The organism is Sphingomonas faeni (assembly GCF_040407565.1).
Taxonomy (GTDB): domain Bacteria; phylum Pseudomonadota; class Alphaproteobacteria; order Sphingomonadales; family Sphingomonadaceae; genus Sphingomonas; species Sphingomonas faeni_F.
In genome coordinates this window covers 1-115,343 of record NZ_JAPZPR010000001.1, presented here as the reverse complement: position 1 = coordinate 115,343, position 115,343 = coordinate 1, and the positions used below count along the sequence as shown (strand labels likewise).

Here is a 115,343-nt window from a genome sequence, read left to right as displayed (position 1 = left end):
AGGCTTTCTGATGAATCGTCGGCGACCCGTCCACCCGATCGGTCGGAAACGGAGCAATCCCTTCTGACGCGGATCATCCGTAGGTCGGCGCAGCGTTCACTGCCAAACCACCGTACGTTCGGCGCCGACGTTCACGATCGGGAGTGCCCGGAGTCGCATTCGAGAACGAAGGAGACGAGAAGATCACTTTTCCAAGCCAGCGTCTTACGCTCGCCAAAGGTTTCTGCTGGCGCGCATCACCACGGAACGAGTCCGCAACGAAACTTGGAAGCATGATCAAAGCTGAGGCATCACGAGCACGTGAACTGCGCGTTCTGCATGATACGTGATATCCATGCGGCGGATTTGACGGCGGCCTCTCGCCGGATGGCGTGGTTGCAGATCTCGTGACTCTAGCGATGCAGCATCCGATCCGTAAGCTTCGCCGATGACGATTTCAGCGGAAACCCGGAACGTACGGGGGGGCATGACCGAGGCCGGTTTTGCTCAGGTGTTCACTGGCCTGGCATCCGGCTCGCAGACCCAACTCAGCCGGCATGACCGCGGCAGCATGTGGCTGCCTCGACTGCGCTTGCCCGCTGGCGACTTTGAGCCGAGAAACGGCGACTAAGCACTCTATTTGGCTACGTCCGGTGCCCCGCCCAACAGTCCAACCGGCACCCAGAGTCGCGCTGAAGTTTCGGATTTTGCGACGCATCGACGCGTCAAGCCGCCTCTAATGCGCGAGATGCCCGTATTTCTCGACTACCGAATACAAGCTGGAGTAGTTGTGGCGATCGAGAACTCCGTCGTACCTGAACGCCTTCCTCTTGGCGATTTGGTCTAGCACGTCGTAGTGTTCGGGCAGCGTCTTCTCGGTAGCCTCCTTGATCTTCGGTATAAGCGTGTTGTCGCGGGCAGATGGCGTCACATGCCCAGACATAATGGCGTCGCTCGCGATGCGGAGCTGATAGAAGTACGTTTCCCCGGTCGTTGCGATCAATATGAAATAATCGATCTCGTCCTTCTTTTCGCAATTCATGTACGACGTGATCGCGGCTGTGTATTTCTGGAACGTCTCCTCCTGCCGTTCCATGAGACTGCGAGAATTTTCGAACCATTTCTGCGACACGTCCGCCCGTTCTTTGCGGGTCATGAAGAGTCGAGAAGTCAGGAACCCCAGGACGAAGGTAATGATCGGAGCGAAATCCTTGATCATTGTCAGTGTCTCGGGGCGCACGACCTGCACTACTTGTCCTTCGCCCGTCCGAGAAGAGACATGATGGTATCGGCTTCCGAGGCATAGACGCGTGTTTCAAACCCGGTGAATATCTGGCTGGCCGCTCTTCGGCCCGCCTCCTCCGCACTGAACCCCTGGCGAACGAGCGCATCGACCAATTGAACCCACTGGTCGGACTGCGTTTGGGACGGTCCTGACGGCAGGCCGTATTTGATCATCAGAGAATGTGAGATGCTCGCCATGTCTTGTTCCTAACCGTTCCTGGTGAGTAATTTGATGTGCTCGTTCCATGGCGTGAGCGGAGATGCCGTTTAGAGTTGAGCTATCGTTCGCCTTGGATCGTCCGTCTAATGTACGACGAAGTATGCCGTTGGCCTAGCTTTGCTCGTTGCCGCTCCATACCGCTCCGGGCTAATTCCAAGCCCCCCGCCTCACCAAGAGATCTCCTGGTTCAAGTTGCGCTGGACGAAGTCCATCCCAACGCTTCGCAGAAACGGGTGCCATGGCTGTGGGCCCATGAAGTGTTCGTCTCGGCCATGACGCCAGAACACCGCCGCGCCGCCGGCCAGTCCGGCTGCGTTCGCCCGCATCTCGAGTTCCCGGAGAAGCTCGTTCTGGTCATTCGACGACAGCTGTCCGAAACGGTCGTCCAACGGGAACAACAGCATGTCCTGACCCTGTTCACGAAGGTGCGCGACTTGATAGGACGGCATTACGACTAATCCTTCCGACTGCTCGAGGTCAACACCGCGCTAAGCGCCTTTCAGCTTTCGTGTCTTTCCGCAACACGAACGACGTGGAAATCGGTTCTGCCCGTCGCAAGATCACGCTCGAACTCGTGTGGAGAACCTGCAAAGCAAAAGAAGCTCTGGCAACCTCTCCTTCTAACGTAGTTTACGCACAATTGAACGACGTTGCAGGTCGGTCAGAACGACCCGTCAGCCTTGCGATAGCCTCGGGCCGCACCAACACGATCGAGATAGCGTTTCATGCTGGCGACCGCGTTCTTCGTCAGGCCCAACGTACCCTTTCGCGCGTCGAACGGGTCGACGCCGCGCCATACCAGTCGCGCCTTCGAGAGTTGCCCGATCCAGCGCAATCCCGTCGTCGATGGCACGCAGGCTCCGATGCAGGCGCTCGTGACGTTCACCACCCGCCCCTCCTCCGTCGCAATGAACAGATCAAGCAGCATATCCCAAGCGGGATCGCTCCAGAAGTCACGGGCCTCCGGCAGCTCGAGATCGCGGTCCCGCCTCTCTTTGTAAAGAAGCATCGCGAGATCCCGATAGGACACAACCTCAGGGTCAACATCAGGGTGTCTCCGAAGCCCCCTGGTCTGGGTGTTCACGATATATGCTCCAATCACGATCTCCCCCTCCCCGAGCCGATCTTCGCCCGTGCCGCCAGACGGCGAGAGCAAGCAGCGGAAGGGTCGCGTAGCTCCAGAAAACTAGAGCCTGCTGATAAGCCCCCGCCCCCAGGCGCAGGTCGAGCGCCTTCGCCGCATGGGCCGCGATCGCCATCGTCTGCAGCGCCGCCATGGCCAGGGGCCAGAAACGGTCGGCATGCAGAGCGAGCGCCAACAAGGCGATCAGCAGCGCCGCATCAACGACGAGCACGGACGTTTCCACGCCGACGTAGCGCACCGGCCACGGGGAATGGAGAAGCAGCGTCAGCAGACCCGCGATGACGAACATCGCGGCGGCCCAACGTTCGGGACGGCCGCCGATCCTGAAGGCATAGGCGACCGTCGCGACGAGCAGAGCTATAAAGAGGTTGCGGTATCCCATCAGCGGATCGGACCCCTCTCGTCGGTTCCGGTCAAGCCATCTCAGGCGACAGCGCTAAGTAGCGGTATGCCGAACACCTTCTGCCCCTCGTCGCAATCCCCGTACGAACTCACCAACCCCACCTCGTCGCGAATGTCGGCCAATGCGACGTGCGCTTCGCGGACCAACCGCCGGGCTTCGGCGGATGCCGCCGCCGCTTTGAGCATCAGTTCGATGGCGGCGTTCGAGCGCGTCGGGCCCAGCCGTGCCTTGGTTGCCGCTTCCATTGCGATGGCGACGCAGCGTGACGCGTTGGCCGCCACGCGGTCTGCATCCCGCTCCAGCGGCATGAACGCCAGGGTGAGTTCGTCCGCGGCCTTCTGGCGTGTTTTCGACATGTCTTTTCCCCCCGCCCCGGCTCGTCGCGGGACGTCGTCAAGTTGCGGTCATCGGCGGTGCAGGGCATCGACCAGATACGGGATGGCGAGGCTAGCGAAAGCCCCGATCCCTATCATCGCCGTCAGCAGCATCCAGGCGACCAGACGTTCGGTCTTTGTCAGACCGTTGCGGTTCCCGTCTCTGCCGAACAGCCGGCCCAGGACATCCGGAGATCGGTCGACTCGACCAATGTCCAGTGCCGGCGCCGCCTGCTCCCTGGCCGGTTCCGTTTCTGGAACCGGCTCGTCCTGCTCGCCGTACGATGCTTCCGAAACCATCCCCGAAAAGCCGCTCCCCAGATTCCGGGGAGGTGAACTCTCGCCGTAGACGGCACGCGCGGCGAGGAGACTAGAGCTGAAACCCAGCTTGCGCCGCGCTGACTTCAAATGGCTTTCGATGGTCGACGTCGAAACGGACATGCGCGGGCCTATCTCGCCGACGCGGTAGCCCTGGGCCATCAGGAGGAGTGCGTCGCGCTCCCGAGCGGTAAGAGATTCCAGCGCGTTTTCGTCCATTATGGATGCAAGTAGCTTGGGTGGCTTGCGCGGGAAACCCCGGTAATCTCGGCACGCCCCCAATTGATCTGGCGCACCTGACATCATTCAGTATCACGCCGTCCCTCCGTTGCACGCCTGCGCGATGTTCAAGGCCGCTTGCACCGGTGAAAGGCAGCCGGACCGGCTCCTGCCCCCGCAGACGCGGCGCGACCGCAGCTGATCGCGTCGGGCCGCGAGCCGGTACCGGATGCGTCCCGTTCCGGCGCCGACTAACTCTTCGTGCCGCAGGTCGGACGGAACTGGTCGACGTGCCGGTGCATGGCTGCGACCATGGCCCTTTACCTGATGCTGCTCGCGATCTTCGTCGCCAGCGCATCGCTGCGACAGGTGGAGCCGCGATGCCGGTCGATGGCAGCTGAGACGTGGGACGATGCATGCTGAAGCAATGCTCCCATGACATTGGCGATCGACCAACATACGTGGCACCGCAATGAAACGCCGCGGCTTCCTGGCGAGACTGTCCATGCGCCGCATCTTGGACAAGGGGCGCTTGCCGTTGCGATCGCTACGCCGTGAAGCGGCGCCAGCCGTTGCCCCGCCTCTGCGACGACGCGCGGCACGAGGAGGACAACAACCGTGCCCGGAGCTGTCCCGGCCCTGCAAGCTTAGTTACGCAATGTGCCCATCCGTATCGCCGATGGGCACCCGCTGACCGCATCGGCGAACTCGCCCCATGACAAACGTAGAAGTTACCGGGGGACTATGCCGCGTAGCACCCCTCTCGCCCAAACAAGCGAGACGATCGCGGTCCCGGCGAGCGAAACACGACGGCGATATCATTGCTTCCGGATTGCCCGAGCCGATCCTAGAACAGTAAATGCGCTCGCTAATCCACACGGCCCGACATCATCGCAACGGACTTGGCATCCGAGCATGCGATCTTCGCCGCATTGATGCACGAAGTGTGGGAAGTCGCGACGGAACGCGTCGCGAATCGCGCAGGAATTGGCGGACTTATCGTAGGCCCCACACTTCGGAGACCGCCAAGCATCGAAATGCTTCCTTTGTCGGATGCAGCCGCCGACGCTCAAGGCAACTTGCGGGAGCGCGATGATGGATATCCTGTCGAAAGCCGACATCGCATACGCGCATATCGCGTCCGAACTACGAGCCGGAACCCGGCCCCCGGGCGGAACCATCGTCGTGAAGGACGTCGCCAAAACGCTGAAGATGACCGAGACGCCGGTCCGCGAAGCGTTGGAGCGGCTGAAGGGCCAAGGCGCGGTGATAGCGGCGGATGGCAGGAGGGGGTTTGCGGTTTCGAACCTGCTTTCCAGCGATCTAGTCGACTACCTCGGCCTCGTTGATTTCATGATGGCGAGCGCGCTGGCCGGCAACTGTCGACTCAAAATATTGTATTCGATGGAAGAGGACGCTGGGACCATCGAAGATGCAGTCGGAGCAATCGAAGGCTTGATCGAGCCGATCGTTAACGCCGCTCAGAGCCTTCTGATCGCGGAGACGATGGCTCGGACGAACCTGGTTCTCGCCCCCTATCGGCGCGCGGAGATGCAGGTGTTGAACGGTTGGCGATCGGACATCCGGTTACTTCGGCAGGGGTTCAACGATGGCGATCCATCCACGGCTTTTAAAGAGTACACCGCCCGCCGCACCCGCCACTCGAGCGAGATCGTCGAGATGCTCAACAGAAGCCACAGACCGATCACAAATCGATTTCAGATATAGCTCGAATGGATCTTGAGCCGCTGATCTAACGAGGCGTCGCGATGTCGCGGCGTTCGAAAGGAAAGCATCATGAAGACGTTCAATCTCGTCGATCTCGGTCGCGCAAGCTCCGTCACAGCTTCGAATTTCGTCGGCATCGCGCCGGAGAGCGACAACTCCGACATGCGCATCTACGCGCTTTGAGCGGCGACTGGCGGCGCATCGATTGCGCCGCCAGCTTTCCAATGGCGTTCGCCCCCCACATCTTTCCGGTTATAATCGGGCAGGATCTCATCCTGCTCGATACGCTCGGTGACCGATACGTCGCATTGCCGGGCAGCGTCGATGCCGCCGGAGATGCGTCCTCAAACCGGGCCGCCAACCCTTCCCTGCTGCAAGGCGCCTTGAGCTCTCTTCGGTCCGCCGGCCTTGTCGACGACGACGCCTCCCCGCTCAAGCAGAGCATCGCGGCTCCGACCCGGCAGATCAGGATCGACTGGAACGCGACGCCCGCCGTGACGCTTGCCGACGTGATCGACCTGGTCGTCGCGATGAAATGGACCGCGTCACGACTTCGGAGAGGTCTGCCATGTCGTCGGTTCACGAATGTCCGCACTATGAGCGGAGCCGTCGACGACGTCCCGCCGAAGTTGATGGCAGCCCTTGACCATCTTCGCGACATCCGGCTCGTCGTTCCCACCCCGCGTAGATGTCTGCCAGCCGCAACCATCGCCGCCCGCTTCCTTCAGCGACGGGGTATCCACGTCGACATTGTATTCGGGGTGCGATCTCATCCGTTCGAGGCACATTGCTGGATCGAGCATGACGGCGTCGTACTCGACGACCGCCTCGACAAGGTTCTCGCATACGTGCCGATCGCCATTGGCGCTCTATGACGACGCGGTTCCTCGTTCTCGCCTGGCGACATGGTGACGTCCGCGACCGTGCGGATGCCATCTCGGCCAGCTTCACGGCATCGGGATTCGTTCGGCTGCTGGAGCGCGATGGCCTCATCATCCTTGCGCATCCCGACCTCGCATACAGCAGGGAAGGCGATAACGGCTTCGTCCTAGGCCGAAGGTTCGTACGATCCGAATGCGACCTAGGCAACGACGCGTCGGGGCCCGCCCGCGCCCAGGCGCTCACGTCTTTCGGCTGGGGTAACTACATCGCGATACTGGATGGTCGCGATGGCAGATTCGCCATGGCGGATCCCTCAGGCGCGGGGCGGGGACACATGATCTCCGACGAACGACTTACGATGGTCGCCGACTTCCTCACACCCACGATGATTGCGTCAGCAGGTTACAGGTCGACTGTCGATCTGCGTCGATTGTCCGCATGTCTGGTGGACCCAGCAAGCGCCCCCTTCGCACCTCTACTCAGCGGCATCCGGACGTTGGTTCCCGGTCGTCTCGTGAACCTCGCCCCGCCCCACGACGCGACGACGATATGGTCACCGGCCGCTCTCGTGCCGAACGGTGACGGTGACGGTCGGGGTCTGGTGTCGGCCGTCGACGAGGCGGTTCGCGCGTTTGCGGGGAGGCGAACGCTGATCGAGTTGTCCGGTGGCCTGGATTCCTCGATCGTGTTGGGCACGATGGCGGAATGTGCCCTTGATGCGCGCGCGGTCGCCATCGTGACATCGGCGGGGGATGTCGAGGAAATTGAATATGCGGCGGACGCCGCACGCTTGGCGAACGTGCCACTCCACATCAGCAGGGTTACGGCGTTTCCGGAATTCCGTCGCATTCTGGATGCGGTACCTACGGTCCACCCGTTCATGTACGGAACCGATGACGTCTTCGCCAAGGCAGTTGCGACGGCGAGAGAGCGGTCGGGCTCCGATGTCGTGTTGACTGGTCAAGGCGGTGACGCTGTCTTCTTCCAACCGGCGACGTTCTACACTGCGATCGATCGCTTTCGATCGCTCGGGTTACGGTCTGGTATCGGTCCGCTTCTCGATGATGCACGTCGCGCCCGCACTTCGATCTGGAGCCACATGATCCCGGCACTTCGAGACCGTTTCAGACCCGTCGGTCTTCCATCGGACAATCTGTCCAGCAACCTTCTGACCGAAAGCGCCCTGCGCTCACTAGAGCGTAGCGTTCACCCATGGGTCGAAGACGCCCGAAGCGGACCGCCGGGGCGGCTCCTTCAGATCACGATGATGGCGAACAGTCAGAACAGCCATTCGGCGCGCCCGACGGATCTCGGGGCTCCGCTACTCCATCCCCTCCTCTCACAGCCTGTCATCGAGGCTGCACTCGCCCTTCCGTCTTGGGTGCTTGCGTCGGGCTCCATCGACAGAGGTTGCGCCAGACGCGTCTTCGCCGATCGAATTCCCAAGTCCATCGCGCGGCGCCCGTCGAAGGGAGAGGCCGCCGCATATTATAGCCGGACCACCGTCGCCAACCTGCCCTTCCTTCGCAGCCACCTCTTGGACGGTGCTCTGGCGTCCGCTGGCATTATAGACGTCGATGCGATGAACGCGACGCTGAATGAGGACCATCTTTTCTACAGCCTGGACTACCGCGCACTCTCGATGCACGCCAAGTGCGAAGCATGGCTGCGGTCGTGGCAATCAGCATGAGACCGGCACGCTTCTGGTTTCGTTCGATACGCGATGATTACCTCGTTTCCGGTTTGAGGTCCCGATACGTTTCTCAATCCGTGTGGCCTGCGCGCAGACGAAGATCGAAGAACCGCACGACTCGGTCCCAGTAGGATCGGATGTTGCCCGGGGAGGCGTTCGTATGATTTTCACCCCAGTATCGCACAAGCGTCGCATCCTTGCCCTCGCGAGCTAGTTCGACGAAGGCCTGCTCGCTCTGCGACATTGCGACGAAATCCATGTCACCCGTCAGAAGGAGTACGGGAGCCTCGATCCGATCCATTCCAGTGACGGGGCTCGCCACCCCATATGCCTGCCCGTTCTGGGCAGGTCGGCGCTTCATGCGACCCTGCCCGTTCTCGGCCCACCCCGCGTTAGCGAACGAAACGCCGCGCGTCAGAGCGACCCGGTCCACACCCGATATCATGCCATGGGCGGACAGGATGTCCGACGGGCCGTTAGCCGCAACCACCGCTTTGACCCCCTTCAACTCCTCGGCAAGCACGAGGGCGGCATAGCCGCCGAAGCTGTGGCCCATGATGCCGACCCGGTCAGCGTCGATCCGACCCGTCTCGGAGGCAGCACGGATCGCCGCTTCGACCTGCGGGGCGAACGCACCCGAGACATGTCCGTTTTCCTCATTGATCGGCATGTCAGGGAAAAGCACCGCGTAACCGGCGGCGGCTAAGAGTTGGCCGTTGGTCGCCACGTCGAAGAAGGATATGCCGGCTTCGCGAGGTGTGGTCGTCCCGAACCTCATGCCGGGATATGGCACTACGATCATCGGAAACGGCCCCGCTCCGGCCGGCAGTAGCAACCAGTGGTTCGAAGACTTTCCGGTGCCATCCCGCGTCTGAAGGGGGACAGGTGTCGCGAGCGTCACGTCGGAAAGTTCACCGTTGATCCTGTCGATCTTGACGGTAGCCCCGCCTCGCGGCGTGACGAACAGTTCTTCGACGCCGTGCGCGTCGGCGCTGCGGGTCACCATGGTCTGTCGGTCAATCGCCAGGATGTCGCGGCCCTGCTGCAGCTTGAAGGACGGACCTATGCCCCCCAGTGGCGAGACCGAACGGACGACGGCGCCAACGGATAAGAGCTCGGCAGCATCAGGGTTCTGCGACGGCCGGGAACCGCGGCTCATCGGGTCGAGCAGGACGGCTTGCGTATTCGATACGTGACGTGAAACCCGCCTGATACTTCGCGGACCTACATCCCAGAGGTCTTCACCATCGCGCAGCCACAGGTGGGCGCCTTTTCCGCCGATTGGCCGGGCTTTGCCGGCGACCGCAAGAGGGATCGCCTCTCCCTGGAGGAGCCTCATCCAACGGCTTATTCCTGCGATCACGACGAGGGCGGCCGGCGTCTCGCCCGCCCACCCGGCATATACGAGGGGACGATCTGTTCCGTCCCCGTCGACGGGAGATACCGCGGCCCCGCCCAGGATCGTTGATCGTCCGTCGGTGTCCACTGACGCATAGTGCGCCTTCGACCAGTCGCTCTCGCTTCCTCGCAGAACGATCAGGAGCCGACCACAGGCAGACCACCGGAGCAGCCCGCGAAGTACATCACCGGGGACGATCCTATCCACGGCACTGGACCGATCGATGATGTGGAGCGCATGGCGCCGACTTTCGAAACCGGTCCCGATTGGAGTCGGCGGCGGCGGCACGGGTTTGCCTGCGACGACGATCGCCACTCGCTTGCGTGATGGATCAAGCGAGATGTCCACTATCTCGCCTTCGAAAAGGGTTCGGTCCTTACCAGTCGCGAGATCGATCTCGATGAGTCGACGGTTGTCGCGAGGACCTATGGCCCCATCTCGGCTCGAAACCTCGGTGGAAGAGGTCAAACCAGCCGCTTGGCGCGACCACAGGGATTCGAGCAGGGCGGTGGCGGTCGTATTCCCTGCCAAGGTCGCGGGGAGTGGGAAATCGTCCCGCGAGACAAACAGCAGATGGGTCTCGTCGGTCCAGATCGGTGCCGGCGCGGCCGCGAGCCAATCGGGCGTTGCCGCAAGCCATTTTACCGTTCTCAGCTTTAGATCGATCACGCCGAGGCTCAGATGACGACGCTGGATCCTGAACACGGAGACGTTCACGCCCGATGGCGAAAGGGATCCAAGCCAGTATCCCGCGTCGGCCTGCTGCGGAAATAGCGGTGTGAGTGGGGCGTGAGCGTCAACGGGGGTTGCGAATATCTGCGTCAGTATCCTCTGGTTCGCGTAGTTGTCGTATGCGAATTCGGGAGCCTCGCGGTACGGTCGACGGCGCTCGATCAGGATAAGACCAGCCGACGGCGCCAGCAGCACCTGGCCGTAGCTCTTGAGACCGAGATAGTCGTCCACGGTGTATCGCCGAGCGTTTGCCGGCGAGCACACGAGGAGAATCAGCGCGAACGAAGCCCGCCTGCTCATGCCATTGTCCATTCAGTTTTGATTGAGGGGCGCAGCACCGCGGGGGGGCGCGTCCGGGATCACATCACGTATCGGATCGCCAGCGCGACGGTGCGTCCGAAAGGGCTGGCATTCGTCGCGTCGAAACCGAAGCCACTGGTTCGGTTCACGAACGGCGGATCGGCATCGAGAATGTTGGTGACGCTCAGCGACGGTCGCAGCTTGGCGAACAGCCCCTTCTCCGCGGCCAGGGCAATGGTCGCGTCGATCGTTGCGAAGGGATCGATATGACGGTTCGGGACACTCACGTCATCCTTGTACCCATCGACGTAGTTGCCGATCAGCGTCGCCGACAGTGCCCGGTGGCTCCAGGTCGCCAGCGCACGCAGACGCAGGTTCGCAGGGTTCCCGACGGTGTCCAGTCGATCGACGGACGCCGCTAACGGCGTCAGACGTCTCCGATACTCGAACAGCCATGTCGCCGATATGCTGGCGGACACCTGATCCGCTCCGACAGGTCGGGTCAACCGCAGATCCCAGTCCAGACCGCTCACATTCAGCGATGCCGTATTGACGAACCGACCGTCGACGATGGCACCGAAGGATGTCGCTGGCGTCGTCCCCGCACTCGCGCCTGGACTGGTGAGAAGCGCGGTGACCGTAGCAAGATCCGCGGCATTGATCCGGGGATTCACGATGGTCACATATGAAGCGAGATCGGGGTTTGTCAGCGCTCTCGTGAGGTCTTCGAGCGCGGGCTGCGCGATCCTATCGCGAAACTTCGTGGAGAACAGGTTCGCTTCCCAGCGAAGGCCAGGGATCTGGTCGGGCTCGATCACCAGCCCCCCGCTCCACGTCCTCGCCCTTTCAGGGCCGACGTCCGGATTGCCGCCCGTAATGAATAGCGTCGGAACGCTGGCTCTTACCGAGTTAGTCAGCGCGGTAGCGACCACCCGCCTCGGATCGTTCACCTCTGACAACGCCGGAGCTCGGAACGATGTGCCCCAGCTTCCGCGCAAGGTGATACCGTTGGCCGGACGGTACGCGAAACCGATCTTGGGGTTGGTGGTCCGTCCGAAGTCGCTGTAATCCTCGTGTCTGGCAGCGAGGGACAGATCCAGGCTTCGCAGCCCAGCGGCCGCGTTTTCCCGCCCGACGATCGGCACCTGCAATTCGGCAAAGACGGCCTTGATGTCGCGCGTGCCTGGCGTGACGATGGTCGCCACCGGTAAGACGCCGGAATAGAAGCTCTCGCCCGCCCTTTCGAAACTCTCGTGCCGGAAGGATGCTCCGACCGCGACGCGCACGTTACCGCCTGCAAGTCGAAGCAGCGGTCCTTGCGCACGGACGAGCGAGTCGGTTACCGAACTGCGACGAGTCGCGATCGCGTAGCCGGCGCCAATGAAATTCAACACGGCCTGACTGTTGGACGCCCCCGAGCCGTACGGAGTGAAGTAGCCGTCGCTCGCTGCACTGTAGCTGGTCGCCACATTGTCCGCGGTGTTGCCGAGCGCCTCGTTGAGTGACGTCGAATTCAACTGGTTCGACGACACGTCCCCACTCCGTTCCCGCGCGTAACTTCCGTAGCCGTCCACCGTCCAAGCCGGACCGATGCGCCATTCGAAACCGCCGGTCGCGCTCAACGCGGACACGTTGCCCCGAACGTCGGCAGGTCCAAAATCGTTGATGAAATCATACGCGATGACGCTTGAAGTCATCCCTGCGACCCGGAGGAAGTTCGGGTTCGCGGTTCCCACTTGGAAGATCGTGAATGACGCGGGCGAACCGTAGTCGAACGTTCGGTGAGCATAGCGATTATCTGCGAAGATCTTGAAATTCCCGGTCAGATCCTGCTCGACGCGGGCATAGACGGCATGCCGTTCGATCTTGGGCGAGAGATCGGCTCCGGCATTCAGATTGCCTAGATTGCCGCCCGGTTGTATGTCGCCAGCCGTTGGTTGTCGTCCTCCGGCCAGTTCGGGAATGGCGTATGCCGCGACGTAGCTCGAAGTCGCCCGATCAAGGGACAGGATGGTACCGGGCGACGTGTAGTACCGACGTCTATCGCTACCGCCGAACGGGCGCAGGTCACCTGTCGCCGTGTAGGCCCGGTCCGCCGAGGAAAGCCGATCACGGTGTTCGTATTCATAGGCTAGGAGAACGGATCCGCCGTTCCATGTCTTGCCACCCGCCGCGCCGCCTAGAAACGTCGCCGGCTCGCCTCGCGTCCCGACGCTGCCACGCGAAGTGAATTCCACGCCGTTCAGCCGATGGCGAAGAACGAGGTTGACCACGCCCGCGACCGCATCCGAACCGTAGATCGCGGATGCGCCGTCGGTCAGGATCTCCACCCGATCGATCGCAAGGGAGGGTATCGACGAGAGATCCACGAAGTCACCGCGGCCCCCGGAACCTGCGACGCGCCGTCCGTCGAATAGCGTCAGGGTGGCATCGCTGCCGAGACCACGTAGATTCGCGGCCGGCGCCAACGAATAGTTGAGCGTAGATTGATCTGCGCCGGTCAGACTCGCGACGGGATTGCCGGTTCCACCGAAGTTGGCGGTCTGAGCCGCGATGAGCTCCCCCACGGTGCCCAGTCCCGAGCGTTCGAGGTCACGCCTGTCAAGGGTTCGCACCGGACCCGTCGGCACACCGCCGCGGATGTTGGTGCCTGTGACGACGATCTCGGCGATGGGTATCGTCGGCTCGCCGGACGAGGCGGTGGGGCTTTTAGCAATGCCTTCCCGGACTACCACGACGTTGGCCGAAGGATGGTCGATCAATAGGCCGCTTCCAGCCAGAATGTGTTCGAGGGCGACATCGGCCGTCAGGCGCGCGTTCAAACCGCTGAAGCGCAATGCCCGCACCGTTTCGGCACGGTAGAGTATTTGTCGACCGGTGATCTTGGCGTAGGCCCTCAAAGCCCCGTCCAGACTCCCAGCCCGAATGTCGAACTGCACGGCGTTCCCCTGCGCCGTCCCGGCCGTCGCGACCAGCAGCAATCCGACCGACAGAAACCCTGCGGTCATCCGGACTTTTGAAAACCCACCCATTTAGCCCCCCGTGCGACGCGCGTCACTGTCGACGCGTTGCATCGTCGGAAGGGTAAACGTCATCGCGATGGGGAAACCCTGACGAGTGACGTCTCATTCTACTCGCTAGACCGTTTTAGGTCGCAGTTTTCTGACCGGCGAGGATCTTACTGGGCTCAACCGGTCCACGCCCTGTTTCAGCCATTCCTCGGCGAACGTTTCGCGCTTCCGAACATGTTGAGCAAGTTCGCGGGTGAGCTTGGTGAAGCCGCCGACTAGCGTCTGGGCATCAAGATAGGATATGTCCGGCCCGAGGTCCTGGTCGAGCTCCATCATCGCAATCATCATGATCGTCATCAGCTTGTTGTCGGCGCACCGGATCGCGAAGTCAGGCGTTCCGAAGGACAAGGTCGCCAAGATTGCGATTGGATCGCTGTCGGTGATTTCGGCGAAATCGACGATGCGATCATAGGTCAGACGGCCGCTTCCAGCCTCAAGGTGCTCATACGATCGCGTAGGCATATCCATCGCCCGAGCGACCTCGCTCACGCGCATCCTTCGATGCTTGCGGATCGCCCTCAAAGCGTCGGCGAGCGGGTTGGGACGTTCAGGATCGATCGGCCTACTCCGACAGGACGGCACCGATCTTTCCACGAAGAGCGTGCGCAGAAAAGGTATATTTGGAATCGATCTCTAATTCGGGCGGCTTGAGATTGTCGCCGTTCCGGGCCCGAACAAAGTGTTGATCGCACCGACGAACCCCTTGGGGTCATCCACGGAGAACTCACCGTTCATCAACGCCGTACCCCCCGAGGCCGAATTGAGCACGATCGGTGATTTCGTGTACCTGTTCATGTCGATGACAGCTTCACCAAGCGGCGTCTCGTCGAACGAGAGCCGCCGTTCGCGCCAGACGGTTAGCGTTGCTACCGACCTGTCGACCGAAGAAGCGGGTCCGACGGACTGGAATTCGACCCGCTCACCGGCTTTGAGTATGGCCAGGGTCTGCGCCCCGCGCCTGATGACCACCGAACCCGATGCCAGGTAAACCCGGCTGCGGTCATTCAGACGCTGTACGTCGAAGCTGGTACCTACCGCCGTGACGGTGGCGCCCTGCCCTACGTCGACGACGAAGGGGCGCTGGGGATCATGCGCCACGTCGAAGTACGCCTGCCCCCGCACGAGGCTCACGTGCCTGACGTTCTTCCTGAAGTCGGACGTGAGACTGCTGTCCGTGTCGAGCTGAATCCGAGATCCGTCCTCTAGTTTGGCGACGGACGTCTCACCGACGGCGGTCCGGTAGGTCGGGGTCGGCAGAAGCGCACCGATCGCGAAAAAACCAAGCATGATCAAAGCCGCGATGGCGGCGAGTATGACTGCGAGTCGTACTCCGGACGACGGAAGGCGCACTGTTTCGTCATCTTGTTGCGCCTGTGTGAGTGCGGCCAGAATGTCCGGGTCGCTGCTCAGTCTGGCACTGTCGGCCCAAAGCCTTTCCACCTCTTGATAGGCTGCGGCGTTCGCATGGTTTCGCCGCCACCGCGCGAATTCACCGAGTTCGCCTGTCGTGACGGATCGGTTCTGGAGCCTCGTGAACCACGAGACCGCCTCATCCCTGCACCGCATGTCTTCGGATGCGCTCATGCTATCCCCGTCATCGCCCAAGCCGCTCGAGGCATATCGTAACCGCTCTATTGATGCGCCATTCCACCGTCTTGGTCGAGATGCCAAGCTTCCGAGCGATCTCCGCATGCGTCATCGGTGTGAAGCGGGCGAGGAGGAAGGTCTGTCTCAGGTGGTCCGGCAGCTGCAATATGGTGATCTTGAGATCCAGAAGGAAATCCTGGTCCGCCGCCGACACGAGTGTCGGCGGCGGGTGAACCGCACAGTCGTCCAGGTTCGATGTGCGGCCATGTCCGCGCAGCACCTCTCGTCTATGCCGGTCTTTCGCGAGGTTGGATGCGATGCGCAGGAGAAGCGCCCGCGGATGGCGCGACCGGTCCTCCACGCTGTAGCGCCCGAGCCTGATGAAACTTTCCTGGACGATGTCGTCGACGTCGGCGGTCGAGCCGAAGCGCATCGAGAGCTTGTGTTCCAGCCATGGCGACAACGACCGATATCTCTGATCAAGGTCGAGCTCGTCTGACGTGATCTCGGGATTCTTTCGCACGGCGTCGTTCCACCCTTCCTGCGCGAGCATGGGAACACCTGTGCTGCATACGGGGAGCGGCATCGGAACGCGCGTCTCCACGAACACCCGAAATCAACCGGGTGGATTGCATCCATCACAAGGGCTTCCACACCCCTCCACGGCCGGCGCCGTCGAAGCCGGGAACCTGAAGCATCGTCAGGTCGGACGCAAGAGGGGGACCGGGCGTTGGAACCTCTGTGAAGGTCCGCTATCTACCATTCGCTCCGCGTCTTCGTCCGCAAGGACCCCCGACAGTCGAACGAACAGTTGCTTCACGGCGCCCGGTATCACCGTGCTAACCGAGAGTGCGGGGTTCGACAACTTGCGTAGCGAGCCTACTCGGCAAGCCTGACCCGACAGACTTCCTCCACGGCGTCTCTCAAAATCACCACGTGTTCGGACAACCACTGCAGCTCCTCCCCGTTCACGCGGAAATGCGGAGAGTAGCGAGCCTCGACATACGCGCGCCGAAGCAGCTCGAACGAACGCTGAGCGAACCGCGTATCGCGCGGCCAAGCGGTGATCAGCGACGGAGCGAGCTGCTCGGCTTGTGAGCGCAGAAAATTCAGCTTATGCGACTTCGGACTGTACAGCGTCAGCACGAGCAGGACGCAGTGATAGAGCCTTTCGGTTGCCTGATGGAACTGGAACGCCGCCTCTTTCGGCGCGGGTTTTCCACGCAGGAACTCTCCCGCCTCGATGAAGTTCACGGCACTTGGAAACCATTCCTGAAAGTGAAGCAGCGCCTCCTGTCGCGCCTCCTCCTCCGAAAGCATCGTCGCCTGATTGAGAGGATTGCCCGGCGCCTCGTACAGGATGACCCCATCACGGACTATGTTTCTGAAGAACGGCCGGCCCCGGCGTAGTTGCCGGTTGAGGTCAGCCAGGTCGTGTACGATGAAGTTTACCGGCGTTTGCAGCCGGCCGGTCCCCATGTGCTCCCGCACGAGATGGTCGTCCGCCAGAGCCCAGAAGTCTACGAAATCGGTGAGCTCCTCGTGGTTGACCACGATCAGGATGTCGAAATCGGAAAAGTATCCGCCGACGGGGTCGGCCACCCAGTCCCCCCGCGCATACGAGCCGAACAGGATCACCTTGAGGATGCGGCCCGCCTTTAATCGGGGAGCGTTCCTGCCGGCTAGGGCGTCCTTGAACTCGTCAAACAGGATACGTTGAATCTCAGCCAGTTCGCGCTGCCTGTCTGCCGGAAGATGATCGATTTCGGAACGCATAGGCCGGCAAAGTAGCATTCTATACCGGTCCTTGCATTCCCCTTCCTCCGGAAACGTGCGCGCGCCCGCTCAACCCTAACGAGTCGCCAAACCCGGGGTAGATACCCTTTTCACACAACGACGCCAGGAAGACGGCGCACGCGGTCGCCCGCCCGATCCGAAGTGGTCTTGGTGGCCTTCCAGATGGACTGAAGCGGCTGGTAAGTAGCGCTGCGAGTTTTTCGTGTAAATTCCACCGGATTTGCAAGATCGTGTTACGCGACGCCGGCCTTTCAACCAACGGCAGCGAGAGACTGGGCATCGAGCAGTTTTGCGCCATCATGCCTGAGCCCGGGTTCGTGACGCACTCTGCTGCCGGACATCACCCTGACGCACGTCGCGTGGCGCAAGCGGCGTGGCGACCGCGGGTGGCGACCGCGGCTTGCGATTGTCTTGCGTACCATCTCAAGGCATTCGTAACTAAGCCGACTTACGTCAACGGAATGCACGCCAACGATACCTCAAGACGATACAGGGGCGATGCGTTTCAGGCACCCTGTGACGCGGCCGCTCTATGGCGCGGTCGCTTCATCACCGAGTTCGCGTTGGCAGAGACGGTCGTCAGCGAAGCGCTCGCGTTTCTGGCCGAGGTGGCCATCCAGGGCGCGCGGAGCCTGCTTCCACATCTGATTGGGCAGCGTTTCGCCGCTCTGAAGGCCGTCGTCGATCGGAACGGTCCGTTTTCCCAGGAGGGGGTCAGGGTAGCGAAGGCTATCGAGGAGTTCACCGATCTTCACCGGCTCCGGTCCTTCCTGTGTCACGGCGCGGGCATTGTGACGATCGACCACCACGGCCACTGGATCATCGCCCTTGATCTGCTGACGTTCCGCGGCGCCGAGATCCACCGTGATGCCATGACGCTGCACCAGGACGAAGCGAGAGTTATGCTGGATCAGCTTCACGGTGCCCGTTTGAGGCTCGATGGTCAGTTGAGGGGCATGCTGGCGACATTCACGCGATGATGTAGCATGCCGTTTCTGACGTGGCACACGGACCACCGCTCCGCTACAGCCGCCGGTTCCTTGAAGGTACAAGTCGGTGGCAGTAACCCGGGCCGCTTCAGGCGCGTATCAGCGAGGCCAGCAGATGGTCGAGCAGTCCATCGACACCGCCGGAGGGACGGCTCGGCTTGAAGGCGTTGACGACGGTCGTGACGTGGTGATCGGCGATGCAACCGACGAGATCCCCCGCGCGGACAGCCGCATCGGCCAGAAACTCCGGTAGTCGGGCAAGACCTAGGCCGGCGACCGCGGCGGCCAGCGCCGCGTCATCGTCAGGCACGGTCATGGCCCGCCGCGGCAGTATCTCGGTGCCGGAACCGAAGATCCAGGCCGACGGGCTCGCCGCAGCGACCAGCACGCCGTCATGATCGGCGAGATCCGCCGGAGTTCGCAGAGGCGCCGACCGTGCCAGATACGCCGGCGATGCGAAGACGAACGCACGGAAGTGGCCTATTTCGCGACCCGACCGCACCGTATCGATCCGATCAGTCGTGACCACGAGCGTGTCTGCGCCCGCATTGGCGACATCCGAGCGGAAGGAGATGCGCGTGTCGGGATGTTTCGCGTGGAAGGAGGCGATCGCGGGCATCAGCAGCCGGCTCAGTCCCCGATCCGCTGCTACGACCAGTTGCCCCGCGTCTCCGTCAACGCCGACGCGCAGTCGCTCTTCGACGGACGCGATGTCGTCCAGGATCCGTCGTGCCTCGCCATAGAACGTTCGACCGGCTTCCGTCAGATCGAAGCTCCTGGTGGTGCGCTGTATGAGAGTGACCCCGAGGCGGTCCTCCAGGTCGGACAGGCGCCGGCTCGTTGCGCTCTTGGCGATCTCGAGTTTCGCCGCAGCGGAGTTGATCCCGCCCGCCTCGACTATCGCGATGTAGGTACGCAGGTCTTCGAACTTGTCAGCCACAACGTGCCCATCGCGGTCGGGAATCGCCGCTCGGCTTGCCCTTACCACATCCGGGAACGAAGGAAATCGTGCGAAGACCTGACGCGATCCGACGTCGCGTCGGAATCGAACCCGGCGGCTGGCGGCCGCCGGGTCGACGGGTCATTCGGCGACGGCGTGCGCGTATGACATCATCTTGGCGTCGAGGATCGCAAGCATGCTGCCGATCGTCGAAACGATGGGCATGGTTCCGGGCTGCGTGCCGGCGCCGGCGCGCACGGCTTCGAGCGCGAGTTCGTATCCGTGATCGTGAAACTGCCCACGCATGTCACGAACGACCATCTGGCCGTTCGCATTGAGTTTCACCACCGCCCCGATCTCCGCGAAGACGAGGACCGCCGGGCTGCGACGATCGCGTTTCCAAAGGCGGCCGTCCTGCAGCGTCGTCACGCGCGTGAGCCCGTCCGTGACGACGACATGGAACCCGACCGGACCGGCGTGGGGGGCGTCAAGATCGAACGAGGGGAAAATGACCTTGTAGTTCTTGTCGAGACCGAAGCGCGCCAGCGACGCCTGATCCGCCTCGGTAGGACGCGGGCCGCCGATGAAGACGGTGTCCGCGTCGACCTTGGGGTTAGGCTTCGCGCCGCGCGGGGTCATCTCGCGGCTGAGCGCGACGATCATGTGGTTCATCGTGTACTGGTCGAATGCGTTGGTCATGATGTTTCCTTTTATGGCGCCCGGGGGCGCGGATGTCTGATGCTCGACGAAGACCTCCGGAGGATTTTCCCCTTCCTTCCGTCCTCAATTGCATCGCTCGAAATGCAGAGCCCGGCGGCACTCGCCGGACCATCGACTGCGCCCGGCGCGGGAGTCCGGCGCAGGACCGCCGTCGTCGGCCGAATTTTTCACGTTAACCGCTTTCGTCAGCGCTTTCGTAACGCTTGGCAGCGTACAGAAAGATATGCTGAAGCCGACGATCCGATGAAGAGGATCGTGCGCATGGGCAGCCCTGCCGGGGCTTGCCAATTTCAAATGCATTAATTTTCCCGTCTCCCGTTGGTTACGCCAACGAAAAAGACCGAATGGGAATGCCCGAAGGCATGTGGGGCGTCCGACGATCGGCGACCGTGACCGGCTCCGCGCCCTGCGACAGGCGCGGGATGCCCGGATCGGCCTCGAGCCTGGACTGCGAGTCGTGGAATCGAATGCTCAAAGCGAAGACGCGGCCGGAGACATGACGTGGCCAGGCTCCGGTGCCGATGTGCGACGCGAGGTTCGACCGCCGCATCCGAAGGCGCGGACTTCCGCGCGACGCCCGCCCTCAAGCTACCCGACTGCGGCGGGGCGGCGTCGCGGCCGCCGGCCGGATGAGCAGATGAACGAAGCCGGGTGACGGGCCCGCCGATATCTGGTCGCGAGGGTGACCGTCGCGCTCAGGTCTCGTCGAGTTCCATCCCGCGGTAGCGTTCGGCCGCCCCTCGAAGCATTGTGATCTGCGCAGTCGTGTCGCCGACGTCCCCGAGCGCATTTGCCGCGGCGGCGAGCAGCGTGGCGGGAAGGTGCGGAAGGACGTCCACGTGACGGGCCTGCACAAGCGCGGCTAGAGCCCACCAGAACGGAACGTCCGATCCGGTCACGCGCGGCCAGGCCTTCCACCGCTCCCGCGGTGCGGGATCCTCGAGGTAGCGAAGGTAGCGCATGGCGCGCGCACTGAGCTTGGTGGCGTCGGTGCCGGACCCGAGCCCATCCAGTATGGCGATCGCGCGCGTGAAATAGTAGTCGGCCTCGCACAACCGTTCGCCTCTTACACGAGCCTCGGCCTGTTTGACGGGCGGCGGTGCCTGCACCCCTTCGGCCTTGGAATGCCTCGGGACCCACCCGTCGAGAAGCAGCAGATCCTCGAACTCCGAGCGCACGGTGTCGGCGTCGACCGCCATCGGTCCGACACCGAGCCAGTCGATCATCCGCGTCAGAAGGCCAACGACGTCGAGAAACCATGCGCCGCCGATGGCGCCGCTTACCAATGGAACGAGGTCGTTCCCGGCAACTATCCGAAGATCCCAGGCATCGGCTGCGGTCACGTGACGGCCGCCCGCGGGCCCGGCCGCAGCCAGGGCCGCCGGAATGACGCAGACGAAGGTGTCGCCGCGGTGACCTGGGACCGACGTCGGCTTTGCGGATGCGAGGAGAGCCCGGACGAGTTCCGGCCAGGCATCGCGAACCATTTCCGCAGCCACCGCCCCGGGAACGAAGGCCTCGGCCAAAGCGAACCAGACGGAATAGGCGTAGACCTCGGCCACTCCGTATCCGGCGCGTTTGGCCTTTCCGACCCGCAGCCCGGGAGGGAAGTCGCGAACGTTGAGATGCTGCAGTCTCGCCCGCACCACCGTGGCCGCGTCGAGCGCGTACATGCCGGCGATCACCGCCTCAACCTTTCGGATGGAAATCATGGCTGACGATAACCGCGTCGTTATGGCATTGCAATTAGCGAAATTCTTAGCCATAACGATCTCGTTATGGATAACCATCGGTCTCAGTCTGAACCTGGGGGGCCACTTGCCGGGGCTCGCTGATCTCGATCGCCGCCTGTCGCGCAAGTTGGAGGCGGGGCGTGGCATTCAGCTCAGTGCCGACGACTTGAACCTGCTCGTCGAGACGGGCGCCTACGACGCGTTCCGAGGAGCCGTCGCCGACCATCAGAGGAAGCAATGCCTGCAACGAAGCGTGCCAAGCCGGTCTACCAGCGTGGGGGCTACAAGCTCTACCGTCGAGCCGACCGCGAAGCGTTCGAAATCGTCTGGTACGACGACGAGCGAAAGCGCGAGCGAAGCGCTAGTGCGCGCACAGAGGATGTCGCAGCCGCACGTGCTGCGCTCGATCGCCTCTACCTAGAACGCACGCGTGGAGACGCTTTCTGCCCGACCTGCGGCCAGCCCCGGGCCGCGGACGGGGTCTACGTCAGCGCGGCGATCGCGGATTATCTGACGCTGTCGGCCGATAAACCGTCCATCGACGCCATCAGGGCCAGGCTTCAGCATGTGCTGCTCTATCTGGTCGACAAGGACCTGGCGACGATCAAGTGCGACCGGATCGATGCGGCATGGGTGGAGCGCTTCCGCAAATGGCTCGCGGCCCGACCGATCGTATCGCCGACGGGAAAGACGCGGACGCGATCGCTCTCGACCGTCGAGAACAGCGTTCTCCAGCTCGCGGCGGCGATCAACGAATGCGGCGGGATCAAGGCACGGTTCAGGTCGCTGCAGCCCAAGGATGTGAACCGCACTCCGCAGTTCAGAGCCGACGTTCCGCAGCTGGCGGCGATGTTTCGGTACTGCCTCCAGCCGGACGCCCGTTCCGACAAGGAGATTGAGCGCCGGAAGCGCGAGCGAAGCGGGCTTCTCGCGTTCCTCAGGATCAGCGTGACGACCATGGCGCGCCCCGACGCCGCGCACGACGTCTCGACCGCCCCGGAACGCGGTCAATGGAACAGCGGACGCAGCGTACTCAATCTCAACCCCGTGGGACGACGACAGACCCGGAAGTACCGCGCCGTGGTTCCGGTCGGCGGACCGATGCATGCGATCCTCGATGCTACGACGGGAATGCTGGTCAGCGGGCAGTCGGTGAAGTCGGCGTGGGAGAGCATGGCGACCGCACTCGACCTGCCGAGTGACGGCGAAAGCGGAATGAAGCTTATCAGGCGTTCTGTGGCCAACCTCGTCAGAGCGGAACTGCCTCAGGAGGCTTGGGGGGAGCTCGAGATGTTTCTCGGCCACGCCAGGTTCGATGACGTGTCCGATCTCTACGCGCCTTTCAGTCCGGACTATCTCCGACGCGCCCTTGCCGCGATTGACGGGATCGTCGCCAGGATCGAGAGCTTGGTACCCGGCGCCTTCTTGATCGACGTGGGCCAGAGCGAACCAGCCGTCGACTTACGTCGCGTCCAGGCCTTCGCCTCGGGCAGAACTGGACCGAACCGCCCGGTGTAATGACGTCATCAATTACTGATCAACGCTACTCGTCTCGTCAGACGTCTTTGCCACAGGACACACCGATCTGATCATCAGTTAGCGCGCGGAAGGAAACTCGTCGTGGGAGCGAAGATTGCCGAAAGCCTCATCGCGGATATGCCGGCCAGCCGAGCTTGGTGGCGCCTGCGGGCTGCCGACGCCGATTCACTGGCGTCGCGAAGCGGCGGCTCGTCGGTCAGGTGGTCGAGAAATCGGATCGAATGGGTCGGCAAGCCTTGGGACGGCGCGTCGGCACTCCGCGTTGGAGAACACGCGGTGGCGGGCGGCGCCATCAAGCGATTGCTATCGCAACTGAAGCCGAAGATCGAGAAGCTTGACGTACCTTCCGTCAAGGCGCCGACCGCAGGTGACGTACGGGCATGCGTCGCTGGACTCGCTGAAGACGAGCGTCTCGCCATCGACGTGGATTTCGAAGATTTCATCTTGCCGATTGCCATCGCCGCAACCGCGTTTGACGGCCCCCCCGCCTCCCTGGGTTTTATAACCGAAGGGGTGCTGAGGCACGTCGAGGCAGCGGCACGGAACCGCGAGCCCATCGCACGACGCGAAGCAGCGTTGCGCCGCGCAGTGGAGGAGACCTCGAAGCGGATCGGCGCCGGATGTACGCCGCTATGGCTGCGCTTGGATCCCGCCGCCTTCGATGAACGACCCGATCCGCCTTTCTCCCGTCATTACAAGTTGGTGATGACGGTCCTCGACGACTCCCTTTCGTCATCGCCGAGTTTGCCGGACGCCGTCTGGACCGTTGCTGACATCCGGGATCATCAGCGGCTTCATGGTCATGCACAGCGGCGACGGAAAGCTGCGCTTTCCGCGTTTCGAAAATCCGGTTCTAGCGGAACGATGACCGAAACCTCTCTGGCACTCGTCCAGGCCCTCGCTCTCGATCCGTTCGAGACGTTGCAGTCCGCGCACGTTGCTCGAATTCGGGATCCGAGTGGTGCCCTGCACATCCGAAGATGGGGATGCACGAATTCCCTCAGCTGGATCGAGGGCGTGCTGCGGACGTCGATCCAGTTCCCTCAGGGTCAATATGACGACGGAGAGCTGACGATGTACGGCGACCATCCGGACTCGTTGGCTCTTGCGTGCGAAGGACGGCCGCTAACTGCGATCATGGACCATCCCGCCTTTGGCGCGCGTGACCTCATGGTTACGAGCGCTAGCTTCTCGGATGATGGGTTGTGTCTGTGCCACCCCAATCACGTGATACCCGTAGATGATGATGCAGTCGCCTGAACCATGGACGTTGAATGAAGTGACGGCTTTTTAGGCCATGACCAGGTGATGACGCGGTTTTGGGGGATCGGTCACATCATGAAATTTCATCGGGCTTGCCGAAGTCCAAGCGTCGTCGCGACCCGAGGCCTTGCCGAGGTCACGCATCCGCACGCCGGTCTCGGATCGGAACGTTTCCTGCCTGGACATCGCCCACTCGGTCATCGAAGCCCACCAAGCCGCAGATGACGGATTGATCAAGCTCACCATCTGGGCTTACAACCGTAGGGTTCGCGAGCACGCGGACCGAGGCGTGGAAACCTCGCTATTAGTTGCCGAACGCCCGGCCCGAACCAGTTTCGGCCGGGAGGCGGACGCGTATGTCCAAGGCCCCCGGGCCCAAAGGCGTCCGCGCTCGTCTAATAGCGAGTTTCCAACTTCCGGCTCACGGGCCGGCACCGCTTCGTCAACCGAAGCGGTGCCGCCGGCTATTCAGTCAACGGGCGCCGACGCGAGGGGAAACGCGCGTGGGTGAGATGAAAACGGATGCCCTTGGCCATTCTGGTGGCGACGCCGGACTGCACCGAGATCTGGGCAATTTGGCGACCGAAGGGGCCGAAGCGGTGAGCGCACGTGTAGCCGCCTCGGGCGGGCTGCGCAGTTGGTTGATCCAACCCCGCCGCATAGGCGGCACGACATATCACGGCCGATGCGTCATCGCTCGGGTACGGCACGTGACCTACCAGCAGCAATCGACCACACACGGACGTAGCGCCGGCGTCTTCGGACTTGCTAGCGACGGACGCGGTTTCGTGACCGGCGGCGGGGGCTTCGTCGATACGGATCACCGTGGCGTGATCAGCGTCGTTGTCGAAGACGAGGACGCACGCCACACGACGCACGAACTACCGTCGGAAATGGCCTTGCTCGAAGGCGGCATCCTGCGACTCGACTTGATCAACGATAGTCTCGTGAGTGCCGCCAACCTTACGGGACGCCAGGACGGCATCGTGCTTCTTGGTCCATCCGCGTTCATCGGCACTGCTTCGTTCACGAAGCTTCACGGCGTCCTGATGTTCGCAACGCTGCTCATGGCCGGCCAGATCCTGTCGCCGCACCCGATCGCTGGCTTGGCGATGACGGGAGCTTTCGCAACGCTGCCCCTCCTGCGCCTGCGTCGCATCCGAGAACTCAGGCATGAACGTCTCGAACTCAAGAACTACATGCTGGAGGTGATGTCATGATCCTATTTGCCATCGCCCTGCAGGCGGCGCCTCCGACGATCATAGATTGGCAGCCCTTCCCCATACAGCGAACGCCCGATGGCGGACTCTATGATCGGACATCGGCGACCCGGAGCGGCGACATCGTCAATACATGGATCAGGTTCGTCAACATGGAGCTGAAAGGCGTCAACGAGGCGGGTGAACAGACCGACTCTCACATGGAGGTCGATTGCCGGAAGCCCAGGATGAAGATGCTGGCGTTCCGGGTCGTTCGCCGCGACGGCACGATACTGAAGAGCACCGTCAGTGGCCCTTCGGAGCTCGGGTGGCATATTATGAGGATCGGAATGCGAGGCTACGACATCAGAGCAGGCATTTGCAGCCGAGTTCGATAGATACACGGCAGTGTACGACCTGCACCTCACCGCTAAGCGTCGAGCATCCGACGCGAGCACCGTCGGTCGGCTGACGTCGTTTACGGTGTTCCCGCAAATCCGCTTGGTCACCGTAGAGACCAATCGAATTATCCCAGAGGCGGCACGGTCGGCGCCTTCAGGCATGACACGGGACGGTAGCGTGTGGGCTAATGGATCCGCATTGGAACATTGAGAATGCTCACCGGCATTCGTTTGAGGGCACGGGCGCTGGCGACGGTCATCGTCACCGAGTAATCGGTGCGGTCGGCGGTCATGCCAATACCAACGCTGGTCACGTCCGCGTCTTCTCAAAAACGGGCGGCGGCAGCCAACTTCGCCCTTCGCGCGTCGTCACGTGAGTGCCTAGGACGCATAGCGACTAGCTCCAAAACCGTCTGCTTCCACCCTGCAATAGGTTAGCGTAGAGTTCCGCGAATACCGCGTAAACGGAACTGAAGTTAGTGAGAGCCACCCGGTTGGGAGTGTTTGCCGTGCTGCCGTAGAAGAGCATGCCGAGTCCAAACCCATCCTCGTCGCAGAGAAGCGATCCGCTATCGCCATTGGCCGCGAACACCGGCCGGCCGACCTCGACCTGAACCTGTATCTGGTTGTTGAAGCGACACACCATGGGCACGACGCGACTTACCGAGTACGTCATGTAGTCATCGCCCCCGACCGCGAAAACCCTCCCGCTCGTCACTCTGGCCTTCGATACCTTGTCCTTGAGGCGGAGTTCGCGTTGCGTCACGCCCCTCAGCCTGATGGCGTGATGGCGGCCAGCCCGCGGTTGGTTCCGATCGTGGAGGTGGAAACCAGATCCTCCGCGAGATGGGCGACGGCACAGTCGACCATGTTCGGACCCGATGTCATCAGAGGAACGACATGCCTCAGCGGCCCTGTGCGCACCCCGATCTTAATCCCGGCAACGGCACGCCCTGCAAGGGCGCGCCTGCTATGTCAGCGCTGCCATATGATCAAGGATGCAGCCGAGCATCGCTGGCAGCGCTCGTGGAACGGCTTTCGACTCCGCGATCCGCGATAACTATGAGGACTCCCGCCTCGCGCGCGAACGCACCGCCAGCAGCTAGATCGATGTTCCGGGCGCGCTCGCTTCGACCGCGAAGTTGGCGATCCGCACCCGCCCTAAGGTGGTCTCAGAACCTTCGGCGACACCGTGATCCGCGAGCTTATCTAGCATGAGGCGAAATGTTGCGACACTCCGTGTTGTCCAATACGGCCTTTGTCTCGCCGTTCGCCATGGCTAAGGTCCCGCCGGTGTTTCCAATGGAGAACGAAAAACATGAACGTAAGTGATTTGGCTAAAGGCGTCGCGGAAGCGACCGATTCGAACGAAGCCGACGCGAAGAAGGCGATCACTGCCGTATTCGACCAGATCGCGGCCGCAGCCGTGAGGGGCGAGGAGGTTTCGATTCCAGGGTTCGGCAAGTTCACCGTCAAGGACCGCCCGGAGCGCGAAGGCCGCAACCCCGGCACCGGTGAAGCGATCACAATTGCTGCTTCCAAGAAGGTTGCGTTCACGGCCGCCAAGGGGCTGAAAGACAAAATGTAAGAGGTGGGCGCCGACGAGTAACCTCGTCGACGCCAACCCCAAGGATATCTTCGCATGCGAACGGTATCGTATGGCGGCAGAGGAGGTCGACCTCGCGGTCACGTTTCGGTATCCGACCTCCTTATGAAAAGGACGAGAAATACCCCGTTGGTGACATCTTCCCGATCGGCAAGAAAACCCCGTTCTACGGCAACGCAATCGTGCAGGACGGTGCTGAGCGTAAACTTGGGCGGATGGAGTGGGGCGTGCAGGCGTAAGTGGCCAGCGCGCGTGATCCCTCGGTTAAGCCTACAAGTTCGTAACGAAAGTGCGAAATCTGAACTCAAGTTTCTCGCGCTCGATGCTGACGACGCCGGCACGCCGGTGCCCGGTACCCAGTTTTCGAAATACGGGCTGGCACTTGGCGACGGCAATAAGTCGCTGCACTGGAATGACGTACTCAGCCTTCCAATCTTTGCCTTTGCAGGGATCTGGCGTACGACCGAGCGCGGCAACGGCTATGGCTTTCTGACGACCGATCCGAACAATATTTGTAGATATCAGCGGTAATTGGCACGCTTCCGTCAGAGGTAAATGTCACCCTGCATCCGCCTTGTCTGCCCCCTCACTCGTCGAAAAACGAAAAGTAAAAGGTCGAGAGGCTGACTTGTAGCACCTTCGCGACCTTGGCGGGCTCGTCCCCCGCCAGCAGCTTGCGTGCCGTATCTACCTTGTCCGGCGTCAGCGCCGATTTCCGGCCACTGCCGATACCACCCTTCTTCCGAGCCGCAGCCAAACCGGCAATTGTTCGCTCCTTTATCAACTCGCGCTCCATTTCGGCAACGGAGGCGAGAATATTGAACAGTAGCCGTCCCGAGGCCGTGGACGTGCCGAAACCGTCCGTTAGTGTTCGGAGGTCGATCTTCCGTGCCGACAGGTCCGCAGCCAGCGTAATAAGGCCCTGGATCGAACGGCCGAGGCGATCGAATTTCCAACTACAATGCAATCGCGGGCACGCGCGAAGCGCAGGGCTTCCACTAACCCCGGCCGATCGGCTTTCGCGCCGCTTGCCTTATCGGTGAACAGCTTTTCGCACCCGGCTTTGTTCAGGGCGTCGGTTTGCAGCGCCAAGTCCTGATCGGCCGTCGAAACACGCGCATCGCCAATCAGAATCTTTCCCGTTTTCCCATCGAAATTGGCAATTTCGGGAATCTTAAATAGGGAACAGATTTTGGGAAAGCGAAACCCACAAGCGTCCGTCAGCGCGATCGAGGCGGCGAGGTTCCCGCCAGACGTTCCTTTTTGGGAAGGCCGGTTCAGCAGGGAGCTTCCGTTCCTACCCTGTCATCCCATAATGATCATCTCGACCGCGATCAGCGCGAGCAGGAACATCACGAACTGGCGGAAGCGTTCGACGGGTAGGCGCTTAATAAGCAATCGCCCTGCCCAAGTGCCGGCGATCATCGCTAGACCCATTGCGATTGCCAACGGCCAGAAGGCCGGCCCAAGGTCGATCGTCGCGCCGTAAACGACCGTTTTGGCACCATGCATCGCTATGGAGGCGACTGCATCGCTTGCGACATAAGCGAGCGGCGGAAGCCCAAGGCTTAGGAAGACCGCAGCACCGAGCGGTCCAGCGCTACCGACCAGCCCCGACAACAACCCGGTGACGCCGCCCCCGATCACCAGCACCCGGCGCGACGGCTTGAACGCGATCATGCCCGTTGCTTTCAGGATGACGAACAGCAGGATCGCAATGCCCACGATCCGGGCGACGAGTGCGGTCGGGAGCGACGCGAATGAGAGTGCGCCAAGCATCGAGAAGGGGAATGGCAGCGGAGAGGAACAGTAACACGGGACGCCAGCGGATATGCCGCCAGCCCATCCCGGCGCGCGCGCCGTTGCCAATGATCTGGACGATCGTCAGCAGCGGCACCGCCTCTGTCACGCCGACAACCTTGTCCAACAGCGGCAGCAACAGCAGTGCGCCGCCGAACCCGGCCGAGCCGGAAATCGCGGCAGCCGCGAAGGCGCCTACGATAAGCAGTACGTAGTCGATCATGCGGCGCTCGCCCCAATGGCGCGAGCGCCGCTATTGATCAGTCGTTGTCGTCCTTGTCGCGCGACACGATTTTGAAGTCCGCCGACAACTTCAGATCGTACAGGCCGCCCTTGCAGCGTGCGTTGTCGACCTCGTAACCACCATCGTCGCGCTCGATCTTGGTGGGGTTGGTGCAACCAGCGGCGCGAACCGCTTTCATCACCGAGGCGCGCTGTGCACGGGTGGGGGTGTCGTCGTCTGCAAGGGCCGGGGTCGCGATCGCAAACGTGGCCAACGCCGCAAGCAGCATCTTCATGTTGTCTCTCCCGTTGTATATCCGCGCCCAACGTCGGGCCGTTATGGCCGTTCCCGACTAACCCGGTAATCGGCAGTATCATCGGCCGTTCCAGGGCGTAACCGACCAGTGTTCCAACTGTTTGTAGACGATCACCTTGTCGCCGAGCAGATCACCGTGTCGTCGGCAGAACAGGTCAAGCTGGTCACGCTCGCCTACGAGTTCGACGCAGATCGTCAAATGCGGATCAGCTATTTCCGATCCATGCTCACGGATCGGGCCGTGGTTGCTGAATCCGTATTGCGTGTGTTGCGCAACGGCATTGATGATGCCGTCCGCTTTGGCCGTTTGGATCAGTTCCCGATAGAGCGGCTTGGCTCCCCATAGCGTGCGCAGGCTGCGCTGACCGATCCGGTCGGACGGCTTCATGTAGATGCGCAGCATCCCGATTTCGCAATGCTGGACGGTGAAACGATCGGACATGGGCAAACCTTCGATTGGTGCGGGGATCAGGGGCGGGTGCGGCGCGCGGCGCGGTGCGCCCGCGCCTCGCGAAGCGTCGCATTCGCGGTAAGGCCGGTTGTCGACACTTTCGGCACGGCAACGCGCTGCGACAGGTAGATGCCGTTGTGACCGGAGCAGAGGTAGGCGACGAAGCAGGCCACCGCGATCGGCACCGCATAGGCAGCGCCGAACAGTTCAATGCCCATGAAGGTGCAAGCGAGCGGTGTATTGGCTGCGCCTGCGAACAGCGCGACGAAGCCGATCGCGGCGAACACGCCGGTCGGCACACCGAACATAGGGGCGAGTGCATTGCCGAGCGCCGCGCCGATGAAAAACAGCGGCGTGACCTCGCCGCCCTTGAAGCCGGCGCTAAGGGTGACGACGGTGAAAAGCAGTTTGAGCGCCCAGCTCCACGGATGCGTGTCAGGGCCGAAGAAGCTGAAGATGGTCAGGCTGTCGGGCGTCGCCGCCAGCGTGCCGAGGCCGAGATAGTCGCGCGTGCCGAACAGGTAGACGAGCGCGATGACTGCGATACCGCCGATGACGGGGCGCAGCGGGCCATAGGGGACGATCCGCTTGAGCCACCCGCCGAGCGCGTGATTGGCTTCCGCAAAGGCGAGGCCGACCAGCCCGAACGCCACCCCGGCGATGCCGGCCTTGGCGACGAGCAGCGCATCGACCGGCACCAGCGCGTCGATCCGGTAGACGCCGTGGTGAATGCCCCAAGCGAGGCACGTCCAGTCGCCGACCAGCGCTGCGACCAGGCACGGCACCAGTGCGCGATATTCGACGCGTCCGATCGCCAGCACCTCCAGCGCGAACACCGCACCCGCGATCGGCGTGCCGAACACCGCGCCGAACCCGGCCGCGATGCCGCCCATCAGTAGGATGCGGGTGCCGTCTGCATCGAGCTTGAGCGCGCGACCAAAGCCGCTGGCGAGACTACCGCCCAACTGAACGGCGGTGCCTTCCCGGCCGGCCGAACCGCCGAACAGATGCGTCACCACTGTGCCGAAGAAGATCAGCGGTGCCATCCGCAACGGCACACCGCCGCCCGGTTCGTGGATTTGCTCAACAATGAGGTTGTTGCCGCCCTCCACCGAACGGCCGGTCAGATGGTAAAGCAGTCCAACCACAAAGCCGCCCACCGGCAGCAGGTAGAGCAGCCAAGGCGATGCGAACCGCAGGCGTGTGACCGCTTCGAGGCTCCATAGAAACGCGGCGCACAGCGTTCCGACGAGTGCGGCCATTGGCGCTAGGATCAGCGCCCAACGCATGACCGACACGGCATGATCGTGACGGTTGCGGACGAACGCCGCGACGTTCAACTCGGTAATGAGATTACGAAAGGTAGCTCGCACGATTCCTCCTTGCTGCCTTGCGGCGCTTGGTAGGAATCATCGGCCCTTGCGAGGGCGGTTCGGCCAAATAGCCCGGCGGAAATCCATCGCCGTTGCCGCGCATATGTCGTCCGACGGCAATTTCGTCAACGGTTGGGTCTAGTCAAATTTCTCGTTTCACCATCCTTTGCGAGAACACCAGACGCCCCGTCTGTGATGCAAAATCAAAAATTGCATCAATCCGGTGGGGCTATCGATTGGTCGGGAGCCGAGCATTTGCCGACATACTGGTCCTATGTCATCACAGTCGCCCAGCGGGAGGGTAGAGCGTGCCGGTGATGTTTTTCCAAGAGCTACTCGTAAGGACTTCTGCGGCACTTGCCGCTCAAGCTACCACGTTCCCTCCCCCCCCGCCGCCTCCCAGCTCTTTCGAGGCGCTTGAACCGCCTATGGGGGAACAGCACCTCGTTGTCAGGTGCGGGGTTGAGAATCTTGAGGTGCTATATCGTTGGCGGGATCGCAGTAACGAGGTGGTGTCGTTTAGGTTCTGGCGTAAGCCGCTCTCGGTGGAGGAGCTCGCGCGCTTGAACACTTGGTTGCGTGAGTTGCGCAGCCCAGCCGTCATCACGACGTGGTGCAACCCGTTCGGAGCCGACGTGATTTTCCAAGAAGCCTACACGAGGCTGTCGGGAGATCGAAAGCGCATCCGGATCAACTTCGCATACGGCCACCTCTCCCGCGTGAGTGCGTAGTCGCGCAATTCGGCACTACTGATGCAAGTCTAGCAAACATGCGATTGCCGCGAACACCCAATTACGACAGATTCCACGCGCCTAGTTCGGGAGATGTAAAATGCTAATAGCTTTTCTGATGCTGACCGTCGCTGCCGAGAAGCTGCACGTTATAGCCACCTTTAATACGACCCTGCCTAATCCCGATAAAATGGTAGCCCAGCAGATCGAAAAACCAGCCGATATTTCATCGGAGAATTTTGCCGCTCAGTTGGTCGAAGCAGAAGGCTTAATATCGTGGAACCCACAAGATCCGGTCGGTTCAAGGCCCGGTGCGATATTACCCTTCAAGGCTCGACACGCGGCTAATGGCCGTGAAGTCGTCGTCTACTTTTCCTACAACGCTAGGACTGTGTGCAAAATAAGTCGCGAACGGGGTGGATTTTCTAATGTTCATCAGAAGGCAATTCGGTGGTGCGCTACCTCGTTGGGTATCTCCCTGCCTGCCAAGCGTTCGCCAGTAGCGCCAACTACGCCATCGGTTGACGCAAAACTGTGAGGTTTGCGCCTCTACGCAAAGGACAGCCACGCCTTTGGGATACGCCCGACCGCCGATCCGATCACTAGAGAATGGCCGCGGCAGGTCAACAATGGTTGCTTAATATCGGCGTGTGATTCGGCTCCGTATCTAGCCGCTCCCTTCCTGGGGATGCGTCCGTTCCCAAAATTCGATTGATTCCGAGAACGCCGATGCTTTCTCGCCAGACTTCCCAGTTGAGAAAGCCAATGAACCGTGATGGCAGCGTCAGGTGGTGACCAGATCGGCGAGTATTCTAGGCTGCTCGTTATGCACAAAATGCCCGGCGTCCGGCACGGTGACCAACCTGCCACCGATCGCGACGATAGCTGCGATCTGTTCGGGGCTGGCGGCATGGTCCCCAGCTCCGCGCACAAGCAGCATAGTCCCCTTCCACTCCGCGACCCGCATCAGCATCGGTTCGTAGAAGTCGGGCGATTGCATCAATGCCATGCCAGGCACCTGCCCTTGTTCCCACCGCGCCTTCGGCAGGCCAGAACGTGTCGCCAGCCGCGACATCATCCCAAAATTCTTCCTCTGGGCTACGTAAAGTTCCTGCCGGCGTTCACCCAGCGCCGACAGCACCTTGCTCATAGACTCGACAAAACCCGGTCCGACCTTCGTCGCTGGATCGGCAAGCCGATTGACTGCCGACGCCGATGCCGGGTCTATGCCGTTCAATAATTGCGCGGCCGAGGCGGAAAGCCAGTGCAACGAACTTGCCGCGTCGTAGGCGGGGCATTCCAACGTCAGGCGAGTGACCCGGTCCGGGTAGGTCAGGGCATAGTGTAACGCGAGCATCCCGCCGAAGCTGTGTCCCACCACCTGCCAGCGATCGATTCCAAGCGTTACCCGCAGTGCCTCAAAATCGGCAACGATGGTGGCCACACTGATCTTGGCTGTCTTCGGAATCGGTTCCGAACGGAGCACCCCGCGCTGATCGACACTTATCAGTCGAACCCTGCCTGCGAGCGCGGGCTTCATGGCGTCCTCGAAATCCAGTGCGCCCGCCCCCGGCCCACCGTGCATGTAGACAACGACCGGCGCGTCCCTCGGGCCGCTCTGGTCGACTCATAACCGCGTTCCGTTGACCGAGATCAACGATCCGCTGCCAGGGGCGGCTGCAAGGTCTGCCGCCGTGTTGAATAGCGGGGCAGCGAATAGGCCAGCCACGACGTTACGTCTTCCGATCATCCACTGCTCCCCAAGCTACCGCCCCGCCCGCGGGCGCATGTTGCATCCGGAGCAGGGAGTTCTGTTAATAACAGAAGGTGCATTTTAGCGTAGCAGCGGGCTTCTTGGGAATTAATCGATCCCGGGATTGCGTGGGCCGTCTCGCTCGTCGTTCTTTTTTGGGAAGCCCTCAACCCTCGCTAGGTCTGGCAAGACGGTCGAGTAATTCGCTCAGCAACAGGCATTCGCCAGGCGTCAGCACCTTGCTGCTGCCAAGGTGGGCGCGCAGCCCTACCGCTAATGACGCGAGATCGGCATAGTCCTGGTCAGGTGATTTGGTGACGATAGATGCGATCACGCTGTCTCGTATGACGGACGAGAGCTGCGGGTCGCGTTCTGCCTCGGGGATCGCGAGCAAGGTTGTCACCGTGCCGATCCCGGCGGCGTGGATCAACGCTACCGCGCGTTCTACGGGCATCCGCAGCCGCGCTGCTCTAGCGATGCGTTCCACCCGCTCGCGCAGGATAGCGATGCCGGCGAGCATGGCTGGTGACTCGGAAGCGGGCGCACCCACCTCATTCATGATTGCGAAGGCAGCCGGATTGGCGAGGCCAAAAGTAACGTAGCTGTCCCACGCATTCGCCAAGTTCTGCACTGGATCGGGGTGTAGTGGCATCGCCTCCTTGTCGGCGATGAATGCGGCTTGCCCATGCTCTGCTACCGCGTTCAGCAGCCCCCGCTTGTCCCCGAACAGGCGATACAACGTAGGGGCCTGGATCGATGCCGCCGACGCCACGGCACGCGTCGTCAAAGCGGTGATGCCACCCGTGGCGATAAGCCTGGAAGCTGCTTCGAGAACACGCGTCCGAACGTCGTGCGTTTCCGGCTCGGTTTCCGTTCTCATCGCCACGTTGCCGATTACCATTGATGCGGCCTGACCGGTAGCAGTGATTGCACCAGATCCCTAACAATGATAACACTTTCCTGTTTCCATTGGAAAGGTTTGGTCATGATCATCGTCACGGGAGCAACGGGCCAGCTGGGCAGAGCTGTGGTTCGAAACCTGCTCCACCGTGTTTCTGCCGATCAGATTGCCGTCAGCGTGCGTGATGCCAGCAAGGCATCCGATCTGGCGGCACAGGGTGTCGAGGTCCGGGTCGGCGACTTCACCGATGTGGACGGCCTTGCGAGAGCATTCGCAAATGCCGATCAGGTCCTGATCGTTTCCGCCGACAAGCTGGGTGAGGACGCGCTGCGGCTCCATCGAAGCGCAATCCACGCCGCTCGGAGCGCGGGCGTCCGCCGCATCCTCTACACCAGCCACATGGGCGCGCGCGCCGGCTCGCCGTTCCTCCCCGCCGATCAGCACGCGGGAACCGAGGCGGAACTTGCCCAAAGCGATCTGGCATACACCTCGCTGCGCCACGGTTTCTATGCCGAAAGCTGCCTTCAGATGATCGGCGATGATCTGGCTAGCGGAGAACTGCGCGTCCCCGAGGACGGCCCGACAAGCTGGACGGCGCGTGCCGACCTTGCAGAAGGCGACGCAGCGATCCTCGTGGCCGACCGCGACTGGAACGGCATCACGCCGCCACTCACCGGCACCACGGCGATCACTATGGCGGAGATCGCCGTGATCGCTTCGAACGTGACCGGACGTGAGGTGCGCCACACCATCATTTCCGACGACGAATGGCGGAACGCCAGGATCGCAGCCGGCATGCCGTCCTTTTATGCCGACATCCTTCTGGGAGTGTTCCGGGCGGCACGTCGCGGCGACTTCGCCGCCACCGATCCGACCCTGGAGACGCTGCTCGGCCGGCCACCCCGCACGATGCGCGAAGTGCTTTCGACCGCAATCGCTTGAATCCCGAACGACAAGGACGCCAAGAATGACCGCACTTTCTTGCATCCACCACGTCGGCATCGTCGTCGAAAGCGTGGAAGCGAGCGCGACTTGGTATGTCGAGCACCTCGGCTTCGATCGGCTTTTCATCTTCGGCTGGTCGGGCGTGCAAGCAGCCTTCATCGGCCGTGGCGCCTTGAAACTCGAACTTTTCCAGAACAAAGAGGCGGCACCGATGGCCGCGACTCGACGCAGGGCCGAGACGAACCTGAAAATCGGTGGCATCAACCACTTCGCCATAGAGGTTCCCTATCTTGATGCGACGGTAGCGGCATTGGCGGCAACGGGTGTTGCGGTCGTCTCCCCGCCTCGCGAGGTTCCAAACAGCGGCGGCAGTCGCTTCGCCTTCATCCACGACAACGAGCAGATGCTGATAGAGCTTTACCAGCCCGCATGACGATAGGGCGGCCGGCTGACGGCCGGTCGCGGACTGCGTCAGACCGCGAGCCGTCTTCCTGTTCCAGCATCGATTTCCAGAGAGCCCGCGTGGCCTCGCTTGCCATCCGTTTCTGGGAATGATCGAACGGTCACTATTGCCCGTCATGGACGGTAGAAGTGGTTGATCGGTCTTCCGCTTTCGGAGTTTTCATACTCGAGCAGCACCCCAAAGCCCTTGGTGCGTGCGATCATTGGCCCGGGTATTTCGCACCGTAGGTTTGGCGACGCCCCGCGTCTGGCTAGATATCGGGAACTTTAGAGGCACCTCCGAATTACGACAATATGCTGTCATCTTGAAAGCACTCTGTCGAATGCAGGAAGCCATGGCTGACCTCCGAGAATTGGCGCTGACGGTGTTCGCAGCGAATGGACGCCTCGTCAGCGCAGGCAATGAACTGGTTGCACATCTCGGACTAACGAGCGCCTGGTGGCAGGTTCTCGCCGCACTTCGCTATTCCCCCACCCCGTTGGCGACGGCGTCGATCGCTCGCAACATGGGACTCACCCGCCAAGCAGTGCAACGTATCGTGGACTTGCTCGCCGAGCAGGGGCTGGTCGAGTTTCAGCCAAATCCACATCATCGCCGCGCAAAGCTCGTGGCGCTGACCCCCGCCGGCATCAGCGCCATAACGAGTGCCGAGCGGAGCGTCGCACCCATCGATCAGGCCGTCGCCGATCGCATCGGGGCGGCAAAGATACGGGACGCCATCCAGACACTTCAAGCGATGATCGCGGTCATCTCGGAGCAACTGGCCTAGCTCGTTTCCCTTCCCCGACCTTCAAGGAGCATCAGAATGATCTTAGTTTCGGGCGCCACCGGCGGCATTGGTGGCGAAGTCTGCAAGCTCCTGAAGCACGCAGGAACGCCGTTCCGCGCGATGTGCCGTAAGCAGGAGCAGGTGGAATCGTTTCGCAAGAATGGCATGAACGCGGTGTCCGGTGACTTCGATCGGCCCGAAACGCTGGCCGCTGCGATGCAGGATTGCGACACGATGTTCCTCATCACGCCGCCCACCCCCAATCAATTGGGTCAGGAAACCGCAGCCATCGATGCGGCAAAACGCGCGGGGATCAAGCGGATCGTCAAACTATCAGCCTCCGACAGCAATGTCCGCTCCCCTGTTCCCTGGGCCAAAACCCATGCACTCATCGATCATCACTTGCGTGCTTCGGGCATCGACTGGACGATCCTCAAGCCCACAGCCTTCATGCAGAACTTCCTGTGGTTCAAGGAACCGATTTCGAAAGGCTTTCTGCCACAGGTTGCTGGTCGGGGCTCGGTGTCCTGGGTCGATACGCGCGACGTCGCGCGGGTCGCCGTCACTGTCCTGATCGAAGACGGTCACGAGAGCGCGACCTATTTCCTGACCGGACCGGAAACGCTCGACATGCGCGCGGCCGCGACGCGACTTGGTGACGTAACCGGAAAGAAGGTGCGGTATCTCAATCTACCGAAGCCGGTGTTCGCTGCCCTCCTTCGTGTCACTGGCAATTCGCGTTGGATGACCAAGGGCCTAGTGGTCCAGTTCGCCGACGTCGTTGCCGGTCATCATGACATCGACCCCACCCATGAGATCGAGCGCCTCACCGGGACACCACCCCTCGATTTTACTGCTTTCGTCCGTCACCATCGCGGGCAATTCGTCAAGGCGGAGTGAGGAAGCCGGACGGTCGATCAGAGGTGCATGTACATCGAATAGGTGCGCCGACTTGGCGGGCAGATGGCGGCCAACCGTGATTTATCCCCCGGTCATTCTTTAAATTGCATCCTTTTCGAGAAAGGCAGCAGCGCGACACGGTGGCAGCTATCAAACCTACCTCCCGGAAAACGGTCGGATTGCTTCTCGTCGCCAAGTGTCGCCGTTCGCTGTCCGTTCGCTCCTAGCGTACGCAAAATCCACTTTCGTGTTGTGACCCCTAAAATCGCGAACTTAAAAGGTCTGGTCCGTACTCCTCGGCCAGACCTCCGCTAATAGAAACAGCAATTGATGTGTTACCGTTAAACCGAGCCCCTTTTTTTAAGACCGCAAGAAACCAAGGTGGAAAGCGCTTCTCAATTCCTGTAGTTACATTGTCATCTGTCGTCTCAACGATTATCCGGCTCGCACCAATCGCTTCGGGATCGACTTGCTCGATGCTCGTGGGATCGGTAAGGTCGCGAAACCGTACCATCATCGGCCAGTAAGCGCGTGGCAATTCTGCCTTCGCTGCGCCAAACACGCTTCCGAGTCGGCCGACCGCTCTCCAAAAATTGTCGTGCCCACCCATTGGGATATCTGAAGCGAGGGTGTGTGTAACTAAGCCAATCATGTCTTCGCTACGGTTGGACGCTTTTCCCGGAATCAAAAAAATGAGTCCTAGTGGCGTTTCCAGTACCAGCGCGTCACCCTTAATTCCCGATCCGCCTAGCTTTTCTTGGGACAACAAAACAAACTGACTGTGGCTCGCCAAAACTTCATAGACGGCGCTGCCCGTATGTTCGCCCACAACGGTCAGCCGATAGCGATATGAACGTGTAGCGCTGAACGGATTGCATCCATTCAAAATTCCCGCAGCGCTACCCCCTACCAGCAAACCTATCATGCCGCGTCGTGTTGTCATGCTGCCTCCGGTCTAGGTACGAATGGCACGACGCTCCTATCTTTGCGTTAATCGCTGGATGGAAGTTTGTCGCGAGACAACTGCTCCTTGGAAACGCCCGTGCGTTCCCAAAATAGCATTCCAGTCGGTAGAGCGCCGGCCGTCTAAGGGGCTGTCGGGCGAGCGATCGGCGATTACTGGCGACGCTACATTGCCATACGAAACAAAAGACTTCGGCCTGTTGAGCGAGCTCGCTCAGCCAGACTCTTTAAAGAGCGTGAGTGAGGGCGTTTGGCGGGTTCGAGTCCCGCCGATCGGGCTGCTCTCCCCAATATCGGACCTTCCCAGGGTTAGCCGGTCTGGTAAACCAACGCAGCGTTAATCATTGAGGCTCTGATCGGTCGATGCGGACCCTAATGGTAAGATTGTACCCAGATTTCGTTTGCAGCTCCTCGCTCACAGGCTTCTCAAAGCCGGAAAACTCCTGTTTGAAACAAACTGAAACTACAGGGGGGGGGCTTCACTCTTAACTGGCGACAGGTTGACCGCCCACTGGATCCAGAATCGACTGCCCTGCGGCCTGTTGAGGGCAACGATTTCCTTCTGGTATTTAAGTGCAAAGCCCCCTCGTTTGGTTTGCACGAAAACCTGCGGACCGAGAGCAAATGCCTCCCCCTTATTGCCGTCAAGGTATCGCGAACCGTTTTGACGGTCATTGCTCAGTTGCTTGTAGTAATATCCATTGAGCTCAAAAGTGACATTGCTTTTGATCTTAACGCCACTAGCGAAATCGAGGTCTATCTCATTCCCGGTCTTATAGTTTGTCTCCTTATTCTTCCAATTGTACGCATAATTCATTTGCATGTTCAGGCTGAGTTTTTGCGTAGGGAAGAATGTCACCCCGACAAAGGGCTGGAAGGTCCACCGGTTGCTCCCGGGGTTGACCAGCCGACGATTGTCGTAGGCGCCGGTCGGAACATTGAAAAGCGGATCAATGGTCAGCAGATAGTGACCGAGAACCGGCACATTCCCCTGCAAGCCGAGTGTGATAGGCGAAATAATGGTATCACCAAATCCCGAATGACTATCCCGGATAGCTCCTGCGCCCTTTCCCACCCGAGCGTTCAATTTGAGGAGTATGGGTTGCGCTGCCCAAGTCGACAATTGAACCTTGCCAATATGAGCCCAGGCAAAATCAAGACGGGGTGTGACGACTGCAGCATCTAGCTTGAAGTCCGGAAGGGCCTTGTTGCCGTCACTATCGTTGATTCGATCTGCCGAATATATAGTATTGTATTGAAGGTAGGTGAAGTCAGGGCCCGGCGATATGCCCGAAACCACCGTGCCTAAACCCACCGGAATGTTCGAGCTATTTCGTTCGCTGGCGAACGCCGCTTTGGGCGCGATGGCAACCGACATGATAGCGATCAATGTTGCGACGGAACCTGGGTAACGCATCTTATCCTCCCATCAGCAGCCGTCGTGATGCAGCCTACTGTACGTTCGTACAGGTTTGTAGTCTGAATATGGGCATGTCAATCCAAATCAGCGCAATCTAGCGGCTAACGCAGCGGTCCTTTCCGTATGGAACGAAGCGGCTCGATTCAGGAGCGAGTTGGACAGGCAAGAGCTCTGATCCCAGCTGCTCCGAAACGGACCATCGGATCAAGACTGCCTGCGACATCGTGACTAGTCAGAACGCCGTTTGAAAAATAATCGACCAGTCTTGTGTCGGCGAAGACGCTGACCATGGTCCCGATGAGCAGCACGTAGCCTCGAGCCGCCGTAGGTTGGTCAAGTCTCGGTTCTGCGATCATGATACGCTTGATCATGTCTGTAGCAACTGACCCGAAATGCCGGGTCGCCAGACCGGTCCACCGTGCGTCTTGCGTCAGCATTGCGTGCAGGCGTGCATAGGCTCGCCAGTTCCCCGGCGCGCGTTCGATCAGCAGAACGTAGGGCTGGAAAAAGGCATGTAGCAGTTGCTCGAGCGTCGCGGTTCCAAGCGCGCCCAGTGAGTCTCGGCGTGCGGCGTTCAGGATGTCCGCCCGGCGTGCCACAACCTCCTCGAACAAGACGTCTTTTGTCGGGAAATGGTAGGTGACAAGACCGAGACCGACCGGTGCGGCATCCGCGACCATCCGCATCGACACACCATCGAAACCGTGCACCGCAAACAGGGTCTCCGCGGCGTCAAGGATCGCATCCCGGCGCGTTTGTTTCACAGTTCGATCCTCGGCCATCAAGAAGGCTTAGATTCTAAGCGCGCTGGGAGCAAACCAGCTTTACGGAACCGATCACGGCAGCCGCGGCGTACCCATGCCTTGAGCCGATTTTTGCCCTCACCACGCATTGCATCACGGTGCTGATGCCCAGCATGAACTAGGCTCGTGCTATGTTCAGTGCAGCCCCTTTACCGGCAATGAAGTTGTAGCGGCCACCCACTAAGTTAGCAGTTCTGCCCGCAGCGACAGTACAGCACATTCGGGTGTAGTCAGGACGGGCTTACCCGTCACCTGTGCTACCCTCTTGGCTGCGCGAGCGAGGCTGAATTGAGCAAGTGCAATCACATCGCATTTGCTGAGCATCGAATTAGCGGCCTCTGCAGCAATCCTGTCGTGCTCGTCGCCGTTGCCGGCTTGCAACGCTTCTAGTGCCCCACCGCAATGACACGTTACAACGATCTGGCCAGAGTCAAACTCCCCAACCATGCTTTCCAACGTCGGTGCGAAACTGGCGAGCAAGCCGACGCGGCCGTAATCCTGTGCTGCCGCAATCATAGCGGTGTTTGGCTTGTGAACAGGTAACGGGCTGAGATCCGCGGCGACAGCGTCGATTGCAGGTCCAAACGCAGAACAGGTAAATAGGATCGCATCTGCTCCCGCGTCACGTACGTAGCGGCCCAATACCAAGAATCGTTCGATCATCGCGTCGTTCAATTGTCCATCGCGGGCGCGGTCCGCGGACAAGCTATCGTCGAGCACGTTCATTCGGCTCGCCTCGGGCCAATGAGCGTCGAATGCAGCGTTGATCGGCGTCACTGATTCCCGCAAGGCATGGATCAGAGCCACCCGCATCATAGCCCCTTTGCAAAGGCGGCAATCGCTTCACCGAATGCCACTGGGGCCTCCACGTTGGCAAGATGAGCGGCATTCAAGGTGATTAGACTTGCGTTTGGAATGGCGTCGGCGATGGCGGCGAGCCCCGCAGGCTGCGCCGCCTGGTCATGCTCGCCAGCTATCACAAGGGTTCGAGCCGTGATCCTTGGCAGAAGCTCGCGATGATCCAGCGTCGAGATCATCGTCGCCGCCGCCACGAAGCCTTCATCCGGCGTCCCGAGGATCATACCGCGTACCCACTCGACCGTCTGCGGCGAAGCTTCGGCGAAGGACGGCGTGAACCAGCGCCCAAGTGTTCCGGCCGCCTGCCCGGCCAAGCCACCTTGCTTGACCCCGTCGACACGGTCTTGCCACATGGCTGCAACCGGCGGCGGCGTGTAGGCCGCACAGCAGGCGAGGACCAATCCAGCGACCGTGTCTGGATTTCGGACTGCGATCTGCATTGCAACCATGGCCCCGAACGACAATCCGACCAGCACGAACCTGTCTATGCCGATACCCGCCAATGCCGACACCACAGCGTCGGCATAGCTTTCATAGTCCGGGCTTCCCGGCAGCAACGGACTGGCGCCATGTCCGGGCAGATCCACACGTACGACACGGAAGTCGGTTGCGAGAGGCGCAACCTGTGGCGCCCATAACTTGGACGAGGTGGCAATCGCGTGAAGTAGGACGACCGCGGGCGCGTCGTCACGTCCTTCGATCTGGAGAGCGAGCGTCATGCCGCCACCCTCCACCGACCTAGCGCAATGCCCGTGTACCACTGCGTCATCGGATGATAATAGTATGTCTCGAACGGCGCGCATTCAGCGATGGCATGGGCGATCAGCCAGTTGCGAACTTCTTCGGCACCATTGCCCGCAGTATTGACGTTGTCCCGCGAGAAGTCGGCTACGGCCTCGCCGCCCCCCTGCTCAAGCCGCGACAGAAATCCTCGGTCAAACTCCTCGTTGAGGCTTCCCATCCTAGGTGTACCGACATCGTGGCTCAGGCCCCCTGTTGCCAGGACGGCAACGCGCTCCGCTCCGGTGTAGGACGTGATCGCGGCGCGAAGAGCGACACCGAGCGCCAGGCTCCGCCGCATCGACGGCATTGGAGGCTGCACCGCATTTACCATGATCGGAACGACCGGGTGTTGCCCCGCCAACCCTGCCAGATCGAGTGGAGTCATCATACCGTGGTCGAGCGTCAGCTCCATCGAGAAAGCCGGGTCGAAGCCGTTTTCGATGACTTCGCCGAGGATATGGGCGCCGAGCTTCGCATCGCCGGGCAGCACCTGCTTCACCACCTTCAACCAGCCCTCGACGGGACTAGGGTACGACGGAGCAATGCCGATGCAGTAGGCAGGCATGTTATCGAGGAAGAAGTTGTGGAGATGGTCGTTGGAAATCAGAACGACCGCATCAGGTCGCAACGCGCCTATCTCTTCGCCGACACGCGTAAATTGCGCGAACGCGGCGTCCCGCAGTTCCGCCCCCGGCGCATCGGGCATGTTGTTCATGACGGGTGTGTGACTAGTGGCGAATACGCCGACGATCTCAGCCATATGCCTGTTCCTCCACGGCGCGCAGCGCGGCCAGATAATCAGCCTCGGGTACGCGAAGCTGCAGGCAGTAGGCCCGCAGTAGATAGGGATTGACGCCCAGCAGATAGAGGGCGCCGATGTCGGTTTCGGAAAGCGCCCGGCGCGCCTCGTCGGACAGGTCGGCGTCGGCGATATACGCCTTCGGATCGGCAAAGAACCGGGTCTCCTCAACGCGGTCATGCTGGACCTTGTGCAGGATCTTGCCCAATCGGAAAGCCTCCTGCGAAGGTACGGCCTGTACCCAATTGCGCACGTTCATGCCCTTGCCTCCATGGTTACACGTTCGACGAGCCAGTCGATGATTGTCGGCATCGTTTGCGGCGTGATGCCCATATGGCCGCCAGGGAACATACGGACCGCCTTAGGGGTGCCGTGACCGACCAGGAGATCAATGTCGGCAACCGGGCATTGCGTGTCGCCCCGACCATTGGTCAGCAACATCGGCGCGCAGCGGTGATCGAGGAGCCCCTGGTCCAGCAGCGAGAGTCGCGCGAACGCCTCTGCATACCCCTCTTCGTCGTCGACCCCCAGCATCCGCATGCGGGTCTCGACGAGCTCCATAAGATAGCTGTCGGGATGGCGTGAGCGCTCTATCCATTCGCGCTGGAACATGAAGTGGGCGCCGCCCCCCCAGTTGACCGCACCTGCGATCCGGTCAGGCACCACATGCGCGAGCTTAGTCGCCCAGTATCCGCCAAACGACCGGCCAAGCAAACCTACCTTGGTCGCAGCCAGGTCCGTCTGCGCCGCGGCCCAGTCCATCACGGGGAGGAACTGACGATCGGCGTCGGGAGTACCCTTGACCGGAGACTCGCCTGTACCCGGGCCGTCCAGCGCGATGGTCGCGACACCCTGCGCGAGCGCGAGATCGCTCGCGGCGGTCATCTGCTCCTTCCATGCGTCCACACCGCCCCACATCATGATGACCGGCGGACGCTCGATCCCAGCGGGACGACGGTAAAGAAAGACGACCTCGCCACCTTCGAATGGCACGGATATCCGCACCACTGGATTGTCGAACAGGGCACCGGCAGCAAGATAGGCTTCACGTTCGCGCGTTGCCGAGGCCAGCTTGTCCGGGTGGTTCGGACAGGGGAAGCGCCCAAGAAAGAAGAAGCCCTGCGCCCGCAGAAACGCCGTGCGACGAGCCTCCGGGTCCTGAGTGGCTTCTGCCTCCTTCCAAGCATCCTCGCCTGCCGATCGCCACGACGCGGCCCAACGCACCGGATCAAGTCCGTCGAGCATTTCGACGACCCGGGCGGTATCGTCTAGACTCAGGTTGTTCATCGGATGGATGCGCCGAAGCGTACGGTCGAGCATCCAGGCCTTTGCCTCATCGAGTGTTCGAGGCCGCTCCTGAGACGGATCGTTCGTTCTCAGTGGCAAGCTGGGTTCCTGGTCAAACATCTCATCTCCTACTGTACGATCGTACAGTGCGCATCGCGTGCGCGCCATAGGGTATCTGCATCGGGGCTGAATCAGACTGGTTCGGCGAGCCGCGCCAAGGATTGCGCAACGAGCCGCGTCTGCTCGGATGGTGGCGCACCGGCTTGTTCCAGCCGGCCGATCTCCAACGAATTCTCGACCACGAGCCGACAGCGCGCATCGCGTCGCGCCTGGTAACGGCGCAGGATCTCGGGAACCTCGCCCCCACCATCGATCTCAAGGCCGAGGACGACTGCGTCCTCCACGGCCATCCCTGCGCCAGATGCCAGTTGTGGCGTCGTCGGATGTGCTGCATCCCCTATCAATAACACACGATCGGTGTGCCACGCGCCTGGGAGCACGAACGCCTCGAGCGGACGCATGACGATCGGTGATGCGTCGTGCAGCTCATCGCGAAGCCGACCTACGATACCACCGTAGCCCTGCATCAGAGCGGCCATCATGGCCGGCAGCTCCGCATCCGGGATCATTGGATGACGTGGCGTCTTTTCGAGTAGAAAGAGATACAAGCTGTCCTGAGATACCGGCGCGATGCCGATCTTGACTTTGCCCCCCAGAAAGAAATGCCGGCGATCGATTCCTTCTGGCCGCTTAGCGAACAAACGCCAAACAGATTGGCCAGTGTAAGCAGGCTTGGGCGCATCCGGAAATGTGAGTCTGCGTACGGCCGAGTTCAAACCATCGGCTCCGATGACGAGATCGTAGCGTTCTTTCGAACCGTCTGAAAGCACAACCGCGGCACCGTGCTCATCCTCCTCGATGCTCGACACCGTGCAGCCCAGGCGCACATTGGTACCGATCTCCAACGTGCGCTCGGACAGTATTCGATGAAGAATGGGCCGCATGATCCCTCCACTACCCGGCATGCCGGGAGGATCGGCGACCTCGTCAACGGGAACGCCTTCCATCGTGCAGATGCGAATGCCGTTCCCGGAGAAACCGTCCCGCAGGACGGCGTCGAGAATGCCAAGGTCGCCGAATGCTCTCAGCGTGGGACTGGTGATCGTGATGCCCGCACCATACACCCGCCAATGCGGATCAAGGTCGACCAGATCGACCGCGATGCCGCGTCGGCCAAGCTCGATTGCCGCGGCCATTCCGCCAATCCCGCCGCCCACGACGAGTACTTTACGGATCATATCAACTTCTCCACGGCACGCGCAGCCAGAACGCTCACCAGCTGCGCGCGATAAGCGGCGGGAGCATGCAGATCGGTGATGAGGCCATCGGCCGGCCATTTGATCGAGCGAGCCTCGTGAGCGCCGCCACCAGCGGCCAATCCCGCCTCGATAGCTGTGGCGCGAAACACTACAGACCCCGCGCCGACCACGGCAACCCTGGGACCGGACGGGTCTCCATCCGCGACGAACACGCCGGCAATGGCGTATCCTGAAACCGGGTTGTTGAACTTGGCATATGCGCTGCGGCGATCGGTTGGAAAGCGGATCGCGGTAATGACCTCATCCGGCCCAAGCGCCGTTTCGAACATGCCGACGAAAAAGTCGTCAGCGGAGATTTCCCGCCGGTCGGTAACAATCGTCGCCGCGAGAGCGACCAGTGCCGCTGGATAATCGGCCGCTGGATCATTGTTGGCCACCGAGCCGCCGATGGTCCCACGATTGCGAACCTGAAGATCTCCGATCCCGTTTGCCAACGTCGCCAGCCCTGGCAGCGCGTCGCGAATGATCGTCGAGTGCGCAACATCGTAGTGGCGGGTCATTGCCCCGATCTCGATCACCCGCTCCTGTCGGCGCACCCCGTAGAGTTCATCGATGTGGGCCAAATCGACGAGGGTGCCAACGGCGGCCAGCCCCTGCTTCAGAGTCGGAATAAGCGTCATGCCGCCCGCGATCGGTCGCGCATCCTCGAGCTCACGCAAGGCTTCGATGGCTTCGAAAAGCGTCGTGGGACGGACATAGTCGAACGGCGTCACAACTGGAGCTCCCGACCGGCTTCAAGTATGGCCTCGATGATCGGTTGGTACCCCGTACACCGGCAGAGATTACCCTCGATCGCTTCGCGTACGGCCTCTGCGTCCGCAGCTGGATCGGTATTGAGCAACGACGAAGCAGCCATGATCATGCCGGGCGTGCAGTAGCCGCACTGAAGGGCGTGACAGCGTTGGAAGCTCATTTGTAGCGGATGCCTGCCCTCCGGATCCAGACCTTCGATCGTCGTGACGCAGGAGCCGTCCGCCTGCACGGCGAAGATGGTGCAGCTCTTGGTTGCGATACCATCGACGTGGACGGTGCACGCGCCGCACTGACTCGTGTCGCAGCCGACGTGCGTCCCGGTCAGGTCCAAGGATTCGCGCAGGAAGTCGACCAACAGCATCCTTGGGGGCACGTCGGCATCCACGGTGCGCCCATTGATCTCGAGGGACACGGGCCGGGTCAACTCGGCGCTCATGGCCTGAACGCAAACATGATCGTCATGAAGACGAGGAGGAGCGCCAGGATGATGATCGTGAAGGTCTGTGGATCGAATCCACGTCGAGGTTGATCAGAATACGAGGGCGGGTGGGTCGGTAGTCGCGTCGGAGCTGCAGCGGCGCCCGATGTTGAAGGCGCAGGCCCTGCAGCAACGTGCGGCGGTGCCACGTCCGCTCCTGCCGCGAGCACCGCGGTCGCTCCAAGACCGTCGCCGTTAAGCGAAGGTGCCGGATCAAGCGGCTGCGCGGCCCCCGTTGGTTCGATGGGTGTTTCCTCGCCCCCTACGACGCGCGCAAACGCACCGAAGAAATCGTCCGCGTAGCGTTTCGCGAAGCCGTCGATCAGCCGGGAGCCGATCTGCGCGAGCTTGCCGCCGATCTGTGCTTCCGCCTCATAGGTGAGGATTGTCGCGGCACCCTCCTCAACGAGGCGCACCACCGCACCGCCCTGCGCAAAGCCCGCCGCGCCACCACTGCCCTCGCCGACGATCCGGCAGCTCTCCGGTGCATCAAGATCCTCGAGACGGATACGGCCGGCAAATTTCGCGCGTACCGGGCCGACCCGGATGACCACTCGGGCCTGCCAATCGGTCGGAGTGTTCTGGACGATCTCTTCGCATCCCGGCAAGCACCGGCTCAGCACCTCGGGATCGTTCAGCGCACGCCACACCGCGTCGCGTGACGCGTCAATACGGTATTCTCCGACGAACTTCATGCGGCTTCCTGCTTCTGAAAGGACGGGGTGTTGGCGGCCGCGATGGCCGACCAGACACGCGCGGGAGTAAGCGGCATGGCCAGGTCGTTGACGCCGAGCGGTCGCAAGGCGTCAATGACCGCGTTTACCAAGGTGGGTGGTGAACCTATCGTTCCCGATTCACCGACGCCCTTCACGCCCACCGGATTGGTAAGACACGGAACTTCGGCGAGTTCCGAAACGATATGCTTCGGCATCATCTCTGCACGTGGCATCCCGTAGTCACTGAAGCTGCCGCTTATGAGCTGGCCACTTTCCGGATCGTAAGCAACCTGTTCGAGGAGCGCCTGTCCCAGCCCTTGGGCAATCCCTCCTACAATTTGGCCTTCACAAATCATCGGGTTGAGGACGCGACCGACGTCATCGACAACGGTGTACCGATCGATGTGGATTTGCCCTGTCTCGGGGTCGACTTCGACTTCGCAGATGTGCGCCCCATTCGGAAAATTGGGCGCCTCGCCCCCCGCAGAGCCGGTCACGGTGAAACCTACCGATTGTCCGCCAGGAAGACCTACAGGGCGGAAGAAGGCCTTCGCGACCTCAGCGAATGTCAACGACCTGTTCGTGCCCGTTGCGGAGAAGACGCCGTCGGCGAATCCAATCGTTTCCTCGTCGACTTCAAGAAGGTGAGCCGCCATCCGGCACCCCCTCGCGATCGCCTCTTGGGCGGCCGCGTGTAGGGCCGTTCCACCGAGCATCGAACTACGCGCCGCATAGGTACCACGGCCAAACGCCACCTTGTCGGTATCGCCCTGGATGTACCGGATGGTCTCGTACGGGACGCCTAGCCACTCATGGACGAGCTGAGGGAACACGGTGGCATGCCCCTGCCCGTGACTATGCGTTCCTGCGAGGATCGTTACGTTGCCCTGGGGATCGAAGCGCAGTTCCATCCGGTCGTTGAACACACCTGCACTTTCGACATAGCAGGTGACCGCACGACCGCGTACCAGACCCGCAGCCTCAGTTGTCGCGCGACGCCCCTCAAACCCCTCCCAGTCGGAAAGCTCGAGGCATCGATCCATCATCCCGACGAAGTCGCCACTATCATAGGTTACGCCGGTTGCTGTCGTATACGGCATCGCCGCGGACGCAATCAGATTGCGTCGCCGGATCTCGACGCGATCCATGCCGATCCGATCCGCCGCCTCGTCCATCAACCGTTCGAGAGTGAAGCACGCTTCCGGACGACCCGCGCCGCGATAAGGACCGGTCGGCGAGCAATTAGTGAATGTAGCGGTGTTGCGGACATGCACCGCAGGAATGTCATACACCCCGGGGAACATACGCATCGAATAGGTTATGGGCGCGACCGTCGCCGATGCAACATACGCCCCGAGGGCATGCCTCGCCTCGACGCGCAGCCCCAGCGCCCGTCCCTCCGCGTCCAAGGCCAAAGACGCCTTTGCTACCTGATCACGCCCGTGATTATCGCCCATGAGCGCTTCCGAACGGGTCGCGACCCATTTCACCGGTCGGCCGACCCGACGCGACGCCCAAAGAACTATCGCGTCCTCCGGGTAGGCATCTGCCTTCATCCCGAACCCACCTCCCACGTCGGGCGAGATCACGCGCAGATCGGCTTCAGGAATGCCGAAAACCGCATCAGCGAGCATCTTACGAACGCCGTGGGGATTTTGCGAGCTCGTGTGCAGCGTCATCCTGCCGTCGGCTGGATTGACAATACCGACCGCTGCTCGCGGCTCGATCGAATTGGCAGATACCCGATTGTTTCGGATCGTCAGACTGACGATGTGAGCAGCGTCTGAGAAGGCGGCGTCAGTCGAAACCGCATCGCCGAACGCGAGGGTGAAACAGGAATTGGACGCGCAATCATCCCATACCAGCGGCGCTCCACTGCGTGCGGCACCATCGGGTGTCGTAACCGCGGGGAGAGCCTCTATCTCGATTTCGATAAGGCCCGCTGCATCGCGAGCCGCCCGAAGCGTTTCCGCCACAACTACCGCGACACGATCTCCTACGCAGCGGACTCGTTCGCTGACGAGGATCGGCCGGATTGTCCGATAGCCTAGCGGCCCACCCATGTCCGCGGGCATAAAGTAGGGAGGAAGCCCGCCGATCCCATCGGCCAAAGCATCCATTCCAGTCAGCACGTCAAGAACGCTGTCTGCATGCCGCGCGGCGTCGACGTTCACGGATCGAATGAGGCCATGAGCATGCGACGAATAGACGACAGCCGCATAGGCAAGATGGGGAACGCGCAGATCGTCAACGTAGCTTCCACGCCCCGTTACGAAGCGTCGATCCTCGTCGCGACGTACAGCTTGTCCGATTCCGAACGCGCTCATTAACCTCTCCTTCGTCTCATCGACGATGCCCTAGACATAAACAGTACGTTCGTACAGTCAAGTCTGAAGGGGCCGCACCCCTGGTCGGCGCGACCAATGGCATCGGACCGATCAGGTCGGTGGAGAGTATCGTCTTTGGCGCGGCTTTACCGCGCTCAACACCCGGTACGTAGCTGCGACGGATCGGACCGGTGTACACCTGGCGCGGACGGTCGATCTTTCGTAAGCGTGGCCAGCAGCCCGCAGATTATGCGGCTTGCGCTACTGGCTCTAGGGTTTGTGCAGCCCAGTTCCAGGGCATGAACTCGTCCCATCGCGCCGCTGGCAAATCAGCTGCGATCTTTCCAATGGCATCGGTGGTAAAGGCCTGCGGGTCGACGCCGTTGGCCTTGCAGGTCTGGATGACAGTGGAGATCGCCGCGGCGCGCTCGCCGCCCGTCTTCGAACCGGCGAACAGCCAATTCCGCCGTCCGACGGCAACGCAGCGCAACGCGCGTTCTGCGATGCTGTTATCGATCTCTAGGCGTCCGTTACCGAGGAAGCGGCACAGCGCCTCGCCACCCCCGTCGTCGAGCGAGACGAACGTGGCTTCGGCGTTGCCGGCGAGCAGCGCCTCGACCGCGCGCCTGATGTCGGGGTTGGACTGGCGGACGATCTCGGCGAGCCTACGCGTCTCCATGCCGGCGTCCTGCAACTGGCCTAAAGCGCGGCCTGCGTCACGCTGTTCAATTACTTTACGTCACCGACTATGACGACACGCACACCCTCGGCCTGGGCCTGGGCGAGCAGCGTCTTGCCGTCGCGGGCGCTGAGCATGGAGGCTTCGTCAACGATCCAGATTTCGGGGTTCCTGTCGCCGCACGGCGTGGCGTGACTGGAGGTGAGCATCTTGGAGACGGTCATCGGCTCGCCCCCGATCGCGCGCTTAGTTCGTACGCAGCCGTGGCCGTGGGTACGAGCGCCCGGACGGTGTAGCCGCGTGCCTTGGCGGCGTCGGCATGGACGTGCAGGACCGTGGTCGTCTTGGCGGTGCAGGCTGCTTTGAATGCCGACGACGTTGTTGGGGGAGACGAGCAGTGCCTTGGTGGCGGCGCGCTTCCCCTCGGTCCATGTGTGGCCGGGCCTGGCCGACACGACCTCGGCCCGGGCGAGGATGGCCGCGGCGTCGGAATTGTCGGTGAGCGGATCAAGCGTGCCGCTTCTCGGTCGTGATGCCGTTGCAAGTGGTATAGCCGACAATGATAGCCTGAGCCTTCGGCTTAAAAGGCTAGGGGAGATGTCAAGCTAAGCACGGCGATGAAACTGGCGGACGGTTCACTTACCGACGCGCCGAGCTGCTGGTAAACCGAACCATCCTTTCCGCCGATCTCGCGGGTGGGTGAGTGTCTAAAGAATCACTGTCACGTGCCGGTTCAGCTGCCGTCCGGCTGGATTATCGCTGCCTGAGGCTGCCTTGTTGGGCGCTACAGGCCGATCCGAACCAAACCCATGGCTGCTAACGCGTGCGGTAGGGACTCCAGATCTTGTCAGCCAAACCGCCACTGCAGCCGCACGGGCTTCCGACAGAGCCTGATTATACATCTTCGTGCCGACGGCATCAGTATGCCCTTCAACGACGACGGGCCGCATGCCTGTCGCCAACGCAGCGCGTTTGACCTTCTCCAATGTTGGCAGCGCATTGCTGCGGATCGTTGCCTTATCGAAGTCGAAAAGAACGTCGCCGGGCAGGCTGACCTGAAGAGCGCCGTTCACCATCCGGGACGTCAGGCCTTCAGCAGTGAGCGACCGCTGTACCGTCGCTAGTGAAGCAATCTTTTTAGCAATGCCGCGAATGGCATCGGCGACGTTGCCGGACAACCCCTGGATTGTACGAACTTCAGACCGGAGAGTTCTGACTTCGGCGCGCGGCAAAGCAGCGCGTGCCGCCGCGTCGAAAGAGGCTGCCTCGTCGTTCATCGTCTGCGCGATCGCTGATGAGCCGATCAGAGGAGCCGCGACGGTCATGATGCGGCGTAGAGCCATATTAGCGATCGGTGACCGCAACGTTTTCAACCGGATCGAAGCCATAGAAGTAAAAGTTCACCGCCTTTACCTCGGACGCAGGCGCCGGGAATTTACCCCACCATCGCTGCGTTGAACCGATCTGGTCGAAATTCGGATACGAGTTACTCGACATCAGGTCCTTGTCGTGGTCATCCTTCAACAGCAGATATTTCTTGTCCGCTGCGGTCAGGTACACCTCCCCTGTCGAGGCTCCAGGAAGTGGTCGACTACCGGCCTTGCCGCCGGTCATTGTGACACGGGTCTTTACGGTCAGGACGCCGCCTGTGCGGACGGCCTCGGTAACGTCCAGCACGAGCTCGCCTTTCGAATCCGTTGCTTGTCCAAGCGATGTGTCCGCTACTGGCGGCGCCGTCGCCGGAGACGAGCTTGCCAGCCCCGGGGTGACCGCGGCCGACGATGAACTGTTCGCCACAGGAGCGGTCTGGTCTGCAGATTTTTGACATCCGCTTAGCGCGAAGACGCTGCATGCCGTTATGACTGCTACCATCCGCATCGCGTTCTACTCCTCGTCGCGTTCGTTGCTCAGCTTAAACCCGCCACAAACAAGTGCAAGATGTGGACCCAGGGGCGTATCCGCCCCTGCTCACCCCTTGCCGTTATACCTCCGACGCTGCTCAGACCATGTTTGCATCATCGTCTGGATCGCCTTAGCGTTGCAGGGATGCGAGTCACCGCGGTGATACTGAATGACAGAATGCCGGGAACTTGAACGTATGCGGCTCGCTCTTTCGGCATGAAACTCGATCTGTCCTCTCCGACCTTGGGCGATCATTCAGGATTGACTGGTGGGGCACCCTTAAACGCACTTGGGTAAGTTCCTACGATGACAATCTAGGTATGATCGCGGCTGGTGCCGCCTTCTATATAATAGCGTCGATCGCACCGATATTGGCCGCCATCGTTCTCAGCTATGGTCTGTTTGCTGACACCCAAATGGTACGATGTAACATCTAAGATCTGTTTGTCACGGTCCCAAAAGACGTGGCCGTCTTTATCAGTCAGCAACTAGACACAGTGGTCTCAGGATCACGAGGCAAAGAAAGGCTTCGGTCTCGCCTTGTCGCTGCTAATTGCGCTGTACGGCGGTAGCAAAGCGGCGTCATCAATGATGACAGCCCCGAACGTCGCCTTTGAGGTCAAAGAAGAGCGTAACTATATTGTATGGACCCTCACCTCTTTAGCAGTCGTATTGGTCGGAATTCTACTGGTATTTGTTGGGATCGGAACGAGCGCCCTAACGGCGTCCGTTGACTCGCTCTGACCTGCTCCCCGTTTTCAGACCGCTGATAACTTAGCTTCGGTGTCCATATGCCCCTGGCGGGGGCGGTTCGTAAACTCGGCGGGTGCCAACCCGCCAAAGCTGCTGTGAGGACGCACGGTATTGTAGTCCGTCCGCCATGCCTCGATGATCCGTCGTGCTGCAGCCAGCGATGGGAACAGGTGCTCGTTAAGACACTCGTCGCGCAAGCGACCATTGAACGATTCCACAAAGCCATTCTGCTGCGGCTTCCCCGGGGCGATGTAGTGCCACTCGACCCCGGTGTCCTGACACCAGGCGAGGACGGCATGACTGGTCAGCTCGGTGCCGTTGTCGCTGACCACCATGCACGGCAGCCTGCGACGCTCGGCGATGGCGCTCAGCTCGCGAACAACCCGCCGACCCGACAGCGAGGTGTCGACGATGCATCCCAGGCATTCCCGGCTGTAGTCGTCGATGACGTTGAGCATGCGGAACCGCCGGCCGCAGGCCAACGAGTCCGATACGAAGTCGAGCGACCAGCGCTGGTTGGGTTCTTGCGGGATCGCCATCGGCGCCCGCGTGCCCAGCGCGCGCTTGCGACCGCCACGCTTGCGCACCGTCAGTCGCTCCTCGCGATACAGCCGATACACCTTCTTCAGGTTCATGCCCTTGCCCTCCCGCTTGAGCAGGATCGCCAGCCGTCGATAGCCGAAGCGACGACGTTCATTCGCGATCTCGCGCATCCGCTCGCGGACAGCATCGTCCTTCCCGCGAAGCGGCTCATATTGCCACGCCGACCGGTTGACCCCGATCAGCCTGCAGGCACGACGCTCGGAGAAGCTGTGGTCGGCCATCAGCTTCTCCACCGCAGCGTAGCGATCTCCAGACCGGGTCAGTTTTTTCCCAGCAGATCCTTCAGCGCCGACACGTCGAGCATCGACTCCGCCAGCAGCTTCTTCAGCCGGCGGTTCTCGTCCTCGAGCGCCCGCAACCGCGCCGCCTCCGACACGGTCATCCCGCCGTACTTCGCCTTCCAGTTGTAGAACGTCGCATCACTGATCCCGTGCTTGCGGCACAGATCCGCGGTCTTCACGCCGGCCTCATGCTCGCGCAGCACACCAATGATCTGATCCTTGGTAAATCGGCCTCGCCGCATCACTCGTCTCCATCTGACGAGCTAACTTACCAATGGCATGAATTCTGGGGAGCAGGTCACGGCATCTGGTGGATCGGATTGACGATGAACCGCTCAGGCTCTGAAGTCCAGATTTTGGCGATGTATTCGTAAGGCGTGAGGCCGCTTAGCGTCTTGAGCCGACGGGCGAAGTTGTAGGCAGCCATGAAGTCAGCGAAGTGCGTCCGTAGCTGGTCGTGGTTTTCGTAGTGGAAGCGTTTGACGGTCGCCTCCTTTGATGGTGCGGTTCATCCGTTCGACCTGTCCGTTGGTCCACGGATGGTTCGGCTTCGTGAGGCGGTGCTCAATGTCGTTTGCCTCGCATATCATGTCGAAGCGCATCTGGCGCGACCAGGCGGTTTTCCGGTTGCGCGGCTGCTCAGCGAACTGGATCCCGTTGTCAGTCACGATCGTGTGGATCCGGTAGGGCACATCTTTCAGCAGGTCTTCGAGGAACTCCCACGCAGTTCGCCGATCGGCCTTGTCGACCAACTGGGTGACCGCGAACTTGCTAGTGCGGTCGATGCCGACGAACAGGTAAAGCTTGCCTTCGGCGGTCTGCACCTCAGCGATATCGATGTGAAAGAAGCCGATCGGATAGCGCTTGAAGCGCTAGCGCTTCGGCTTGTCACCCTCGATGTCCGGCAGGCGGGAGATGCCGTGCCGCTGGAGGCATCGACGCAACGCCGATCGGGTCAGATGAGGGATCGACGGCTGCAATGCGTAGAGGCGGTCGTCCAGTGGCAGCAGGGTATGCCGGCGGAACGTGACGACGGCCGCCTCCTCAGCTTAGGTCAGGGTCGTTGAATGATGGGCCTCCGGCCCGGTCTTCAGATCCTCGACCGTCGCCCGCTTACGCCACTTTGCGACCGTCTTGGGGTTGATCCCCAATTCCTGGCTCAACGTCGCGAGCGGAGCTTGCGATCGCTGTATTGCTGCTCTGACGGCGTGCGTCGTCGTGGCGCTGCCGTGACGTACCTGTCCCATATGGCTTCCTTCCATTCCAACGAAAGGACCGCACCATCAAACCGTGGGATCAAACACCTAGACACGTCCTACAGCGAACGTCTCGGGTGCTAAAGTCGCAGAGAACAGGCGCTCTAGTCTCGATGCCCCGTTATGGCTAAGCTGAATATATTCCGCAGCATGGTCCAATGTCTCTATAAGTCCACGTAAAACAAGTACCTTCACCCAGCGATCCATGGTTTGAACGGGAAGGTCGATTGACCTCGCGATCTGCCCCACTGCCGCAACGCGACCCTCTGCCTCCGCCAGATAAATATGCACTAAAATAAGACCAACATGGTCACTGAATAAATCGCGTCCAAGCTCTATAATACGCAGCTCATATATGTGCTTAATCTGCAACGCTGCCTTCCAAATTTTTGATGGCGATGCCTGTTGTGGATCTTCCACCCAAGACAATGAAGCTATCAACCGTCCCTCATGACTAAATTTTGAGACAATCAAGTCGGCTTTAATTAAACTACTGTCGGGACGTACATATGCCTTACGGATATGAGTTGGAGCGGCTTTATCTACCAGACCGCTCAGCATCTTGCTGCTTTTTCTTAGGTCTGCACTGCAGGTGATAGCCTTGTACGATAAGCCGATTAATTCCCTCGATCGACGTTGAACCAGCTGACAGAATCCCTCGTCAAAATCCAGAATGACACCCTGCATACTGGATATACAATGAGCGACGGGCATTCAGCACCTTTCAAAAAAACGTTCGTTACAGCCTTGCAGCAACTAGGACGCATGACCCGGGTTAATCGGTAATCGTGTTCTAGTAACCCACCTTCAACTGACGGGATCCTACCACAATCCGTCTCCCAAACAAAATCAACATGGCCCGCCCTGATTTTTGCCTCGCTAAATGCCAAGCGGGTCTGAACGCCTTCATTGTTCACTGCTGAACCGATCAGGACGACAGGACACTCTCCGAAGTCGCTCAAAATCGGGTGTTGGCCAAAAACCGATCTGTGGTTATAACTGCTACCTATCCGGTCGGAGTTTCACGTGACTCATATCAGTGCGGCAGTGGAATATGCACTCCATACCCTACTCTATATCATCGACTTGCCTGACGAGGTCGATCCACCAAGCTCTAAGGATCTGGCCACGTTGCGCGCACTGCCTATAAAGTTCATGGCAGGCGTGATGACCAAGCTAAACAAAGCGGGCATCGTTGTCGCAAGCGAAGGTATACGGGGCGGCGTCCGACTTGCTCGCTCGGCGGAAGACATATCGTTTTACGAGGTTGTTGTCGCAGTCGATGGCATGAAACCGTTATTTGACTGCCGCAACGTTCGGCATGCCTGTCCTTTGTATGGCAAAGTCCCTCCCGCCTGGGCAACGTCGGGCGTGTGCGGAATCCACGCGGTAATGCTGGAAGCTGACGCGCGGATGAAGGAAGTTCTCAAGGGAAAGACGCTTCGTGACATGGCGGATCAAGCCGCCAAGCGAGTTCCCAGCGAGTTTCGAGCTGAAACGCGCATCTGGTTAGAGAACCGCGCCCAAACGAGAAGACAGAGGCCAAGTAAGCTACTCGCAACCGCGAGTTTGGCTGGAATGAAGGAGACACCAAAATGCCAGAAGTAAAAGCGCGTTTGCGGCAGCTCGCTTCGATTGAAGAAGCAGCCAAGAATGCCTTAGAATTAGCGGATCAATGCAGTGAGCTTTTGATTGGCATCAAAGCTGATGAATGCCTTCAAACCGTTCGTCAGCGAATTGTCGAAATTTCACACCACGGCCGTATTTAGGTAGCCGCCTAGAACTGATAGACGTGTCGGTTCAGGGAGAACCAACAGCATTAAGCTGGACGCCCCCCCCTTTGACGCCGTTCATGTGCCATACGGAACGTGTTGAGATTACCATTGAACAAGGCGTCTGCAGCTAAAGATATCAAGGCCGCCATCTATCTGGCTAAGTCGGTGTTTAAGATACCCTGCTTGATCAAAGCGGTCCTGTTATCTTCCGCAAAATGCTTCAGCGTGATCAGGCTCGGTCATTTTACGCAACGCTGCTGCGAACTGTAGTGACGATGAAAGGGATGTGCGACCGCTTATTACCGAGCTCGCTACATCGCCGCGGTAGGTCACAACAAGCAGCTCATTCCCCCGGTCTATGTAAAGCCAGGTTGTGAAACGACGGAATGACGACCGGCCCGGTACCGAAGTGATCTGCTAGGCAGCAGCACATCGCCCGAGCATGCGATTCGTCCGAGGCAGGAGCGCGGGATCCTCCCCCTGCAGAGTATTTTCCGTACGCACACCCTAACTGTGCGCCAGCGCATGCAAAGGATCAATGCCCTACGAAGTCACATCACCAGTTCGGCCACATCGTTCGGCAAGACATCGGCCATGTCGACGAGCTAATCGAGATCGTCGGCGACCCGGCATCTGAAACCTGGGCAGAAAAGCGATCCGTGCCTGTCGTCCACGGTCTCCATGGCAGGAGACCGTGGATGACGGGCGCATCGATTGAGACGACGCTGGAGCTTTGTGCGACATCGCTGCGTGACGTGAAGGCGCGGCTGTAAGGTTTGTTCACACAGGAACGTGTCGCGGCGTCCGCGGGGTTGTTCCGGGACGGGCTGCTAGGCGACGGACGGCTTAAGACTGACGTTCCCCCTGTTTTTTAGTCCATTTTGAGCGAGAGTTTCCGACCTTGTGAAGCCTTCGGACAAAAAGCTGGAAATGAAGAAATCTATGTATCCGGACGAGCAGATTGCCTTCGCTCTGAAGCAAGCGGAAACCGGTAAGCCAGTGGCCGAGGTGATCCGGCGAATGGGAACCTCGGAACGAACGTTCTACCGCTGGAAGAAGGTGTACGGCGGTCTCGGCGTCGGCGAGCTGAGGCGTTTGAAGCAGCTCGAGGATGAGAACCGGCAGCTGAAACAGCTGGTCGCTGACCTGAGCCTGGACAAGCACATCCTGCAGGATGTCCTGTCAAAAAAGCTCTGACGCCTGGACGACGACGCGAGCTCGTCGCGTACGTCCAGGCGTCCCATGCCGTGAGTGAGCGGCGCGGTTGCTCGGCGCTGGGCGTCAAGCGGTCGTCGGTGCCCTACATTTCGCGCAAGCCGGACCAGACACCGATGGTGATGCGCATCCGTGATCTGGCGGCAACGCGGACGCGCTATGGCTATTTCCGGATCTACATCTTGCTTCGCCGGGAAGGATGGATCGTGAACCACAAACGCGTCTACCGGCTCTACCGTGATGATGGACTGAACCTTCGGCTCAAAAAGCGCCGGCGTAACGTCAGCGCTGCCAACCACGTGTGGCAACCTACTGCATCAACTGCGAGCGAGATGTGGTCGATGGATTTCGTCTCGGATGCCCTGTTCGATGGCCAGCGGTTAAGAGCGCTGACCCTGGTCGACACCTTTACCCGCGAAGCTCTGGAATGGACGTCGACCAAGGGATCAAGGGCGAACAGGTGATCGACGCAATGGCACGGATCTCGTCTGTCCGTGGGGCGCCCAAGACCATTCGCGTAGACAATGGCCGGAGTTCATTTCGAAGGCGCTCGACCGATGGGCGTATGAGAATGGCGCGACGCTCGACTTCAGCCGACCAGGTAAGCCCACCGACGATGCCTTCGTGGAGTCGTTCAACGGTCGCCTGCGCGACGAGTGCCTGAACGCACACTCGTTCCTCTCCATCGCGGACGCTCGAGCCAAGATCGAGGCTGGCGACGGGACTATAACGAGAGGCGTCCTCACACATCGCTTGGCGGGATGACGCCGGTCGAATATGCTGCTGCCGCGGCCATCAAAGCGGACGAATGAACGACGGAAACTCACCTTAAGGCTGGATGAGAAAGCGGGGACCCTCATATCGGGTCGACGTCGTTGGACTATCTGAACAGCATTGGGTCTGCCCAACGCGGAACCGAGCGTGACAAACAGTTCGCTTCTTTGCGTTATTAATGTAGATTAGAACAATCAGGCAGCCCAACCGGGGCCCAATTGATGGATGCTCCGAAATTGATAGATGGCCACGAAGCCCTGATCCGCGCGCTGAGCGTACAAGGTGAACTTTCACTCGAGGATCAGCGCGCAGTTTCGTCGATCCCCATGACCTTACGATTCTTTTCCTCCGGTGACTTTATTGGAAGGGAAGGTAGATCAGTCTCGACATGCGCGGTACTTATCCGGGGGTTCGCAGTCCGACAAAAACTTACGGGCTTAGGCGACTGTCAAATTGTATCGCTGCATGGTCCCGGCGACGCGCTAAATTTTCAGAATGCGTTTCTAGAAGTCCCTGATTACGATGTCCGCTCTGTTGAGGATTGCGTAGCTGCTTTTTTCGACGCTTCAGCAATGAGAGTCCTAGCGGCTGAACGATCGGCAGTCGCCAATTCGTTATTGATCGGAGCATTTACCGAAGCCTCGACGGCCCGCGAGTGGATGCTCAACTTAGGAAGGCGAAATGCTCGAACGAGACTAGCACACTTCCTCTGTGAATACTTGGACCGCATAAGCTTGCGACAGCATCCTGCTGACGGGAGATACAAGCTACGGCTAACCCAGGAGCAAATTGGCGATGCGACGGGAATGACATCCGTTCATGTCAATCGCATGCTCAAAGACCTGCAGTCAGACAAATTAATAAAGCAATTAAATCGTTGCCTAATTGTGCCTGATATGGCCGCTTTAATGGATGCCGGGGAATACAATCGCCGTTACCTACACTTAACCCAAGCTAAGTTTTGTAATGCTCCCGCTAGTTTCTAGGAATGGTGCAGATCAACGGCGCCAGTGGGTCGTCAAACGTGGCCACCTGATCGGCAAACCGCAGAATAAAGGAGCTTGCACCACTGACTCTAAGATTTGTCCAGTTCAGTTCCAAGGCACGAGTTCGTTCCGGCGCGCGGCTGACCAATCAGCGGCAATCTTTCACTGATGTCGGCAATGTATGCCTGAGAGTAGTTGCCATTGTCTTTGCAGGTCTAAATGGCCTTTCCTGCTCATGTCTCGGACAACTCGGCAATACAGAGCTCCGTCTCGTCGATTGAGACTGAACGGATCATCCTAAAGATATATCGCAAGTGCAATCAAACGAAGGCTGACGTGTTCGATTACATCGGGCGCTTCTACAGCCCCAATCGTCGTCCTTCGGCCTTGGCTATCTCAGGTCTAATCAATTCGAACGAAAAGCGCACGTAGTTTTACCTAGTGTCCGTCGGACCTCAAGCAGCTCGAGTACCACGCCGAAGACGATCATGATCGACGCGACTTACTTCAAGACTTACCGCACGGTGTCGGGTCTTCTGATAGAAAAGTAAGCTCTGATCGCCTGATCGGCCGTACGATAAGCGGGATAAACACCAAGTTTCACAACTTAGCTGATGCCAACGATGCCCGATCAGCTTTTGACGTCCGTCGGCTAAGTCACCGATTACATCAACGAAGAAATATTAGTGGACGACCATGTCCACTAAGTAAGGTGCATAATTGCGGACAACAGCAACAACGCAGCGCTGTACCAATAAGTCCGTCAGATACGAGCCATAACGCTATAAGCACTGAACCATGTCATTAAATGTATCAATAACACAGACCATTAGTATCAGAATCGTCTTCAGTCATCTTCAGGGCAGCCGCCGCGTTGCAATACGTGACGATCATCGACCGTCATATTTTCGTCGCAGAACCCGCCTTCACCGTCATTTTCTACTTTAAACAACACCGCCACGCCTAATTAGGCACAAAACCGTTTCATTACAATTAGCAATCACAGCATTCCCAAACCTAGGCAGTCTCAACCGCCGGCTTCCGAGCATACAGTCCGTACGCCAGGATCAGCGCGTAGCAGATCGCCGGGAGCAGCAGCGCGAAGTGCAGGCTGCCCGTCTTGTCCGCCAGCATTCCCGTCAGATACGGGACGATCGCGCCGCCGACGATGGCCGTGGCGATGACGCCCGAACCTTCCGCCGCACGCTTGCCGAGACCTTCCGACGCCAGCGAGAAGATCGTCGGGAACATCACCGCGTTCATCAGGCCGATCGCCAGCAACGCCCAGCCAGACAGCGCGCCCTCGGTGTTCGCCGATATCAGGATCAGCGCCAGCGTCCCCGTCGCGACGCCCGCGAGCACCTTGCCCGGCGACACCTTGTTCAGCACGTACGCGCCGATGAACCGGCCGACCAGCGCGCCGCCCCAGTAGAACGGCACATGCTTGCCCGCCGCGACGTCGCTCAGCCCCATCACGCTCGGCTGCATCAGGTAATTGACGATCAGCGAGCCGACCGCGACTTCGGCGCCGACGTAGAGGAAGATGCACGCCGTCCCCATCGCGAAGCGCGGACGCTTGAGCAGCGTGAACGCATGGAAGATGCTGCCGGTCTGGTCCTGCTCCTCGTTGAGCCGGTTGCGACGGGTCCACACCACCGCGGCGACGATCAGCAGCGCGATCGCGAGGCCGATATAGGTGTGCACGACGGTCCGCGACGATTCCGTCCGGTACGCATCGAGCGCGGCGCCGGTCAGCGTCGAGGAGTCGACCGTCGCCAGACCGCCGAGGATCAGCGCGGAGCCGACATACGGAAAGATGGTCGTGCCGAGCGAGTTGAACGCCTGTGCAAACGTCAGTCGGCTCGATGCGGACTTGGGATGGCCGAGCGCGGAGATCAGCGGGTTGGCGACGACCTGCACCACGGTGATCCCTGCGCCGAGCACGAACAGCGCGAACAGGAACATGCCGAAGCTCGCCTGCCCTGCGGCGGGGATGAACAACAGGCAGCCCGCGGTCATCGTCACGAGGCCGATCGACGCGGTGCGCATGTAGCCGGCTTTCCGCACGATCGCGGCGGCGGGGATCGAGAACAGCGCATAGGCGAGGAAGAACGCGGACTGGACCAGCATCGCGGTCGCGTGGTCGAGCGTGAAGAGCTCCTTCATCTTGGGGATGATGATGTCGTTCAGCGAGGTGATGCCGCCGAAGATGAAGAACAGCGCGAACACGAACACGCGCAGGTCGGGCGCGTCGTAGCCGTGGCTGGCATCGCCTCCTGCTGCTGCTGCTGTGGATCTGGTATCGACGTGCACTTAGATGGCGCCCCTCATAATATTGTCGGCGCGGCATAAGCCGGGGCCACCGCGCGTGGCAATGTCGAGCGCGCACTCGGCCTTGGTGTGAGCGATAACGCCGGGCGATGCGAGGCCGTACGTTTTCGAGCAAGACGGAACTAGCTTTGCGATCGGTGAACGTAGCCCAACCGGGTACGGTCGATTAGCGTAGAGCCGCGGAGGGGATCGTAGATCAACCGTACCCCTTTGTTGGGTGCGTCGGAACTAACTCCATCGGCAATCACGAGTCGGTTTCGAACGTGCCACTGCTACTTCAGCCGCCTTTGCACTTCGCCTGCCGCCAAGTGACCTGCCGGTGATTGCGATTTTCAGTCGAAAGCCGCGGTCCACACCCTAACGTCGTCAGCGTCCACCGGATCAGAGCAGCGGAAAACGCATCGGCCGGTGGGTTTGACACGCCGCCCTGCCCCGCCCCAAACCTTCGGCCGGCGAGTAATCGAGCCGACTGGTGAAGATCGCGTTCTTAATTAAGAAAATTGCATTTGCAATTCGTCCGAGGTTGCGGTACCAAAAATTCGCCTTTCAGGCATCCTCTCCTAAATCACTTTACGGGGTCGCTTCTGCGACCCTTTTTTTTGGTTCATGAGATGGTGTTGATGCAACGTTCCTCGTTTTTCTTCAGATCCGAACCGATACGGTCCACTTCCTACGCGCACCGTTCAAGCCGGCGCGTCGGTTACCACTTCGGCAGCTCGTCCTTGGTGACGTAGCGCTCCGACCGGTAGTATTCGCGTAACAAGGCGGGCGAGTTCTGCTGGGGGTTCTGCAGCCAACGCGTGTGCCACGTCATGAACCACGCCCAGTCCGCCTCGGGACCCAGCGTGGCGGGATCTGGGATCGGCCCGTTCTCGTGCAGGCAGATCGGGACAGTATCCCCAACGATGCGCTTCACCTGCGCGAACAGCCCGGCCTGATTGCCGTGATCGTCGACGTAGATGTCGGCGCCAGCGACATCAACGCAGTCACGGCCCGGATAGTATGCGGGATCGATGTTCTGCCCTGCCCAGCCAAGCACCCAGATCAGATTGTCCAGTTTGCGATCGACGACGAAGAACTCGTACATCGTCCGCCATAGCGCCTTGAACGCCTGCGGTCCGTGCTTGCCCCACCAAAACCAGTCACCGCCGAACTCGTGGAACGGCCGCCACAACACGGGAACCTTCCGGTCGCGGAGGACCGTGAGCAGATCGGCGACGTGGGCCATTTGCGCTAACATGGCGACGTTCTGCGTTGTACCAGCGACCAGCGCACGGGCAACGTCGAAGTCCTTCTTGGAATTCTCGTAACCGCTGCCGATATCCGGCGCACCCCAGTGCCAGCACAGGCTGACGATCCCACCTGAGCGATGCCAGGCAGTTGCACGTTCATTCACCGCAAGCTGATCGACTGGCTCGATATAATCGAGACCCAGTAACGCCGGCTGGCGTCCGGTGACCCTCTGAATATAATCCAGTTCGACTCGTGCCCCGGCGGGGGTGAAGTTCTGCTCTTGTTGCCCTGTGAGGGTCTTCGTGCCGTAGATCGACCAGATGTACCCATACAACGCCTGCGCTTCGGCCGAAGCAAGCGGATTGCTTAGCGCCCGCGCCGGCACAGCCGCGCCGACCGTCTTGGCGATAGCCGCGTGCGGCAGTAGCGCGAATGCCGTCGCACTCACCACCAACTCACGTCTGTTCACATGCATTTGACGTTCCCCTTGAAATGTCAGCGGACACCGCAGTCGGCCGGGCCTGACGGTGCGCTAGCGATGCGGATGCTTGAGACGTCGATGCCAAGCGCACCCGTAGTCGCCAGCGTCACGGGCTTGCTGACCTGTGCCATGTCCACCCCGCCCGCGGCAAAGCAGCGGAGCGGAACCGCGATCTGCCGCCAGTCGCTGCCAGGCAGCTTCACCGCGCCGGTGATCGGGACCGTGGTGGTCTTGCCCCCCGTCATCCCAAGCGTCACCTCGCCGGTCGGTGCGGTCGTCACTCGGTAGTCCATGAGCAGACTCAGCTGACCGTTCGATTCGCGGGTGACGTCGATCGACTTAGCTTCCTCGATCGATGCACTTCCACGACCAGCGAAGGTGAACCGCAACGAATCCTCCTGCGCCACCCGGTCGACCCGAGTCTGCCGGACCGCGCCCGCGACGTCGAGCCGGCCGCCAGCGACGACGCGGCCACGTGAGAACAGCGCGTTCTGATCGGTCACCACGCCCTTCGGCCGTGTCTCGTCCAGTTCCCCGATCGTCTTGGGCGTGGCATAGGTCAGGCCGTACCCGATCGGAAACAGCGGATCGTAGCCGGCGTCGCGTCGGTTCAAGACGTACTGATCGAGGCGCTTGGGCCACGAGAAGCTGAGCGTGCCGCGGAAATCATGCGCCGGCTTGCGGTCCTTCCCCGCGATCAGCACGTCCGCAACGCCGCCGCCTTCGGTACCCGGCAGGAAGGCCGCGACGAACGCGTCGGCCGCGTTCAGTTCCGGGTTCACCCATAGCGGTCGCCCCGACAGGAAGACTGCGACGGTCGGCACCCCGGCAGCCTTGAACCTGCGGAGCAGCGCCAGATCGGACTTGTCGTCGGGGCTGTATTCAAGCGTCGGTCGATCTCCCGTGAACTCGGCATAGGGGGCCTCGCCAAAGACCACGACCGCGACGTCCGGCTTCGCCCGATATCGGCCATCGACGGACAGCGTCGCCTTGCCGCCGCCGGCGCGCATGGTCTGTTCGATGCCGGCGAAGATCGACTCTCCATTGGGGAAGCTGGCATTGGTCACGCCCGTTCCCTGCCAGGTGATCGACCAGCCCCCCGACTGTCGGCCAATATCGTCCGCGCCGCGCCCGGCGACCAAGATGTTCGCTGACGACCTGAGCGGCAGGACGGCATTGTTGTTCTTGAGGAGGACCAGCGACTCACGGACCGCCTGTCGTGCCACCGCGCGATGCGCAGGTGCGCCGAGCAGGTCGAACTTGCCCGCGAGCGGTCGCGTCGACGGCCGACCGGCCTCGAACGTGCCGGCCAGCACCTTGACGCGCAGGATGCGGCGCACCGCATCGTCCAGTCGCGCAGCGGAAATCGTGCCGTCCTTCGCTTCGCGCAGCGTATTCGCGTACAACTGCTTCCAGCCCGGTCCCGAATACATGAACATGTCGAGACCGGCGTTGATCGCCGGCGCACAATCCTCGTTGGTGCACCCCGGTACCTGCCCGTGCGCATTCCAGTCGCCGATCGTGAATCCGTCAAAGCCCCAACGATCCTTTAGCACCCCTGTCAGCAGACTCTTGTTGCCCGTCATCTTGGTGCCGTTCCAACTCGAAAAGCTGGGCATCACCGTAAGCGCACCGTCGACCAGCCCACTGCGATAGCCCGCAGCATGGACGTCCCGCAGAACAGCCTCGCTGGCGCGCGTGTCCCCCTGGTCGCGACCACCGGTGCCGCCGTCGCCGAGGAAATGCTTGATCGACGCGATGACGTGGCCGGGCTTCATGAAGTCGCCGCCGATGCTGCCCTGTATGCCCTGGACCATCTGCCCGGCATAGGATTCGACGATGGCCGGATCCGCCGAATAGCTTTCGTAGGTGCGCCCCCAGCGATCGTCCTGCACGACCGCGACCGTGGGCGCGAAGCTCCAGTCGATCCCGGTCGCAGCGGTTTCGGCGGCAGTCGCCGCACCGATCCGGCGGATCAGTGCCGGGTCGCGCATGGCGCCCGGCCCGATGTTATGCGGGAACAGCGTCGCACCGACGATGTTGTTGGCGCCGTGCACCGCATCGGTTCCCCAGATCACCGGTACGACCGGCCGGCCGTCGGAGCGTTTGACCGACGCGTCGTAGAAGGCGTCGAACAGTTTGAGCCACTCGCCTGCTGGCGCGAACTCGTCATTGTTCGGCGCTGAATTCCCGCCGTTCAGGATCGATCCAAGCTTGTAGGTTTCCAAATCCTTCGGCGTGATCGAGGCGATGTCGACCTGCAGCAGCTGACCGACCTTGTCGTCGATCGTCATGCGCTTGAGCATCCCATCGACCCTCGCCTCGACACTCGGATCCCGGTGACGCTTCATCGGCAGCACGGGCCAGCTTTCCGGGTGCGCCACGGCCGAGAGGGGGGCGGCTATAGTGGACGACACCCGCGCATGCCCTGCGGCGCCGATGGCGATCGCCGCCACGGCTGCTGCCGACATGAACTGCCTGATGCGCATATCTCTCTCCCGTTCGCCTAACACGCTTTTGCAGTCGATCTGACGGCCAGGAGGCTCAGCTGTCAACATTCATCTTTCAATTTGCTTTTCTTCGATCCGGCGGCTTACTTGCCTTGGCGACGCCTTACCGGCGCGCGGAGGGGATTGCATGATTAGGCGCCGAACAATGAAGACCGTGGCACCGCAATTGCTTCGCATGATGCTTCTCGCGGCCGGTGCCGTCGTCGCGGGCCCGGGTGCGTTGGCGCAATCGCCGCCGCCGCCGACCGTCACGTCTCCCGATGGTCGTATCGCGGTGACTCTCGGCACGAATTCACACGACCGGCCCAGCTATGCGGTCGACGTCGACGGCCGGTCGGTAATCGCACCCTCCACGCTCGGTTTCGAGTTCGAACGGTATGCAAAACTAGCCGACGGCCTGCGCGTCGAACGGATCGAGTCCAGCCTGGGGGAGGACCGCTACACGCTTCCGGCCGGCAAGGTTGCGAGGGTCGCACAGGTCTATCGCCAGATCGTAGTGCATTACGTCGAGCGAACCGGTGCGCACCGCCGGCTTGATCTGATCGTCCGTGCCTATGACAGCGGGATTGCGGTTCGATATGCCGTGCCAAAGCAACCGGGACTTTCCACGTTGCGGATCGTCAACGAGCTGACGCAGTTCGCCTTCCCGTCCGACTATGCCTGCACCGGGCTGAACCTCGGCGGAGCCGGGACAAGCCACGAGGGCGAGTATGATCCGGTCCGCGCGTCCGGGATCCGCCCCCACAACTCGTACGAACTGCCGCTGGTCTGCGAAACCGGCGGCGACGGCCCTGCCGTCGCGATCGCCGAGGCGGCCGTCGAGAACTGGCCTGCGATGTCCCTCACGGGCACCGAAACGGGCGATCTCGGCGTAGCGGCGAAGCTTACGCGGCGGATCGATGATCCCCTGGTGGCCGTCGTGGCCGAGGTCGGCGCCGGCATCATGTCGCCCTGGCGCGTCGTGATGATCGCGGCGAACCCAGGCGCACTGATCGAGAACACGCTGCTGACCAGCCTGAACCCCGCCCCGGTCGGTGACTTCAGCTGGGTCAAGCCCGGCAAGACTGCGTGGGACTGGTGGTCGGGACCTTTGCTGCGGGGCGTTCCCGTGGCCGGGTCGAACGACGCGACCGAGCGCGCCTTCATCGATTTCGCCGCGTCGCAAAAGCTCGCCTACACGATGGTGGATGAGGGCTGGTACGTGAACAGCGGCGGTGGTCCCATCCTGTTCCCCGGCGCCGATCCCACGCGAACCGTTCCGGAGATCGATCTCCCAGGCCTCGTCCGCTACGGCAGGATCCGAGGTGTAGGTCTGATCGTCTGGATGCACTGGGCTCTACTCGATCGTGACATGGAGCGCATCCTGAGCTTTCTCGAGCGGACCGGCGTGAAGGGAATCAAGATCGATTTCATGAACCGCGACGATCAGGAGATGATTGCCTTCTATCACCGCGTCGCGGCCGCAACCGCCCGGCATCATCTTCTGCTAGACCTGCATGGCGCGACGCATCCTTGGGGCATGACGCGAACCTGGCCGAACTTCCTGACGCAGGAAGGCGTTCTCGGCGCGGAATACGGCAAGTGGACGAAGCGGATCACCGCTCGCCACAACATTACGCTCGCCTATACGCGGATGCTGGCCGGCCCTATGGATTACACGCCGGGCGGCTATCGCAACGCCACGCCAGCGACGTTCGCCATCGCCGCTACCGGCCCGCAGACGCAGACGACGCGCGCCGCCGAACTTGCCAAATACGTCGTGTTCGAAAGCCCGCTTCAGTCTGTTGCGGACAGCCCCGACGCCTATCGCGGCCAGAAGGGCCTCGATTTCCTGAGCGCGGTGCCGGCCAGCTGGGACGAGACGCGATTCCTGCAAGGCACGCTCGGTCGGGACATCGCGGTCGCACGCCGTCACGGCACCCGCTGGTATGTCGGGGCGATGACCGACGCACCGCGCACGTTCAGTCTTCCGCTCTCGTTCCTCGGTACCGGCCGATATACCGTGCGAACGTGGCAGGACGGCGTCGCGCCAACCGATCTAGTCACCGCGACGCATACCGTCGTCCCGAGCGACACTTTGTCGCTCGTCCTGTCCCCATCCGGCGGTGCCACCGCCATTCTGGAGCCCAAACCGTGATCCGCTCGCCGACCTTCCCGTCAATGATCGCCATGTTGTTGATGGCCTGCTCCACCCCCGCCTCGGCTCAAGCCGACGATGCCGCCAAACAGCGTGCTGCGGCGGAGGCGGAGGAGCGGCTGCATCAGGACTGGCCGTGGCTCGGTCGCTACCGATCGGCAAACGCAGCCCTCGAGCCGGCGACGGTCCCGCGTATCATCTTCATGGGCGACTCGATCACGCAGGGCTGGATAGACAAGGTCCCCGGTTTCTTCACCGCCGGTCGACTGGATCGGGGGATCGGCGGGCAGACCACGCCCCAGATGCTGCTCCGTTTCCGGCAGGACGTGATCGCGCTCAAGCCAGCGATCGTGCAGATCATGGGCGGCACGAACGACATCGCTGGCAACACGGGACCGATGGCCCCCGAACAGACGCAGGCGAACATCATGTCGATGACCGAGCTCGCCCAGTCCCATGGGATCCGCGTGATCCTCGCGTCGATCCCGCCGGCCGCGAATTTTCCGTGGCGCCCGGGGCTTGCCACTATACCGCGGATCGCAGCGATGAACGTCTGGCTGAGGACTTACGCGGCGAGCGTCGGCGCGACCTATGCTGACTACTGGGGCGCGCTGCACGACGGCGACGCACTGCGTCGCGAGTGGACCTATGACGGCGTGCATCCCAACGAGGCAGGCTATGCGGTGATGGCGCCCGTCGCCGATAAGGCCATTCGCGCCGCGATGGCAGCGTCCCCGAGGGGCCTTCGGTCGTGATCACCGCGCTTCTCATTTCGCTGGCCGCTGCCGGACACGAGCCGGTCGCACGGGATCCGGTTGCTGGGCCGCCGGTCGTCATTACCGATGCGGGGCCGGTCCGCGGCGAGGTCCTTCCAACCGGGGGCGGCATCTTCCGCGGTATCCGGTTCGCGAAGCCCCCAATCGGGCCCCTCCGCTGGCGACCACCGACGCCGCCGCAGTCGCATACTGCTATCGTCGACGCCGTCCTCGACCACGCCGCCTGCCCGCAGCCGGTCTACGGAGACTGGAACCGCGCAGCGTCCGCGACGGGAAGCGAAGACTGCCTGTTTCTTGACGTCCGGACGCCGCGGATCGCGACGACCGCGCTGCTGCCGGTACTGGTATGGATACACGGCGGTGGTAATCGCGGTGGAGCCGGCAGCGGCACGGTGGAATCGCACATCACCGATGGCGGCGTCGTGCTGGTGTCGATCCAGTATCGCCTGGGCGCTCTGGGTTTCCTGTCGCACGTTGCGTTATCAAGCGAACAGGCCGGCATCTCCGGCAACTACGGGCTGATGGACCAACAGGCGGCGTTGCAATGGGTACGTGGCAACATCGCCCGGTTCGGTGGTGACCCGGCACGCGTCACCATAGCCGGGGAGTCCGCCGGCGCGCAGGACGTGGGGCTGCATATGCTCGCAACGGCATCACGCGGACTGTTCGCGCAGGTGATCGCCGAGAGCGGCACTGCGGGCTTCGGCGTCGCACCGCGATCGCTTGCTCAGAACGAGGCGTTGGGCGCTGTCATCGCGACGCGCGCGGGGCTGGCATCCAAAGCTACCACGGTACAATTACGGGCACTCTCCGTGCCTGCCATACTCGCGGCGCAGGAGGTGGACGCCAAGGACATGACGCTGGGGATCGACCCTAGCTTCATCTGGTTGCAGGCCGTCGCCGATGGCCGCGTGCTACGCGAAACGCCCACAGTCGCGCTCGCAGCCGGGCACGTTGCGCGTGTCCCGACGATCATCGGGGTGAACGCGAAAGAGTTCACGAACTATTCTGGCACGGACCCCCGCCCCGTCATAGCCCGCGAGTTTCCTAACTCCGTGTACCGCGTCCTTTCCGCATACGGACTGACGGGCTCAGGTACGCCAGCGGCCGACCCGCGCCTGGGCGACATCGCGATGCAGCTCGGTACGGACGTTGTCTTCCGCTGCCCGACGATCGCGGTGTCGAAGGTGCTGGCCGCTCGCGGTGCCCCGGTCTGGCAATATCAGTTCGACTATGCACCACCCGGTGCCGAAGTCAGCCATGCCAGCGAGGTCCGCTTTGTGTTCGACCGTCCCACGGTAGGGCAACCTCCTCTTCAGGCCTATTGGCTCGATTTTGTTAGAAGCGGCGATCCGAACGGTGGCAGCAGACCGAACTGGCCACGCTACGATCTTGCGCAGCGAGCATACCTGCACTTTGCGCAGTCCGGACCGATGGCCAAGACCGATCTCAGGGGCGCCGTCTGCGAGGGACGCGACACCCCCTGACGGCACTCCCCGAAGGTATGGGTCCCGCTCAGGTCGCGTCGAGATCGATGACGAACACGGGACCCAGATCGATGACCGCCTTGGCTCCGGCGAGATGGACGACGACAGTGGCCGCGTTGGCGGCGAAATCGGACGGTGCGACGCCCTTGACGTCGTAGAGCTTCCACGCAGCGCCGACTTGCGCCGGTCCGCTGGCGACGGTCGCGTAGCCCGGCGCAGGGCCGATCACGCCGAAGAACGGGATCGGCGTCGTCGCGTCACCGATCAGTTTAGGCGCGCGGGCCCAAACCGCCACGACGATGCGGTGGCCCTTCACGATCGGCTTGCTCAGCGGGGAGACCGCCTGCACTGAGTAGTTTTCGGGGCCCTTCTCGGTAACCTGCACGCGCAGCGCCTGCCCGCCGACGACCCCGGAGTCCTTGATGCGCTTGGTGGTCTGCGCCGCTCCGCTGACGTTGTAGTTCAATCCCGGCTGGTTGATTGCTCTCTTCAGTATGTCGTCCTGCGCCGGCGCAGCGCTGGCTGCAAAAATACCCAAGGCGATCGAGATCGTACGTATCATTTTTCCCCTCCTCCTCATCTTGCGCGTCGGCTTGCCCGACTACGCCGAAACGTTCACGCACCCGCTCAGCCGGAACATGCCGGACGCGGTGGTCAAAAGCCTAAGGCGACGCTTGGCACCCGCCAATCAGCAGGTCCGCCATTCCGACTAAGACCAGAGGTTCGGCTAAGTCCGCGCGTTGGCATGAAAAAAGCAATCATGATTGGGCGAAATCTGCCTAGACAGATGCAAATGTCAAATTGAATTATGTAGTCGGCGGGTTGCCGCGGAGGGGGAAATGCCGGTAGCGTGATGACATGATCATTTACGCAACGAGGGGCGTACCGGCGTGACAAAATCGCGGACCGAGCGCGATGCCCTGAACGCCGCCCCTATGGAGACCAAGGTCGCACGCCTGTCCCGCAGCCTTTCAGGAACAAATCTAGCCCGTGCTGGGGATTATAACCTTCGAACCGTCCTGCAGGCGGTTCGTCTGGCGCCCGGTACGACCCGGATCGCGATATCGCAACAGACTGGACTGACCGCACCGACTATCGCCAACATAACTGGGCGCCTCGTCGACATGGGGCTCGTGCGTGTGACCGGGCGTACACAAGGAAATCGGGGCCAGCCGGCGATGCAGCTCGAAGTCGAGCCAGACGGAGCGTTCGCCATTGGGTTAAACATTGATCGCGATCATCTTACCCTCGTCACGCTCGATCTCGCAGGAACAATCCGCAGCCGCGTCACCTGCGAAAAATCCTTCGCGTTGCCCGAGGACGTCTTAGGTTTCGTCCGGTCCAACCTCGAGCAGGCTATCCTAAAAGGCGATATCAACCGATCGCGTATTCTGGGGATCGGTGTGGCCATTCCCGACGATCTCGGTCGCATACCGTTGCCGCATCGGCCCGCTGCCTACGATCGCTGGAACGATGTCGACTTGACTAAGATGCTTGCGGCCGAATGGCCTTGGCCGATCCACTGCGACAACGACGCCGCTGCCGCTGCACTCGGCGAGGCCGAATATGGTACGGCGTACGACAACCCCAGCTTCTTTTACATCCTGATCAGCGCAGGGCTCGGCGGCAGCGTGGTGATCGATCGAAGTTATCACCGCGGCGCCACCGCACGCTCCGGAGAACTGGGGCTAATGCCGGATCCGGGAGCCGGGATCGGTGCGATCGTTCAGGATACGGTATCGCTGTCGGCGCTAACCGATCGGCTCGAGGCGGCGGGGCACCCCATTGCGGGCGTCGATGGGCTGGCGCACCTTAATGTGGATGCAATGGGTGTCGTCGACGATTGGCTTGCTGACGCAGTGCGATCGCTGACCCAACCGCTGACGGCGGTGAACTGCCTGCTCAATCCTGATGCCGTGCTGATCGGCGGACGCCTGCCCATGGCGCTCATCGAACGACTGGCGGACGAACTGACGCGGTCGATGAGTGCGTTGCCGTTACCGTCGCAGGCGAAGATCATGCCCGCGGTACTGGCCCGGGACGGACCTGCGGTTGGAGCAGCAATTCTTCCGTTCCTTGACGCGTTGCTGCCTTCAGACGCGATCCTGATCCAGGCGGGTCGGTGAACCCGCTCCATGCCCCATGCCGGGTCGCATACGCGCTCACTGCCACATCAGAGGGAAAGATTAGGCGATGACGACAATATTGGCGAACATCTTGGACAGGGAGATCGGCACGGCCGGGAAGCTCCTCACCAAGAACGTCTTGGTGATCAGTCGGCATTCGCGGGTCGTACGGGTCTCCCCGCTTCCTGACGGGAAAGCGCAGAGCGATCGTCAGAACGCTTTGATGACTTCTCCAAGCGTACATCCATGAACAGAAAGATCGTGTTCGGCGCCATCCTCCTGGCGATTGCCGCTCCGGGCTCTGCGCGCCAAAATCAGCCGCCTGCCACTACGTGCATCGATGGCGAGCGGATCGTTTCGCGACACGCGCAGGTCCCTGACGCGATCGACTTCACGCTGACGGGGGGGAAGACCTATCGCAGTCGGATCGGTCCGTCGTGTGCGCATCTGGCCGAACTCGACCGTACGTACCTGCTCGTCCTGGAGGAACAGCAAGGCCGCAGAATCTGCGGTGGCGACCGGTTCCGACTGATCGATGCCGTCGCAGCGCGATCGGGCGGCGGCGGCGGCTTCCCCTATTGCCGGTTTGGGCCATTCGAACGCGTGACGCCGTCGCGCTAGCCGTCGTCCAGCATGCGCTTCAGGAAGCCGCGTATCGAGCGTGTACGTTGCGGCGACGGTGGACCCAGCACGCCGCGCGCCGACGCCGTCAGATGGTCAGCGACATGGGACGCACCTTCGTCGAACACGTAATGATCGAACCAGCTGCGAACCGCGGCGCGTTCAGCAGGCGGCAGGTCCCGAACGGCCAGGACGGCGTGCATCAGAGCGCCGAAAGGAGATACCTCCGGCTGCCCCCACCAGTAGTTAACCAGCACGTTCAGCGGACCGCTGGCCTTCACGTCGTGCCACCAGAACGCGGGAATGAACAGCGCGTCTCCCGGTTCCAGTTCGGCCACGACCATCGTCTCCATCGCCTCCGCGAAGCGGGGGTAGCGATCGAGGTCGGGCGCCTCGATGTCGACCATGCTGGTGGGTTGACCCGCGATCGTGTTCTCCAACGGTCCGACGTACAGGTTCGCCGTCTGGTCCGGGGGGAACAGCGCGAAACGTCTCGCCCCTGCGACGACGGCAGCGATGTTGTGCGAACCGTCATAGTGCGTCGACGCGCGGCTCGCATTGCCGATCCACAGGCGCGGCGTCGCATCGGGCAGTGCGAACGGCAGCGGGTTGGCTTCCGCCCAGCCGGGATAGTTATCCGGTGCGGAGGCAGATCCGGCGTACAGCGAGGGCGCTTTCGGATTGCCGGCTTCGGCCACGAGGGCATCGAGCAGCAATGGCAGCATGACCTGCGCATTCCTGAAATTGTAGCCGCTGTGGTCGTCACTGTAGAAGAACCGACCGGCGACATGCGGCGAAGCGGCGAACACCTTGGCGGGGCGCCCGCCATCGAAACGCCGGATGTAATCCGCGGTAGCCCGCGGCCCGTGTGACGAGGCGGCTACGGCTGGCCAATCCGCAACAAAATCGCGCAGCACCACCGGGCGGTAGGCGGGCACGATCTCATTCTCGAAACGTTCGGGGGTCACGTGCTGGACCTCCTCGACACGGTTGGCGCCCGCTAGAACGTCCATCGCCATCAGTACCATCGCTTTCGTCCTCGGTCATCTGCTGCAATACCGGGCAGATCGCTGTGTGTCGACGATCACGCCATCCTCTTGCGACGTCTGCCGTCCGACGATGCAGCGGCATCCACGACGCCAAGCAATGTAGCGGCATGGGCGATCCACCGACGGATCGCCCATGCCGCACGCATCAGTAGGTCAGGCGCACACTGAATTGGAACTGCCGGTCGCTCTTGAATGCCGTCCGTGGTGCGGTCAGCCCATCTGCGTTCAACAGGAACCGGGTCTTGGTGGTTGCGTCCAGAATGTTGTTACCTTGGATACCGATCTTGAAGTTCTTGTTCACAGTGTAGAACAGCGACGCGTCGACCTGCCCGGTAGGTTCACTGTATACGGGAAGGAACGGGAATAGTTCGTCACGGTTGTTCAGCAGGAACTTGGACCTCCAGCTATATGCGACGCGCGCGTAGATGCCGTACTTGTCGTAGAAACCTGCGACGTTAAAGTTGTGCTTCGACAGCAGTGCCAACGGCAGGTTGTTGTACAGACCCGTGATGTCGGTCGGAGGTTGATTCCCGTCGCCCTCGAACGGGGTGGGATCACTGGAGGCCCTGAAGGCCGGCGGTGAGGTCTGAACGGTACCGGCGTCGATGTACGTGTAGGTCGCCTGCATGCCCAGGCCGCTCAGGGCGCCCGGCAGGAACTCGTAGGTCTGCTGATACGAGACTTCCGCACCCTTGACGTCGGTAGAACCTTCGGCGTTCGCCGGTCCCGTCAGCGCCAGGTCGTAGCTCGACCCGTTGTTTGCGAACGTGCGAACGAATCCACTGTTGTTGACGATGACGTCGGTCAGCTTCTTGTAAAAGAGCGTACCCGTCAGCTGTCCGACCTTTGCGAAATACCATTCCGCCGTAAAGTCGAACTGATCGGCCTTGATGGGTTTGAGATAAGGGTTCGCCGCCCGAGCCTCGAACACGCCGTTCGAGCCGTTAAAGTTCAAGGATACGAAATTTCGAAGGTCGCCGAAATTTGGCCGCGTGATCGCCTTAGAGCCCGCGAAGCGAACCAGGAACTTCGGTGTGATGTCCAGGCGGAGGTTCAGACTCGGCAACCAGTTGTCGAACTTGTTCACAGCGTTCTGCGCGACGGACTGCCCGTTCGCGAATGCGACCGCAGCGCCTTGTTGTCCGGCGGTGACCCCAGGTCGACATAGTGCCGGAATCTGCGACGCATTCGGAAGCGTGCCGTCGTCGCGCGGACCGGTCTGCTGCGCGCAATACGCCGCGAAGCTGCCGAAACCCGACGGTAGTACCTGTGAGGTCTGCGGGAAATTGACCGCGCCGGCGGCGATGTCCTTCGTGTTGATGTACCGGAGACCGATGTTGCCAACGAGACGCATTCCCGAGCTTCCGAAATCGTGTCCGAAGTCGGCGCGGACGTATGCAGCACGCGTCTCTTCGGAATTGTCGTAGATCTCGTTCGAGAAGAAATAGCCGTTAATTAGGTTGGGGTTCTGTGTCGTTCGACCGTTGACGACCGCGCCACCACGATCCTCGATCGGCGTGTAGCTGAAACCGTTGAGCGGGTCGCGGACGCTGCGCAGAAGCGCAGTCAACGCGTCATGGTTGGTGATGACGGCATCGGATAGGAATAAGGCCGGCGGAACCGAAGAGCCGCCGCGGAAGAAGTTCGGGAAGCTGGCCGCCTCCGTGCTTTCCGGCGAAGCGCCCAAGGGGACCGGTCCTTCATCCGTCCATGTTGCCGACAACGAGCCCCAGTTGTTGTAGTCGTTGGTCCGCACAGTCTGCGAGCGCTTCGACCAGCGGCCACCAGCGCGTACACCGCGCAGGAAGCTGTCTTCCGACATGTCGTACTGGATGTCGCCGCGAAATGCGTATTCATGACCGTCGTTGATCGCGCGATTGTTGTAGGAATCGTTAAAGAACACATTGTTCGGGGCAGCGAAATAGGTCGACGAGTCAAATCCCGGCGTCACGAACGCGATCTGCGGTGTCTTGCCGGTCAGGTCCAACGACAGGTTTGAGAAGGTATAGCCATCGACGATGTCGTCGATGCTACGTGACTTGGCCTCGGTATACTGACCGTCAAAGTTGATATGAAGACGGTCAGCGGGCGACCACTTCAGATTGAGCGCAAAGTCCTGTGTCTTCGTCCGGGTATCGTTAAATCGGTTTGTCACATACGTGTTGTTGCCGTTCGGGTTCACGAACTGGCTATAGTCGCAATAGGTGCTGGTGTATGGAGAACCGTCGTTTGGGATGACGCAGGCCTGGCTCGCCGGTACGTTATGCGCCTGGCGGTTGTTAAGCCGAGAGATGGTTCCACTGGTGAACACGCCGTCATCGTCGAACGTGTAGTTGGAGCCAGCCAGCGGGAATGTCTGTCCGATATCGTTGTAGTAGACCGACGATTCGATCGAGCGATCGATCCAAGACGTGCGTGACTCCGCACGTAGATACTGCGCCGTCGCGAGGAAGCTCCGATCGGCGCTCTCGAACTGGCCGGACGCTGTGATGCTGTTGCGGCGGGTGTTGAAACGCTGGGATCGAATGCCGCCGCCGCTCGGGGTATAGACGGTGTCGACACCAGGAGGCGTCTGGAAACTGTCGCAGATGCGAATCGCATAGGGCTGTCCCGCATTGATGATGCGGCCTTCGTTGGGATTGTTGCCGTCGCAGGTTACGCCGTCGTACTGCGATCCCTGGAAATCTCCGTTTACTGCATAGCCGTCGACCCCGTCGGACGGCGCGTTGAAGCGCGGAAGGAAGCCCGAGGTGAAGATTGAGTCAGCACGGCTGTACTGTTGAAAATAGCTGCCGCCGACTAGAAACCCGAAGCGACTACCCCCGCTCGTGTCCCACTGCTTGCTGAACAGGCCGACGAGCGACGGCGCGGATCGCTCAGCGAGATCGCCATAGCTCGTTCCACCCGCCAAGTAGATCAGCGTATCCTTGCTGTCGAACGGCTTGCGCGTGTTGATGCTCACGGTGCCCGAAATGCCGCCTTCGATCATGTCGGCGGTCAGGTTCTTGAACACCTCGATCGATCCGGCGAGCTCGGCGGGAACGTCGTTGTAGCCGATTTCGCGCCCCGCGCTCACCGCGAAGGCGTCGCGGCCGTTGAATTCGCCACGCGAATAGGTCAGACCGCGGATCTGGACGCTTGATCCCTCCACGGAGAAATGTTGCGCGTCTGCGGCGGATGCAAACCTCGTAATCGCCACGCCCGGTACGCGCTGCAGTGCTTCATTGATCGATCGATCGGGCAGCGCGCCAATGTCCTCTGCGGTGATCGCGTCGACGACGGTATCGGCGTTGCGCTTGAGCGCCTGCGCATTGGCCAGCGATTGTCGGATGCCGGTCACGACGATGTCGTTGCCCTCGCCTTCCGCGGTCGCGGCCGGGGTGCTGATATCGGCTGGCGTCACCGACGACTGATCGGCCTGGCCCTGGACGGAGATATTGGTCGAGCCCGAGACGGGCTTCTTGAGGCCGCTGCCAGCTGCAGACTGGCCGACGGTCGCCTGCTGCGCAACCGCAGCATCGCTTTCGCTCGTGCCGGTGGTCGACTGCGCCCATGCCGCTTGCGAAGCGCAGGTTAGCGCGATGACTGACGCGGTCAGCGCCAGATGTTGGATACGACGGCCCTCGACCGCACGTGCTGCAAAGCTCAACATTACCCCTCAGTCCCCTCTTCCCGTCCGCCCTCCTACTTGGAGGGTCTGGATCTTGACTATTCAACAACGTCTGGGCTCTTCGCTACTGAAGCGCTAAGTCCGCCTCAAGCGAAATATCGCAAGTTGAAATAATTAATCGGCGAGGTGGCAAGATTGCAACATCATGACAGCAGCGCGACGATGGCATGCACTCATGTCGAGCCGATCCGGATTGTCGTGCTGGGTGGCGGCACGGCGGGCTGGATGACCGCGGCCGCGCTGGTCGGGCTCATCGGATCGGCGTGCAAGGTCGAGCTCGTCGAGTCGGCGGAGATCGGTGTCGTCGGGGTGGGCGAGGCAACTCTGCCGCACCTGCGTGCCTTCCTGAAGACGCTGGGCATCGTTGAAGCCGAGTTCATGGCGGCTACGCACGCGACCTACAAACTGGGCATCGAATTCCACGACTTCGCTAGGCTTGGTGATCGCTACGTGCATCCCTTCGGGACGTTCGGACGGCCGCTGGGAGGTGTCGAGTTCCACCATTACTGGCTGCGGCACCAACGTTGGTCTGCCGCATCGCCGTCGAGCCGGACTGCCGCATTCCCGATCGGAGATTACTGCCTAGGCGTGCGGGCAGCGGAGCACCGCCGGTTTGCCCATCCGCAAGGCGATGCGGACGATCCAGCGAACAGCTACGGGTATGCCTATCAATTCGATGCCACACGCTTTGCGCCCTTCATGAGCGCGTGGGCTCAGACGCGTGGCGCCAGGCGAACCGAAGGGATCGTCACGACCGTCGAACGCAACGAAGTCGGCGATGTCGCGGCGTTAGTGCTCGCCGACGGACGTCGCGTGGGAGGCGATCTGTTCATTGATTGCTCGGGCTTCCGGTCGTTAATCCTTGGCGGTACGATGGGCGAACCTTGGGAGGACTGGTCGCATTGGCTGCCTTGCGATCGCGCCGTCGCGGTGCCCAGCACAAGCTCGGACGGCTCAATCGAACCGTTCACGCAGGCGACCGCGATGCCCGCAGGATGGCGGTGGCGCATTCCGCTGCGCCACCGCATCGGCAACGGCTATGTCTTTGCGAGCCGCTTTCTGGACGATGAGGGCGCACGGGATGCGTTGCTAGCGACGCTGGATACGCCGCCATTGGCAGAGCCGCGGCTTCTGCGCTTCAGCGCTGGCCGCCGTCGGCGTAGTTGGGTTGGCAACGTTGTTGCGATCGGGCTGGCCTCGGGCTTTCTCGAACCCCTCGAGTCCACCAGCATCCATCTGGTGCAGATGGCGATCACGCAGTTGATCGAGCGGTTCCCCGAACGCGTCATCGAGGCTATGGATCGCGACGGATTCAACGCTGCGGTCGATGCGGACTACGACCGCATCCGTGACTTCCTGATCCTGCACTATCACGCGACGACAAGGAGCGACTCGCCCTTCTGGAACCACATGCGGACGATGCCGATACCTGACACTCTGGCCGATAGGATCGCCTTGTGGCGGCGCTCGGCGCACGTGCCGCGATATGGGTTTGGCCTTTTTCTCGAGCCGAGCTGGGTGGCCGTTCTGCTGGGCCAGGGCATCGTTCCCGAAGGCTGGGATCAGCGTGCCGATCTTCCCGATGGTGTTACGCTCGATCGCGCGCTGGAAACGCTGCGCCGTTCGATCGACGATCGGGTCGCAGCTATGCCTGATCATGCGGCCTACCTGCAGAGGGCAACGGCATGAGCGATGGAACCGGGCTGCGTTCCATCGCCGTCTTCGGTGGCGGCGTGACGGCGCTGGCGGCGGCGATCGCCTTCGCCCGCGCGCTGCCGCGCTCGACGGTGACGCTGGTGACGATGCCGATCGAGGCCGCGGCGTTCGCCGATACCATGCCGACGGCGTGGCACGCCGTGCTGCCGATCCTCGAGCGCCTTGGGATCGACGACCGGACGATGATCGCCACTGGCAGCGCGATTCCCTCACTCGCATGGCGGTTCGACGACTGGAGTCTTGACGGCCGTTCCTGGTCGACCGTCAACGGGCCGCCGATACCCGTTCCCGGTCCCGGCGCCTTGCATCAGCGTTGGCTGGACGCAGTCCGTGCTGGCACGCCGCTTCCCTTCCACGCCTTGTTCCCGTCTGCGGTGCTCGCCGACAGCCGAGCGACGACGGTTCCCGACGGGGTCGAACATGGCTTGGCCTTCGATCAGGTCGCGTTCGGCGATACCCTTGCCGTCGCCGCGCACGATGCCGGAGTCCGCATAACGAGAGCAGCGATCGCTGAAGTGGATCGGGGCGACGACGGCAGTATTCGCGCCATCTATCTCACCGACGGTAGACGGATGACGGCGGACCTGTTCATCGACGCCACTGGACCCAATGCGCGGCTGGCGATCGAGAATGGTTGGGCTGTAGCCGGCCGGACCGAGGAGGTGCGGGTCGAATGGACCGGCGCGCTGCCGTGCGACAGGCTTCTCCTTCATCGTATGCCAGACCCAGCCACGTCGCCGATCGATGCGTATGGCAAGATCAACGCAGGCTGGTCTGTTCGCTGGTCCGATCCGCGAGGCCTGGTCCATGCAGTTGGCTATCTAGCAGCGACCACCGACAAGGCTCATGTCCTCCGGCTAACAGCGGCCGAAGACCACGAGACGCATCCGATTGTCTTTGAACCGGGCCGACGCAGACGGGGATGGACGAACAACATCTTGACGCTGGGCGATGCCAGTGTGCAACCGGGACCACTGGGCCGCGGTGGTTTCACGCTGGCGCTGGCACAGCTCGACCTCGCCCTCGATCTCTTGCCGAATCGTTCGATGGAGCCATTGTTGATCGCCGAATACAACCGCCGCGCTGCTGCTTGCGCTGATCGCATGCGCGATTTTCTCGCCGCGTTCTACTGGACCATGCCGGACCGCGACGGCGTTCAGCCGGCACCGGACCGTGATGGTCTGCCGCCAGCGCTCATAGGCACGCTCGCGCAGTTCGCACAGCGCGGCACGCTGCCGCACCATGACGACGAGATTGTCAGCGCCGATGCCTGGCGCGCCGTGCTGCTCGGGCAGGGAATCCGGCCTAGGCGTCGCGATCCGGTCGCTGCGGCGGTCGATCCGGTAGAAACGCGGGCGTCGCTCGAAGCGGCAGCCGTGGCGCTGCGGACGGCGGTCGATCGTCTCCCCACAGCGGCGGCGTCGAATGCGCGCCTGGCGGTGCGCCGATGACCGCCGGTCCCGTCAGGCGCGTGGTCATCGTCGGTGGTGGTACCGCGGGATGGATGATGGCAGCCGCCGCCGCACGGTTTCTCGACGACGGTCAGCGGACGATCACGCTCGTCGAATCCGATGCGATCGGAACGGTAGGCGTCGGCGAGGCGACGATTCCGCCGATTCTGGCCTTCAACCGCCTTTTGGGCATCAGCGAGGCCGACTTTTTGCGTGCCACCGGTGGTACCTTCAAGCTGGGGATCGAGTTCGTCGGATGGGATACGGGTGACGATCGATACTTCCATCCGTTCGGCACGCATGGTCGCCCGTTCGAAGGGCTGAACTTCCACCAGATCTGGCTAAAGCTGCGCGGTCGCGATGGGATCGGGGGGATTGAGGACTATGCCATGTCCGGTGTCGCCGCTGCGCATGATCGCTATGCCCCGCCCGCTTCCGATCCGCGATCGCCGCAGTCCGGTCTCGCTCACGCCTATCATTTCGATGCCGGTCGTTACGCCGCCTTCCTGCGGGAACGTGCCGAGGCACATGGCGTCGTGCGGATCGAGGGACGTATCGCGACCGTCGAGCGCGATGAGACGACCGGTCACGTCGTCGTCGTTCGCCTCGACGACGGTCGTGCATTGCAGGGCGACCTGTTCATCGACTGCTCGGGTTTCCGCAGCCTGTTGCTGGGCGGGACGATGGACGTACCGTTCGAGGACTGGTCGCACTGGCTACCCTGCGACAGCGCGATCGCCGTTCCGACGGCGCGTACCGAGCCGATCCATCCCTTCACGCGGTCGACCGCGCGGCCGGCTGGCTGGCAATGGCGTATTCCGCTACAGCACCGAACCGGCAACGGCTATGTCTATGCGAGCAGGTTCACGAGCGACGCCGAGGCTGAGGCACTACTGCTGGCCAACCTCGACGCGCCGCCCGTCGCGCCACCGCGGCGGCTGCGCTTCACCGCCGGACGACGCATACGGTTGTGGGAGGGGAACGTCGTAGGGCTTGGCCTTGCGGGCGGCTTTCTCGAGCCGCTGGAATCAACCAGCATCCACCTAATCCAGGAGGGGATCTCGAAGCTCTTCGGCCTGTTTCCCGATCGTCGCTTCACTTCGGTGGAACGCGACGAATACAATCGCCACATGGGCAATGCCTATTGTGGGATCCGCGACTTCATCATCCTGCACTATCACGCGACGCGCCGCCGCGACTCCGCCTTCTGGCGGCACGTCGGCATGATGACGGTGCCGGACAGCCTTGCCGCGAAGATCGCACTCTTCCGCGAGAAGGGTCGCGTCTTCCGCTATGACGACGAGCTGTTCGCGATCCCCAGCTGGGTGGCGGTCATGCTTGGCCAGAACATCATGCCGACAGGCTATGACCCCATCGTCGACGCTCTCGACGAAGACCGGCTGGCGGCGACCCTGCGTCAGATGCATGCGACCAACCTGGCGACGGCGCGCGCGATGCCCACCCACGCCGCCGCACTGGCAGCACTGGGCTACGCGCTAGAACGGTGACGTCGTGACTGTCTAGGCGTTCAGTCGACCGGCGTGCGTTCGGATCGCCGCCTGCGTGCCGACATCGCTGTCGAACACGCCGTACCAGCCCTGTGGCTCGTACGGCGGATCACCTATTCAGGCCAGGTCACCGCGCTGGAACCGGTGGTCCGCATGCTGCGACCGCGCCTCGCCGTTCCAGACCCAGAAGTTCGACCCGGCAAGTGGACCGCCGGGGCGACATCAGCCTCGATCGCGGCATGAACGTGGTCGTAGAAGCGATCTTCGTACGTCGTCGGGATCGACGGATCAAACGCATCGAAGCCGTCACGCGGACAACCGAACTCTTCGATGACGAGTGGCTTGTCGAGGTTTCGAGCAAGGCACTCGTGGCTCGCGATGTAGTAGCCCACGTCGGCCGCGCCTCCCTCGTAGGTCTTTGCCAGATCGCCCGCCTTCATCCGGCTCCAGTTCCTCGGCCAGATGTGGGTGGTGACATAGTCGTTCGCCAACGAGCGATGTGCATCCAGCACGACTTCCTCTCGCTCGTTCGATCCCTTGGGCATGACGTTCGCGACCGTCGATCCTGGTCAGCAGCGCGTTCTGATGCTCCATTTCCTTCATCAAGGTAGACGTAGTGTACGCCTCGCCGGTGAAACGCGGATTGGTGGGACTAACAGCTAGCTGCGGTACAGAGATAATAGATTATATGGTTGGCCAACTCGTCTTGCTCGCCGCCACCGCTGGCCAACGGGGGACATCCGCCTGCCGCACGCCGGGAATGAAGAACGTCGCCTTGAGCCCGGTTGCGGTCTATGTCGGGGTGACCGTGTCGAGTCGCGACATCAGAGCATCGTCAAAGGTGAGTACGACGACCGCGCACGCACCGCTCGGTCATGCCGTCCGTACGGCTGCCGGCTGGTCGAGGACTACCGCGCTGGCCAGCACCACGACCGTTGCCATTAACAGTTCTGTCATGAGCGGCTTCCCTGAGGGTCGCGATTGGCGGCGGAGACGCACCGCCGATCGTGCCCGCAGAATTTCACGGCATCTCGTACGCCAGGCTTGGGGAAGGTCTCCGCACGCGTGAGGAGTCGATTGTCGACATCGAGCTTCACGGCAGCGATCTTGGTGTGGCCGAATCTCATTCGGTCAAGATTATGAGTCTGCGTTCTTCAGGGGGACCGAGATAGCATCGAGAAGAGGCCTTTGGGCCGACGTGCGGCGCTTTATAAGGATCGCATCAGACGGCAGGATGCGGTCGAGCAACGGCAGGGTCGCTGCGCCGATCGCGGGCGCGTCGTACGACAATCTGGCACGTGCGATCGGTGCAGCCGTTGCCCTGTCTGGCACAGCTGCCACGAACTTGCTGTGCACTGCGGCAGCAAGGCGGTCCAGAATGTCGACTGGCAGCCGCCCGGCGATAAGCACTACGGCCGGATTGAGGAGGCAATTTACGGCGGCCAGCGCAGGCACGAGTGAGTCCGAGGCGTCCTGCAGCCACTCAGCAACATGCGACGCGTACTGCGCGGGGAGTGCTCGCATCGTATTCAAGAGTGCTACGTCGAGTCCTGCAGCCTGTAGTCGGTTCGAGAACGCCGATGACGACACGACGTCCCGTAACACCTCGGTCGGATTGGTACCGAGCGGCAGGCAGCCGAGTCCTCCGCTGCGTACGTTCGCGCCGCGGTGATACGTACCGTTGATAACCATTCCGCCGCCGAGCTCTGCGCCGACGAAAATGTAGAAGAAGCTTGCGTAATCCTGTCCGTCGCCGAAATGAGCTTCGCCAATGGCAGCTGCAGCGACATTCTCGTCGATATGGGTCGGCCAGGGAACGATAGAGGCCAGCATCGTTCGAATGTCGACGTGGCTCCAATCCTGGTACCCAGGCGAACGATGCGATGGATCGTCGCGTTCCGGATGCTCGGGCAGCGCGACACCCATCCCAAGGACCCGGTCGAAGCCAATCGCATCGGCTCGCTTGATTCGAGCAATGCCTTCCTCAACGAAACGTACGACGTCATTCGGCGACGCGAATGCGAGCCGGCGGGTGGATCGAGAGCGTACCGTACCAGCCAGATCAAGCGATACCATGGTGACATGGTCGCCATCAATGCTGAGGCCAATGCCGTATCCCCCTTTCGGGTTGATTCGGAGGCGCATCGCAGGTTGTCCCAAGCCGCCCAGGCGCTGCCCGGACTCGATTACTAGATCCGTCTCCATCAATCGTGCCACGATGTTGCAGATCGTCGCCGACGCCAAGCTGGTCATCGCTGCAATTTCGTTTCGCGTGATGTCAGGATTCCGCCGAATGATCTGCATTACGACGCGCTGATTATAGTCACCAGCACGTTCCAGGTTCGTGCCTGACAGACTCGGCCCAAGCCTGACAGATCGATCGTCTGCGGTAACGCTGGCGCTGGTCGCTTTTGCGGAAACGTTAAAATTCGAGGGCCTATCCATTCGCCGCAAGGCTCATCGCCCGGAATGCCGGAAGAGCCGTTGCGGGCGCAAAGGACTTGAGAAACGTCTCGTGCGGTTCGGCAAGCGCAACGGCGTCACGTATCGAACCCTTCATCCGTTCGAACGCTGCCTCGAGGTCTGACAGGGAGAAATAATCCGCTAGCGGGTCATGCGCTGCGGCATCGATGCCAAATCCGGCGTACATGGACAGCCAACTCGGGTCCTGAAACGATTCCCATTCATACCGCACGAGGTGCCCACGAGCCTTGAACAATGTCAGCTTGCGCGCCAGCTGCTCGGGCAGCGCGGTGCCGCGGCAGCGATCCCACATCGGCTGACCCTGCCGGCCATTTGCAAAATAATGCAGGATGAGGAAGTCGCGGATGCGGGCATATTCCAGGCCGGTCGTGCGATTATACTCATTCGCCAGCGCGGGATCGAAACCCCGATCAGGCAGCAAGGCGAGCAACTTTTCCAAGCCGGTCTGGATGAGCGTGATGCTCGTCGATTCCAGCGGCTCCATGAATCCCGCTGCGAGACCGACTGCGACACAGTTCCCTTGCCAAAATGCGGTCCGGCGACCGGTACGGAAACGGATCATGTTTGGCTCGGCCAGCGCATCGCCTTCGAGCCTGCCTTTCAAGGTCGCAACGGCCTCGTCATCTGAAATGTGGCGGCTCGCATAGACATAGCCGTTGCCGACCCGGTGCTGGAGCGGAATCCGCCACTGCCATCCGGCAGCCAGAGCCGTGCTGCGCGTATAGGGGGTGAGCGGTCCTGCTCGTTCGCACGGCATCGCGACCGCCCGATCGCACGGGAGCAGGTTCGTCCAATCCTCGTACGGTACGCCGAGCGCATCGCCGAGCAATAGCGATCGAAAGCCCGAGCAATCGATGAAGAGGTCGCCAGCGATCGTCTTGCCACACTGTGTATCGACACCGGCAATAAAACCTGTGGCCTGATCGACTAGAACATTGGTGATCGTGGCGTCGACATGTTCCACGCCCCATTCGCCCGCCTTTTTGGCCAGGAACTTGGCAAAGAGGCCTGCGTCAAAATGTACCGCCCAGTCGAAGAACAGCAGGTCATGCACAGGACTGTCGGTCGGTTGCATGAACAGGTTACGCTCGGCAAGCGCGGTTGCGAGACAGAAATCCGACAGCGGTGTAGTCTGCCCAGCCGCGTTCAGCTTGCGCCAGTAATGATGGAACGCCACCCCGCGCGATCGCATTCCGTACAGGCCGAAGGGATGGAAGAATCGTTCACCCTCGCGCTTCCAGTTGACGAACTCGATTCCGAGCTTCACCGTTCCCTGCGCAGCCACCATGACTTCCTGCTCGGTGGCGCCGATTTCCCGAAAGAAATCCCGGATACCGGGGACGGTCGCCTCGCCTACCCCCACCGTGCGGATATCGCTGGATTCGACTACGGTGATGGTCACGGACTGACGATCGAGTTTGCGCGCGAGGAGCGTTGCCGCCATCCACCCGGCGGTCCCCCCGCCGACGATCACGATCGAGCGCAGCGGTCCTGAGTTACGCGTCGCTCCTGCTCCATCGGTCACGATCAATTCCCCATCTTGTGCGTTACCACGCAAACGCCCGCCACCCCACAGACAGGATGGCGAGCGCTTACAGTCTCACCCGCAGATCAGAACTTGAAACGCGCGCCCGCCATGAACCGGCGCTCATAGATGTTGTTGTACGCTTTCTCATCCGGGAAGGTCAGGTAATATTTTTCATACTCGCCGGTCAGGTTCGACCCTTGCGCGTACACCGTCAGATTTGGCGTGAAGTCGTAGCTGATCGATGCATCGACGTAGTTCGTCGGCTGCTGATACAGTTCGAGGCCTCGGATGCCGCCGAAGTCCTGCTGGACCGCACGCTTTGATCGGTAGTTCCAGGCGACGCGGGCCTGGAAGTGATTGTCCTGGTAGAAGCCGGCGAGGTTGGTCTGTATCTTCGAGTTGTCCTGGAACGGGATCGAGTCGCCCTTCAAATCGACCGAGCCTGAATCGGAAGGCGAATAGGTAATGTTCGCATCAATGCCGAAGTTGGAAAGAACCGTCGGAATGAAGCCGAAGTCGTTGAACGACAGCTTTGCACCGGCTTCGACACCCTTGAGCGTACCGCCATCACCCTGAACCGGGGTGCTGATCGACACAGTCCGGTTGCGAACCACGCCGTCATTGTCCGGCAGGTCGGTCCGGAAAACGTTGCCGGACTGGATGAAGCTGGCGACGTCGATGTAGAAGGCGCCGACGCTCAGCAGGCTGCTGCGTCCGATATAGTATTCGAGCGAGCCTTCAACGTTCGTGGCGCGCCAGGGATCGAGTTGGGGATTGCCGTTCGAGCTACCGCCAGTGACGCGGAATACGGGAGGGCCTCCGTTCGGGTCCGTCTGGATGGCATAGTTCGGGTTCAGCCCCCCGCCCCACTGGTTGAGATCCAGCAGTGTCATCGTCTTGGAGTAGGCGAGGCGAAGCTTCAGGTTGTCCGCAAAGTTGAACGCCAAGTTGAACGCCGGCAGGAAGTCGGTGAAGCTCCGCTTGGTTTCGACTGTGCCGCCAACCGTGTTGGCAACACCATAGGGTCGCGGCGAACCGGTCACGTACTGGGTGATGTCGAGCTTGGTATTGATGACCTTGAGGCCAGCATTACCGGATACGGGAATGCCAAACACGTCACCCTTGACGTTGAGCTGTGCGTAGCCCGAGATCTGCTTCACGCCGACGTTGAACGACGCGCCCGGGTTCTGGATCTCGACGTTGCCAGGGTAAAAGCTGTTCTGGAACGCCAGCGCGTTGTCCATGACCTTGGGATCGAGCACGTAGATCGGCGGCAGCCCGGCCCCCGGCAGGTTGAACTGCTTGACCTGGCCGTTGAAGATCGGGTCGCTGGCCTTGCGGACCACGCCCGACGTGTAGGGCCTGAAGCCTGGGGTATCGAACGTACCCGTACCCGCATAGCAGGACTTGTCGCTCAGGGCCACGTCGAATGCCTTCCATTTGACCAAGCAACCGCCCGGCTGCGACGCCTGCCCCGCGTAAAGCGGCGCCGCCCGATCGAACTCAAAGTCGTCGACCGAGCGCTCGCTGTACCGGCCACCGGCGCTCAGGCTGACATTGTCGTTGGCCTCGTACGAAACGTCACCGCGAATGATCTTCAGGTCGCCCTTGCGGCGATAGTTACCCTCCGAAGACGTGGTCTTCATCGTGTAGCTGTCGACATTGCCGAGCGCCGTCGTCAATTGCGACGGCAAGGTAAAGACGGGCTGGTTACCGGTGAAATCGACCGTCGCTGGCAACGATGCCGACCCGGCGATCGTGTTGACCGCATACCCGCCCGGATTGAAAGCGACGTCGCCGGTCGGATAATGACCGATCCCGCCCGGCTGCCACTGCGCGCCGTTCGATGGGCTGAACTGCAGATAGCTCTGGTCGTAGTTCGAATAGGCCTTGCCGTAGACGCCGCGCAGGCTTGCCTTGAACCGGCCGCCATTGTCGTACTTCAGCTCGGCGTTGTAGTTCTGCGATTGAGACTTGAACTTGTCATTCTGTGCATAGGAATCGAAGTTACCCAAGTCATAATTATAGACTTGAGTCGTATTCAGATTGTAATCGCGCGACACCGCCTGCCCTAGCGAGTTGGTCGCGGTCTGGGTTATGATTGATCCGGTATCGCGGGACTGACCTGGAATGAACTCGCCAGCTTGCCAGTTGACGTTCTGCATCTGGATACCTGCAGTACGATCGTTCTCGTTCTGGCGGGTAAAGAAGGCGTCGGCGTTCAAAGTGAGAGCGTCGCTGATTTCCCACTGAGCCGAAGCATTTATGCCAATCCGCTCGCGTTGGTTAACCTTGTCCCAGGCAGTGAAGCCCTGTGGTACAAGAAAGATATCGTTTGCATCGCCGTCGCCGTTTACATCGCGTCCGGTGCCTGCGATCGTCCCCTTGGGGCGGTTGGCCGGAGAGAATCCGTTAGTCAGATTAACGTCGCCAGTCGGGTTACTGACTTCGTTGAAGATCTGCTCGTTGTGCAGTGCGGCCCCGTAGCCTTCCTGGATCCCGTTGTGGGAGTTCGAAAGATGCAGGTTCGAATAAGCGCCCGACACCAGGAACCCGAACTTCTCGCCCCGGAAGCCGAACAGCCCGTTCAGGTTCGGATCGAACTCCTTGGTCTTGTCGCCGTAGGCGCCCTCGGCAGCGGCAGCGACGGTAAAGCCCTTCTTGAGATCGAACGGACGACGCGTGCGCAGATTGACGGTGCCGGTGATACCCGCGTTGAGCAGATCGGCCGTGCTCGACTTGATGACGTCCGCACCCGCAAACAGCTGCGACGGGATATCGTTGAAGTTCGGCTGAATCGTCGTGATCGACTGAGCGCCAAGATAGGCCTCGCCGTTGAGCAACGTCGTAACCTGCGGCAGGCCACGAATGTTGATTGCCGCGCCCTCACCGGCATCACGGCGGATCTGCACACCGGGGATACGCTGGAGCGAGTCCGAGATCGTCACATCGGGCAGCTTGCCGATGTCTTCGGCCGAGATGGAGTCGGTGACCGACGCGGCATCGCGCTTGAGGTTGACCGCACGCTGCTGCGATCCGCGAATACCGGTGACGACGATGTCCTGCGTTTCGGCAGCCGCGTCGCTAGCGGGCATGGTCGGGTTCTGCGCTTCACTCGTCTGATCGGCAGCAGCCGCTGACGGCGATGCGGCTTGATCGGCAGGTGCGTTCTGCAGCACCCCCTGCGTCGTAGACGTTTGCTGGGCGAGTGCGGTGCCGCTGCTCACCAGCGCCGTCACGGAGACCGCAACCATCAACATATTCTTTGAACGTGCACGCAACATTTCGACCGTCTCCCTCAGCACCCGAAATCGCCAGCGACTGGCGAACATTTTAGCATGCTAAGATCGAGCCGATCGGCGACTCATCGCCCCACCCTCTCCTGCCTGCCAGCCGCAACTTAACGTTGTCTCGACACCCCACCCTTTAAACGTCCGACAGATGCGGTCAATAACAAAATCAATTTGCGTTTATAACGATCAATGGCATGCTTGGGGGGTGATGGCCGGGCAGCGGCCGCGCCGGTAAAGAGAGGAAGATCGTTTTGCGAAATATCACTGCTGCTCGGGGTATCGAGCCGCATCAAGCAACCGTGCCGGCTTTAGGGATCGATTTTGGCGGCACAAAAATTGAAGCCGTCTTGCTAGGCACCGACGGTGAGACACTGTGGCAGCATCGGGTCCCGAACCCCGGAACGTATGATACCGCGGTAGCTGCAATCACCGAGCTCGTCGTAGCAGCCGACATCGTCGGGAGCACGGCATGTACCGTCGGCATCGGCGCCCCCGGATCGCCGTCGCCACGTACCGGCATGATGCGCAACAGCAACTCTCTTTACCTGAACGGTCGATCGTTCGCCAAAGACCTCACCGCTGTTCTCGGTCGACCGGTACGGCTGGTAAATGACGCGAACTGCCTCGCGCTGTCCGAGGCTACAGATGGCGCTGCAACCGGTGCGCGCAGCGTGTTCGCGCTGGTGATCGGTACAGGCGTCGGTGGCGGCATCGTACTCTCGGGTGCGTGTCTCGACGGCGCCCACGGCATCGCAGGTGAAATCGGCCACTTACCTCTGCCCTGGCCGCGCAGCGACGAGCTGTCCCCGCCGCCATGCTGGTGCGGTCTGACGGGGTGTATCGAAAGCTGGGTTTCCGGCACGGGTTTCGCCCGAGCCGCCAGGACAGAACATGGTCTGTCGCTCAGCGCGCCCGAGATCGTTGCAGAGGCTCGCGCCGGGAATCCGACAGCCCACGCTGCACTGAATGCGTATATCGACCGGCTGGGACGCGTACTGGCCATGGTTGCCAACCTGCTCGACCCCGAAGTTGTCGTATTGGGTGGAGGCATGTCGAACGTTGCCGAAATCTATGCAGAACTTCCCGCTATCGTCCGTCGCTATGCTTTCTCGGACCTATGGGAAGGTCGCATGGTACCCGCGCGTTGGGGCGACGCGTCCGGTGTGCGTGGCGCTGCGCGACTATGGACGAGGGACGCCTGACCGCCCCAAAGCCTCGCACGACGAACATTAGAACCCACCGGCCGGTAGAATACCGAGCCAGGAACTCAGGAGAGATCTATCCATGCGATCGTTGCCTCTAACAGCCGCCCTGCTGCTCGGTGCCGCATTTTCCTCCTCTCTGGCCGCCCAAGCTGTGATGCCGACCATGCGGCCGACTATCGCGAATGCCGGTCCTTACAATGTTGCCATCCTAGAAGGCGGGACCGGGGTGGAGCGTGATTTGACCGGTGCCGACGCAGCTGTCCAAGCCAATGCCCCCTGGACGCTGTCCGCTTGGGTTCGCCCAAGCGAGGCCGGCGCGGACGGTTTGCTGCTGGCCATTGGTAACCCGCTGCAAACCTGTCGCTGCCTCGACCTTACCAATGGGCGTGCAACCGCCGTGGATGGAGCGACACGGATAACCGGCGGCCCCGCGTTGGCGGCAGGCAAGTGGACGCATGTCGCCGCTGTGGCGAACGGACGGACACTGACGCTCTACGTCGATGGTCGCGCCGTCGCGTCCGTCGCGAGCCGCCCGAGCGAAGTCGTCGCCCGCCTTGCTGTCGCACCAGTGACGAACGGCGCTAAAGCGCCGCGCCATTTTGGCGGATCGCTGGTTGCGGCGCAGTTTAGCGCCGTGGCGCTGAGCGGCAGCGAGATCACAGCCGCCATTCGAGCGCGGCCGGATTTCGACCTCGTGCAATTCTGGCAGGTCGGCGTCGGCTGGCCGTTCCAGAAGCAGGCCAATATCGGCCTCACCCAGCAGCAGGATGCCTGGACCTTGCCGAAGGCCCGCGTGAGCGCGACCACGGCACCGGTCGCGCACATGCCCCTGCCCCCGACGGGACTGGCGCGCGAAGGCGACGGCCGCTGGCTGATCAACGGCTGGCAGCTCGCTGCGGCGCCCGAGGTCCGCGAGGATGCCGCCACCCTGTCGCGTCCGGGCCCTGCCACTGGCACGTGGCGCGCGGCGACCGTGCCGGGCACCGTCTTGACGACGCTAGTCGACCGCGGCGTCTATCCCGATCCCTATTACGGGCTCAACAACCTCAAGATTCCCGAGAGCCTCGCACGTCAGGACTATTGGTACCGCACCAGCTTTACGGTGCCGGCAGCCGCCGCGGGCAAGCGCCTGACGTTGGTCTTCGGTGGCATCAACTATGCCGCCGACGTCTGGGCAAATGGCCGCAAGCTCGGCGACACCCACGGCGCGTTCATCCGCGGCCAATTCGATCTCGTGCCGGTCGCCGGCGAGAATGTCGTCGCGGTCCGAGTTTCGCCACCACCGCATCCCGGCATCCCACACGAGCAGTCGATCAGCGCCGGTGTCGGCGAGAACGGGGGCCAGCTCGCCATCGACGGACCGACCTTCGTCGCCACCGAGGGATGGGACTGGATACCGGGGATTCGCGACCGTAACACGGGTCTGTGGCGACCGGTCGAACTGCTCGCGCATGGGACCATCCGGTTGCTCGACCCGCATGTCGTTACCGACCTGCCCCTGCCGCGTACCGACAGCGCCGACGTCTATATCACCGTGCCGGTCGAGAACTCAGGCGCGACCGCCGCCAGCGTCACCGTCCGCGCAGCGTTTGGCGGCGTCCGTGTCGAAAAGACAATACTGGCACCGCCCGGTGAGACGAAAGTCGTCTTCAACCCGAAGGAATTCGCGCAGCTCCACGTCGCCAATCCCAAACTATGGTGGCCGAACGGCTATGGCGAGCAAGCTCTCTATCAGCTTTCGCTGGAAGCATTGGCCGACGGCCAGCTCTCGGATACGCGCACCGACAAGTTCGGTATTCGCGAAGTCAGCTACGACCTGTCGCTGTTCGATGCGGCTGGTGCGCTGCGCCGGGTCAATCTCCAGTTCACCGACGGCAGCCTGCGCGGCGAGCGCCTTATCGATGTTCGCCATCAGGCCATCAAGCAGTCGCCTAATGGCTGGGCCGAGTCGCTGACGCCGCAAGGCGAGCGTTCCCCGGCGGTGACACCGGTCGAGGCGACGATGCCCGAGCCGCATCTGACGATCCGCGTGAACGGCGTGCAGATCGCCGCGCGCGGCGGCAATTGGGGCATGGACGATGCGATGAAGCGCATCGGACGCGACCGTCTCGCTCCCTATTTTCGCCTCCAGAAGGAGGCGCACATGAACGTCATCCGCAACTGGATGGGCAACAATACCGAAGAGGAGTTTTACGATCTGGCCGACGAGAACGGCATGATGATTCTCAACGATTTCTGGCAATCGACCCAGAATTTCCAGGTCGAGCCGGACGATCCGGCGCTGTTCCTGAAGAACGCCGACGACGTGGTTCGCCGATACCGCAATCACCCGTCGATCATCCTGTGGTTCGGTCGCAACGAGGGGGTACCCTACCCCGCGCTGAACGAAGGGCTCGACGACCTGATCGCGCGCGAGGACGGCACGCGGTGGTTCACAGGCAGCTCCAACGTCGTCAACCTGCAGGGGTCGGGACCGTACAACTATCGTCCACCGGTCGGCTATTTCACCGGCCTCGCCACCGGTTTCTCGGTGGAGACGGGTACGCCGTCCCTCTCCACGCTCGAATCCGTACGCGCCAACATGCCCGACAGCGAAACCTGGCCGCTCAGCGACACGCTGGCCTATCATGACTGGCATTTCGCGGGGAACGGCGACACCAAGACGTTCATGTCCACGCTCGACACCATGTTCGGGCCCGGTACCAGCTTCGCCGATTTCGAGCGCAAGTCGCAGATGATGAACCTCGAGACGCACAAGGCGATGTACGAAGGGTTTCTCGGTCATTTGTGGACCAAGAACTCTGGTCGACTGCTGTGGATGACGCATCCGGCATGGCCGTCGAACACGTGGCAGATCTACAGCTGGGACTACGACACCCAAGCCTCCTACTACGGTGTGAAGAAGGCCGCTGAGCCGCTTCACGTCCAGCTCAACCTGCCGGGCAATGAACTGGTCGTGCTCAATACGACCCGCGAGGCGCAACCAGGATTGCGAGTCCGCACGCGTGTCCTCGGGCTCGACAACGCCCAACTCTTCACGCGCGAGGACCGGGTCGACGCAGGCGCCAACATGGCGACGCCGCTCGCCGCGGTGCCGCTCGATCGGCTGTTTGCGTCAAATCCGATGCTGCTGGTCAAGCTCGAGCTGATCGATCGGGCGGGCAAGACGGTTGCCGACAATTTCTACTGGCGCGGAAAAGACGAAGCCGCGTACCGATTGCTGAACACGCTGCAGAGAGTCGCGCTGACCGGCTCGGTCGTGACGCAGGCGGTCGACGGCGCGGACAACGTCGTGACGGTGACGCTGGCCAATCGAACCGCGGTTCCGGCGTTGAACGCCAAGCTGACGCTGGTCGATGCACAGGGCAAACGCGTCCTGCCCGCATTCTACAGCGACAATTACGTCGCGCTACTGCCCGGCGAGGAAAAGCGCATCGACATCCGCTACCCCAAAAGCTCGGGTCAGGCGGCGGCCGCGCTGACGGTACGCGGGTGGAACGTCGCGCAGTCGGATCGCTTCATCACGCTATTCCCCCAAAACGTCGGTACCGGCAAGGCGCAATAGCGACGTGTCGGCGCAACTTCGGTTGCGCCGACCGCGCCGGCGGATCATCCCGTCGGCGCCGTCCCTCGCCGAGCGCGTTAGCCGGATTTGCGCGACGCAGGCATTGGCGGCGGACTTAGGGCGTCGGCGATTTGTGCCGTAAACCGGGCATTCCGCAGTTCGGACGGCGGCGCGAGCACGCCTAGCGCATGCGCCGGCAGGTGATTGCCGGCATCGGGTGCTGCGTCGTCGAACACATAATGTTCGAACCAGCGGCGCCATGCCAAGCGCTGGGCCGGCGCGAGATCGCGGATCGCGAGGACGGCGTGGCTCAGCGCGCCCATCGGCGAAAGCGCATGCGGCTCGGCCCACCAGTAATTGACCATCACGTTGAACGCAGCGGTCGCCTTCACGCTATGCCACCAGATCGGCGGAATGAAGAGCGCATCGCCGGGATCGAGATCGGCAACGAGCCCGTGGCCCATGGCGTCTGCGAATTTGGGATAGCGTTCGAGATCCGGCTTCTCGAGATCCACCATGCTGACTGGCGGCCCCGCGATCGTGAAGTGGAACGGGCCGACATAGAGGTTGCCAACCTGTTCGGGCGGGAACAGCGTGAAACGTCGCCGACCCGCAACGACCACCGCGACATTGCTTGCCTCGTCGAAATGCGTGGCGACGTGTGTACGATTGCCGACCCATATCCGCGGCTTGGCACCCGGCAAATCGAATGACAGGGGATTGTCTGCGATCCAGGCGGACAGGTGATCGTCCGCGGCAGCAGCGCCCGCATAGAGCGCAACGGGCTCCTTTTCTCCACGGAGCGACAGCAGCTTGTCGAGCAGTCCGCTGAGCGAGCCGAACCGCTTTTGGAAATTGCAGGCCTGCATCGACGCATCGTAGAAGAACCGACCATCGATCTCCGGCGGACCGATTAGCACTTCGGCCGGACGTCCGCGGTCCATCGCCTTCATGTAATCGACCAGGGTTTCGTCGGACCGGAGCCCTGCCGCAACGGCGGGCCACCGACTCGCCTGACCCCGCAATACGATAGGGCGGTCCCGCGTCGCGATTGCGTCTGCGAACTGGACCGCATCGACCGGGCCGGTTTCATCGACCTTGGCGTGAATCGTCATATTCCGATCTCCTTGCCGCGCTCTAACGTCCAGTGCATCGAAGCTGAAGGCATCTGAAGAGCAGATTACCCTAGCGCATCACGTTGAATGTTGAGAACCGATAAGCGCAATCGCCAAAGGCCAAACCATAACTGCGGGCCTCGACTCGCCGACCGTATTTGAGCGCCGGCAGGCATGCGGGTTCCGCGCCGAGTGAACATAGTGTAATTACGGGAGCGATGCCCCGTCGTTCAACATAAATATTGATGGCTGTTCCCCGACATGAAGGATGTACGGGTTTACGGCGCGAAGCTGATTGGCACTTCACTTCGATAGGATGCTAAGCGGCACGACCCTCGCCATTTTCATGTAGCCGACATCGCTGGGATGAACGTGATCTCCGCTGTCGAACGTAGCGGCAATCTTTTCCGGATCATGTGGATCACGCAACGCCGCATCGAAATCGACGACCTCATCGAATGCCCCGGAGTGACGAATCCAATCATTGACCTCCAACCGAACGCGTTCACCTTTCGGGTAGGCTTTGTCCGGTCCCTGAAAGGGCAGGATCGTTCCTCCTATAATTCGCAGGCCCCGCGCGTGCGAGCGCGTAATGACTTGCTGGTACGCTGCGATCAGATCTGAGGCGGTGACCATATTGTCGCTAGTCCCCTTGTCAGTGCCGCGAAAGATGTCGTTGACGCCTTCGAGCAGCAGAACGCTTGCCGCCCCCCGCAGGGCGAACACGTCCCGATCCAACCGGGCAAGGAGGTTGGGTCCCGCACCATCGCGAAGCGCCCGGTTCCCGCTGATACCAGAGTTTATCACAACCCAATCGCGAAGAGCGTATTCGTGCGCGATGCGTTCGGCGAATTGCTCCGGCCAACTGCGGTGAGCACCTGGGGTTGATTTCGCGCCTTCGGTTATCGAGTCACCAATTGCGATCATTACGCGTCGCGAGGCGACCGGGCTGACCTCTACCGTTTCGACCGGCGAAGGTGCAGTGATGCTCCGCGCACCGGGTGGCGGGATCCTGGCCATCGTCCAGTCGCCGCGAGCGACGACGACTCGCTCCGCAATGTGCCCGGACGGCAAGACAGGACCCTTGTCTTCGAACCGGACCGATACCAAAACCTCGTCGAACCTATCGAACGACATTGCGACGAAATCGGCAACTCCCTGAGCTCCGGCGGGGATCGTGAAGGACCTGCGACCACCAAAGGTCAACGGGACCGGTGCTGTCGTGGTCCCGCCGCGCGTGCGCTTTATCACTGACGCCGCGACAACTCTGAGCGGCGTCGCCCCCGTCTCATTGCCAAAATGGACGCGGATCGCATGAGCCGCAGCATTGATCCGGATCGCGTGACGGATCGTCATGCCAGCATAATCCTGCTCGAACCTCCAAGCGCGCGTGTCAATTGCGGCGAAGGCTGGAGCGTGCCAAGCGGCAATCCAGGGAACTTGCGGACCCGTCAGACTCGTTGCATCCGTTGCGCCGATGGCACCTGCGACCAGCAAAGCAGTTGCCAGAACCCGACCGATGCTCATCGTCCGGACGGACGCTGGCGGATCCACGCTGCGAACAGCTCGGGCCAACGAGCAGCGGGTTGTTCGAATGGCGCGTGGAACCCGAAGCCGTGACCGCCATGTTCAAACAGATGCGCTTCGACCGGCACGTCGACTTTTCGACAACCTGCGATGAACTGGAAACTCGCCTCGACAGGCACTGTTTCGTCGTCCATCGCGTGCATGACGAAGCAGGACGGCATGTCTGCCCGAGTATGTTCGGCAGGCGAACGGCGCCCGATCTCGCCCTCGCTCGCGTGCTGGCCAAGCAGCTGGTCGCGAGATCCGGAATGGCCAACGCCAGCACGAAGACTCGCGACGGGATAGATTAGCCCGGCGAAATCGGGGCGGGCGGACAGTTGGTCCGCGGCATCGACTGGAGCGTAAGTCCGTTCATCGAACGCCGTTGCGGCATCGCAAGCCAAGTGCCCGCCAGCCGAAAAGCCTAGCACCCCGATTCGTAGTGGGTCGATGCCATACGAGGCAGCCCGCGATCGGACGAGCCGCATGGCTCGCTGCGCATCCTGCAACGGCACGCGGTCGCGCCCCTGCCATCCTTCGCCGGGTAGACGGTAGTTCACCACGAACACCGTAATCCCGACCGCGTTGAAGCACCGAGCGGCATCGATGCCCTCATTCTGGACGGAGAGGAAACTGTAGCCGCCGCCGGGAAACACCACCAGCGCCGATCCATCTGGCCTCGCGGACCTGAACACCCCGATCTCGGGTGCGGCAATGCCGCTGATCCACAATTCGCGTGCGCCCTTCGGCCCGTTCATCGTCGCCGATGGCGTCGGCAGCACCGCGGGGGCGCCCGGCGGCGACCCGGGCCATAGCAAGATGCGCTCCGATACCGGCCACACTGGTGCGCCCAGATCGGATGCCGCAGGCGTCGCGGGCGCCCCCCATTGTTGCGCCCTCGCGCGAGTTGCGGTAGCGAGCGCCAGACCACCGGCCAGGATCATGCGGCGTTGAATATCCACGATTTTTCCCCTCGAACGATGCGCGTTAGTCGAAACGCAGGTCAAGCCCGTAATCGGTTTCGAGCCGGACCGCGCTGAGTTTCGCGACCTGCTCATCCGCGGCGATTTTCGGTTTCAAAGCCGCGTCGAGATAGATTGGCGCATCACCTCGCAGCGGCAGGATCGACAGCGTCAGCGGCTTCGCCAGCCGATCGCCGAAGCGGCGCAGATTCACCGTCCAGGTGCGCCCGTCATAATAGCGATCGTCGATCAGTTCGCTACCGATGAACAGCCGTCCGATATCACCCGTCCAGTCGATCGAGAGCCGTGTGTCCTCGACGCCCTGCGTCGCCGCCGGCGGCACCAACACGGTCCATGCCGCCGCGGTCGAGAAGCTTTCCGGATAGGGTTCGACCGCCGCGTTCGCCGCACCGCCGATCCGTACCGGTGGCGCCTTGCCCGCCGGGCGTAGGCTGGTGACAGCTACAGTTGCCCGGCGCGGCACCGCGGTCGCGGTATAGCGCGCGAAAAGACCGTCCGCGCCCGTGCTACGGACCGGTCGGCTTCCCGTCACGCGATCGAGAGCGGGGAGGGTTGCAAAGGCGAAACCAGGGTCGCCGCGCGACACGAGGTGCAGCGCATCGCCCTGCGGCACGACCTCCGCCTTCGTCATCAGCAACCGGTCGGCGTGGCCGATCCGCACGCGGCTGACGCCGCGTGCCTGATCCTGCGTCAGCACGAGAATGCGGTCCCGGTGCCCGCCGGCATCGACCACATCGACGACCGCGCTGGTGCCGGCCGCCAATCCCTCCACCTTGAATAGCGCTCCGTCGCGTCGCACTCGTCCGGCGCGCGTCGTCACAGAGGCAGCGCGGATCGCCAGATCGACAGGCACATCCGGCACCGCGTACAGCACGGTCACCGGTCCCGCGGGCGTCGTGATCCGTGTGAGCGGCTGGGCGGTGGCCCAGGCGAGGCTGCTGTCGCCGCTCAGCGCCAAATTGATCGGCCAGATGAAGTAGCGGTCTGCGGGAATGTCGATCGCCCGGTCGGGAAAGTTGACCGTCCCGCCCGGCAGGTCGACCGCGAAGCGCACGCCGCGCTGCACTGGCCCCGCATATTGGCGAACATGGCTATTGTAGAACAAGAAGCCCGCATCGCCCGCCGTGCGAACCGAGAAGCGCGGCGCCGTCAGGTCGGTCGCGTCGCGCGGCGTCACGTCGGGCTTCCGCACCGTCATCGGTGCGAGTACTGGTCCCCATGTCTGGAGGAACAAATGGAAGGGTCGGATTGCCGGCAGCACGGGGTTGGCTGCGCCATACTGGCCAAACGGTGCCTGGAAATCGTAATCGACGATCGGCAGGTCGTTATAGCCACCAATCGACGTCTGTTCCTGAAGCGTGGTGCGACCGATCGCGTTGCGGCCGCCATGATACATGTAATAGCCGTAGAGATTGACGCCCGAGCCGAGCTGCACCGGAAGCATCGCGGCGATGTCGTCGGGCTGCATCACCGGGCGCCTACGGTACATGGTCGGGATGCCGCCGCCAAATTCGGCGCCCAGGAACGGCGTGTGCTCAATGTCGCCATCGGCATCGCCGACCGCCCCGCCCTTGGTCTGCGCACCCAGATCGCCGCTGACGCGGCTGCCGAAGCGGAACGCATAGGTCTCCTTGGGCGGCAGCTTGTCGACCGGGATGCCCCAAGGCTCGTCGGGATAGCCGCCGAACACGGGCGTCACGTCGCGCTTCGGATAGACCGTCGCGTCCCAGCCGGTGACGGTATATAGTGGCACGTCGAAGCCAAGATTCACCGCCATCGCCTTCAACGTAGCGATATGCTTCGCCCCTTGGTTCACTCCGCGCAGATTATATTCGTTCTCGATCTGCACGCCGATGATCGGCCCGCCATTTTTCCAAAGAAGGCCCTTTACCTGCCGCTCGGTCTCGCTCCAGAAGCGGCGGACGTGATCGAGATAGATTGCGTCGTCGCCGCGCGTCGGCATCGATTGGACGACCCAGTCGGGGATGCCGCCATAGCGGACCTCGGCATGGACCCATGGCCCGAGGCGCAGAAAAACCTTCAGCCCATGCCGTCCCGCCGTCTCGATGAATCGGCGCAAGTCGCGGTCGCCCGACCAGTCGAACTTGCCCTCGACCTCCTCGTGATAGTCCCAGATCAGATAGGTCGCGAGGATGTCGACGCCCGACGCCTTGATCTTGGCGAGTTCGGCATCCCATTCGGAGGCGGGCGTGCGGACGTAGTGGAACTCGCCCATGACGGGCAGCCAAGGCTTGCCGTCCAGCGTCAGATACCGGCTGTTGACGCCGATTTCCGAGCCGGATGGCGACCGCGCGGTGCCGAGTTTCAGATAGCCGGTTTCGGGTTTCGGCGCCGCTCCGCGCGCATCGACGCGAAGCGTGTCGGCGGATGCGGGAGACATCGCCGCCAGTGCGATAGTCGACGCGGCGATGCCAAGCGCGTACCTCAATTGCCGAACTTCACGCGAGCACCGAAGCCGAAGCGGCGATCGGGTACGAACAACTCGCGGGGCCGCTGCTCGACTCCGAAATAGGTCGTGTTGTTCGTTCGGGTGATGTTCACCGCATCAGCGAACAAGGTCAAGTTCGGCCCGACATCATAGCTGACCGTCGCGTCGAGCTGTCCGCCGCCCTTGTTGTACACTGGCAGCGATCCGGTGCCCGGCCCTTGCGTGTTCTGCACGAACGAGCCGCGCCAGTTATACGCGACACGGATCGACGCGCCGTATTTCTCGTAGATGCCGACGGCGTTGTAGCTGTTCTTCGACAGGCCCTCGAGCGGCACGGTCTCTCCCAGGATCGGGCTCGGCGCCTCGCTCGCGACATAGGTGTAGTTAGCCTGCACGCCGAACCCGCTTAGCGCGCCCGGCAGGAAATCGAAGAAGGTCTGCGCGCCGACTTCGAACCCCTTGATCGTGCCGTCGCGACCATTGACCGGACGGGTGATCTGGAAATTGTTGAACGCCGCCTCGGGGGCGGTGACGGTCTGGATGAAACCGTCGACCTTCTTATAGAAACCGGAGGCGTATACGATACTGCCGGGCTTGAAATACCATTCGAGCGATGCGTCGAGCTGGTTCGCCTTGAGCGGCCCGAGCGAAGGATTGCCCGCGGTCCCGGTGCGGAAGGTGTAATCGAGCGAGATCGACGGCGACAATCGATCGAAGCTCGGCCGGGTCAGCGCCTTGGACGCCGCGAATCGCAGCGCCAGCGTGTCAGTCAGGCTGGCCTTGATGTTCAGGCTCGGCAGCGCGCTAACATAGGTGTCGCGCGCATCGATCGGAGTGAAGGCGTTCCCAGCGAGCTGCTGGAATCCGGACACGGTCGAGACGGTGCGGATGACGCGCATGCCCAGATTGCCGCTGATCGGAATAGCCAAGTTGTCGTCTCCGAAGCTGCCCATCACGTAGAACGCCTCGGTCTTCTCGCCGAGATCATAGATCGAGAGAGGTGCGAACACGGGCTGCCCTTGCGTCTTGCCGAAGACCGCGTTGATTTGATCGAAATCGCGCTCCAGCGCGACCGGGGGAGCTAGGAAGGACGGCACCGAGCTACCATTGGTGCCGGCGCGATACAGGAAGTTGGTGAACGGCGCGAGCACTGCGGCCTGCGGAAAAAAGGATGAGGGGACGCCGCTGATGCTGGTGTCGTAGATCGATACGTTGCCATTAGTCGCCTTGCGATCGGCATAGCGGACACCGAACTTGATTGAATTTAGGAAACCGTCGATCTTGAAATCGCTGTCGAAGCGCGCGGCGAATTCACTGCCAGTGCTGCCCGCCAAATAGCGCCCAATCCGGTCGAACTGGTAGTTTGCCGGGTTGGTCGTGTCGAAGCCGTTGACGCTTAGCGATGGGATGTCGCCGCCGACATCGATCGTAAGCCGTGGTATCGACGTGTGGAAGCCGAGCTGGCTGAAATCGGAATCGGTTGTCGAATGCGTGTAGCTGACATCGCCGCTGAGCGTGACGTCCTCATGCGTCCATTTGGTGCCGCCAGAGATCTGATAGGTCTTCGACCGGCGATCGTTGATGAAGGAGTTGGAGTCCGCGAACACGTTCGTGAACGAGCCGCTCTTGAAGTTGTTCGTGCCGTCGAAGAACGTCAAGCTGCCCGGGACCGCGTTCAGCGTGCCAGCGAAATGATCGTACGGATAGAAGGAATAGTTGTCCTGTCGGATGCGGTAATCGATGTAATTTCCGTCGATATACAATTCGAGATCGCTGGTCGGCTTCCATTGGAGGGCGCCGTTCAGGCCGATGCGGCGGCGGTTGCCGACCTGATAGGTGTTGCCCCCGCCCAGCGGCACGTTGATGCGATCGGCGGCGGCGATCAAGCCGTCCGCGGCACGGTCTATCTGGCCGTTGCGATCGAAATCGTAAGCGACATTCTGCGACGTCGGCTCGATCGAGATGTCGTCCGATCGGAACGCGCCTTTCTGGTACGATCCGCCGACCAGCACGCCGATCTCGCCGATACCGGTATCCCAGCGGTTGCTGATCAGCCCGGAGACTTGCGGCGTCACCTTGTCGGCATTGTCGAAATAATAGCCGCGCGCGGTGCCTGCGACTTGAAAACCCTTGAAGTCGAGCGGCCGGCGCGTCTTCAAATTGATGAGACCGCCGATGCCGCCCTCAATCAGGTCGGCGGACGGCGTCTTGTAGACGTCGACGCCGCCAAGCAGTTCGGACGGGATATCCTCGAACGACACGCCGCGATCACCGCCGGCGGTGAAGACCGAGCGGCCGTTCAGTTCGGTGCGGACCTGGGTCAGGCCGCGGATCGCGATCGCGCTGCCCTCGCCCTGGTTGCGGCTGATCTGAATGCCCGAAATGCGCTGAAGCGCTTCAGCGACGTTGTTGTCGGGCAGCTTGCCGATGTCCTCGGCGACGATCGAGTCGACGATCTGAGAGGCGTTGCGCTTGATGTTGACCGCAGACCGGAGACTGGCGCGTACGCCGGTCACGACGATGTCGGCATCTTGCGTCGACCCGCCCTGCTGCTCATCGACTACCGGCGCCGTCGACTCAACGGAAACCACCTTCGTATTCGACAGGTCGCCTCGGCTGTGGCCCTGCGCCCAGGTCAACGTAGGCCATGCCAACGCGACTGCCGCGACGGACGCCAGATACTTCGCATTCATCCCCATCATCCTCTCCCTTTATATCTTATAAATGAGGTCTAAAACGTCTTTTTGCGTGTTTCAAGACCTCTTGTGACAGATATTTCGCTCTTCTGCTGGTCCGCGCCTCTCTCCGCGGCATTCCGATATCGCGTAAGGCATAGTTCATGTCATACTTATGATTCAGAGAACTCAGATTGCTTGAGGAGGGGCAGTTCGACATATCCGACTTTGACGAAGGCAAAGCGGTGCGGAATCTTTACCGCAGCACGATGGAGACCTGCGGCTGCTCGATAGTCATGCTTCTGTGGAAATATGCGTGTCCTCACTAGGGATGCCAAGATCGGCAAGACCCAAGATGTGCCATTCGACGACGCGTAAGCAGTCAAGATGCCGACTGCCGAAGGCCTATCAATGCTGATCGTCGCTTGGGTACGGTCGTCGTCTCGGAAGACGATTGGAACCTCTTAGATCCCAGCTAAGGCCGCTGCTCCTGAGATGCGGCCCTCGATCTCCAAGCAAGTCGTCGCGTCGCGTTGCCGGGTTTCCGCCGACGATCAGCGGCTCTGGTAGGGCGCCGCTACCAGGAGAACGCCGGCATCTCGTGACGTCGCGCCAACAGGAACGCATCCGCGACCAGTCGCAGCGGCGTGACGTCGACATCGCTCGTGCCGCTCCGCACCAGCCGCTCGAACGCCGCGTAGAGACCCGGATATTCCGCGTCGGCGCCTCGCGTCACGACCCCGTCGATCTCGAGCACGCTACCACCCTCGCGCAACTTCAGCAGGCCGGCATCGGTCTCGACGACGATGTCCCATTGCTGCGGACCTTGGCGCAGAAAGTCAAAGCCCGCGGTGACCGGTATGTCGCCGCATGCCATCGTAAGATCGGCTACCAAAGGCGACATCCGACCGCCCGGCACGTGCAGGTCAGCTGCATCTACGGTCCAAGCGCCCGGCAAGATTCTTGTGGCGATGGACAACGCGTTGATGCCGGGATCGAACACGCCGAAACCGCCCGCGTCCAGGATCCAATCCTGCCCCGGGTGCCAGCGCCGGATATCCTCACGCCAGTCGATCGTCATCCGAAGAACCTTGCGATCCGCTAGCCAAGAGCGCGCCGCAGCGACGCCGGCAGCCTCCCGCGAATGCCAGGTCGTGAACAGCGTCCGTCCCGCGGCGGAGGCATGCGTGTCGATCCGTGCGATTTCCGATAGCGTCGCGGCCGGGGGTTTCTCGAGCATCACATGCAGCCCCGCATCGATCGCCGCCATCGCAATCGATGCGCGCCCGACCGGCGGCGTGCAGATCGACACGGCGTCAAGCGCATGGTCCGCCGCCAGTAGGTCATCGATGTCGTGATAGTTCGGCAGTCCGTCGACCGTCGCATGACGGCTGACCGCGGCGACCAGCGTGAAGCGCGGATTCGCGGCGATAGCCGGCAGGTGCTGATCCCGCGCGATCTTGCCAATGCCGATGACGGCCAGTCGGAGCGGTCGCTCGGAACGCGTTGCATCAGACATGTATCACCCCTCTTTTATCAGACTTATTCGTTGTAACCTGTGGCGCGGCCGCTATCAACAATACGACAAGGCAGTAGCGTATGCTTCTGCCTTCCGGGCATCGGAGAGGACGACATGACGGACACGATCGACAACGGCGCGGCCAACACGGGTCGGGGCGGATTGCGGTCCCGCGCGTGGTTCGACGATCCGAGCAATCCGGACATGACCGCGCTGTATATCGAGCGCTATCTGAACTACGGGCTGAGCCTCGAAGAACTCCAGTCGAGCCGGCCGATCATCGGCATCGCCCAGACCGGCAGCGATCTCGCGCCGTGCAACCGCCATCACCTCGTCCTCGCGCAACGCGTCCGCGACGGCATTCGCGACGCGGGCGGCATTCCGATCGAATTCCCGATCCACCCGATCCAGGAGACCGGCAAGCGCCCGACCGCGGGGCTCGACCGCAATCTCGCCTATCTGAGCCTGGTCGAGGTGTTGCACGGTTATCCGATCGACGGCGTCGTGCTGACGATCGGCTGCGACAAGACCACGCCCGCCTGCCTGATGGCAGCGGCGACCGTCAACATCCCGGCGATCGCACTGTCGGTGGGGCCGATGCTCAACGGCAATTACAACGGCCAGCGGACCGGCTCGGGCACGATCGTATGGAAGGCGCGCGAACTGCTCGCGGCGGGCGAGATCGATTACAAGGGCTTCATCGCGCTGGTCGCATCGTCGGCGCCGTCGACCGGGTTCTGCAACACGATGGGCACCGCGACGACTATGAACTCGCTGTGCGAGGCGCTCGGCATGTCGTTGCCGGGCTCGGCGGCGATCCCCGCACCGCACCGCGACCGCCAGGAATGTTCGTGGGAGACGGGCCGCCGGATCGTCGAGATGGTCGCCGCGAACCGCCGCCCCTCCGACGTCCTCACGCGCCAGGCGTTCCTCAACGCGATCCGCGTCAATTCGGCGATCGGAGGCTCGACCAACGCGCCGATCCACTTGAACGCGATCGCGCGCCATGTCGGCGTCGAGCTGACGCTGGAGGATTGGGAGAATCACGGTGCCGACGTGCCGTTCATCGTCAACCTCCAGCCCGCGGGCGAGTATCTTGGCGAGGATTTCTACCGCGCGGGCGGCGTCCCCGCGGTGATGGGTCAGTTGCTCGCCAAGGGCATGATTGACGGGTCCGCGCTGACCGTGAACGGCAAGACCGTCGAGGAGAATATCGGTGGCCAGACGACGCGCGACGTCGACGTCATCCGCCTGCTCGACGCGCCGCTGCTCGCCAATGCCGGGCTTACGGTCTTGCGCGGCAATATGTTCGACGCGGCGGTGATGAAGCTCAGCGTCGTCTCGGACCAGTTCCGCGAGATGTACCTCAGCAATCCCGACGATCCCGAGGCGTTCGAGGCGACCGCGGTCGTATTCGACGGGCCGGAGGATTATCACAAGCGCATCGACGATCCCGCACTCGGCATCGACGAGAGCTGCATCCTGATCATGCGCGGCACCGGCCCGATCGGCTATCCGGGCGGTGCGGAGGTGGTCAACATGCGCCCCCCCGCGGCGCTGATCCGTGCGGGCATCCATGCGCTGCCGTGCCTCGGCGACGGGCGCCAGTCGGGGACGAGCGGCAGTCCGTCGATCCTCAACGCCTCGCCCGAGGCGGCGGCGGGCGGCAACCTGGCGCTGCTCCAGACCGGCGACCGCATCCGTATCGACCTGCGCGCCAACCGCGCCGACATGCTGGTCGACGATGCCGAACTCGCGCGGCGGCGGGCGGCGGTCGAGGCGGACGGCTATTTCTTCCCGGTGTCGCAAACCCCGTGGCAGGAAATCCACCGCGACATCGTCGGCCAGTTCGACGGCGGCGCAGTGATTGAAAGCGCGGTGAAGTACCAGCGCATCGCCGAGAAGGGTTTGCCGCGCGACAGCCATTGAGGCGACGGGCATCTCTCACACTCAGGCCACTGGGCAAACTCCGACCCCAGATATCCTCTCTGCCAGGGGAGGTATCGGCGAAGGTGACGGAGGGGCAGCAACCAGAACCAGCGCTTCGCGCTTCCCCTCCGTCGGACTGACGCCTGCCGCCCCCTTTGCAGAGAAGGATTACAGGACGCCCCCCTACTCGTCTCCGATCAGCGTCAGCACGTCGCCGATGATCCGCGTCATCGCGACCCTCGCGCCTGCCGGGTCGCGCGCGACGATCGCATCCGCCACCGCGGCATGGTCGGCGACGTTCGCGGACCGTCCCTTGATCCGGTTGGTGAAGCGGATGGAGGTGCGTAGCGCGGTCGACACGACCGACTGGAACTGCGCGTAGAACGGGTTCTTCGACGCGCGCAGGATCGCGACATGGAACGCGATGTCGGCTTCCAGCGGATCGGTAAGCCCCGCTTCGCCCGCCTCCATGCGCTCCAGCCCGCCGCGGATCGCGGCAAAGTCCGCCGGGTCGCCGAACCGTGCCGCCAACGCCGCCGCCTCGGGCTCGATCGCCACCCTCAACTGATTGAAATGCCGCAGGAGTTCGACCGAGAACTTCCGTTCCAGCGTCCAGCGCAACACGTCGGTATCGAACAGGTTCCATGCGCTGGCGGGCTGCACGATGGTCCCCTGTCGCGGTCGTGCGCTGACCAGCCCCTTCGCCGTCAGCATCTTTACCGCCTCGCGCGTTACCGACCGGCTGACGCCGTGCGTCTTGGCGATCTCAGCCTCTGTCGGAAACGGACGATGCTCGTACCGCCCGGTGACGATCGCGCGCCCGAGCGTGTCGAGCATGCCGTGAGTCAGGTTGCGCCCGATTATTCCTATGGCGGGTGGCGTTTCGACGTCTGTCGTGTCGGTAGTCATCGTGCGGGGTTCTGGCGCAACGGCGGCCTACTGTCACGCACATCGATCGCTAGACATTCGACTATTGTCGTATAAATATCGACGGAGCGGCCGACCGAGTGCTGGGAACCGGGTGGAAGAGGGAAAAGCATGAGCCTGTCCGGCATCGATCTGATCGTGGTCATCGTCTACGCGATCGGTATATTCGGTCTTGCGCAATGGGTATCGCGCGACAAGGGCGGCAAGGCCAAGGACAGCGCGGAGTATTTCCTGGCGTCCAAGTCGCTGCCGTGGTGGGCGATCGGCGCATCGCTGATCGCGGCGAACATTTCCGCCGAGCAGATCGTCGGCATGGCCGGCTCCGGCTATGCGATCGGCCTCGCGATCGCCTCGTACGAATGGATGGCGGCGCTGACGTTGCTGATCGTCGGCAAGTTCTTCCTGCCGATCTTCTTGCGCAACGAGATCTACACGATGCCGCAGTTCCTCGAACAGCGCTACGGCCCGTCGATCCGCACGCTGATGGCGGTGTTCTGGCTCGGCCTGTACGTGTTCGTGAACCTCACCTCGATCATCTGGCTTGGCTCGATCGCGGTCAACCAGGTCGCTGGCGTCAACCAGGACTTCGCGCTGATCGGCCTTGGCCTGTTCGCGCTGCTCTATCAGTTGAAGGGCGGCCTGAAGGCGGTCGCGCTGACCGACATCGTCCAGGTCACGCTGCTCGTCGTCGGCGGGCTGATCGTGTCCGGCCTCGCGCTGAGCGAACTGGGCGGCGACGCGGGCATGCTCGGCGGCTTCCACCGGCTGGTCGACCAGGCGCCGGACCATTTCCACATGATCCTGTCGAAGGACAATGCCTTCTATAAGGATCTGCCGGGCATCTCGGTGCTGGTCGGCGGCATGTGGATCGCCAACCTCAGCTATTGGGGCTTCAACCAATATATCATCCAGCGCGCGCTGGCCGCCAAGAACCTCGGCGAAGCGCAGAAGGGCATCGTGTTCGCGGCCTTCCTCAAGCTGCTCATGCCGATGGTCATCGTCCTGCCGGGGATCGCCGCCGTGATCCTGGCGCCCAATCTCGCCAAGCCTGACGAGGCGTATCCGACGATGATGCGCCTGTTGCCGCCCGGTCTGCTCGGACTGGTGTTCGCCGCACTCATCGCCGCGATCGTCGCGTCGACCGCGTCGAAGATCAATTCGATCGCAACGATCTTCACGCTCGATCTCTATGCCAAGCGACGCGGCGCGACATCGATCGCCGAGGATGGTTCGACCATCGTCGCGGACCCCGCGGTCGAGCGTAATCTGGTAAAGGTCGGGCGGATCGCCGCCGCGGTCGCGATCCTGCTCGCGATGATCACCGCACGCCCGCTGCTCGGCAAGTCCGACCAGGCGTTCCAGTATATCCAGGAATATACCGGGTTCTTCACGCCGGGCATCGTCGTGATCTTCATGCTCGGCCTGTTCTGGAAGCGCGCGACCGAAGCCGGCGCGCTGATCGCCGCGATCGCATCGTTCGCGATCTCGCTACTGCTGAAATACGCGGCGCCGGAGATTCCGTTCATGAACCGGATGCTGATCGCGTTCGTCGTCGCGCTGGTGCTCGCAGTAGTCGCCTCGCTGGTCCGCCCGCAGTCGAGCGCCGCCAACCGGATCGTCACGCGCGACGTCGACTATTCGACCACGCGGGGGTTCAACATCGCCTCGGTCGGCGTGGTGATGATTCTCGTCGCGCTTTATGCGGCATGGTGGTGAGTATGAGCGCTTTCATCGCCGTCGACTGGGGCACCACCAACCGCCGCGCGTACCGGATCGAGGACGGCAAGGTCGTCGCGACCGAACGGGATGATCGCGGTGCGGCAAGCGTCGCGGTGGGCGAGTACGAGGCCGAAGTCACCGGCATCCGCGCGCGGCTGGGCGACCTGCCGATGCTGCTCGCCGGCATGGTCGGATCGAACATCGGCTGGCGCAGCGTGCCCTATGTCGCAGTTCCCGCAGGCCTCGCCGCAGTCGCCGGAGCACTCGACCGGATCGACGACCATACCGCGATCGTGCCCGGCCTCTCCTACCGGGACGGACTGCACGCCGACGTGATGCGCGGCGAGGAGGTCCAGTTGCTCGGCGCGGTGGCAGCAGGACTGGTGCCGCCCGACGCATTGCTCTGCCAGCCGGGTACGCATTGCAAATGGGCGACCGTCGAGAGCGGCGCGATCGTCCGCTTCACCACCGCGATGACCGGCGAACTCTTCGCCCTGCTCCGCGCGCACGGCGTCCTGTCGCGCCAGCTTGGCCATCGGGTCGAACCCGGCGGCGCGTTCCTTGAAGGCGTCACAGAAGGCGCCAGGCGCGACCTCGCCGCCAGCCTGTTCGCGATCCGTGCGCGCGGCGTGCTCGGGATCGCCGACGACGCTCACGCTGCCTCGTTCGCCAGCGGGCTGCTGATCGGCGCCGACATTGCCGCGCGGATCGAGCGCGGCGCGACCGTCCACATCCTCGCCGACGCCGCTCTCGGTGCGCTCTATGCCAGCGCGATCGATGCGCTCGGCGGCACTGCTCGCCATATCGACAGTCAGGCCGCCTTCGTGGCCGGCATCACCCGCATCCAGGATCTTGCAGCATGACCACGCACCGCCAGGCTTTCGACGACGCTTTCGCCAAATGCCCGCTGATCGCGATCCTGCGCGGTGTGAAGCCCGATGAGGTCGAGGCGATCGGCGATGTGCTGGTCGATGCGGGCTTCACGATCCTCGAAGTCCCGATGAACTCGCCCGACCCGCTCGACAGCGTCGCCCGACTGGCGCGACGGTTCGAAGGGCATGCGGTCGTTGGTGCAGGCACGGTCCTGCGGGTCGAAGACGTCGAGGCGGTCGGCGCCGTCGGCGGCACGCTGATCATAGCCCCCAATGCGAACGTCCGCGTGATAGCCGCCGCCGCCGAGCATGGCTATGTCGCGCTGCCCGGCATCGCGACCCCGACCGAAGCATTCGCCGCGCTAGAGGCTGGCGCCGCCGCGCTGAAGCTGTTCCCCGCCGAGGCCGCCGGCCCCAACGTCCTGAAGGCGATGCGGGCGATCCTCCCGAAGGATACGCGCGTGCTGCCGGTTGGCGGGATCGTGCCGGAGGTCATGGCGGAATGGTGCACCGCGGGCGCGGCGGGGTTCGGCCTCGGCTCCGCGTTGTATGCCCCTGGAATGACCGCAGCGAACGTCGCAGCGCGTGCCGCCGCGTTCGTGACGGCGTTCAACGGCTGAGACTATAGCGGGTCTTGATGTATACATCATAATAATAAGCTGCGAGATGGGCCACCTTGAACAGCAGCAACGACTTGCTCCCGCATATTTCACGACCAAGGTCCAGTCCAGCGATGCCCGCCTCCGTCGCCAGCACGGACCGTGAATCAGAAGGTAACTGCGGGCCGTATCCCAAGTAATTCAGTTCGGTTGAAAACTGTTAGTGTTTTAGTCTCGGAATCTATCGAACCACGCGGTAAGGCACCTATGTGAATTGGCAGTTAGATATCGCGATATTTCAAGGCTTGGCGAGCCGTGCGGCTTTAGCTAACGATGGAAAGTCGGGCCGCCCCGAAGTTTGCGAGTTGCACTCGTAAGTTCTCGCGACGCTGATAGTTCATGTGTTTGACGGAAGCTTTCTGAACCTTGCGGATCCGCCGCTTGATCTTACCTTTTGTCCAGCGGTTTTGCTACTTGATGAGCCGGTAATTGATGTCACTCGCTATGCATCGGTATAACGCACTGCTTGTTTTGGCGAAGCGCGTATTAAGCAATCGTTTATGAGATACAGACTAAAAAATGCCTTGAGCAGCGCTGGTAGAGATATCGTAGCTGTTTCAATATCAATGTAATTTCGATAAATTGCCGAACGTTTAGCGAGACAACACCCTTCGTCGCCAATCCACATTCTAGATAATCGATTTCCGCTATTTACCATACCGCTCTAATACGCGAGCATGGCGATTGGAACACGACGAATAATATGGTGACGAAGTCGTTTTCTTACCGTTTAGTACCGCGCGACCTAGCTACAAGACAGAAAATCCTTTGGCTGGCTTCGTATCGCCCAATAGCAAGGTTCACCGTCGTCCTGTCGGCGTCACCGTCGACCGCACAGGCGCGATCTCCGTTGTTGATGACACTGCAATGTCGTTTGGCGGTTTTCGAACCTGCGTTACAGCGATATGCTGTGGAATGTTACGTTGGCTTCAGTAAGTGGGGCTTTCGGCGGTGAAGGGCGAGCAGCACGGCTTAGATACCGGCTGAAACTCCATCAACTCGACCCGGGTCCCGTCCGGATCATAGAAGTTGGCCTGCCACTTGCCGTCCAGCCCCATCTGAGGTCCATCGTGACGCGGACTCAAGCGGTTTTCGCGGTACAATGTCGTTACGGCTGCCTGCATGTTCGGCACGCCAAGCGAAAAATGGTTGAGGACGCCCAGCTGGTTGGCATTTACCTTATCGATCGGCACGTCCGATCCTGGCCCGACCATCATGTATTCGATCCAGTCACGCCCATCAGGCGCCTGCTGGGATACCCAGTCGACCTTTGTCGGCTCGAACGCGCCGAACCAGTAGGGTCGAAAGCCAAGCAGTCGACGGTAGAAGCTATCCTGCTTAGCGCGGTCGTGGACGGCATAGCCGACATGGATGACACGACCACTTATGGCACCAGGTACCGCGGTGGCATCGGGGTTGGCAGGTTGAACAAACTGGATCTCGTTACCTTCCGGATCGTGCGTCACAAACCAGCGATCACCGCCAGCCACGCCCAGAACAGGACCAAGCCCCTTCATGCCCTGCCCGGAGAGCCATGCACGTAGACGAGCCGCATCCGCTGTGACATAGGCCGCATGAGCGAGCATGCTTGCGCTCTGCCCGTTAGGCGCAGGCAGCACCTCCACAAACTGGCGGGAGCTGAAATAGAAGCGGACACCGGACGAGTTCTCCGGATCCACGCCCTTCCGTGCGCCCAATACATGCCTATAGAAGAGCTCTGATTTAACCATGTCGCGCGAGTAAACAGCGAGATGGGAGATGCCAGTGATAGCGGGGGGTATCTCGGGAGCCTTTGCCCCCAACAAGTTAGCTGCGGAGATCGCTAACAATAACAGTCGAGGCACCACGGATCAAATCCCATCCCACCCTATGCACGCGGTTGTGTGCCAGCAGCACATGGCATAGAGTACTTCACTATCGTTGTCACGCATGACCTGCGCTTCGTTTAAGACTGCTGGAAACTGAACGTTTTGTCCCTTGTCTCTTTGGCGAGGGCATTTGATAAACTCGGCGAGTGCCACGCCGCCGAGGCTGTCGTGCGGCCGTCCTGTGCTGTAGTCCGTCCGCCATGTTTCAATGACCCGTTTCGCCGCAGCGAGCGAGCAGGTGCTCGTTCAGGCATTCATTACGCAAGCGAGCATCGAACAACTCCACGACGCCGTTCGGCTGCGGCTTGCCGGGCGTGATGCAATACCGTTCTACGCCGGTGTCTTAGCACCAGATAAGAACGGCGTGAATGTTCAGTTCGGTCTCAATACCGCCGACTACCATGCACGGTAGCGCGCGACGTTCGGCGATAGCGTCCACTTGCGTATGGCCCATTAGCCTGACCGCGAGGTATCCCGGACGCACGCCAGGCACTCCCGAATGTCATCATCGATGACGTTAAGGATGCGAAACCACCAGCCGCAAGACCAAGTAATCGGCACGAAGCCCACCGACAACGTTGGTTGGGTTCCTGTGGGATCGCCAGCGGACCCAGAGCGCGCTTCCGGCCGCCACTCTTTCGCACCGCCCCCCGCTCTTCGCGCTACAGCCGCTACACGTTCTTTAGGTTCATGCTTTCCGTTGCGCATGAGCAGGATTGCAGCCCATCGATAGCCGAACAGGCGTTGTTCATGCGCGATCTTACGCATCCCCTCGCGGACAGGATCATAATTCCTGAAAGCGGCTCATATTGCATGCCGAAAGCTGGACCCTGAGCAGCCCCCACCGGGTGGTCCGGGTAGATAGTTAGTGCATTGTCGCCTCCGCCGCCATTGCCGGGCGTAGGTGGAGCGAAGCGGAACCGGAGGCTGGCAATGGCGGGGTCGCTGCTGCTGGCG

Annotated in this window: 95 protein-coding genes, 8 pseudogenes and 1 riboswitch (1 of these 104 running past the window's edge); of the genes and pseudogenes, 36 read left to right on the top strand and 67 right to left on the bottom strand. The window is 61.7% G+C overall.

The window, feature by feature from the left end; translation table 11 throughout:
- The 8 genes from O6Y00_RS00515 to O6Y00_RS00480 form a co-directional block, all read right to left on the bottom strand.
- A protein-coding gene (locus O6Y00_RS00515; protein WP_353440722.1) for an AAA domain-containing protein crosses the window boundary here: on the bottom strand, window positions 1–34 show its 5' end (the start). The gene continues 4,775 nt to the left of window position 1, outside the view; only the first 34 of its 4,809 coding nucleotides appear in the window; its start codon is at window positions 32–34; its stop codon lies beyond the left edge, outside the window.
- Between the two features lie 681 nt (window positions 35–715).
- On the bottom strand, window positions 716–1,228 hold the full coding sequence (locus O6Y00_RS00510) for a hypothetical protein (RefSeq protein WP_353440721.1): 513 nt from the start codon (window positions 1,226–1,228) through the stop codon (window positions 716–718).
- Window positions 1,228–1,461 (bottom strand): hypothetical protein, encoded by a 234-nt coding sequence (locus O6Y00_RS00505; RefSeq protein ID WP_353440720.1) that lies wholly within the window; start codon window positions 1,459–1,461, stop codon window positions 1,228–1,230. The genes O6Y00_RS00510 and O6Y00_RS00505 overlap by 1 nt, the downstream gene beginning before the upstream one ends.
- Before the next feature lie 189 nt (window positions 1,462–1,650).
- On the bottom strand, window positions 1,651–1,932 hold the full coding sequence (locus tag O6Y00_RS00500; RefSeq protein WP_353440719.1) for a hypothetical protein: 282 nt from the start codon (window positions 1,930–1,932) through the stop codon (window positions 1,651–1,653).
- 212 nt (window positions 1,933–2,144) lie between these two features.
- A complete protein-coding gene (locus O6Y00_RS00495) occupies window positions 2,145–2,513 on the bottom strand; it encodes a hypothetical protein (RefSeq protein WP_353440718.1) in 369 nt (122 codons plus the stop codon).
- 16 nt (window positions 2,514–2,529) lie between these two features.
- Entirely contained in the window at window positions 2,530–3,009 is a 480-nt protein-coding gene (locus O6Y00_RS00490; RefSeq protein WP_353440717.1) for a hypothetical protein, read from the bottom strand.
- Window positions 3,010–3,050: 41 nt separating this feature from the next.
- The gene (locus tag O6Y00_RS00485) at window positions 3,051–3,386 is read right to left on the bottom strand and encodes a hypothetical protein (protein WP_353440716.1); all 336 of its coding nucleotides are present in this window, start codon (window positions 3,384–3,386) and stop codon (window positions 3,051–3,053) included.
- Window positions 3,387–3,434: 48 nt separating this feature from the next.
- Window positions 3,435–3,941, bottom strand: coding sequence for a helix-turn-helix domain-containing protein (locus O6Y00_RS00480; protein ID WP_353440715.1), 507 nt, complete (start codon window positions 3,939–3,941; stop codon window positions 3,435–3,437).
- 1,095 nt (window positions 3,942–5,036) lie between these two features.
- Between O6Y00_RS00480 and O6Y00_RS00475 the strand changes: the two genes are divergently transcribed.
- From O6Y00_RS00475 to O6Y00_RS00465, 3 genes are all read left to right on the top strand, one after another.
- Entirely contained in the window at window positions 5,037–5,669 is a 633-nt protein-coding gene (locus O6Y00_RS00475; RefSeq protein ID WP_353440714.1) for a GntR family transcriptional regulator, read from the top strand.
- A 308-nt stretch (window positions 5,670–5,977) separates the two neighbouring features.
- On the top strand, window positions 5,978–6,544 hold the full coding sequence (locus O6Y00_RS00470) for a lasso peptide biosynthesis B2 protein (RefSeq protein ID WP_353440713.1): 567 nt from the start codon (window positions 5,978–5,980) through the stop codon (window positions 6,542–6,544).
- Window positions 6,541–8,241, top strand: coding sequence for an asparagine synthase C-terminal domain-containing protein (locus O6Y00_RS00465; protein WP_353440712.1), 1,701 nt, complete (start codon window positions 6,541–6,543; stop codon window positions 8,239–8,241). Before O6Y00_RS00470 ends, O6Y00_RS00465 begins: the two co-directional genes overlap by 4 nt.
- A gap of 73 nt (window positions 8,242–8,314) precedes the next feature.
- Here the strand turns inward: O6Y00_RS00465 and O6Y00_RS00460 are convergent, their stop codons facing one another.
- The 6 genes from O6Y00_RS00460 to O6Y00_RS00435 all read right to left on the bottom strand — a co-directional run bounded on the left by O6Y00_RS00460 (window position 8,315) and on the right by O6Y00_RS00435 (window position 17,109).
- A complete protein-coding gene (locus O6Y00_RS00460) occupies window positions 8,315–10,606 on the bottom strand; it encodes an alpha/beta hydrolase family protein (RefSeq protein ID WP_353440711.1) in 2,292 nt (763 codons plus the stop codon).
- 128 nt (window positions 10,607–10,734) lie between these two features.
- Window positions 10,735–13,683, bottom strand: coding sequence for a TonB-dependent receptor plug domain-containing protein (locus O6Y00_RS00455; RefSeq protein ID WP_353440710.1), 2,949 nt, complete (start codon window positions 13,681–13,683; stop codon window positions 10,735–10,737).
- 129 nt (window positions 13,684–13,812) lie between these two features.
- Window positions 13,813–14,268, bottom strand: a complete 456-nt coding sequence (locus tag O6Y00_RS00450; protein WP_353440709.1) for a helix-turn-helix domain-containing protein — start codon at window positions 14,266–14,268, stop codon at window positions 13,813–13,815.
- A gap of 111 nt (window positions 14,269–14,379) precedes the next feature.
- The gene (locus O6Y00_RS00445) at window positions 14,380–15,330 is read right to left on the bottom strand and encodes a FecR family protein (protein WP_353440708.1); all 951 of its coding nucleotides are present in this window, start codon (window positions 15,328–15,330) and stop codon (window positions 14,380–14,382) included.
- A 10-nt stretch (window positions 15,331–15,340) separates the two neighbouring features.
- Window positions 15,341–15,886: an RNA polymerase sigma factor gene (locus tag O6Y00_RS00440; protein ID WP_353440707.1), complete on the bottom strand. Its 546-nt coding sequence runs from the start codon at window positions 15,884–15,886 to the stop codon at window positions 15,341–15,343.
- A gap of 326 nt (window positions 15,887–16,212) precedes the next feature.
- On the bottom strand, window positions 16,213–17,109 hold the full coding sequence (locus tag O6Y00_RS00435) for a nucleotidyltransferase domain-containing protein (RefSeq protein WP_353440706.1): 897 nt from the start codon (window positions 17,107–17,109) through the stop codon (window positions 16,213–16,215).
- Window positions 17,110–17,360: 251 nt separating this feature from the next.
- On the opposite strand from O6Y00_RS00435, the gene O6Y00_RS00430 reads away from it, so the two are divergent.
- Entirely contained in the window at window positions 17,361–18,110 is a 750-nt protein-coding gene (locus O6Y00_RS00430; RefSeq protein ID WP_353440705.1) for a hypothetical protein, read from the top strand.
- Window positions 18,111–18,207: 97 nt separating this feature from the next.
- Here O6Y00_RS00430 and O6Y00_RS00425 read toward each other — a convergent pair whose 3' ends face one another.
- Window positions 18,208–19,059, bottom strand: a complete 852-nt coding sequence (locus tag O6Y00_RS00425) for a LysR family transcriptional regulator (RefSeq protein WP_353440704.1) — start codon at window positions 19,057–19,059, stop codon at window positions 18,208–18,210.
- A 141-nt stretch (window positions 19,060–19,200) separates the two neighbouring features.
- Complete coding sequence (locus O6Y00_RS00420) at window positions 19,201–19,758, bottom strand: hypothetical protein (protein ID WP_353440703.1); 558 nt, start codon at window positions 19,756–19,758, stop codon at window positions 19,201–19,203.
- Between the two features lie 39 nt (window positions 19,759–19,797).
- On the opposite strand from O6Y00_RS00420, the gene O6Y00_RS00415 reads away from it, so the two are divergent.
- Window positions 19,798–20,082, top strand: coding sequence for a hypothetical protein (locus tag O6Y00_RS00415; RefSeq protein WP_353440702.1), 285 nt, complete (start codon window positions 19,798–19,800; stop codon window positions 20,080–20,082).
- Between the two features lie 392 nt (window positions 20,083–20,474).
- Here O6Y00_RS00415 and O6Y00_RS00410 read toward each other — a convergent pair whose 3' ends face one another.
- Window positions 20,475–21,491: a hypothetical protein gene (locus O6Y00_RS00410; protein WP_353440701.1), complete on the bottom strand. Its 1,017-nt coding sequence runs from the start codon at window positions 21,489–21,491 to the stop codon at window positions 20,475–20,477.
- A gap of 258 nt (window positions 21,492–21,749) precedes the next feature.
- On the opposite strand from O6Y00_RS00410, the gene O6Y00_RS00405 reads away from it, so the two are divergent.
- Both O6Y00_RS00405 and O6Y00_RS00400 read left to right on the top strand, forming a co-directional pair.
- Window positions 21,750–23,030 (top strand): hypothetical protein, encoded by a 1,281-nt coding sequence (locus O6Y00_RS00405; protein ID WP_353440700.1) that lies wholly within the window; start codon window positions 21,750–21,752, stop codon window positions 23,028–23,030.
- Between the two features lie 102 nt (window positions 23,031–23,132).
- Complete coding sequence (locus O6Y00_RS00400) at window positions 23,133–24,311, top strand: hypothetical protein (RefSeq protein ID WP_353440699.1); 1,179 nt, start codon at window positions 23,133–23,135, stop codon at window positions 24,309–24,311.
- Between the two features lie 30 nt (window positions 24,312–24,341).
- Here the strand turns inward: O6Y00_RS00400 and O6Y00_RS00395 are convergent, their stop codons facing one another.
- Entirely contained in the window at window positions 24,342–24,515 is a 174-nt protein-coding gene (locus tag O6Y00_RS00395) for a hypothetical protein (RefSeq protein WP_353440698.1), read from the bottom strand.
- A gap of 302 nt (window positions 24,516–24,817) precedes the next feature.
- Between O6Y00_RS00395 and O6Y00_RS00390 the strand changes: the two genes are divergently transcribed.
- Entirely contained in the window at window positions 24,818–25,534 is a 717-nt protein-coding gene (locus O6Y00_RS00390; protein ID WP_353440697.1) for a hypothetical protein, read from the top strand.
- On the top strand, window positions 25,531–25,911 hold the full coding sequence (locus O6Y00_RS00385; protein ID WP_353440696.1) for a hypothetical protein: 381 nt from the start codon (window positions 25,531–25,533) through the stop codon (window positions 25,909–25,911). The genes O6Y00_RS00390 and O6Y00_RS00385 overlap by 4 nt, the downstream gene beginning before the upstream one ends.
- A 400-nt stretch (window positions 25,912–26,311) precedes the next feature.
- Here O6Y00_RS00385 and O6Y00_RS00380 read toward each other — a convergent pair whose 3' ends face one another.
- Complete coding sequence (locus O6Y00_RS00380; protein WP_353440695.1) at window positions 26,312–26,680, bottom strand: hypothetical protein; 369 nt, start codon at window positions 26,678–26,680, stop codon at window positions 26,312–26,314.
- 552 nt (window positions 26,681–27,232) lie between these two features.
- On the opposite strand from O6Y00_RS00380, the gene O6Y00_RS00375 reads away from it, so the two are divergent.
- A complete protein-coding gene (locus O6Y00_RS00375; protein ID WP_353440694.1) occupies window positions 27,233–27,502 on the top strand; it encodes an HU family DNA-binding protein in 270 nt (89 codons plus the stop codon).
- A 270-nt stretch (window positions 27,503–27,772) separates the two neighbouring features.
- The gene (locus tag O6Y00_RS00370; RefSeq protein WP_353440693.1) at window positions 27,773–28,051 is read left to right on the top strand and encodes a hypothetical protein; all 279 of its coding nucleotides are present in this window, start codon (window positions 27,773–27,775) and stop codon (window positions 28,049–28,051) included.
- 55 nt (window positions 28,052–28,106) lie between these two features.
- Here O6Y00_RS00370 and O6Y00_RS00365 read toward each other — a convergent pair.
- The 5 genes and pseudogenes from O6Y00_RS00365 to O6Y00_RS00345 all read right to left on the bottom strand — a co-directional run bounded on the left by O6Y00_RS00365 (window position 28,107) and on the right by O6Y00_RS00345 (window position 31,682).
- Window positions 28,107–28,654 (bottom strand): annotated as a pseudogene (locus tag O6Y00_RS00365) (recombinase family protein).
- 171 nt (window positions 28,655–28,825) lie between these two features.
- A complete protein-coding gene (locus O6Y00_RS00360) occupies window positions 28,826–29,299 on the bottom strand; it encodes a sulfite exporter TauE/SafE family protein (protein WP_353440692.1) in 474 nt (157 codons plus the stop codon).
- A 281-nt stretch (window positions 29,300–29,580) separates the two neighbouring features.
- Window positions 29,581–29,838, bottom strand: coding sequence for a PepSY domain-containing protein (locus O6Y00_RS00355; RefSeq protein ID WP_353440691.1), 258 nt, complete (start codon window positions 29,836–29,838; stop codon window positions 29,581–29,583).
- A 78-nt stretch (window positions 29,839–29,916) separates the two neighbouring features.
- The gene (locus tag O6Y00_RS00350) at window positions 29,917–30,300 is read right to left on the bottom strand and encodes a DUF190 domain-containing protein (RefSeq protein WP_353440690.1); all 384 of its coding nucleotides are present in this window, start codon (window positions 30,298–30,300) and stop codon (window positions 29,917–29,919) included.
- Window positions 30,301–30,326: 26 nt separating this feature from the next.
- Window positions 30,327–31,682, bottom strand: coding sequence for a voltage-gated chloride channel family protein (locus O6Y00_RS00345; protein WP_353440689.1), 1,356 nt, complete (start codon window positions 31,680–31,682; stop codon window positions 30,327–30,329).
- 23 nt (window positions 31,683–31,705) lie between these two features.
- Window positions 31,706–31,782, bottom strand: a riboswitch (Fluoride riboswitch).
- Window positions 31,783–32,531: 749 nt separating this feature from the next.
- Between O6Y00_RS00345 and O6Y00_RS00340 the strand changes: the two genes are divergently transcribed.
- Window positions 32,532–32,951 carry a hypothetical protein gene (locus tag O6Y00_RS00340; RefSeq protein WP_353440688.1) on the top strand — a complete coding sequence of 140 codons (420 nt, stop codon included), beginning with the start codon at window positions 32,532–32,534 and terminating at the stop codon, window positions 32,949–32,951.
- Window positions 32,952–33,197: 246 nt separating this feature from the next.
- Here O6Y00_RS00340 and O6Y00_RS00335 read toward each other — a convergent pair.
- Together O6Y00_RS00335 and O6Y00_RS00330 are read right to left on the bottom strand one after the other, a co-directional pair.
- Window positions 33,198–34,001, bottom strand: a pseudogene (locus tag O6Y00_RS00335) (alpha/beta hydrolase); the annotation flags it as partial.
- Window positions 34,002–34,332: 331 nt separating this feature from the next.
- The gene (locus tag O6Y00_RS00330) at window positions 34,333–35,067 is read right to left on the bottom strand and encodes a TetR/AcrR family transcriptional regulator (protein ID WP_353440687.1); all 735 of its coding nucleotides are present in this window, start codon (window positions 35,065–35,067) and stop codon (window positions 34,333–34,335) included.
- Window positions 35,068–35,112: 45 nt separating this feature from the next.
- Between O6Y00_RS00330 and O6Y00_RS00325 the strand changes: the two genes are divergently transcribed.
- The 4 genes from O6Y00_RS00325 (at window position 35,113) to O6Y00_RS00310 (ending at window position 38,144) form a co-directional block, all read left to right on the top strand.
- On the top strand, window positions 35,113–36,009 hold the full coding sequence (locus tag O6Y00_RS00325) for an SDR family oxidoreductase (protein ID WP_353440686.1): 897 nt from the start codon (window positions 35,113–35,115) through the stop codon (window positions 36,007–36,009).
- Between the two features lie 25 nt (window positions 36,010–36,034).
- On the top strand, window positions 36,035–36,445 hold the full coding sequence (locus O6Y00_RS00320; protein ID WP_353440685.1) for a VOC family protein: 411 nt from the start codon (window positions 36,035–36,037) through the stop codon (window positions 36,443–36,445).
- A 364-nt stretch (window positions 36,446–36,809) separates the two neighbouring features.
- On the top strand, window positions 36,810–37,244 hold the full coding sequence (locus O6Y00_RS00315; RefSeq protein WP_353440684.1) for a MarR family winged helix-turn-helix transcriptional regulator: 435 nt from the start codon (window positions 36,810–36,812) through the stop codon (window positions 37,242–37,244).
- 36 nt (window positions 37,245–37,280) lie between these two features.
- Window positions 37,281–38,144: an SDR family oxidoreductase gene (locus tag O6Y00_RS00310; RefSeq protein WP_353440683.1), complete on the top strand. Its 864-nt coding sequence runs from the start codon at window positions 37,281–37,283 to the stop codon at window positions 38,142–38,144.
- Between the two features lie 259 nt (window positions 38,145–38,403).
- On the opposite strand, the gene O6Y00_RS00305 is transcribed toward O6Y00_RS00310, so the two are convergent.
- The 17 genes and pseudogenes from O6Y00_RS00305 to O6Y00_RS00220 form a co-directional block, all read right to left on the bottom strand.
- Entirely contained in the window at window positions 38,404–39,087 is a 684-nt protein-coding gene (locus tag O6Y00_RS00305; RefSeq protein WP_353440682.1) for a hypothetical protein, read from the bottom strand.
- Window positions 39,088–39,570: 483 nt separating this feature from the next.
- A complete protein-coding gene (locus O6Y00_RS00300) occupies window positions 39,571–40,524 on the bottom strand; it encodes a SphA family protein (protein ID WP_353440681.1) in 954 nt (317 codons plus the stop codon).
- Window positions 40,525–40,670: 146 nt separating this feature from the next.
- A complete protein-coding gene (locus tag O6Y00_RS00295) occupies window positions 40,671–41,309 on the bottom strand; it encodes a TetR/AcrR family transcriptional regulator (RefSeq protein ID WP_353440680.1) in 639 nt (212 codons plus the stop codon).
- Between the two features lie 201 nt (window positions 41,310–41,510).
- On the bottom strand, window positions 41,511–42,143 hold the full coding sequence (locus tag O6Y00_RS00290; protein ID WP_353440679.1) for an aspartate/glutamate racemase family protein: 633 nt from the start codon (window positions 42,141–42,143) through the stop codon (window positions 41,511–41,513).
- Window positions 42,143–42,907, bottom strand: coding sequence for an alpha/beta fold hydrolase (locus O6Y00_RS00285; protein WP_353440678.1), 765 nt, complete (start codon window positions 42,905–42,907; stop codon window positions 42,143–42,145). The genes O6Y00_RS00290 and O6Y00_RS00285 overlap by 1 nt, the downstream gene beginning before the upstream one ends.
- A complete protein-coding gene (locus O6Y00_RS00280; RefSeq protein WP_353440677.1) occupies window positions 42,904–43,731 on the bottom strand; it encodes a 2,3-dihydroxyphenylpropionate 1,2-dioxygenase in 828 nt (275 codons plus the stop codon). Before O6Y00_RS00280 ends, O6Y00_RS00285 begins: the two co-directional genes overlap by 4 nt.
- The gene (locus tag O6Y00_RS00275; protein ID WP_353440676.1) at window positions 43,724–44,029 is read right to left on the bottom strand and encodes a hypothetical protein; all 306 of its coding nucleotides are present in this window, start codon (window positions 44,027–44,029) and stop codon (window positions 43,724–43,726) included. Before O6Y00_RS00275 ends, O6Y00_RS00280 begins: the two co-directional genes overlap by 8 nt.
- Entirely contained in the window at window positions 44,026–45,177 is a 1,152-nt protein-coding gene (locus O6Y00_RS00270; RefSeq protein WP_353440675.1) for an alpha/beta hydrolase family protein, read from the bottom strand. Before O6Y00_RS00270 ends, O6Y00_RS00275 begins: the two co-directional genes overlap by 4 nt.
- Window positions 45,178–45,248: 71 nt before the next feature.
- Window positions 45,249–46,355 carry an FAD-dependent monooxygenase gene (locus O6Y00_RS00265; protein ID WP_353440674.1) on the bottom strand — a complete coding sequence of 369 codons (1,107 nt, stop codon included), beginning with the start codon at window positions 46,353–46,355 and terminating at the stop codon, window positions 45,249–45,251.
- Complete coding sequence (locus O6Y00_RS00260) at window positions 46,352–47,149, bottom strand: FAD binding domain-containing protein (RefSeq protein ID WP_353440673.1); 798 nt, start codon at window positions 47,147–47,149, stop codon at window positions 46,352–46,354. The genes O6Y00_RS00265 and O6Y00_RS00260 overlap by 4 nt, the downstream gene beginning before the upstream one ends.
- Window positions 47,146–47,625 carry a (2Fe-2S)-binding protein gene (locus tag O6Y00_RS00255; protein WP_353440672.1) on the bottom strand — a complete coding sequence of 160 codons (480 nt, stop codon included), beginning with the start codon at window positions 47,623–47,625 and terminating at the stop codon, window positions 47,146–47,148. Before O6Y00_RS00255 ends, O6Y00_RS00260 begins: the two co-directional genes overlap by 4 nt.
- On the bottom strand, window positions 47,622–48,362 hold the full coding sequence (locus O6Y00_RS00250) for an SRPBCC family protein (protein WP_353440671.1): 741 nt from the start codon (window positions 48,360–48,362) through the stop codon (window positions 47,622–47,624). The genes O6Y00_RS00255 and O6Y00_RS00250 overlap by 4 nt, the downstream gene beginning before the upstream one ends.
- The gene (locus O6Y00_RS00245) at window positions 48,359–50,710 is read right to left on the bottom strand and encodes a xanthine dehydrogenase family protein molybdopterin-binding subunit (RefSeq protein WP_353440670.1); all 2,352 of its coding nucleotides are present in this window, start codon (window positions 50,708–50,710) and stop codon (window positions 48,359–48,361) included. The genes O6Y00_RS00250 and O6Y00_RS00245 overlap by 4 nt, the downstream gene beginning before the upstream one ends.
- Window positions 50,711–50,957: 247 nt before the next feature.
- Window positions 50,958–51,263, bottom strand: a pseudogene (locus tag O6Y00_RS00240) (IS66 family transposase); the annotation flags it as partial.
- Window positions 51,264–51,439: 176 nt separating this feature from the next.
- Complete coding sequence (locus tag O6Y00_RS00230) at window positions 51,440–51,844, bottom strand: AAA family ATPase (RefSeq protein ID WP_353441375.1); 405 nt, start codon at window positions 51,842–51,844, stop codon at window positions 51,440–51,442.
- 252 nt (window positions 51,845–52,096) lie between these two features.
- On the bottom strand, window positions 52,097–52,732 hold the full coding sequence (locus O6Y00_RS00225; RefSeq protein WP_353440669.1) for an OmpA family protein: 636 nt from the start codon (window positions 52,730–52,732) through the stop codon (window positions 52,097–52,099).
- 1 nt (window position 52,733) lies between these two features.
- Complete coding sequence (locus O6Y00_RS00220) at window positions 52,734–53,267, bottom strand: hypothetical protein (RefSeq protein WP_353440668.1); 534 nt, start codon at window positions 53,265–53,267, stop codon at window positions 52,734–52,736.
- A 552-nt stretch (window positions 53,268–53,819) separates the two neighbouring features.
- On the opposite strand from O6Y00_RS00220, the pseudogene O6Y00_RS21985 reads away from it, so the two are divergent.
- Window positions 53,820–54,035, top strand: a pseudogene (locus O6Y00_RS21985) (hypothetical protein); the annotation flags it as partial.
- 14 nt (window positions 54,036–54,049) lie between these two features.
- On the opposite strand, the gene O6Y00_RS00215 reads toward O6Y00_RS21985, so the two are convergent.
- The 3 genes and pseudogenes from O6Y00_RS00215 to O6Y00_RS00205 form a co-directional block, all read right to left on the bottom strand.
- Window positions 54,050–55,170, bottom strand: a protein-coding gene (locus O6Y00_RS00215) for an IS3 family transposase (protein WP_353440667.1) whose coding sequence is annotated in 2 segments (ribosomal slippage) — window positions 54,050–54,921 and window positions 54,921–55,170 — 1,122 coding nt in all. Because the reading frame shifts where the segments join, the coding sequence is not laid out codon by codon here.
- 56 nt (window positions 55,171–55,226) lie between these two features.
- A pseudogene (locus tag O6Y00_RS00210) lies at window positions 55,227–56,175 on the bottom strand (IS481 family transposase).
- A gap of 57 nt (window positions 56,176–56,232) precedes the next feature.
- Window positions 56,233–56,871, bottom strand: coding sequence for a PAS domain S-box protein (locus O6Y00_RS00205; protein ID WP_353440666.1), 639 nt, complete (start codon window positions 56,869–56,871; stop codon window positions 56,233–56,235).
- Window positions 56,872–57,210: 339 nt separating this feature from the next.
- Here O6Y00_RS00205 and O6Y00_RS00200 point away from each other — a divergent pair, with 339 nt between their 5' ends.
- From O6Y00_RS00200 to O6Y00_RS00180, 5 genes and pseudogenes are all read left to right on the top strand, one after another.
- Window positions 57,211–57,792, top strand: coding sequence for an RrF2 family transcriptional regulator (locus O6Y00_RS00200; protein ID WP_353440665.1), 582 nt, complete (start codon window positions 57,211–57,213; stop codon window positions 57,790–57,792).
- A complete protein-coding gene (locus O6Y00_RS00195) occupies window positions 57,780–57,953 on the top strand; it encodes a hypothetical protein (RefSeq protein ID WP_353440664.1) in 174 nt (57 codons plus the stop codon). The genes O6Y00_RS00200 and O6Y00_RS00195 overlap by 13 nt, the downstream gene beginning before the upstream one ends.
- Window positions 57,954–58,657: 704 nt before the next feature.
- Window positions 58,658–58,813: pseudogene (locus tag O6Y00_RS00190) on the top strand (IS701 family transposase); the annotation flags it as partial.
- A gap of 76 nt (window positions 58,814–58,889) precedes the next feature.
- Window positions 58,890–59,986: pseudogene (locus O6Y00_RS00185) on the top strand (IS3 family transposase).
- A 183-nt stretch (window positions 59,987–60,169) separates the two neighbouring features.
- Window positions 60,170–60,934 carry a Crp/Fnr family transcriptional regulator gene (locus O6Y00_RS00180; RefSeq protein ID WP_353440663.1) on the top strand — a complete coding sequence of 255 codons (765 nt, stop codon included), beginning with the start codon at window positions 60,170–60,172 and terminating at the stop codon, window positions 60,932–60,934.
- 1,017 nt (window positions 60,935–61,951) lie between these two features.
- Here the strand turns inward: O6Y00_RS00180 and O6Y00_RS00175 are convergent.
- From O6Y00_RS00175 to O6Y00_RS00165, 3 genes are all read right to left on the bottom strand, one after another.
- A complete protein-coding gene (locus O6Y00_RS00175; RefSeq protein WP_353440662.1) occupies window positions 61,952–63,247 on the bottom strand; it encodes a sugar MFS transporter in 1,296 nt (431 codons plus the stop codon).
- A gap of 718 nt (window positions 63,248–63,965) precedes the next feature.
- The gene (locus tag O6Y00_RS00170; protein WP_353440661.1) at window positions 63,966–64,946 is read right to left on the bottom strand and encodes a glycosyl hydrolase; all 981 of its coding nucleotides are present in this window, start codon (window positions 64,944–64,946) and stop codon (window positions 63,966–63,968) included.
- 47 nt (window positions 64,947–64,993) lie between these two features.
- Window positions 64,994–67,468, bottom strand: a complete 2,475-nt coding sequence (locus tag O6Y00_RS00165) for a glycoside hydrolase family 3 protein (RefSeq protein WP_353440660.1) — start codon at window positions 67,466–67,468, stop codon at window positions 64,994–64,996.
- Between the two features lie 166 nt (window positions 67,469–67,634).
- On the opposite strand from O6Y00_RS00165, the gene O6Y00_RS00160 reads away from it, so the two are divergent.
- Genes O6Y00_RS00160 through O6Y00_RS00150 form a run of 3 tightly spaced genes read left to right on the top strand, consistent with a single transcriptional unit; the run spans window position 67,635 to window position 71,889 of the window.
- On the top strand, window positions 67,635–69,626 hold the full coding sequence (locus O6Y00_RS00160; protein ID WP_353440659.1) for a glycoside hydrolase family 97 protein: 1,992 nt from the start codon (window positions 67,635–67,637) through the stop codon (window positions 69,624–69,626).
- 41 nt (window positions 69,627–69,667) lie between these two features.
- Window positions 69,668–70,381, top strand: a complete 714-nt coding sequence (locus tag O6Y00_RS00155) for an SGNH/GDSL hydrolase family protein (RefSeq protein ID WP_353440658.1) — start codon at window positions 69,668–69,670, stop codon at window positions 70,379–70,381.
- Window positions 70,378–71,889, top strand: coding sequence for a carboxylesterase/lipase family protein (locus O6Y00_RS00150; RefSeq protein ID WP_353440657.1), 1,512 nt, complete (start codon window positions 70,378–70,380; stop codon window positions 71,887–71,889). Before O6Y00_RS00155 ends, O6Y00_RS00150 begins: the two co-directional genes overlap by 4 nt.
- Before the next feature lie 28 nt (window positions 71,890–71,917).
- Here the strand turns inward: O6Y00_RS00150 and O6Y00_RS00145 are convergent, their stop codons facing one another.
- Complete coding sequence (locus O6Y00_RS00145) at window positions 71,918–72,451, bottom strand: hypothetical protein (protein WP_353440656.1); 534 nt, start codon at window positions 72,449–72,451, stop codon at window positions 71,918–71,920.
- A 328-nt stretch (window positions 72,452–72,779) separates the two neighbouring features.
- Here O6Y00_RS00145 and O6Y00_RS00140 point away from each other — a divergent pair, with 328 nt between their 5' ends.
- Both O6Y00_RS00140 and O6Y00_RS00135 read left to right on the top strand, forming a co-directional pair.
- The gene (locus O6Y00_RS00140) at window positions 72,780–74,015 is read left to right on the top strand and encodes an ROK family protein (RefSeq protein ID WP_353440655.1); all 1,236 of its coding nucleotides are present in this window, start codon (window positions 72,780–72,782) and stop codon (window positions 74,013–74,015) included.
- A gap of 246 nt (window positions 74,016–74,261) precedes the next feature.
- Entirely contained in the window at window positions 74,262–74,636 is a 375-nt protein-coding gene (locus O6Y00_RS00135; RefSeq protein ID WP_353440654.1) for a hypothetical protein, read from the top strand.
- On the opposite strand, the gene O6Y00_RS00130 is transcribed toward O6Y00_RS00135, so the two are convergent.
- Together O6Y00_RS00130 and O6Y00_RS00125 are read right to left on the bottom strand one after the other, a co-directional pair.
- Complete coding sequence (locus tag O6Y00_RS00130) at window positions 74,633–75,664, bottom strand: cupin-like domain-containing protein (protein WP_353440653.1); 1,032 nt, start codon at window positions 75,662–75,664, stop codon at window positions 74,633–74,635. The genes O6Y00_RS00135 and O6Y00_RS00130 overlap by 4 nt on opposite strands.
- Window positions 75,665–75,830: 166 nt before the next feature.
- Entirely contained in the window at window positions 75,831–79,334 is a 3,504-nt protein-coding gene (locus tag O6Y00_RS00125; RefSeq protein ID WP_353440652.1) for a TonB-dependent receptor, read from the bottom strand.
- Window positions 79,335–79,517: 183 nt separating this feature from the next.
- On the opposite strand from O6Y00_RS00125, the gene O6Y00_RS00120 reads away from it, so the two are divergent.
- The 3 genes from O6Y00_RS00120 to O6Y00_RS00110 are packed head-to-tail and all read left to right on the top strand — an operon-like array spanning window position 79,518 to window position 84,030.
- The gene (locus O6Y00_RS00120; protein ID WP_353440651.1) at window positions 79,518–81,044 is read left to right on the top strand and encodes a tryptophan halogenase family protein; all 1,527 of its coding nucleotides are present in this window, start codon (window positions 79,518–79,520) and stop codon (window positions 81,042–81,044) included.
- On the top strand, window positions 81,041–82,522 hold the full coding sequence (locus O6Y00_RS00115) for a tryptophan 7-halogenase (RefSeq protein WP_353440650.1): 1,482 nt from the start codon (window positions 81,041–81,043) through the stop codon (window positions 82,520–82,522). Before O6Y00_RS00120 ends, O6Y00_RS00115 begins: the two co-directional genes overlap by 4 nt.
- On the top strand, window positions 82,519–84,030 hold the full coding sequence (locus O6Y00_RS00110; protein WP_353440649.1) for a tryptophan halogenase family protein: 1,512 nt from the start codon (window positions 82,519–82,521) through the stop codon (window positions 84,028–84,030). Before O6Y00_RS00115 ends, O6Y00_RS00110 begins: the two co-directional genes overlap by 4 nt.
- A 113-nt stretch (window positions 84,031–84,143) precedes the next feature.
- On the opposite strand, the gene O6Y00_RS00105 is transcribed toward O6Y00_RS00110, so the two are convergent.
- The 4 genes from O6Y00_RS00105 to O6Y00_RS00090 all read right to left on the bottom strand — a co-directional run bounded on the left by O6Y00_RS00105 (window position 84,144) and on the right by O6Y00_RS00090 (window position 91,296).
- Window positions 84,144–84,575 (bottom strand): hypothetical protein, encoded by a 432-nt coding sequence (locus O6Y00_RS00105; protein ID WP_353440648.1) that lies wholly within the window; start codon window positions 84,573–84,575, stop codon window positions 84,144–84,146.
- Between the two features lie 592 nt (window positions 84,576–85,167).
- Entirely contained in the window at window positions 85,168–86,475 is a 1,308-nt protein-coding gene (locus O6Y00_RS00100; protein WP_353440647.1) for an ROK family transcriptional regulator, read from the bottom strand.
- Window positions 86,468–87,958, bottom strand: a complete 1,491-nt coding sequence (locus O6Y00_RS00095; protein ID WP_353441374.1) for a tryptophan halogenase family protein — start codon at window positions 87,956–87,958, stop codon at window positions 86,468–86,470. Before O6Y00_RS00095 ends, O6Y00_RS00100 begins: the two co-directional genes overlap by 8 nt.
- Before the next feature lie 167 nt (window positions 87,959–88,125).
- Complete coding sequence (locus O6Y00_RS00090) at window positions 88,126–91,296, bottom strand: TonB-dependent receptor (protein WP_353440646.1); 3,171 nt, start codon at window positions 91,294–91,296, stop codon at window positions 88,126–88,128.
- Between the two features lie 290 nt (window positions 91,297–91,586).
- On the opposite strand from O6Y00_RS00090, the gene O6Y00_RS00085 reads away from it, so the two are divergent.
- On the top strand, window positions 91,587–92,537 hold the full coding sequence (locus tag O6Y00_RS00085) for an ROK family protein (protein WP_353440645.1): 951 nt from the start codon (window positions 91,587–91,589) through the stop codon (window positions 92,535–92,537).
- 241 nt (window positions 92,538–92,778) lie between these two features.
- Window positions 92,779–96,105, top strand: coding sequence for a glycosyl hydrolase 2 galactose-binding domain-containing protein (locus O6Y00_RS00080; protein ID WP_353440644.1), 3,327 nt, complete (start codon window positions 92,779–92,781; stop codon window positions 96,103–96,105).
- Window positions 96,106–96,182: 77 nt separating this feature from the next.
- On the opposite strand, the gene O6Y00_RS00075 is transcribed toward O6Y00_RS00080, so the two are convergent.
- From O6Y00_RS00075 to O6Y00_RS00050, 6 genes are all read right to left on the bottom strand, one after another.
- A complete protein-coding gene (locus tag O6Y00_RS00075; RefSeq protein WP_353440643.1) occupies window positions 96,183–97,220 on the bottom strand; it encodes a cupin-like domain-containing protein in 1,038 nt (345 codons plus the stop codon).
- 303 nt (window positions 97,221–97,523) lie between these two features.
- Complete coding sequence (locus O6Y00_RS00070) at window positions 97,524–98,576, bottom strand: SGNH/GDSL hydrolase family protein (protein WP_353440642.1); 1,053 nt, start codon at window positions 98,574–98,576, stop codon at window positions 97,524–97,526.
- 167 nt (window positions 98,577–98,743) lie between these two features.
- Window positions 98,744–99,748 (bottom strand): alpha/beta hydrolase, encoded by a 1,005-nt coding sequence (locus O6Y00_RS00065; RefSeq protein ID WP_353440641.1) that lies wholly within the window; start codon window positions 99,746–99,748, stop codon window positions 98,744–98,746.
- A 25-nt stretch (window positions 99,749–99,773) separates the two neighbouring features.
- Window positions 99,774–102,170, bottom strand: coding sequence for a beta-galactosidase (locus tag O6Y00_RS00060; protein WP_353440640.1), 2,397 nt, complete (start codon window positions 102,168–102,170; stop codon window positions 99,774–99,776).
- Window positions 102,171–102,214: 44 nt separating this feature from the next.
- Window positions 102,215–104,911, bottom strand: coding sequence for a TonB-dependent receptor (locus tag O6Y00_RS00055; protein WP_353440639.1), 2,697 nt, complete (start codon window positions 104,909–104,911; stop codon window positions 102,215–102,217).
- Window positions 104,912–105,470: 559 nt separating this feature from the next.
- Window positions 105,471–106,412 carry a Gfo/Idh/MocA family protein gene (locus O6Y00_RS00050; RefSeq protein ID WP_353440638.1) on the bottom strand — a complete coding sequence of 314 codons (942 nt, stop codon included), beginning with the start codon at window positions 106,410–106,412 and terminating at the stop codon, window positions 105,471–105,473.
- A 114-nt stretch (window positions 106,413–106,526) separates the two neighbouring features.
- On the opposite strand from O6Y00_RS00050, the gene O6Y00_RS00045 reads away from it, so the two are divergent.
- The gene (locus O6Y00_RS00045; protein ID WP_353440637.1) at window positions 106,527–108,341 is read left to right on the top strand and encodes an IlvD/Edd family dehydratase; all 1,815 of its coding nucleotides are present in this window, start codon (window positions 106,527–106,529) and stop codon (window positions 108,339–108,341) included.
- Between the two features lie 183 nt (window positions 108,342–108,524).
- Here O6Y00_RS00045 and O6Y00_RS00040 read toward each other — a convergent pair whose 3' ends face one another.
- Window positions 108,525–109,250 carry a FadR/GntR family transcriptional regulator gene (locus O6Y00_RS00040; protein WP_353440636.1) on the bottom strand — a complete coding sequence of 242 codons (726 nt, stop codon included), beginning with the start codon at window positions 109,248–109,250 and terminating at the stop codon, window positions 108,525–108,527.
- Window positions 109,251–109,379: 129 nt separating this feature from the next.
- Between O6Y00_RS00040 and O6Y00_RS00035 the strand changes: the two genes are divergently transcribed.
- Genes O6Y00_RS00035 through O6Y00_RS00025 form a run of 3 tightly spaced genes read left to right on the top strand, consistent with a single transcriptional unit; the run spans window position 109,380 to window position 112,479 of the window.
- Window positions 109,380–110,984: a sodium/sugar symporter gene (locus O6Y00_RS00035; RefSeq protein ID WP_353440635.1), complete on the top strand. Its 1,605-nt coding sequence runs from the start codon at window positions 109,380–109,382 to the stop codon at window positions 110,982–110,984.
- A gap of 2 nt (window positions 110,985–110,986) precedes the next feature.
- Entirely contained in the window at window positions 110,987–111,850 is an 864-nt protein-coding gene (locus O6Y00_RS00030) for a 2-dehydro-3-deoxygalactonokinase (RefSeq protein WP_353440634.1), read from the top strand.
- A complete protein-coding gene (locus O6Y00_RS00025) occupies window positions 111,847–112,479 on the top strand; it encodes a 2-dehydro-3-deoxy-6-phosphogalactonate aldolase (RefSeq protein WP_353440633.1) in 633 nt (210 codons plus the stop codon). The genes O6Y00_RS00030 and O6Y00_RS00025 overlap by 4 nt, the downstream gene beginning before the upstream one ends.
- Before the next feature lie 968 nt (window positions 112,480–113,447).
- On the opposite strand, the gene O6Y00_RS00020 is transcribed toward O6Y00_RS00025, so the two are convergent.
- From O6Y00_RS00020 to O6Y00_RS00005, 4 genes and pseudogenes are all read right to left on the bottom strand, one after another.
- On the bottom strand, window positions 113,448–114,362 hold the full coding sequence (locus O6Y00_RS00020) for a VOC family protein (protein ID WP_353441373.1): 915 nt from the start codon (window positions 114,360–114,362) through the stop codon (window positions 113,448–113,450).
- 6 nt (window positions 114,363–114,368) lie between these two features.
- Window positions 114,369–114,596, bottom strand: coding sequence for a hypothetical protein (locus O6Y00_RS00015; RefSeq protein WP_353441372.1), 228 nt, complete (start codon window positions 114,594–114,596; stop codon window positions 114,369–114,371).
- Window positions 114,592–114,705 carry an integrase core domain-containing protein gene (locus O6Y00_RS00010; protein WP_353441371.1) on the bottom strand — a complete coding sequence of 38 codons (114 nt, stop codon included), beginning with the start codon at window positions 114,703–114,705 and terminating at the stop codon, window positions 114,592–114,594. Before O6Y00_RS00010 ends, O6Y00_RS00015 begins: the two co-directional genes overlap by 5 nt.
- Before the next feature lie 546 nt (window positions 114,706–115,251).
- Window positions 115,252–115,343, bottom strand: a pseudogene (locus O6Y00_RS00005) (integrase catalytic subunit); the annotation flags it as partial.

Coding starts and splice junctions, on each gene's coding strand:
- O6Y00_RS00490 (WP_353440717.1), bottom strand. CDS start 3,009: ATGGGATACCGCAACCTCTTTATAGCTCTGCTCGTCGCGACGGTCGCC.
- O6Y00_RS00145 (WP_353440656.1), bottom strand. CDS start 72,451: ATGATACGTACGATCTCGATCGCCTTGGGTATTTTTGCAGCCAGCGCT.
- O6Y00_RS00375 (WP_353440694.1), top strand. CDS start 27,233: ATGAACGTAAGTGATTTGGCTAAAGGCGTCGCGGAAGCGACCGATTCG.
- O6Y00_RS00405 (WP_353440700.1), top strand. CDS start 21,750: ATGCCTGCAACGAAGCGTGCCAAGCCGGTCTACCAGCGTGGGGGCTAC.
- O6Y00_RS00465 (WP_353440712.1), top strand. CDS start 6,541: ATGACGACGCGGTTCCTCGTTCTCGCCTGGCGACATGGTGACGTCCGC.
- O6Y00_RS00095 (WP_353441374.1), bottom strand. CDS start 87,958: ATGGCGGCAACGCTCCTCGCGCGCAAACTCGATCGTCAGTCCGTGACC.
- O6Y00_RS00420 (WP_353440703.1), bottom strand. CDS start 19,758: ATGACCAACGCATTCGACCAGTACACGATGAACCACATGATCGTCGCG.
- O6Y00_RS00110 (WP_353440649.1), top strand. CDS start 82,519: ATGACCGCCGGTCCCGTCAGGCGCGTGGTCATCGTCGGTGGTGGTACC.
- O6Y00_RS00155 (WP_353440658.1), top strand. CDS start 69,668: ATGGCCTGCTCCACCCCCGCCTCGGCTCAAGCCGACGATGCCGCCAAA.
- O6Y00_RS00160 (WP_353440659.1), top strand. CDS start 67,635: ATGAAGACCGTGGCACCGCAATTGCTTCGCATGATGCTTCTCGCGGCC.
- O6Y00_RS00325 (WP_353440686.1), top strand. CDS start 35,113: ATGATAACACTTTCCTGTTTCCATTGGAAAGGTTTGGTCATGATCATC.
- O6Y00_RS00265 (WP_353440674.1), bottom strand. CDS start 46,355: ATGATCCGTAAAGTACTCGTCGTGGGCGGCGGGATTGGCGGAATGGCC.
- O6Y00_RS00475 (WP_353440714.1), top strand. CDS start 5,037: ATGGATATCCTGTCGAAAGCCGACATCGCATACGCGCATATCGCGTCC.
- O6Y00_RS00060 (WP_353440640.1), bottom strand. CDS start 102,170: ATGTCTCCCGCATCCGCCGACACGCTTCGCGTCGATGCGCGCGGAGCG.
- O6Y00_RS00295 (WP_353440680.1), bottom strand. CDS start 41,309: ATGGCCGAGGATCGAACTGTGAAACAAACGCGCCGGGATGCGATCCTT.
- O6Y00_RS00040 (WP_353440636.1), bottom strand. CDS start 109,250: ATGACTACCGACACGACAGACGTCGAAACGCCACCCGCCATAGGAATA.
- O6Y00_RS00035 (WP_353440635.1), top strand. CDS start 109,380: ATGAGCCTGTCCGGCATCGATCTGATCGTGGTCATCGTCTACGCGATC.
- O6Y00_RS00090 (WP_353440646.1), bottom strand. CDS start 91,296: ATGGTTGCGGTCTCCGTGACGGCGCTGGTGAGCAGCGGCACCGCACTC.
- O6Y00_RS00165 (WP_353440660.1), bottom strand. CDS start 67,468: ATGCGCATCAGGCAGTTCATGTCGGCAGCAGCCGTGGCGGCGATCGCC.
- O6Y00_RS00360 (WP_353440692.1), bottom strand. CDS start 29,299: ATGCTTGGCGCACTCTCATTCGCGTCGCTCCCGACCGCACTCGTCGCC.
- O6Y00_RS00195 (WP_353440664.1), top strand. CDS start 57,780: ATGCCAGAAGTAAAAGCGCGTTTGCGGCAGCTCGCTTCGATTGAAGAA.
- O6Y00_RS00340 (WP_353440688.1), top strand. CDS start 32,532: ATGCTGACCGTCGCTGCCGAGAAGCTGCACGTTATAGCCACCTTTAAT.
- O6Y00_RS00410 (WP_353440701.1), bottom strand. CDS start 21,491: ATGATTTCCATCCGAAAGGTTGAGGCGGTGATCGCCGGCATGTACGCG.
- O6Y00_RS00205 (WP_353440666.1), bottom strand. CDS start 56,871: ATGCAGGGTGTCATTCTGGATTTTGACGAGGGATTCTGTCAGCTGGTT.
- O6Y00_RS00415 (WP_353440702.1), top strand. CDS start 19,798: ATGCTCGACGAAGACCTCCGGAGGATTTTCCCCTTCCTTCCGTCCTCA.
- O6Y00_RS00135 (WP_353440654.1), top strand. CDS start 74,262: ATGAACAGAAAGATCGTGTTCGGCGCCATCCTCCTGGCGATTGCCGCT.
- O6Y00_RS00070 (WP_353440642.1), bottom strand. CDS start 98,576: ATGACGATCCGTCACGCGATCCGGATCAATGCTGCGGCTCATGCGATC.
- O6Y00_RS00050 (WP_353440638.1), bottom strand. CDS start 106,412: ATGTCTGATGCAACGCGTTCCGAGCGACCGCTCCGACTGGCCGTCATC.
- O6Y00_RS00355 (WP_353440691.1), bottom strand. CDS start 29,838: ATGAAGATGCTGCTTGCGGCGTTGGCCACGTTTGCGATCGCGACCCCG.
- O6Y00_RS00180 (WP_353440663.1), top strand. CDS start 60,170: ATGGATGCTCCGAAATTGATAGATGGCCACGAAGCCCTGATCCGCGCG.
- O6Y00_RS00440 (WP_353440707.1), bottom strand. CDS start 15,886: ATGCTCGCGCAGGAAGGGTGGAACGACGCCGTGCGAAAGAATCCCGAG.
- O6Y00_RS00305 (WP_353440682.1), bottom strand. CDS start 39,087: ATGACAACACGACGCGGCATGATAGGTTTGCTGGTAGGGGGTAGCGCT.
- O6Y00_RS00435 (WP_353440706.1), bottom strand. CDS start 17,109: ATGCGTTCCGAAATCGATCATCTTCCGGCAGACAGGCAGCGCGAACTG.
- O6Y00_RS00500 (WP_353440719.1), bottom strand. CDS start 1,932: ATGCCGTCCTATCAAGTCGCGCACCTTCGTGAACAGGGTCAGGACATG.
- O6Y00_RS00330 (WP_353440687.1), bottom strand. CDS start 35,067: ATGGTAATCGGCAACGTGGCGATGAGAACGGAAACCGAGCCGGAAACG.
- O6Y00_RS00300 (WP_353440681.1), bottom strand. CDS start 40,524: ATGCGTTACCCAGGTTCCGTCGCAACATTGATCGCTATCATGTCGGTT.
- O6Y00_RS00315 (WP_353440684.1), top strand. CDS start 36,810: ATGGCTGACCTCCGAGAATTGGCGCTGACGGTGTTCGCAGCGAATGGA.
- O6Y00_RS00310 (WP_353440683.1), top strand. CDS start 37,281: ATGATCTTAGTTTCGGGCGCCACCGGCGGCATTGGTGGCGAAGTCTGC.
- O6Y00_RS00275 (WP_353440676.1), bottom strand. CDS start 44,029: ATGAACGTGCGCAATTGGGTACAGGCCGTACCTTCGCAGGAGGCTTTC.
- O6Y00_RS00485 (WP_353440716.1), bottom strand. CDS start 3,386: ATGTCGAAAACACGCCAGAAGGCCGCGGACGAACTCACCCTGGCGTTC.
- O6Y00_RS00120 (WP_353440651.1), top strand. CDS start 79,518: ATGGCATGCACTCATGTCGAGCCGATCCGGATTGTCGTGCTGGGTGGC.
- O6Y00_RS00385 (WP_353440696.1), top strand. CDS start 25,531: ATGATCCTATTTGCCATCGCCCTGCAGGCGGCGCCTCCGACGATCATA.
- O6Y00_RS00225 (WP_353440669.1), bottom strand. CDS start 52,732: ATGGCTCTACGCCGCATCATGACCGTCGCGGCTCCTCTGATCGGCTCA.
- O6Y00_RS00250 (WP_353440671.1), bottom strand. CDS start 48,362: ATGAAGTTCGTCGGAGAATACCGTATTGACGCGTCACGCGACGCGGTG.
- O6Y00_RS00320 (WP_353440685.1), top strand. CDS start 36,035: ATGACCGCACTTTCTTGCATCCACCACGTCGGCATCGTCGTCGAAAGC.
- O6Y00_RS00350 (WP_353440690.1), bottom strand. CDS start 30,300: ATGTCCGATCGTTTCACCGTCCAGCATTGCGAAATCGGGATGCTGCGC.
- O6Y00_RS00045 (WP_353440637.1), top strand. CDS start 106,527: ATGACGGACACGATCGACAACGGCGCGGCCAACACGGGTCGGGGCGGA.
- O6Y00_RS00245 (WP_353440670.1), bottom strand. CDS start 50,710: ATGAGCGCGTTCGGAATCGGACAAGCTGTACGTCGCGACGAGGATCGA.
- O6Y00_RS00445 (WP_353440708.1), bottom strand. CDS start 15,330: ATGAGCGCATCCGAAGACATGCGGTGCAGGGATGAGGCGGTCTCGTGG.
- O6Y00_RS00455 (WP_353440710.1), bottom strand. CDS start 13,683: ATGACCGCAGGGTTTCTGTCGGTCGGATTGCTGCTGGTCGCGACGGCC.
- O6Y00_RS00105 (WP_353440648.1), bottom strand. CDS start 84,575: ATGCCCAAGGGATCGAACGAGCGAGAGGAAGTCGTGCTGGATGCACAT.
- O6Y00_RS00285 (WP_353440678.1), bottom strand. CDS start 42,907: ATGACGCTCGCTCTCCAGATCGAAGGACGTGACGACGCGCCCGCGGTC.
- O6Y00_RS00115 (WP_353440650.1), top strand. CDS start 81,041: ATGAGCGATGGAACCGGGCTGCGTTCCATCGCCGTCTTCGGTGGCGGC.
- O6Y00_RS00480 (WP_353440715.1), bottom strand. CDS start 3,941: ATGGACGAAAACGCGCTGGAATCTCTTACCGCTCGGGAGCGCGACGCA.
- O6Y00_RS00395 (WP_353440698.1), bottom strand. CDS start 24,515: ATGACCGAGTGGGCGATGTCCAGGCAGGAAACGTTCCGATCCGAGACC.
- O6Y00_RS00505 (WP_353440720.1), bottom strand. CDS start 1,461: ATGGCGAGCATCTCACATTCTCTGATGATCAAATACGGCCTGCCGTCA.
- O6Y00_RS00255 (WP_353440672.1), bottom strand. CDS start 47,625: ATGAGCGCCGAGTTGACCCGGCCCGTGTCCCTCGAGATCAATGGGCGC.
- O6Y00_RS00030 (WP_353440634.1), top strand. CDS start 110,987: ATGAGCGCTTTCATCGCCGTCGACTGGGGCACCACCAACCGCCGCGCG.
- O6Y00_RS00290 (WP_353440679.1), bottom strand. CDS start 42,143: ATGCGGGTGGCTCTGATCCATGCCTTGCGGGAATCAGTGACGCCGATC.
- O6Y00_RS00100 (WP_353440647.1), bottom strand. CDS start 86,475: ATGGATAGGCCCTCGAATTTTAACGTTTCCGCAAAAGCGACCAGCGCC.
- O6Y00_RS00025 (WP_353440633.1), top strand. CDS start 111,847: ATGACCACGCACCGCCAGGCTTTCGACGACGCTTTCGCCAAATGCCCG.
- O6Y00_RS00270 (WP_353440675.1), bottom strand. CDS start 45,177: ATGTTTGACCAGGAACCCAGCTTGCCACTGAGAACGAACGATCCGTCT.
- O6Y00_RS00130 (WP_353440653.1), bottom strand. CDS start 75,664: ATGGTACTGATGGCGATGGACGTTCTAGCGGGCGCCAACCGTGTCGAG.
- O6Y00_RS00075 (WP_353440643.1), bottom strand. CDS start 97,220: ATGACGATTCACGCCAAGGTCGATGAAACCGGCCCGGTCGATGCGGTC.
- O6Y00_RS00280 (WP_353440677.1), bottom strand. CDS start 43,731: ATGGCTGAGATCGTCGGCGTATTCGCCACTAGTCACACACCCGTCATG.
- O6Y00_RS00220 (WP_353440668.1), bottom strand. CDS start 53,267: ATGCGGATGGTAGCAGTCATAACGGCATGCAGCGTCTTCGCGCTAAGC.
- O6Y00_RS00055 (WP_353440639.1), bottom strand. CDS start 104,911: ATGAATGCGAAGTATCTGGCGTCCGTCGCGGCAGTCGCGTTGGCATGG.